At 61.5% G+C, this 115,343-nt stretch carries 86 protein-coding genes, 2 tRNA genes and 35 pseudogenes (1 of these 123 running past the window's edge); 58 read left to right on the top strand and 65 right to left on the bottom strand.

The genetic code is table 11. The annotated features are described in order from the left end of the window. Positions 1-221: 221 nt before the first annotated feature. The 3 genes and pseudogenes from QNJ43_RS19305 to QNJ43_RS19315 all read right to left on the bottom strand — a co-directional run bounded on the left by QNJ43_RS19305 (position 222) and on the right by QNJ43_RS19315 (position 2,209). Entirely contained in the window at positions 222-671 is a 450-nt protein-coding gene (locus QNJ43_RS19305; RefSeq protein WP_300472183.1) for a MerR family transcriptional regulator, read from the bottom strand. Positions 672-991: 320 nt separating this feature from the next. Next, on the bottom strand, positions 992-1,141 hold the full coding sequence (locus QNJ43_RS19310; RefSeq protein ID WP_346433059.1) for a helix-turn-helix domain-containing protein: 150 nt from the start codon (positions 1,139-1,141) through the stop codon (positions 992-994). Beyond that, positions 1,142-2,209: pseudogene (locus QNJ43_RS19315) on the bottom strand (AraC family transcriptional regulator ligand-binding domain-containing protein). A 925-nt stretch (positions 2,210-3,134) separates the two neighbouring features. Between QNJ43_RS19315 and QNJ43_RS19320 the strand changes: the two are divergent. The 3 genes from QNJ43_RS19320 (at position 3,135) to greA (ending at position 7,656) form a co-directional block, all read left to right on the top strand. Then, complete coding sequence (locus tag QNJ43_RS19320; protein WP_300472185.1) at positions 3,135-3,410, top strand: helix-turn-helix transcriptional regulator; 276 nt, start codon at positions 3,135-3,137, stop codon at positions 3,408-3,410. A 250-nt stretch (positions 3,411-3,660) separates the two neighbouring features. Beyond that, positions 3,661-6,933, top strand: coding sequence for a carbamoyl-phosphate synthase large subunit (gene carB / locus QNJ43_RS19325; protein ID WP_300472187.1), 3,273 nt, complete (start codon positions 3,661-3,663; stop codon positions 6,931-6,933). A gap of 249 nt (positions 6,934-7,182) precedes the next feature. Continuing rightward, positions 7,183-7,656, top strand: coding sequence for a transcription elongation factor GreA (gene greA / locus QNJ43_RS19330; RefSeq protein WP_300472189.1), 474 nt, complete (start codon positions 7,183-7,185; stop codon positions 7,654-7,656). Between the two features lie 13 nt (positions 7,657-7,669). Here greA and QNJ43_RS19335 read toward each other — a convergent pair whose 3' ends face one another. Both QNJ43_RS19335 and QNJ43_RS19340 read right to left on the bottom strand, forming a co-directional pair. Continuing rightward, positions 7,670-7,942 (bottom strand): hypothetical protein, encoded by a 273-nt coding sequence (locus tag QNJ43_RS19335; protein WP_300472191.1) that lies wholly within the window; start codon positions 7,940-7,942, stop codon positions 7,670-7,672. Positions 7,943-7,949: 7 nt separating this feature from the next. Then, on the bottom strand, positions 7,950-8,330 hold the full coding sequence (locus tag QNJ43_RS19340) for a hypothetical protein (RefSeq protein WP_300472193.1): 381 nt from the start codon (positions 8,328-8,330) through the stop codon (positions 7,950-7,952). Positions 8,331-8,538: 208 nt separating this feature from the next. On the opposite strand from QNJ43_RS19340, the gene QNJ43_RS19345 reads away from it, so the two are divergent. The 3 genes and pseudogenes from QNJ43_RS19345 to uvrB all read left to right on the top strand — a co-directional run. Continuing rightward, entirely contained in the window at positions 8,539-8,832 is a 294-nt protein-coding gene (locus tag QNJ43_RS19345; protein WP_300472195.1) for an ATP-dependent Clp protease adaptor ClpS, read from the top strand. 64 nt (positions 8,833-8,896) lie between these two features. After that, positions 8,897-9,222 (top strand): annotated as a pseudogene (locus QNJ43_RS19350) (SelT/SelW/SelH family protein). Positions 9,223-9,289: 67 nt separating this feature from the next. Then, positions 9,290-11,983, top strand: a pseudogene (gene uvrB / locus QNJ43_RS19355) (excinuclease ABC subunit UvrB); the annotation flags it as partial. A gap of 93 nt (positions 11,984-12,076) precedes the next feature. On the opposite strand, the gene QNJ43_RS19360 reads toward uvrB, so the two are convergent. Both QNJ43_RS19360 and QNJ43_RS19365 read right to left on the bottom strand, forming a co-directional pair. After that, positions 12,077-12,559 carry an MAE_28990/MAE_18760 family HEPN-like nuclease gene (locus QNJ43_RS19360; RefSeq protein ID WP_300472199.1) on the bottom strand — a complete coding sequence of 161 codons (483 nt, stop codon included), beginning with the start codon at positions 12,557-12,559 and terminating at the stop codon, positions 12,077-12,079. 167 nt (positions 12,560-12,726) lie between these two features. Next, entirely contained in the window at positions 12,727-12,951 is a 225-nt protein-coding gene (locus QNJ43_RS19365; protein ID WP_300472201.1) for a hypothetical protein, read from the bottom strand. Positions 12,952-15,032: 2,081 nt separating this feature from the next. Here QNJ43_RS19365 and QNJ43_RS19370 point away from each other — a divergent pair. Continuing rightward, the gene (locus QNJ43_RS19370; protein ID WP_300472203.1) at positions 15,033-15,971 is read left to right on the top strand and encodes a hypothetical protein; all 939 of its coding nucleotides are present in this window, start codon (positions 15,033-15,035) and stop codon (positions 15,969-15,971) included. Between the two features lie 115 nt (positions 15,972-16,086). On the opposite strand, the gene QNJ43_RS19375 is transcribed toward QNJ43_RS19370, so the two are convergent. Next, a complete protein-coding gene (locus QNJ43_RS19375; RefSeq protein WP_300472205.1) occupies positions 16,087-16,641 on the bottom strand; it encodes a GNAT family N-acetyltransferase in 555 nt (184 codons plus the stop codon). Between the two features lie 324 nt (positions 16,642-16,965). Between QNJ43_RS19375 and QNJ43_RS19380 the strand changes: the two are divergent. Then, positions 16,966-18,216 (top strand): annotated as a pseudogene (locus tag QNJ43_RS19380) (FAD/NAD(P)-binding oxidoreductase). Between the two features lie 127 nt (positions 18,217-18,343). On the opposite strand, the gene QNJ43_RS19385 reads toward QNJ43_RS19380, so the two are convergent. The 4 genes and pseudogenes from QNJ43_RS19385 to QNJ43_RS19400 form a co-directional block, all read right to left on the bottom strand. Continuing rightward, entirely contained in the window at positions 18,344-19,123 is a 780-nt protein-coding gene (locus QNJ43_RS19385; protein ID WP_300472206.1) for a Bax inhibitor-1/YccA family protein, read from the bottom strand. Between the two features lie 151 nt (positions 19,124-19,274). Further along, positions 19,275-19,964, bottom strand: coding sequence for a GNAT family N-acetyltransferase (locus QNJ43_RS19390; protein WP_300472208.1), 690 nt, complete (start codon positions 19,962-19,964; stop codon positions 19,275-19,277). Positions 19,965-20,148: 184 nt separating this feature from the next. Next, positions 20,149-22,758: pseudogene (locus QNJ43_RS19395) on the bottom strand (ABC transporter permease). A 1-nt stretch (position 22,759) separates the two neighbouring features. Further along, positions 22,760-23,482 carry an ABC transporter ATP-binding protein gene (locus QNJ43_RS19400; RefSeq protein WP_300472210.1) on the bottom strand — a complete coding sequence of 241 codons (723 nt, stop codon included), beginning with the start codon at positions 23,480-23,482 and terminating at the stop codon, positions 22,760-22,762. A 317-nt stretch (positions 23,483-23,799) separates the two neighbouring features. On the opposite strand from QNJ43_RS19400, the gene QNJ43_RS19405 reads away from it, so the two are divergent. From QNJ43_RS19405 to thpR, 3 genes and pseudogenes are all read left to right on the top strand, one after another. After that, the gene (locus QNJ43_RS19405; RefSeq protein WP_300472212.1) at positions 23,800-24,354 is read left to right on the top strand and encodes an arylesterase; all 555 of its coding nucleotides are present in this window, start codon (positions 23,800-23,802) and stop codon (positions 24,352-24,354) included. Between the two features lie 83 nt (positions 24,355-24,437). Beyond that, positions 24,438-25,415, top strand: a pseudogene (locus QNJ43_RS19410) (aldo/keto reductase). A 165-nt stretch (positions 25,416-25,580) separates the two neighbouring features. Next, a complete protein-coding gene (gene thpR, locus QNJ43_RS19415) occupies positions 25,581-26,120 on the top strand; it encodes an RNA 2',3'-cyclic phosphodiesterase (protein ID WP_300472214.1) in 540 nt (179 codons plus the stop codon). Between the two features lie 439 nt (positions 26,121-26,559). Here the strand turns inward: thpR and QNJ43_RS19420 are convergent, their stop codons facing one another. Next, positions 26,560-26,895, bottom strand: a complete 336-nt coding sequence (locus QNJ43_RS19420; protein WP_300472216.1) for a DUF6665 family protein — start codon at positions 26,893-26,895, stop codon at positions 26,560-26,562. A gap of 60 nt (positions 26,896-26,955) precedes the next feature. Beyond that, the gene (locus QNJ43_RS19425; protein ID WP_300472218.1) at positions 26,956-27,339 is read right to left on the bottom strand and encodes a DUF2794 domain-containing protein; all 384 of its coding nucleotides are present in this window, start codon (positions 27,337-27,339) and stop codon (positions 26,956-26,958) included. 608 nt (positions 27,340-27,947) lie between these two features. On the opposite strand from QNJ43_RS19425, the gene htpG reads away from it, so the two are divergent. Continuing rightward, the gene (htpG, locus tag QNJ43_RS19430) at positions 27,948-29,948 is read left to right on the top strand and encodes a molecular chaperone HtpG (protein WP_300472220.1); all 2,001 of its coding nucleotides are present in this window, start codon (positions 27,948-27,950) and stop codon (positions 29,946-29,948) included. 51 nt (positions 29,949-29,999) lie between these two features. Here htpG and QNJ43_RS19435 read toward each other — a convergent pair. Further along, positions 30,000-30,822: pseudogene (locus QNJ43_RS19435) on the bottom strand (aldo/keto reductase). Here QNJ43_RS19435 and QNJ43_RS19440 point away from each other — a divergent pair. After that, positions 30,727-30,951, top strand: a complete 225-nt coding sequence (locus QNJ43_RS19440; protein WP_300472393.1) for a hypothetical protein — start codon at positions 30,727-30,729, stop codon at positions 30,949-30,951. The pseudogene QNJ43_RS19435 and the gene QNJ43_RS19440 sit on opposite strands and share 96 nt — an antisense overlap. A 54-nt stretch (positions 30,952-31,005) precedes the next feature. Here the strand turns inward: QNJ43_RS19440 and QNJ43_RS19445 are convergent. Next, positions 31,006-31,092: transfer RNA gene (locus tag QNJ43_RS19445), tRNA-Leu, on the bottom strand. Positions 31,093-31,241: 149 nt separating this feature from the next. Here QNJ43_RS19445 and QNJ43_RS19450 point away from each other — a divergent pair. The 4 genes from QNJ43_RS19450 to QNJ43_RS19465 are packed head-to-tail and all read left to right on the top strand — an operon-like array spanning position 31,242 to position 33,046. Beyond that, on the top strand, positions 31,242-31,820 hold the full coding sequence (locus QNJ43_RS19450; RefSeq protein ID WP_300472222.1) for a YqaA family protein: 579 nt from the start codon (positions 31,242-31,244) through the stop codon (positions 31,818-31,820). Between the two features lie 47 nt (positions 31,821-31,867). Then, positions 31,868-32,341 carry a disulfide bond formation protein B gene (locus QNJ43_RS19455; protein WP_300472372.1) on the top strand — a complete coding sequence of 158 codons (474 nt, stop codon included), beginning with the start codon at positions 31,868-31,870 and terminating at the stop codon, positions 32,339-32,341. A gap of 25 nt (positions 32,342-32,366) precedes the next feature. Next, on the top strand, positions 32,367-32,624 hold the full coding sequence (locus QNJ43_RS19460; RefSeq protein ID WP_300472224.1) for a hypothetical protein: 258 nt from the start codon (positions 32,367-32,369) through the stop codon (positions 32,622-32,624). An 11-nt stretch (positions 32,625-32,635) separates the two neighbouring features. Next, a complete protein-coding gene (locus tag QNJ43_RS19465; RefSeq protein WP_300472226.1) occupies positions 32,636-33,046 on the top strand; it encodes a metallopeptidase family protein in 411 nt (136 codons plus the stop codon). A 50-nt stretch (positions 33,047-33,096) separates the two neighbouring features. Here QNJ43_RS19465 and QNJ43_RS19470 read toward each other — a convergent pair. The 9 genes and pseudogenes from QNJ43_RS19470 to urtA all read right to left on the bottom strand — a co-directional run bounded on the left by QNJ43_RS19470 (position 33,097) and on the right by urtA (position 41,385). Further along, positions 33,097-34,401 (bottom strand): annotated as a pseudogene (locus QNJ43_RS19470) (AsmA-like C-terminal region-containing protein). A gap of 106 nt (positions 34,402-34,507) precedes the next feature. Then, positions 34,508-34,783 carry a hypothetical protein gene (locus tag QNJ43_RS19475; protein ID WP_300472228.1) on the bottom strand — a complete coding sequence of 92 codons (276 nt, stop codon included), beginning with the start codon at positions 34,781-34,783 and terminating at the stop codon, positions 34,508-34,510. A 3-nt stretch (positions 34,784-34,786) separates the two neighbouring features. Further along, positions 34,787-35,263, bottom strand: a complete 477-nt coding sequence (locus tag QNJ43_RS19480) for a hypothetical protein (RefSeq protein WP_300472230.1) — start codon at positions 35,261-35,263, stop codon at positions 34,787-34,789. A gap of 93 nt (positions 35,264-35,356) precedes the next feature. Continuing rightward, positions 35,357-35,677 (bottom strand): hypothetical protein, encoded by a 321-nt coding sequence (locus QNJ43_RS19485; RefSeq protein WP_300472231.1) that lies wholly within the window; start codon positions 35,675-35,677, stop codon positions 35,357-35,359. Between the two features lie 147 nt (positions 35,678-35,824). Then, a complete protein-coding gene (gene urtE / locus QNJ43_RS19490) occupies positions 35,825-36,514 on the bottom strand; it encodes an urea ABC transporter ATP-binding subunit UrtE (RefSeq protein ID WP_300472233.1) in 690 nt (229 codons plus the stop codon). Between the two features lie 9 nt (positions 36,515-36,523). Beyond that, positions 36,524-37,197, bottom strand: a pseudogene (locus QNJ43_RS19495) (ATP-binding cassette domain-containing protein). Between the two features lie 4 nt (positions 37,198-37,201). Next, complete coding sequence (gene urtC / locus QNJ43_RS19500; protein WP_300472235.1) at positions 37,202-38,383, bottom strand: urea ABC transporter permease subunit UrtC; 1,182 nt, start codon at positions 38,381-38,383, stop codon at positions 37,202-37,204. Continuing rightward, positions 38,380-40,008 carry an urea ABC transporter permease subunit UrtB gene (gene urtB, locus QNJ43_RS19505; protein WP_300472237.1) on the bottom strand — a complete coding sequence of 543 codons (1,629 nt, stop codon included), beginning with the start codon at positions 40,006-40,008 and terminating at the stop codon, positions 38,380-38,382. Before urtB ends, urtC begins: the two co-directional genes overlap by 4 nt. Before the next feature lie 110 nt (positions 40,009-40,118). Continuing rightward, a pseudogene (urtA, locus tag QNJ43_RS19510) lies at positions 40,119-41,385 on the bottom strand (urea ABC transporter substrate-binding protein). 390 nt (positions 41,386-41,775) lie between these two features. On the opposite strand from urtA, the pseudogene QNJ43_RS19515 reads away from it, so the two are divergent. Beyond that, positions 41,776-45,205 (top strand): annotated as a pseudogene (locus QNJ43_RS19515) (ATP-binding protein). Next, positions 45,195-46,119: pseudogene (locus QNJ43_RS19525) on the top strand (DNA-binding response regulator). The pseudogenes QNJ43_RS19515 and QNJ43_RS19525 overlap by 11 nt, the downstream one beginning before the upstream one ends. A gap of 130 nt (positions 46,120-46,249) precedes the next feature. On the opposite strand, the gene QNJ43_RS19530 reads toward QNJ43_RS19525, so the two are convergent. The 7 genes and pseudogenes from QNJ43_RS19530 to QNJ43_RS19560 form a co-directional block, all read right to left on the bottom strand. Beyond that, positions 46,250-46,525, bottom strand: a complete 276-nt coding sequence (locus QNJ43_RS19530; RefSeq protein WP_300472240.1) for a hypothetical protein — start codon at positions 46,523-46,525, stop codon at positions 46,250-46,252. A gap of 1 nt (position 46,526) precedes the next feature. Further along, a complete protein-coding gene (locus tag QNJ43_RS19535; protein WP_300472242.1) occupies positions 46,527-47,552 on the bottom strand; it encodes a DUF1513 domain-containing protein in 1,026 nt (341 codons plus the stop codon). A gap of 222 nt (positions 47,553-47,774) precedes the next feature. Next, positions 47,775-48,260 (bottom strand): hypothetical protein, encoded by a 486-nt coding sequence (locus tag QNJ43_RS19540; RefSeq protein WP_300472243.1) that lies wholly within the window; start codon positions 48,258-48,260, stop codon positions 47,775-47,777. Then, positions 48,185-48,820, bottom strand: a complete 636-nt coding sequence (locus tag QNJ43_RS19545; RefSeq protein WP_300472245.1) for an imelysin family protein — start codon at positions 48,818-48,820, stop codon at positions 48,185-48,187. The genes QNJ43_RS19540 and QNJ43_RS19545 overlap by 76 nt, the downstream gene beginning before the upstream one ends. Before the next feature lie 14 nt (positions 48,821-48,834). After that, positions 48,835-50,403 (bottom strand): annotated as a pseudogene (locus QNJ43_RS19550) (di-heme oxidoredictase family protein). Positions 50,404-50,574: 171 nt separating this feature from the next. Further along, positions 50,575-51,839 (bottom strand): annotated as a pseudogene (locus tag QNJ43_RS19555) (imelysin family protein). Between the two features lie 467 nt (positions 51,840-52,306). Beyond that, a complete protein-coding gene (locus QNJ43_RS19560; protein ID WP_300472246.1) occupies positions 52,307-52,441 on the bottom strand; it encodes a hypothetical protein in 135 nt (44 codons plus the stop codon). 526 nt (positions 52,442-52,967) lie between these two features. On the opposite strand from QNJ43_RS19560, the gene QNJ43_RS19565 reads away from it, so the two are divergent. From QNJ43_RS19565 to QNJ43_RS19595, 8 genes and pseudogenes are all read left to right on the top strand, one after another. After that, complete coding sequence (locus QNJ43_RS19565) at positions 52,968-53,336, top strand: TerB family tellurite resistance protein (RefSeq protein WP_346433048.1); 369 nt, start codon at positions 52,968-52,970, stop codon at positions 53,334-53,336. After that, positions 53,296-53,445 (top strand): TerB family tellurite resistance protein, encoded by a 150-nt coding sequence (locus QNJ43_RS27430; RefSeq protein ID WP_346433049.1) that lies wholly within the window; start codon positions 53,296-53,298, stop codon positions 53,443-53,445. Before QNJ43_RS19565 ends, QNJ43_RS27430 begins: the two co-directional genes overlap by 41 nt. A 315-nt stretch (positions 53,446-53,760) precedes the next feature. Continuing rightward, the gene (locus QNJ43_RS19570) at positions 53,761-54,438 is read left to right on the top strand and encodes a glutamine amidotransferase (protein ID WP_300472248.1); all 678 of its coding nucleotides are present in this window, start codon (positions 53,761-53,763) and stop codon (positions 54,436-54,438) included. 992 nt (positions 54,439-55,430) lie between these two features. Then, positions 55,431-58,511 (top strand): helicase-related protein, encoded by a 3,081-nt coding sequence (locus QNJ43_RS19575; RefSeq protein WP_300472250.1) that lies wholly within the window; start codon positions 55,431-55,433, stop codon positions 58,509-58,511. Between the two features lie 32 nt (positions 58,512-58,543). Next, positions 58,544-58,945, top strand: a complete 402-nt coding sequence (locus QNJ43_RS19580; protein WP_300472252.1) for an RNA-binding S4 domain-containing protein — start codon at positions 58,544-58,546, stop codon at positions 58,943-58,945. Positions 58,946-59,172: 227 nt separating this feature from the next. Then, positions 59,173-59,511, top strand: coding sequence for a ferredoxin FdxA (gene fdxA, locus QNJ43_RS19585; RefSeq protein WP_300472254.1), 339 nt, complete (start codon positions 59,173-59,175; stop codon positions 59,509-59,511). A 513-nt stretch (positions 59,512-60,024) separates the two neighbouring features. Then, positions 60,025-60,630 carry a CarD family transcriptional regulator gene (locus tag QNJ43_RS19590; protein ID WP_300472256.1) on the top strand — a complete coding sequence of 202 codons (606 nt, stop codon included), beginning with the start codon at positions 60,025-60,027 and terminating at the stop codon, positions 60,628-60,630. 685 nt (positions 60,631-61,315) lie between these two features. Continuing rightward, a pseudogene (locus QNJ43_RS19595) lies at positions 61,316-62,190 on the top strand (RNA polymerase factor sigma-32). 103 nt (positions 62,191-62,293) lie between these two features. Here the strand turns inward: QNJ43_RS19595 and QNJ43_RS19600 are convergent. After that, a complete protein-coding gene (locus QNJ43_RS19600) occupies positions 62,294-63,706 on the bottom strand; it encodes a M48 family metalloprotease (RefSeq protein ID WP_300472258.1) in 1,413 nt (470 codons plus the stop codon). Positions 63,707-63,860: 154 nt separating this feature from the next. Continuing rightward, positions 63,861-64,619, bottom strand: a complete 759-nt coding sequence (locus QNJ43_RS19605; protein ID WP_300472260.1) for a hypothetical protein — start codon at positions 64,617-64,619, stop codon at positions 63,861-63,863. A gap of 205 nt (positions 64,620-64,824) precedes the next feature. Here QNJ43_RS19605 and QNJ43_RS19610 point away from each other — a divergent pair. After that, positions 64,825-64,901, top strand: a tRNA-Arg gene (locus QNJ43_RS19610). 123 nt (positions 64,902-65,024) lie between these two features. On the opposite strand, the gene QNJ43_RS19615 is transcribed toward QNJ43_RS19610, so the two are convergent. The 17 genes and pseudogenes from QNJ43_RS19615 to QNJ43_RS19700 form a co-directional block, all read right to left on the bottom strand. After that, the gene (locus QNJ43_RS19615; RefSeq protein WP_300472261.1) at positions 65,025-66,191 is read right to left on the bottom strand and encodes an ATP-binding protein; all 1,167 of its coding nucleotides are present in this window, start codon (positions 66,189-66,191) and stop codon (positions 65,025-65,027) included. Next, complete coding sequence (locus tag QNJ43_RS19620) at positions 66,076-66,915, bottom strand: hypothetical protein (RefSeq protein ID WP_300472263.1); 840 nt, start codon at positions 66,913-66,915, stop codon at positions 66,076-66,078. Before QNJ43_RS19620 ends, QNJ43_RS19615 begins: the two co-directional genes overlap by 116 nt. 372 nt (positions 66,916-67,287) lie before the next feature. Beyond that, positions 67,288-68,043: an ATP-binding cassette domain-containing protein gene (locus QNJ43_RS19625; protein WP_300472265.1), complete on the bottom strand. Its 756-nt coding sequence runs from the start codon at positions 68,041-68,043 to the stop codon at positions 67,288-67,290. Between the two features lie 8 nt (positions 68,044-68,051). After that, a pseudogene (locus QNJ43_RS19630) lies at positions 68,052-68,811 on the bottom strand (ABC transporter ATP-binding protein). Between the two features lie 10 nt (positions 68,812-68,821). Then, positions 68,822-69,958, bottom strand: a complete 1,137-nt coding sequence (locus tag QNJ43_RS19635; protein ID WP_300472267.1) for a branched-chain amino acid ABC transporter permease — start codon at positions 69,956-69,958, stop codon at positions 68,822-68,824. 3 nt (positions 69,959-69,961) lie between these two features. Then, a pseudogene (locus QNJ43_RS27435) lies at positions 69,962-70,978 on the bottom strand (branched-chain amino acid ABC transporter permease). 172 nt (positions 70,979-71,150) lie between these two features. Further along, positions 71,151-72,481 (bottom strand): annotated as a pseudogene (locus QNJ43_RS19655) (substrate-binding protein). A 244-nt stretch (positions 72,482-72,725) separates the two neighbouring features. Continuing rightward, positions 72,726-73,796 (bottom strand): D-2-hydroxyacid dehydrogenase family protein, encoded by a 1,071-nt coding sequence (locus QNJ43_RS19660; protein WP_300472276.1) that lies wholly within the window; start codon positions 73,794-73,796, stop codon positions 72,726-72,728. An 83-nt stretch (positions 73,797-73,879) separates the two neighbouring features. Next, positions 73,880-74,518, bottom strand: a complete 639-nt coding sequence (locus QNJ43_RS19665) for a GntR family transcriptional regulator (RefSeq protein WP_300472278.1) — start codon at positions 74,516-74,518, stop codon at positions 73,880-73,882. A gap of 157 nt (positions 74,519-74,675) precedes the next feature. Further along, positions 74,676-75,988, bottom strand: a pseudogene (locus QNJ43_RS19670) (aspartate aminotransferase family protein). A gap of 29 nt (positions 75,989-76,017) precedes the next feature. Next, entirely contained in the window at positions 76,018-76,260 is a 243-nt protein-coding gene (locus QNJ43_RS19675) for a universal stress protein (RefSeq protein ID WP_300472280.1), read from the bottom strand. A gap of 16 nt (positions 76,261-76,276) precedes the next feature. Then, positions 76,277-76,465 (bottom strand): universal stress protein, encoded by a 189-nt coding sequence (locus QNJ43_RS19680; protein WP_300472282.1) that lies wholly within the window; start codon positions 76,463-76,465, stop codon positions 76,277-76,279. Then, positions 76,462-77,280: a DUF3394 domain-containing protein gene (locus tag QNJ43_RS19685; protein ID WP_300472284.1), complete on the bottom strand. Its 819-nt coding sequence runs from the start codon at positions 77,278-77,280 to the stop codon at positions 76,462-76,464. The genes QNJ43_RS19680 and QNJ43_RS19685 overlap by 4 nt, the downstream gene beginning before the upstream one ends. Continuing rightward, on the bottom strand, positions 77,264-77,524 hold the full coding sequence (locus QNJ43_RS27440) for a TRAP transporter large permease subunit (protein WP_346433050.1): 261 nt from the start codon (positions 77,522-77,524) through the stop codon (positions 77,264-77,266). The genes QNJ43_RS19685 and QNJ43_RS27440 overlap by 17 nt, the downstream gene beginning before the upstream one ends. Positions 77,525-77,575: 51 nt before the next feature. Next, the gene (locus QNJ43_RS19690; protein WP_346433051.1) at positions 77,576-78,211 is read right to left on the bottom strand and encodes a TRAP transporter large permease subunit; all 636 of its coding nucleotides are present in this window, start codon (positions 78,209-78,211) and stop codon (positions 77,576-77,578) included. Beyond that, positions 78,186-78,758: a TRAP transporter large permease subunit gene (locus QNJ43_RS19695; protein ID WP_300472286.1), complete on the bottom strand. Its 573-nt coding sequence runs from the start codon at positions 78,756-78,758 to the stop codon at positions 78,186-78,188. The genes QNJ43_RS19690 and QNJ43_RS19695 overlap by 26 nt, the downstream gene beginning before the upstream one ends. A gap of 176 nt (positions 78,759-78,934) precedes the next feature. Beyond that, positions 78,935-79,900, bottom strand: coding sequence for a TAXI family TRAP transporter solute-binding subunit (locus tag QNJ43_RS19700; RefSeq protein ID WP_300472288.1), 966 nt, complete (start codon positions 79,898-79,900; stop codon positions 78,935-78,937). Between the two features lie 447 nt (positions 79,901-80,347). Between QNJ43_RS19700 and QNJ43_RS19705 the strand changes: the two genes are divergently transcribed. After that, a complete protein-coding gene (locus tag QNJ43_RS19705; RefSeq protein WP_300472290.1) occupies positions 80,348-80,935 on the top strand; it encodes a MurR/RpiR family transcriptional regulator in 588 nt (195 codons plus the stop codon). Here QNJ43_RS19705 and QNJ43_RS19710 read toward each other — a convergent pair. From QNJ43_RS19710 to QNJ43_RS27470, 8 genes and pseudogenes are all read right to left on the bottom strand, one after another. Next, positions 80,892-82,683 (bottom strand): annotated as a pseudogene (locus tag QNJ43_RS19710) (hydantoinase B/oxoprolinase family protein). The gene QNJ43_RS19705 and the pseudogene QNJ43_RS19710 overlap by 44 nt on opposite strands. Further along, positions 82,680-84,757, bottom strand: a pseudogene (locus QNJ43_RS19715) (hydantoinase/oxoprolinase family protein). The pseudogenes QNJ43_RS19710 and QNJ43_RS19715 overlap by 4 nt, the downstream one beginning before the upstream one ends. 29 nt (positions 84,758-84,786) lie before the next feature. Continuing rightward, positions 84,787-85,525 (bottom strand): annotated as a pseudogene (locus QNJ43_RS27445) (molybdopterin cofactor-binding domain-containing protein). A gap of 87 nt (positions 85,526-85,612) precedes the next feature. After that, complete coding sequence (locus QNJ43_RS27450; protein WP_346433052.1) at positions 85,613-85,903, bottom strand: hypothetical protein; 291 nt, start codon at positions 85,901-85,903, stop codon at positions 85,613-85,615. Further along, positions 85,900-87,012 carry a xanthine dehydrogenase family protein gene (locus QNJ43_RS27455; RefSeq protein WP_346433053.1) on the bottom strand — a complete coding sequence of 371 codons (1,113 nt, stop codon included), beginning with the start codon at positions 87,010-87,012 and terminating at the stop codon, positions 85,900-85,902. The genes QNJ43_RS27450 and QNJ43_RS27455 overlap by 4 nt, the downstream gene beginning before the upstream one ends. 21 nt (positions 87,013-87,033) lie before the next feature. Further along, positions 87,034-87,585 carry a 2Fe-2S iron-sulfur cluster-binding protein gene (locus QNJ43_RS27460; protein WP_346433054.1) on the bottom strand — a complete coding sequence of 184 codons (552 nt, stop codon included), beginning with the start codon at positions 87,583-87,585 and terminating at the stop codon, positions 87,034-87,036. 1 nt (position 87,586) lies between these two features. Next, positions 87,587-88,018: a hypothetical protein gene (locus QNJ43_RS27465; RefSeq protein ID WP_346433055.1), complete on the bottom strand. Its 432-nt coding sequence runs from the start codon at positions 88,016-88,018 to the stop codon at positions 87,587-87,589. A gap of 13 nt (positions 88,019-88,031) precedes the next feature. Then, a pseudogene (locus QNJ43_RS27470) lies at positions 88,032-88,439 on the bottom strand (FAD binding domain-containing protein); the annotation flags it as partial. A gap of 221 nt (positions 88,440-88,660) precedes the next feature. On the opposite strand from QNJ43_RS27470, the gene QNJ43_RS19730 reads away from it, so the two are divergent. The 12 genes and pseudogenes from QNJ43_RS19730 (at position 88,661) to QNJ43_RS19785 (ending at position 97,960) form a co-directional block, all read left to right on the top strand. Beyond that, positions 88,661-89,458, top strand: coding sequence for a ferredoxin--NADP reductase (locus tag QNJ43_RS19730; protein ID WP_300472375.1), 798 nt, complete (start codon positions 88,661-88,663; stop codon positions 89,456-89,458). Positions 89,459-89,587: 129 nt separating this feature from the next. Next, positions 89,588-90,925 (top strand): annotated as a pseudogene (locus tag QNJ43_RS19735) (6-hydroxynicotinate reductase); the annotation flags it as partial. Positions 90,926-91,229: 304 nt separating this feature from the next. Further along, the gene (locus QNJ43_RS19740) at positions 91,230-91,877 is read left to right on the top strand and encodes a hypothetical protein (RefSeq protein WP_300472396.1); all 648 of its coding nucleotides are present in this window, start codon (positions 91,230-91,232) and stop codon (positions 91,875-91,877) included. Further along, a pseudogene (locus QNJ43_RS19745) lies at positions 91,819-92,447 on the top strand (amino acid synthesis family protein). Before QNJ43_RS19740 ends, QNJ43_RS19745 begins: the two are co-directional and overlap by 59 nt. A gap of 316 nt (positions 92,448-92,763) precedes the next feature. Then, positions 92,764-93,923 (top strand): annotated as a pseudogene (locus tag QNJ43_RS19750) (ABC transporter substrate-binding protein). A 97-nt stretch (positions 93,924-94,020) separates the two neighbouring features. After that, positions 94,021-94,188 (top strand): annotated as a pseudogene (locus QNJ43_RS19755) (hypothetical protein); the annotation flags it as partial. A gap of 14 nt (positions 94,189-94,202) precedes the next feature. Then, positions 94,203-94,901: a branched-chain amino acid ABC transporter permease gene (locus tag QNJ43_RS19760; RefSeq protein ID WP_300472292.1), complete on the top strand. Its 699-nt coding sequence runs from the start codon at positions 94,203-94,205 to the stop codon at positions 94,899-94,901. Further along, positions 94,886-95,287 carry a hypothetical protein gene (locus tag QNJ43_RS19765; protein ID WP_300472294.1) on the top strand — a complete coding sequence of 134 codons (402 nt, stop codon included), beginning with the start codon at positions 94,886-94,888 and terminating at the stop codon, positions 95,285-95,287. Before QNJ43_RS19760 ends, QNJ43_RS19765 begins: the two co-directional genes overlap by 16 nt. A 33-nt stretch (positions 95,288-95,320) precedes the next feature. Further along, complete coding sequence (locus tag QNJ43_RS19770; RefSeq protein WP_300472296.1) at positions 95,321-95,926, top strand: branched-chain amino acid ABC transporter permease; 606 nt, start codon at positions 95,321-95,323, stop codon at positions 95,924-95,926. Beyond that, positions 95,923-96,699 (top strand): annotated as a pseudogene (locus tag QNJ43_RS19775) (ABC transporter ATP-binding protein). Before QNJ43_RS19770 ends, QNJ43_RS19775 begins: the two are co-directional and overlap by 4 nt. 16 nt (positions 96,700-96,715) lie before the next feature. Beyond that, positions 96,716-97,414, top strand: a pseudogene (locus tag QNJ43_RS19780) (ABC transporter ATP-binding protein); the annotation flags it as partial. Positions 97,415-97,666: 252 nt separating this feature from the next. Continuing rightward, on the top strand, positions 97,667-97,960 hold the full coding sequence (locus tag QNJ43_RS19785; RefSeq protein WP_300472378.1) for a MarR family winged helix-turn-helix transcriptional regulator: 294 nt from the start codon (positions 97,667-97,669) through the stop codon (positions 97,958-97,960). Positions 97,961-98,171: 211 nt separating this feature from the next. Here QNJ43_RS19785 and QNJ43_RS19790 read toward each other — a convergent pair. The 6 genes and pseudogenes from QNJ43_RS19790 to QNJ43_RS27480 all read right to left on the bottom strand — a co-directional run. Next, positions 98,172-101,609: pseudogene (locus QNJ43_RS19790) on the bottom strand (pyruvate carboxylase); the annotation flags it as partial. Between the two features lie 204 nt (positions 101,610-101,813). Then, positions 101,814-102,645: pseudogene (locus QNJ43_RS19795) on the bottom strand (CoA ester lyase). Between the two features lie 23 nt (positions 102,646-102,668). After that, the gene (locus QNJ43_RS19800) at positions 102,669-103,769 is read right to left on the bottom strand and encodes a CaiB/BaiF CoA-transferase family protein (protein WP_300472298.1); all 1,101 of its coding nucleotides are present in this window, start codon (positions 103,767-103,769) and stop codon (positions 102,669-102,671) included. Further along, positions 103,769-104,920 (bottom strand): annotated as a pseudogene (locus QNJ43_RS19805) (acyl-CoA dehydrogenase family protein). Before QNJ43_RS19805 ends, QNJ43_RS19800 begins: the two are co-directional and overlap by 1 nt. 382 nt (positions 104,921-105,302) lie before the next feature. After that, the gene (locus tag QNJ43_RS27475) at positions 105,303-105,815 is read right to left on the bottom strand and encodes a substrate-binding domain-containing protein (RefSeq protein ID WP_346433056.1); all 513 of its coding nucleotides are present in this window, start codon (positions 105,813-105,815) and stop codon (positions 105,303-105,305) included. 19 nt (positions 105,816-105,834) lie between these two features. After that, a complete protein-coding gene (locus tag QNJ43_RS27480) occupies positions 105,835-106,272 on the bottom strand; it encodes a LysR family transcriptional regulator (RefSeq protein WP_346433057.1) in 438 nt (145 codons plus the stop codon). Between the two features lie 96 nt (positions 106,273-106,368). Here QNJ43_RS27480 and QNJ43_RS19815 point away from each other — a divergent pair, with 96 nt between their 5' ends. From QNJ43_RS19815 to QNJ43_RS19890, 17 genes and pseudogenes are all read left to right on the top strand, one after another. Beyond that, positions 106,369-106,737, top strand: coding sequence for a hypothetical protein (locus tag QNJ43_RS19815; RefSeq protein ID WP_300472300.1), 369 nt, complete (start codon positions 106,369-106,371; stop codon positions 106,735-106,737). A gap of 27 nt (positions 106,738-106,764) precedes the next feature. Further along, the gene (locus tag QNJ43_RS19820; RefSeq protein ID WP_300472302.1) at positions 106,765-107,235 is read left to right on the top strand and encodes an ABC transporter permease; all 471 of its coding nucleotides are present in this window, start codon (positions 106,765-106,767) and stop codon (positions 107,233-107,235) included. Between the two features lie 47 nt (positions 107,236-107,282). Then, complete coding sequence (locus QNJ43_RS19825) at positions 107,283-107,534, top strand: hypothetical protein (RefSeq protein ID WP_300472304.1); 252 nt, start codon at positions 107,283-107,285, stop codon at positions 107,532-107,534. Further along, on the top strand, positions 107,489-108,019 hold the full coding sequence (locus QNJ43_RS19830) for an ABC transporter permease subunit (RefSeq protein ID WP_300472306.1): 531 nt from the start codon (positions 107,489-107,491) through the stop codon (positions 108,017-108,019). The genes QNJ43_RS19825 and QNJ43_RS19830 overlap by 46 nt, the downstream gene beginning before the upstream one ends. Positions 108,020-108,081: 62 nt before the next feature. After that, positions 108,082-108,285, top strand: coding sequence for a hypothetical protein (locus tag QNJ43_RS19835; protein ID WP_300472308.1), 204 nt, complete (start codon positions 108,082-108,084; stop codon positions 108,283-108,285). Between the two features lie 40 nt (positions 108,286-108,325). Next, positions 108,326-108,589 carry a hypothetical protein gene (locus tag QNJ43_RS19840; RefSeq protein WP_300472309.1) on the top strand — a complete coding sequence of 88 codons (264 nt, stop codon included), beginning with the start codon at positions 108,326-108,328 and terminating at the stop codon, positions 108,587-108,589. 25 nt (positions 108,590-108,614) lie between these two features. Beyond that, a complete protein-coding gene (locus tag QNJ43_RS19845) occupies positions 108,615-108,803 on the top strand; it encodes a hypothetical protein (RefSeq protein WP_300472311.1) in 189 nt (62 codons plus the stop codon). Positions 108,804-108,821: 18 nt separating this feature from the next. Beyond that, positions 108,822-109,223 (top strand): extracellular solute-binding protein, encoded by a 402-nt coding sequence (locus QNJ43_RS19850; RefSeq protein WP_300472314.1) that lies wholly within the window; start codon positions 108,822-108,824, stop codon positions 109,221-109,223. 306 nt (positions 109,224-109,529) lie between these two features. Continuing rightward, a complete protein-coding gene (locus QNJ43_RS19855; RefSeq protein WP_300472315.1) occupies positions 109,530-110,354 on the top strand; it encodes an ABC transporter ATP-binding protein in 825 nt (274 codons plus the stop codon). 15 nt (positions 110,355-110,369) lie between these two features. Then, positions 110,370-110,531: a TOBE domain-containing protein gene (locus QNJ43_RS19860; RefSeq protein WP_300472317.1), complete on the top strand. Its 162-nt coding sequence runs from the start codon at positions 110,370-110,372 to the stop codon at positions 110,529-110,531. A gap of 162 nt (positions 110,532-110,693) precedes the next feature. Further along, positions 110,694-110,921, top strand: a pseudogene (locus QNJ43_RS27485) (aminotransferase class III-fold pyridoxal phosphate-dependent enzyme); the annotation flags it as partial. Between the two features lie 76 nt (positions 110,922-110,997). Beyond that, positions 110,998-111,765 (top strand): aminotransferase class III-fold pyridoxal phosphate-dependent enzyme, encoded by a 768-nt coding sequence (locus tag QNJ43_RS27490; protein ID WP_346433058.1) that lies wholly within the window; start codon positions 110,998-111,000, stop codon positions 111,763-111,765. 286 nt (positions 111,766-112,051) lie between these two features. Continuing rightward, positions 112,052-112,913: pseudogene (locus tag QNJ43_RS19870) on the top strand (3-keto-5-aminohexanoate cleavage protein). A 2-nt stretch (positions 112,914-112,915) separates the two neighbouring features. After that, a complete protein-coding gene (locus QNJ43_RS19875) occupies positions 112,916-113,101 on the top strand; it encodes a hypothetical protein (protein ID WP_300472319.1) in 186 nt (61 codons plus the stop codon). Beyond that, on the top strand, positions 113,013-113,405 hold the full coding sequence (locus QNJ43_RS19880; protein WP_346433060.1) for an N-acetyltransferase: 393 nt from the start codon (positions 113,013-113,015) through the stop codon (positions 113,403-113,405). The genes QNJ43_RS19875 and QNJ43_RS19880 overlap by 89 nt, the downstream gene beginning before the upstream one ends. Next, positions 113,402-114,383 (top strand): annotated as a pseudogene (locus tag QNJ43_RS19885) (histone deacetylase family protein). The gene QNJ43_RS19880 and the pseudogene QNJ43_RS19885 overlap by 4 nt, the downstream one beginning before the upstream one ends. 35 nt (positions 114,384-114,418) lie before the next feature. Beyond that, positions 114,419-115,343 carry the 5' portion of an FAD-dependent oxidoreductase gene (locus QNJ43_RS19890; protein ID WP_300472324.1) on the top strand. Its footprint extends 176 nt past the window's final position, so the window shows 925 of its 1,101 coding nt (coding positions 1-925); the start codon lies at positions 114,419-114,421; its stop codon lies beyond the right edge, outside the window.

Here is a 115,343-nt window from a genome sequence, read left to right on the forward strand (position 1 = left end):
AGCGCCCAACCCGGCCGGGTTGGGCGCTTTAGATTCAACTGATACGCAGTCGCTCGACCTGCCGTACGGCCGGGGCCCGGAGGTCCCAACCGTACGTTATCAGCAATAAAGATATCCGCTGCCGAGCCGTGCTGGCGCCGATATCTCTGGGGAAAGGAAAAGATGTCCTTGCCCGTCGAGCCTTCCCAGCCGGGCGCCGAGCGTCCGACCGATGATCGCTCTTAGAGGGCCTCGGAAGCCACGAGAGCGTCCGGATCGGCGACAATCTGCTTAGTCTCGGCGAGCTGCTGACGGACCGTTTCGGTCTGCTCTTCCAGGAGATCGAGCTGAGACGCGCAGATGGAACGCAGGTTCTTGAGCTGTTCCGCGCGCACACCCTTGCCTTCGACCAGCTTGAGCACCTGGCGGATTTCCACCAGGGTCAGACCGATGCGCTTCGCCTGAAGGATAACCTGCATACGGCCGATTTCGTGTTCGCGATAGAAGCGACGCGAACCGCGGCGAACCGGGTTGAGCAGACCCTTCTCTTCATAGAAGCGAAGCGTGCGTAGAGTGACGTCGAACATCTCGGCCATTTCCGAGATGAAATAAAGTTTGCCGTCGTCGGTAGAATGCGGGATGGGACCTGCGATATCAGGAACGGCGGTGATTGTTGTTGGTATTGTATTCATCTTGCCTACTTGCCAGTGGATTATGGTTGTTCGACCGTCCACCCATCGGCCTCGTCGCCACGCGAACGCAACGACACTCTCAAGGGATCCGGATTTATTCCAACCACCGACATATTTCCGGCAACGGCGGAAGAAACGGTAATTGTCCGGACCTTTCTTTTAGTTCTCGTTGCCTCCCGATTCCGTTCCCGCAGGGCAGTTGCTACATATCCCGTGGGAACTGAGTGGAATATGCCATTGCCTTGCCCTACGTAATTCGCCCCGCGCGCCAAAATTTTAGCTCAAGGGCACGTGCGACAACACGACCCACAGGGAGCATGCTACTTACGCTCACGGTAAGATTGCAGGTGCGCCCGGTAATCGCGCGGAGACCGCCCGAACCACCGCTTCGCCGTACGGGTGACATTGCCGATGCTGAAGAAGCCGAGCCGATAGGCGATTTCGGACACCATCAGATCGGTTTCCTCCAGCTATCGCTTGGCCGCGTCGCGCCTCAGCCCGTCGGCCAGATCGTTGAAACTGATCCCGCCCGCCAACAGTCGCCGCTGCAGGCCGCGGGCACTCAGGCCCAGCCTGCGCGCCACCATTTCCAGCGTGACCGGCCTCTCCTCCTGCTGGCCGATGACCATAATTTCCTCGCGCACTTTCAGCACAATATCGTCCTGCCGGCGGCGCTCATGCATGAGCCTTACGTTGAGATCGCACAGCGCGCGGAAGAGATGCGCATCGGCCATCGGGTTAAGCAAGTCGAGACTGCGTCTCGGAAAGACGATTTCATTGCGCTCTGCAGAAAACTGCAAACTTGCGGAAAGAAGAGAGCGATGCAGCGCGACGGATTTCGGCCGGTCGCGCATCAGTTTCACTTCCACCGGATATTCGGACCGCGGCAGCGCGGTCGTCAGCCAGGTGACAAACAGGCACGCATTGCGATCAGTGATCTGATTCTACCGAGAGATGAGCGGCGAATAGCGCCAGGACAGCGTGGCGTTCCCGTTGAACTCCACCGCCACGTCCGAGACGTCGATATAAATGCTCATGAACCGGGCCAGCTTCTCCAGCGCAACGCGCAGGCTGGGCACGTAACGCAGGCACAGAGTCACCGTCCCGTGATTGCCCTCCGCATCCTGAGCCGTCCAGCGCAGGGCCAGGCATTCGTCGTCCGCCGCTTCCGCAGCCAGTTCCAGAAGGTGCGAGAAGGCCTCCAGCGCCACGTAGCTGTCGGTCGCAGTGGTATCCGCATAACCGAGCCCTGCCTGATTGGCCAGAGGCGCATAGTTGATGCCGCGCATGGCCAGGTAGTCCGGCAGATCATTGAGGCTGCGACAATGCACGAGAAAGGCATCGCCGCCGTCGCCGTCGGCAGCAGTATTCACGTCTCGACATGCAGTTACGGTCACCGCGCCTCCATTGAGCCGCTTGCGACCTGTTCCCGTATGAATCATGACCCGACGGATCACTTCAAGCGGCAGCGGCTGCCGCCCCTGACCTTCTGCAAAGGACCGCCTCAACCGAACGATCGAAGACGGCAACACGCTCATCGACACTCAAACCAACGAACACCGCACCCACATCAGGCGGTATCGAACATGTTCGAGCGCGCGCACTTCTACGGCCCTCCCTTCCGCATTACCCCCGCCTTGCGGCAAGGGCAGCAGAATCGAAAGACAGACCGATTGACGCCACACAGCGCGTTGACGCTTGGTCAAGATCGCCGAGGAGTCCTCTGATACGTTACGTTGAGAGGCGTGCCAACCGTTGAGCTTCGGTATAAATCCGAATAACTCAGCATTTATAAAATGATACAGTTAATCGTTTGATGTGGCAATTCAGTGACCGGTCAACTTATCATGAAATTGGCTCTAAAAATCACATATATAAATTATTTTCAAGGATTTACATGAACTAAAAGATAGAAAGACAGGGACGCTTATCGGGCCTCCCGGTTTCCGTTTGTTTCTGTGTATAAAAAATATAACAAATATTGCGGAAACAAGCGATTACACCGGTTCGCTTCGCAACCACCAGCGCAAATCGATTATCACTTTTCCCCGCGGCCTGCCGCTAGCGGGACCTGCCACCAAACAACGACGTCGCCGAGCGGATCAACCGCGTCAGCGCACAGCGAAGCGTTGCGTGCCGATGGAGATCCAAACGATCGCGACCGATTGCCGAGCGGGTCAGAACGAGATCCGAATACATCTTCTAAAACTTTTTCATGATTGAACGTCCCGGCAGCGGCCGGGAGGTCGAACACCTTTCTTGCGAGAGACCGGCAGGCCGTTTGCAGCGCATCTCGACGGTTCGACAAGTGCACAAAGTGCGCATTTGTCAAGAAATGCGCACTTTGTGCATCAAACACAAGTCCGGTAGACTGCGTTGCCACACCTTTCCCGAGCGGAGGAATCCCCATATGTTGCAGGCCCTTCGGGCCTTTGTGACATTGAGTTGAAGAGACGATCAGAGATGCACACCGCTTCCGCAATGACGCCGGATCAGTTCCATGCGTGGCGAAAATCGCTGGGATTGAAGCAGAAGGAAGCCGCTGACAGGCTCGGCCTGAAGAAGCGAATGATCCAGTATTACGAGAAGGGCGATCGCGACGGCCGCAAGGTCGACATTCCGAAATCCGTCCGGCTGGCCTGCTGTGCCCTGTCCCTCGGCATCGCCGATTTCGACGGCACCACCGTCTGCCGCGAGGAAACGGAAGCCGACGTCAAGACGGAAGATCGCACGACTTGAGAGACGGTCGCCGCCCGAACCGCTGCCGATCCGAAAAGACCGAAGTCCCCTCGTCACGACACCGTCGATCGATCTTTTTCCCCCGTCTGCGGGACAGAGCTGCTCGACAGGGGTTTTCGGCCTCTCACTTTTTCCCTATAAGGCCCGCTCAGCTGAACATCATCAGTTGTCGCGAAGCGTCCCCCCTGCTCGACACGTATTGCGCGTCGCGGGTGACGCATGCCCGATGCGCGATCCTCCGGGAGCCGAAATGCCCAAGCGTACAGACATTAATTCCATCCTGATCATCGGCGCAGGCCCGATTGTCATCGGCCAGGCCTGCGAATTCGACTATTCCGGCACACAGGCCTGCAAGGCCCTGAAGGCCGAGGGCTACAGGATCGTCCTGGTCAACTCCAACCCGGCAACGATCATGACCGATCCGGAGCTGGCCGATGCGACCTACATCGAGCCGATCACGCCGGAAATCGTCGAAAAGATCATCGCCAAGGAGCGCACCGAGCGACCTGACGAAAAGCTCGTCCTGCTGCCCACCATGGGCGGCCAGACCGCTCTCAACTGCGCACTCAGCTTGCGCAAGATGGGCGCCCTCGACAAATGGGACGTGGAGATGATCGGCGCGACCGCCGACGCCATCGACAAGGCGGAGGACCGCGAGCGCTTCAAGGAGGCGATGACCAAGATCGGCCTCGACACGTCGCGCTCGCATCTCGCCCACTCGATGGCCGACGGCCATGTCGCGCTGGAAAAGATCGGCCTGCCCGCAATCATGCGCCCCTCCTTCACGATGGGCGGCACCGGCGGCGGCATCGCCTACAACAAGGAAGAGTTCCTCGACATTCTGGAACGCGGCCTCGATGCCTCGCCCACCAACGAAGTGCTGATCGAAGAATCGGTTCTCGGCTGGAAGGAATACGAGATGGAGGTGATCCGCGACCGCGTGGACAACTGCATCATCGTATGCTCGATCGAGAACGTCGATCCGATGGGCGTGCACACGGGTGATTCGATCACCGTCGCCCCGACCCTAACGCTGACCGACAAGGAATACCAGATCATGCGCGACGCCTCCCTGGCGGTTCTGCGCGAGATCGGTGTGGAGACCGGCGGCTCCAACGTGCAGTTTGCTGTCAATCCAGAAAACGGCCGCCTGATCGTCATCGAGATGAACCCGCGCGTGTCACGTTCCTCCGCGCTAGCCTCCAAGGCGACGGGCTTCCCGATCGCCAAGGTCGCCGCGCGCCTGGCCGTCGGCTACACGCTCGACGAGCTGGAAAACGACATTACCGGCGGCACGACCCCGGCCTCCTTCGAGCCGAGCATCGACTATATCGTCACCAAGGTGCCGCGTTTCGCCTTCGAGAAGTTCCCCGGCGCGCAGGCGACCCTGACCACGGCGATGAAGTCCGTGGGCGAAGTGATGGCCATCGGCCGGACCTTCCCGGAAAGCCTGCAGAAGGCGCTGCGGGGCCTGGAGACGGGGCTCAATGGTCTGGACGAGATGACCATCCCGGGCCTCGGCCTGGACGACGACAAGAACGCCATCCGCGCCGCGCTCGCTTCGCCGACGCCCGACCGGCTCCTCAAGATCGCGCAGGCCATGCGTCTGGGACAGAGCGACGAGCAGATCCACGACGCCTGCAAGGTCGATCCGTGGTTCCTGGAACAGATCCGCGACATCGTCGAACTTGAGAACAAGGTGGCGAGCTACGGCCTGCCGCCGCATGCGCAGGGCTTCCGTCAGTTGAAGTCGATGGGCTTTTCCGACACGCGCCTGGCCAAGCTCGCCGATCTCAGCGAAGTGGAAGTGACCGCCAAGCGCACAGAGCTCGGCGTCCATCCGGTCTACAAGCGCATCGATACCTGCGCGGCCGAGTTCGCCTCGCCCACCGCCTACATGTATTCGACCTACGAAGCCCCCTTCGCCGGCCATCCCGCCAGCGAAGCCAAGCCTTCGGAGCGGAACAAGGTCATCATCCTCGGCGGCGGTCCGAACCGAATCGGCCAGGGCATCGAGTTCGACTATTGCTGCTGCCACGCCGCCTTCGCGCTCGCCGACGAGGGCTTCGAGACGATCATGGTCAACTGCAACCCGGAAACGGTGTCGACCGACTATGATACTTCCGACCGGCTCTATTTCGAACCGCTGACGACCGAGGACGTGCTGGAGATCATCCGCGTCGAGCAGTCCAAGGGCACGCTCAAGGGCGTGATCGTGCAGTTCGGCGGCCAGACCCCGCTGAAACTTGCCCAGACCCTGAAAGAGGCGGGCATCCCGATCCTCGGCACCTCGCCCGACATGATCGATCTGGCCGAAGACCGCTACCGCTTCCAGCAGCTCCTGCACAAGCTCGACCTGAAGCAGCCGGAGAACGGCATCGCCCATTCGGTCGCAGAGGCGCACGAGATCATCGCCAAGATCGGCTATCCGGCGGTCATCCGGCCCTCCTACGTGCTTGGCGGACGCGGCATGGAAATCGTGCGCGATCAGGAACAGTTCGAGCGCTACATCAACGAGGCCGTGATCGTCTCCGGCAAGAGCCCGGTGCTGCTCGACCACTACCTGTCCGATGCGGTGGAGATCGACGTCGACGCCCTGTGCGACGGCAAGTATGTCTTCGTGTGCGGCATCATGGAGCACATCGAGGAAGCCGGCATCCATTCCGGTGATTCGGCCTGCGCCCTGCCTCCGCACTCGCTGTCTGCCGACATCATCCGCCAGCTTGAGGAGCAGACCCGCGCCATGGCGCTGGCGCTCGACGTCGGCGGACTGATGAACGTGCAGTACGCCATCAAGGACGGCACGATCTACGTTCTGGAGGTCAACCCGCGCGCCTCGCGGACGGTGCCCTTCGTTGCCAAGACCATCGGCATCCCGGTTGCCAAGGTCGCCGCGCGCATCATGGCAGGCGAGGAACTCGCGTCCTTCGCCCTGAAGAAGGGCCCGCTCGGCCACGTCGCGGTGAAGGAGACGGTGTTCCCCTTCGCCCGGTTTCCCGGCGTCGACACCGTGCTCGGCCCGGAGATGCGCTCCACCGGCGAGGTGATGGGCCTCGACCGCGCCTATCCGGTGGCCTTCGCCAAGTCCCAGCTCGGCGCGGGCGTGAAGCTGCCGGTCGAAGACACCGTCTTCATCTCGCTGCGCGACGCCGACAAGCCGCGCATCGTAGAAACGGCGCGCATTCTGGAGCGGTGCGGATTCACCATCATCGCGACCGGCGGAACACAGCGATATCTCGAGGAAAAAGGGATTAGCTGTCGCAAGATCAACAAGGTGCTTGAAGGGCGGCCGCACATCGTCGATGCTATCAAGAACGGTGAAGTCCAACTCGTCTTCAACACCACCGAAGGCGCCCAGGCTCTCACCGACAGCCGATCATTGCGCCAGGCGGCGCTGCTGCACAAGGTGCCCTACTACACCACCCTGGCAGGTGCCATCGCGGCGGTTCTAGCAATCGAGGCTTACAAGACAGGGAATCTTGAAGTCAGGCCGTTGCAGGACTATTTCCCCCGGGTTGCCTGACGAGGTGACTGCCTGATCGACAGGCGCCACGCGGGCGATGCACCGCATGGACCGAGCCGCCGCGTTCCACGAAGCGCGCAGGGGCGTGTTGTCCGGCTGAGAAAGAATTGAAACCGGGTCTCACGCATCCGGTTCCTGTAGCAAGTTCGAACTGGGCGTCGCGGCAATACGCGGCACCCAGCTGTATCGTGTTGATATTCGCTGCCCGTCCCTGAAGAGGCGGCGCGGCCTACAGAGAGGTCGAGACGCATGGAAAAGATCCCGATGACGATTAGCGGTCACGCCAAGCTCGAAGCAGAGCTGAAGCATCGGACCTCCGTCGAACGCCCGAGGATCATTCAGGCGATTTCCGAAGCGCGTGCGCATGGCGACCTTTCCGAGAACGCCGAGTATCACGCCGCCAAGGAACAGCAGAGCCACAACGAGGGCCGTATCAACGACCTCGAGGACAAGCTCAGCCGCGCGGAGGTGATCGACGTCACGAAACTGTCCGGCGACAAGGTGAAGTTCGGCGCGACGGTGACCCTCATCGACGAGGATACCGAAGAAGAAAAAACCTACCAGATCGTCGGCGACGCTGAAGCCGACGTGAAGGAGGGGCGCATCTCCATTTCGTCTCCCATCGCCCGCGCCTTGATCAGCAAGGAAGTTGGCGACAGCGTCGAGGTCACAGCCCCCGGCGGCGCGCGGTCCTACGAAATCGCGGAAGTTCAGTTCATCTGAGAGACGGCTCGCATTACCTCGTCACTGCCGGACAACCATCCAGTCGCTCGCGGTAACGCGAAAACGGTTGTTTTCCGTCAGATGTCGGAGCACGGCACGTATGTGCCGCGCTCCGTAAACGATCGCGATGCGCTTGCGGCTTATCTGCAGGCGCACCAGCCAGAACTTCTTCCAGACAATCGATCAGCCGACGGTCGCGCACGTGAATGATCGCTTCGTCCAGCGCCTCGGTTTCGGGCTCCCGCTCCAGCCATTCCCTGCCGCTCGTGCGATCAGAAAGGCTCATGTTCGCCTCAAGCGTTTCGCGCATGGCGAAGATAGAGCCTCTTCAAACCGATCATCGGTACGACGAAGAAGCTCGCGAACCGCATCCAAAAGGGAACATCGCGCCACAGATGCTCGAACTCGGCCGTACTCAGATCGCCCCGAACAATCGTCGCGGAGGACGGCTCCTTGGGACGAAACTCGCTCTGCAGTCTCAGGCTCAGCCGTGTCGAGGCCCGCACCCAGCGGTAGGTGCGCTTGATGCGGCGAGCCACCGGCGATTTCACCCCTTCGGTAAGTATGGTGTCGTGCGCAAACGCCTCCGCCACCACCTTTTCATAAAATGCTGCTTCGCCGATATGGATCATCGGGAACAATGTCACCCGATGATCCTGGTTCGCAGACGTCAAGACTATGCGTGCCAAACGCACACCGAAATGACTGCTTTCAATGATCTGCATGCAATATCCAGATGCGATGAATTGAAGAAATTGCGCCGGAATTGACGCAAAGGTTAGCGCAGACAATGAAAGATCGCGCCCCCTTCAATGGGAGTGTCCCGACCTCAGCTTCGAACACGACCGCTCCGACCGCCCCATTCAAACCGAGGAAACCCGCATGGCGGATCCCGATCTCGAACCGAAAAAGAAAGCCCGGCCGAAGATGTACAAGGTCATCCTGATCAACGATGACTACTACACGCCGCGCGAATTCGTGGTGATGGTGCTGGAGGCCAAGTTCGGCAGGAACGAGGCCGCCGCAGAAGCGGTGATGATGACAGCGCACCAGAAAGGCACCTGCGTCGTCGCCGTCTATCAGAAGGATGTCGCGGAAACGAAAGCGACCCGCGCTGTCGACATGGCGAAGGGATTCGGCTTTCCCCTGATGTTCACGACCGAGCCGGAAGAGTAGGCACGACAGCCTGGGCGCAGAAGCCGGAGCGCCTGTTTCCGTGTGATCAGAGCGAAACGTCCAGGTGCGTGCGTCCCCTCGGAGAAAAACTACCCATGACAGACAAGCTCACAGTACCGTCACCTATTGCCGCCAGTGCAATTGGCTCTTGCGCGCGGGCTGGGTGGCGCAGGAACTGCTGCAGACCTTTTCGGAAGAGCTCGGTGCAGTGAAACTGGTGCCCCGAGCACCGGCGGCATCTACCGCATCACCGTGCACCACAAAGGCACCGAAACGCCCATCTGGGATCGCAAGGCCGAGGGAGGCGTCCCGCAGCCCAAGGTCCTCAAGCAGCGCGTGCGCGACGTGATCGATCCAGATCTCGCTCTGGGACACGCCGACCGCGACTGACGAATACGGAACAAAGGCGCAACGCGCCCCCTTCCCTTGCACGCTGCTTCGTCCCATATTCGCGCTCATGGCAGCCAAGAAATCCTCCTCCACTTCCGGCCCTGATACGTCCGCCGACGACGCATCGGGTCATGACAATCCCGGTTTCGGCGAGAGCCCCCAGGCTCCCTTCGAGGGCGCGCCGCTGTCGGGCTCAGTTTCCGACTGGACGCGTGAGATTTCCGAGGAGGCGATGAAGGCGCCACCGAAAAAGGTGCCCTCCAAGGCTGACCCGAAAGCCGACAAGAAACCCGCCAAGCCCCCCACCAAGCGCAAGAAATCCGCCGACGCTCCGCTCAAGGCCAAGGCCGGGGGCGGCATGAACCCGATCGCCGGGCCCGACATCTCGCTGGAAGAGGCGGAGGAACTGCTCGCCAAGCAGGTCGCGGAGACCAAGAAGAAGAACCGGCGCAAGGGCAAGAATTCCCTGCCCGAGCTCTCCGGCGACGGCGGTGCAACGGCCACCGTTGCCGCGCTGTCAGCCCTGATCGAGGGCGGTAACCCGCTGCACAAGGACGACAAAATCTGGACGCCCCACCGCCCCGAGCGGCCGGAGAAATCCGAAGGCGGCGTGCCGATCAAGATGGTGTCGGAATTCTCACCCTCCGGCGACCAGCCGACGGCCATCGCCGATCTGGTCAGCGGCGCCAACGACAACGAGAACACGCAGGTTCTGCTCGGCGTCACCGGCTCGGGCAAGACCTTCACCATGGCCAGCGTCATCGCCGAGACGCAGCGCCCCGCCCTGATCCTCGCCCCCAACAAGACGCTGGCCGCCCAGCTCTACGGCGAGTTCAGGAGCTTCTTCCCCGACAACGCGGTGGAGTATTTCGTCTCCTACTACGACTACTACCAGCCGGAGGCCTACGTCCCGCGCACGGACACCTATATCGAGAAGGAATCCTCGATCAACGAGGAGATCGACCGCATGCGCCACGCCGCCACGCGGGCGCTGCTGGAGCGTGACGACGTCATCATCGTCGCCTCCGTGTCGTGCATCTACGGTATCGGCTCGGTCGAGACCTACACGGCGATGACCTTCTCGCTGGAGGTGGACGAGCGCATCGAGCAGCGCCAGCTTCTCGCCGACCTCGTTGCCCTGCAATACAAGCGCAACGACGCCGCCTTCCAGCGCGGCTCCTTCCGCGTGCGCGGCGACACCGTCGAAATCTTTCCCGCCCACTACGAGGACCGCGCCTGGCGGATTTCTCTCTTCGGCGATGAAATCGACGCCATCACCGAGTTCGATCCGCTTACCGGCCAGAAGTCGGGCGAGATGAAATCGGTCAAGGTTTACGCCAATTCGCACTACGTGACGCCCAAGCCGACGCTCAATCAGGCGGTGAAATCGATCAAGGCGGAACTGAAGCAACGCCCGGCGGAGCTGAACGATCACGGCCGCCTGCTGGAGGCCCAACGTCTGGAGCAGCGGACCCTTTTCGATATCGAGATGATCGAGGCGACGGGCTCGTGCGCTGGCATCGAGAACTATTCGCGCTATCTGACCGGCCGCGCGCCGGGCGAGCCGCCGCCGACGCTGTTCGAATACCTGCCGGACAACGCGCTGCTCTTCATCGATGAGAGCCACGTCACCGTTCCGCAGATCGGCGGCATGTACCGGGGCGACTTCCGCCGCAAGGCGACGCTGGCGGAATACGGCTTCCGCCTACCCTCGTGCATGGACAACCGCCCCTTGCGCTTCGAGGAATGGGACGCCATGCGGCCGCAGACGATCTGCGTCTCGGCCACGCCCGGAAGCTGGGAAATGGAGCAGTCCGGCGGCGTCTTCGCCGAGCAGGTCATCCGCCCCACCGGCCTAACCGATCCCCCCGTCGATATCCGCCCGGCCAAGAGCCAGGTCGACGACCTCCTGGGCGAGGTGCGCGAGACGGCGGCCCAGGGCTATCGCAGCCTCGTCACCGTGCTGACCAAGCGCATGGCGGAGGATCTGACCGAATACCTGCACGAGGCGGGCGTGCGCGTGCGCTACATGCACTCTGACATCGACACGCTGGAACGCATCGAGATCCTGCGCGATCTGCGTCTCGGCGCGTTTGACGTCCTTGTGGGCATCAACCTGCTGCGCGAGGGCCTCGACATTCCCGAATGCGGACTGGTGGCGATCCTCGATGCGGACAAGGAAGGTTTCCTGCGTTCCGAGACCTCGCTGATCCAGATCATCGGCCGCGCCGCGCGTAACGTGGATGGCCGGATCATCCTTTACGCCGACAACATCACCGGCTCGATGCAGCGCGCCATAGACGAGACCAACCGCCGCCGCGCCAAGCAGATCGCCTACAACGAGAAGCACAGCATCACGCCGGAGTCGGTGAAGAAGGACATCGGCGACATTCTCAGTTCCGTCTACGAGCACGACCGGGTGACGGTGGATTCCGGCTTTGCCGAAAACGCGGGCGAGATGATCGGCAGCAATCTGGCGACGCATATCGAGGCGCTGGAAAAACGCATGCGCGACGCCGCCGCCGATCTCGATTTTGAGGAAGCCGCCCGCCTGCGCGACGAGGTCAAGCGCCTGCGCGAGACGGAACTCGCAGTCTCCGACGACCCGCTGGCCCGCCAGTCGGCAATCGAGGACAAGAGCGGCGGCTACCACGGCAAGCGCACTTACGGCGCCAGCGCCAACATGCCCGCGTCAGGCTCCAGAGTGCGCAAGAACACGCTGGACGAGATGACAGTGGGGAGGACGGAAGTGCCTCTCGGCCACGGCCGCCCGGGTACCGGCAGCGAGGAGAAGAAGGGACGGAGAGGTAGGCCGCGAAAGACGGAACGACCAGGGAGGTAGAACTAAAACCGGCTAGATATGGAGAAGATCCTGCATTTTTTGTTGGAAAATATCACTTATTTCCAAAAGTAGATTCGACGTAAAATGGACGTGACTTCGCGCATCAAGCAAACTGAGATCGGGGGCATCGCCATGCGCAATTTTATGTCGCCACAAAACAAGATCTTTATTTATTCTATTTCGGTATATTTTTAGACGGACAATTTCTAAACCAATAATAGAAAAATTTATTTCTAGCTTGGAGAAATTTAAGTTGAATTTTGATTTGACAAAATTTTTTTCAAATCTCTCAAAATCAGCATCTAATATTTCCAGCACTGATTCAATCAATTCGACTCTAGAGAGAAGGCTATTCTCTTTCAGGAATTCTATAAAATATTCTACACACTCATTATAAAATCCTTCCCATTCCGCGTAACATAAAACGACTACCGATCGAGAAGCGACTTCCAAAAGAACTGGGCTCTCACTCAATGCGTATAAGGAATAAAACATCCGATAATCTCTTCACTCTTTCTAGTCGAGAACGATCTATCAAATCAAAATACATGCTGATCTCAAGCATTCGGAGAGAACCAACGGCCACCAAAAGGAATTATCCGACCCAACCGCAATGTACCAGTTAAGCCAGGCGCACTCATTTCTAGAACTTGTGGTTGAGATCAAAAATTTTCAATTCTGCTGCGGATAAATTCATCACGATTCTTGAGAACCCAAATATCATCAAAGTTCCGCAAGGGTCCTACGAATATCGCTTCAAGCGCTCGAAGCAAAAACCTATTTGCAATATTCGCGGGAGCGCCTGCTTTAGGGAGCAACGCCTCCTCTCCAAACAATATCCCCATAAACTCTAAAATAGTAGAGACCCTCTGCAACACATCCACCAATTCCCAATCACCTGATTTGTTTTCATATACAAAGGCGGGAGGAACCGATATATTAACAAATATATATTATATAAAATCTGACTTCTTTTGTGCCGTCCATCTAAAAAATATTTGGAAAGCAGGACGTATATTTAATTATCCCGCCTAATACATATAACATATTTCACAAAGATTAATTTAAACTGTATAAATTCGAAAATTTTGCTTTGCCGTTTCAATCTGATCTTTAAGCACTTCAAATTTACCCCTAATGAATCACAATGGCGTGATACCGCATTCGATAATTGCAAACAATACGCAGCCTTCCTCTTACGCCTACCAACAGGTAGCGTACCAATCGTGGAAATGCCGAATAGCCTCATTAATGAGAAAATCAATTCTCCGGCGGGGATTGGAGTGAGCCGCAAGCCCAAGATACTCGCGCATGCGCGAGCGCTCAGCCATGACCCAACAGACGCCCGGCTCAGGCATCGACTGCCCAGTCGGCATCTCTCCGACTGGAAATTCCGCCGTCAGGTGCCCGAGCCCCCGTTTAACACGGATTTCGTCTGTGAGGCGATGCTGGCACGGCAATGAAACTGGCGCAATCACCTCTCCCATTGGGACAATCACCTCTCCCATTGGGAGAGGTCGGAGCGAAGCTCCGGGTGAGGGGTGTCAGGCTCTCCGTATCCACGCAAGCATCCCCAGCCCTCTCCCCATGGGAGGGGAGGCCTGGCCCTATTCACCGCCCCCACTTTCCTATCGCACTCCCCATATCCTTTCCCCATCACCCGCCCGCAACGGGAAGCCGCAGCAGACCGTCTGCTACGTGGGTCGGGGGTCGTGACGGCGACGGCTGAAAGGGCGTAACGGACCCGATTAGGCTGACGTGATCGAGACAGTCGTGGGGGCCCGGGATTCGATAGGGCACGCGGCTTCGGAGCGGAGCGAACGGTCAAACCTTGCTGCAAGACCGTCGACCCGCTCAGGGGGTACCGCCAAAAAGGCATGCTCCCGAAGTCGTGGCGTGAGAGTGGTCAGGCGACCGAGCGAGACACTCAAGACAACGTCATGGGCAAGGTTCCGGCGGGCAGTCGCCGAAGACTCGAAACAACATCGAACAGGCCTGGTGAAGCCGCCAGAACCCTGCCGATTCCCTTCAAACGTCGACCCTGCGGGATCGGGCGACGACGCTGCGTGCGCGGCTCGTTGCGGGGTTTCGCACGCATCCGCGCCGCATATCGCCTCACCGCAGGTGAGAATGCGACCAATGCACGCGAAACGTGTACCTTCTCTGCATAGTCGGATATCGTAATTTTCGCCAATTATTTCAACCGATTGACGCAGTTCTTTCATAGATTTTCGCTTAATGGCTGAAATCAAACCTACATTTTGTCATTGGCATGCTAGTCATCATTCAATTACTTTGAGGGTACATAGATATGAGCGAGACCACTCACTTTCGTTAATTTCCGGTTAACGCTACACTGGAGAAACATCCGGAGCGGGCTGGAAACAGACGGAAAACGAGGGCCGCATGGCGTCATCCAGGAGTTCAGATATGGGTATTTTCTCCAATCGGCAGAACTCGCCGTCCGGTGACAACTGTACGGCGCGTCCCACGCCTTACAGCGCCGAGGACGAAGAATTGTTCGACGAGGGAGAAACCGAGGAGAGCAATGTCCAGCAACTTTCCCCGCTTGCGCTTCGCATGCAGGAGAAGCTGCGGAACCTCGACAATCTGAAGACCCGTGTCGGCGGCCTGGGACGCACCTTCGAGCAGGTGAACTCGCTCGCCGCCGAAAGCGCCAACTCGATCTCCCTGCTGTCGGAATTAGTCGACAACGCCCGCACCCATATCGAAACCGAGATCCGGCTGAAGTCGGAAAACGCCAAGCTCGCCACCGAGCTGATCAACCGCAATCACGAGGTCAAATCGCTCTCCACCCAGCTGGAGGAAGCGCTGGCGGAGGTGCATTCGCTGCGCAAGCGCGGCACCGGAACGCGCACGACCCTGGAATCGACCCGCAACGACCTCGTCTCGATCCGCGACAACAACAAGAAGGTCAACGAGGAATACCGCGCAGAGCTCCCAACTCGTGGAAGCCAACGCGCAGATCGCGGAGCTGACCGGCGAATACAAGGATACCAAGGCCAAGCTCGCGGCCCAGGAGGAGCACTCCGAAAGCATCAAGAACGCGCTCGACGGCCATACCCTGCGCGAGAAGGAACTGCAGCAGAATCTCAGCGAAAGCGCGACGCTCACCGAGCAGGAGGTGAAGAAGTCGCAGCAGCTCGCCTCCGAGCTTGAGGCCGCCAAGCGCGAGGTCGCCCAGTTCCGCAACGAGGCCATCAGTCTCAAGTCAAGCTTCGACATCGCCGAGCAGGAAATCGACTACGCCCGATCGCGCCTGGAAGAGGAAAAGCGCAAGCACGACAACGAGATCTACACGCTCAATTCGGAAATCGAAAACCTGTCCTCGCAGCGCCGCATTGGCGCCCATTCGCTGCAGGAAATGGCGACCGAGAACAATTCGCTGAAAGAGCGCAACCTCAACAAGCGCATGCAGGAGATCGAGCATCTTCTCGACAGCGCCCAGAAGAGCCACGAGCACGACCGCAACGAGCTTTTGGCCGCCAACGCCAAGCTGCGCGAGTTGAACCTGCGCTACAACTCGGTGCTGACCGACCTCAACCATGAGCGCGGTCAGAACCAGAAATACTCCGACAGCAACGAGGCGCTGGTGGAGGAGAACAAGAAGCTGCAGCGCTACCGGATCAAGTACGACACCGCCGTCGACCAGATCGCGCAGCTCAAGTCCGTCATCGCCAACTATCAGATGGCGATGGAAAAGGACGGGGTCTCCTCCGAACACGCCACGGACGGCGGCGCGGTGGAACGGGTGGAGAAGGTGCTGGCGGCCGACAACAAGCCCGATCCGGACATCTTCGAGACGTCGGATACCGAAACGGACGAGAACGCCGGCGATGCGCCGAATGACGGTAACATCGTGAAGCTTCGCAACGATCACGACTGAGGAGACAGGCGCACCGTCGCTTCAACCCGTGATTGTCTGAATATCGCGGCCCGGACGCCCTCAACGGCGCTCCGGGCCGTTTTGCGTCTCGACCCGAAAACCTGAGCTTGGGAGATTATCTGTGGGGCGGCGTATCCGCCCCCTCGCCCAGCGCGTGCTGCATGAGCACGGAATCGAGCCAGCGATCGAATTTCCGGCCGACATTCTTCAGCGTGCCGACCATTTGGAAGCCCATGGAGCGGTGCAGTTCGATAGAGGCGACATTGTCGCTGTCGCCGATCACCGCCACCATCTGGCGGAAGTCGCGCGCCGTCGTCTCCTCGATCAATCGCGTCAGCAGGGCCCGGCCGACGCCGAGCCGACGCGCATCGCGCGCCACATAGACGGAATTCTCCACCGTGCCGCGATAGGCCGGACGCGGCCTGTAGGGTCCGGCATAGGAGTAGCCGAGCACGCGCCCCTCGCCGCCGCCCGCCTTCTCCGGCGCTTCCAGGCAGACGAGATAGGGAAATCCCCCCTGGCTCAAGGCCTCGAAACGCCTCAGCATTTCGCGCTCGTCGGGGGGAACAAGTTCGAAGGACGCGGTGCCAGTCTCGACCGCCTCCGCATAGATTGTCGCAATTGCGGGAATATCGTCCCCGCATGCGCTACGTATGGTAAGATTGGACATTAGTTGGACAGTCTTGCAGGAGGAAGGAAGGTCCGCGAGGAACCGCGCAAACTGTGCCCCCGGAGACCGCAGTCGTCCAGTCTCAAATCTGCGGCCGGTCATCGTCATACACCGGGAACCGGCACACGCCAAATTGTCTCCTGAACCCCTTCCCAAGCATGGAAAGTATCGAGGCAAGCGTCCCTATGGGACCGCTACGTCAAAAGGCCGGAGCGGATCTGACAGCGATCCTCGCCCGAATTGGGCAGGCGATATCCAGATCCGTTCGAGAGAGGGACCGGACCTACAACAAGAATGCGCCGCGGGAGGAAACAGGAGAAGACGATGGCTCAGATTCTCATTCTCGGCGGCGGCGTCGCCGGCATATCGGCCGCTTATGAAATACGCGAAGCGCTCGGCAAGTCGCATGAGGTGACGGTGGCCTCCAAGGCCCCCTTAACTCCAGTTCAACCCGTCAACCCCCTGGGTGGCCGTCAAATGGCGCACACGGGAGGATATCACCGTCGACCTCGCCTCCACCCTGCCTCGCCACGGCGTGAAGTTCATCCACGCGGCGACCGAAAAGGTGAATCCCGAGGACAACTCCGTCACCATGTCCGACGGCCAGAACCTGAAATACGACTATCTCGTCATCGCGACGGGACCGAAGCTCGCCTTCGACGAGATCGAGGGCCTCGGCCCGGAGGGCTTCACTCAGTCGGTGTGCGACGTTGGAGCACACCACGGACAGCGCGGATAAATAGGAGGCCTTCTGTGCCAATCCGGGGCCCATCGTGGTCGGTACGGCTCAGGGCGCCTCGTGCTACAGCCCGGCCTACGAATTCTCCATGATCATGGACACCGACCTCAGGAAGCGGAAGATCCGCGACAAGGTGCCGATGATCTTCGTCACCGCCGAACCTTATGTCGGCCATCTCGGCCTCGGCGGTGTGGGCGATACCAAGGGCCTGCTGGAATCGGAAATGCGCCAGCGCCACATCCGCTGGATCACCAACGCCAAGGTGGAGAAGGTGGAAGAGGGCAAGATGAGCGTCACCGACGCATGACGACGACGGCGCGGTCAAGAAGAAGACCCACGAGCTGCCCTTCGGCTATTCGATGATGCTGCCCGCGCCTTCCGCGGCATCCCCGCCCTGATGGGGATCGAGGGCCTCATCAATCCGCGCGGCTTCGTCATCGTCGACAAGCACCAGCGCAACCCAAAATACCAGAACGTCTTCGGTGCTGGCGTCTGCATCGCCATCGCGCCCCTGGAGGCGACCCCGGTGCCCGTGGGCGTTCCCAAGACCGGCTACATGATCGAGAGCATGGCGACCGCGATCGCACAGAACCTGAAGGAGATCCTGGCAGACAAGGAGCCCACCCACCAGGGCTCATGGAACGCGATCTGCCTGGCCGATTTCGGCGACGGCGGCGTGGTCTTCGTCGCCCAGCCGCAGAACCCGCCGCGCAACGTCAACTGGTCGTCGAGCGGCAAGTTGGTGCACCAGGCCAAGGTCGCCTTCGAGAAATACTTCCTGCGCAAGGTCCGCAAGGGCTCGACCGAGCCCTACTACGGAGAAGGCGGTGATGTAGATGCTGAACATCTCCAAGCTGAAGAACAAGAAACCGGCCTGAGATCCGGACCTTCGGAATGCAAAACGGGCGCGGAGTGATCCGCGCCCATTCTGATTTGCGAGACAATCTGCGGAAGGCGAAAAGCCTACTCGCGATTGCCGAAGAGCTGCAGCAGCATGATGAACAGGTTGATGAAGTCCAGATACAGCCTGAGCGCGCCCATGACGGCCTTGCGGCCGGCGACGACGTCGCTGTCGCCCGAGGAGTACATCTCCTTGATCTGCTGCGTGTCGTAGGCGGCGAGGCCCGCGAACACCAGCACGCCAATCACCGAAACGGCGAACTGCAAGGCGCTGAAGCCGATGAAGATATTCACCAGCGACGCGATCACGATGCCGATCAGGCCCATGAACAGGAACGAGCCCCACCCGAACAGATCCTTCTGGGTCGTGTAGCCGAAAAGGCTCAAGCTCTCGAAGGAAGCCGCAGTGATGAAGAACACCCGTGCAACGGATTCATGCGTGTAGACCAACAGGATGGAGGAGAACGAAATGCCCACCAGCGCCGCATAGATCCAGAACGTGCTCTGCGCGGCTCCGACACTCATCTTCTGAATGCGGAAGGACAGAAAGAACACCATTGCCAACGGCGCCAGGATCACCAGCCACTTCAGCGGGCTGGCAAACAGCGCAACGCCGAAATTGGTCAGCATCATGCCGTTGTTGAGCTGCGCCACGGCATTCGCCGGGTTGTCGGTCACCGACATCATGAAGATGCCGAGCGCCGCAAGCCCGGTAATGCCCATGCCGAGCGCCATATAGTTGTAAACGCGCAGCATGTAAGCCCGAAGGCCAGCGTCGTACAGGTCGGTCTCGGCGAGCGATCCCGCGTACCGGGTCGCCTGATTACGATCGAAGGTCGCCATCGAATTCCTCGCTTTTCATTACGCTCCGAAAAGACTGCTAATGCGCTTTGCCGGGCGCTGGGTTGAATATGGGGGTATGCAACGACGCGAACAAGGCCATCTCACGGCAATTTTGCGTGAATTCTCCCCGATCCTGCACCTTTGGTTAAACTTACGCTAGGCGGCGTGACCCTTGGTCGCTGGCCCTCGGCGCGCGCCTCACGTCTCCGTCAGCACCTTTTCGAACCAATGTGCGCATAGAGCTCGTCATTGAAGGCTGCACCCCCCGGAAACCGGAGGAACGATAGAGCGAAATGACCTCGCTGAGGTTCTTGTTCGTCTCCAGCCGCAGAAGCGCAAAGCCGAGCGCCATCGCCTGTGCTTCCAGCGCCTCGACGATCCGCCGCCCGACGCCCAGCCCGCGCGCATCCGCGGCAACCCACATCCGCTTGATCTCACCGACCCCCGATCCCGTGCTCTTCAGCGCTCCGCAGCCAATCGCCCGCCCGTCGAGCCGCGCTATGACGAAGGCACCGTTCGGCGGGCGCAACATCTCCAGATCTGCGGGATTGCTGGCGGCGGAATCGAACCCGGCATCGAAACGACGGCCAAGCTCCCGGAAGTATTCGTTCACGCACCATTGCCCGTCCGCACTGTCGGCCAGCTCGGGCTCGACCCGTATGGCGGAGGCCCGCAACAGAAGCGAGACCTCGGACATGGCCGCACTCAACCGCTCACTCTGGCGAGGACTGAGTGAGGAGATGCCTGCCTGAGCCGCCTCCCCGTTCTCCCTCGCGCCGCAAAGCCGGAGATCGACCTCGCGACAGAAATCGCGCACCTGTTCCAGAAAATCCGCATCCATCGGGCAAACTCTCCACGCAAAGTCTCAAATTGAAATTCACTCGTCCGGTACGCCTGCAAAAACGGCATCCGGTATCGAAACGGCGATCACGACAAATCGAAAACGCACCCTCCACGGGCGCCGACACCGGAGCAACACCGGCTCCGGCGGATATTTTTACCAAGGCCCTCAGCCTATCACAGTCTCACAGGTTGCGCAGAACCGGCGCGGGACGCTCTCCCAGAACGCGCCGGTGCCGATGAGGCAGAAACCGACCGAGAGAGCGCGAGAGCGACGAGCGCAACCGCCAGAGCCGTCGTGGGCTGGAATGTGAAGCTCACATGCATGATCTGCGTGACCACGTACCAGGCCGCCATCGAGCCCGCAAAAACGGCGAAGACGACGGTTGAGAACCCGAGCATGGCGTATTCCATCACATAGGCCGCAATCAGCCGGGCCCGGGTGGCGCCGAGCGCCTTGAGGATCACCGCGTCATGAATGCGATTGCGATGCCCGGCAGCCAGCGCGCCCGCCAGCACCAGCACGCTGGCAACCAGCGTGATTGCCGAGACGCCCCGGATCGCCCAGGCAAGCTGACCGACCAGATCGTTGACCTGATCGATCGCATCCTTGCCCCACACGCCCGTCACCGTCGGCATGGCATTGGACACCGCCTTCAGCAGCCGGATCTCGCGTTGCGGATCGGAAGGCCCTGACCAAGCGACCGTCGCCAGATGGGAATGCGGGGCGCCTGCGAAAGTGTTGGGCGAAAACACCATCACGAAATTCATCGCGAGGCTCTCCCATTCCACATCGCGGGTATTGGCGAGCCGTGCCGTGATCTCCCGGCCGAGCACGTTGACCGTCACCGTGTCGCCGATCTTGAGGCCCAGCGCCTTGGCAATCCGGCCTTCGAAGGAAACGAGAGGTTCGCCCGTGTAATCTGCAGGCCACCATTTGCCCGCCGACAGTTTGGAATTCTCCGGCAAATCGGAGGAATAGGTGATGCCCCGGTCGCCCCTCAACACCCAGGCGGCCTCGGGCTCCGGCGTGATCTCGGAAGCCGGAACGCCGTGCAGACGCATCAGCCGTCCGCGCAGCATGGGCGCGGTGACGAGTTCCCCCTTCGACGCCTCGCGCCTGATCAGTGCCTTGAAGTCCGACAGCTGATCATTCTGGATATCGAGAAAAAAGAAGCTCGGGGCATCGCCTGCAATGCGCGTGGTGAGTTCGCTCCTGAGATTACCTTCGGTCAGCGTCAGCGCAACCAGCAACGTCAGGCCCAGCCCAGACCAAGCGAGAGGATCACCGACGGCGTCAGCGCATCCGGACGATAGATATTGCCAAGCACCAGCCGCCATTCGGTTACAAACAGAACGGCCCGACCGGACGCGCATGCCGCGCCAGCGCCATCAGCCCGCGCCCGACCGCAAACAGAAGCACAAAGGACGCGGCCGCCGCCGCCACATAAATGAGGGCGATGAGCTTTTCATAAGACAACCCCACCGCGAGCCCGGCCAGCAGCAGCACGGTGACGGCAACCGCCACCATGTAGCGCCGACGCGGCAACCTCATCCGCGTGCCGATTTCGTCACGAAAAAGCGCGGTCGGCGGTACGTCATGTACCCGCCCGAGCGGCCACAGAGCGAAGGCGAGCGCCGTCAACACGCCGTAGACGGGCCCCAACGCCAGTTCGGATGGATAGCCCCCGGCGATCACGTCGACCGGCAGTACCTGCGACAGCGCTGCACCGGCCGCAAACGGCACCAGCGCGCCGAGCACCAGACCGATGAAGATCCCGCAGCCCGCTAACATCATGATCTGAACGAGATAAAGCCGAAAGACGAAAACGCCCGAGGCGCCCACGCATTTGAAGGTGGCGATCACCAGTCGCTTGGCATCGAGAAACGCGCGCACCGCATTGGCAACGCCCACGCCGCCGCCGACGAGCGCGTTCAGGCCGACCAACGTCAGAAACTGAGTGAAGCGGTCGATATTGCGCCTGAGCCCCGGCGCGGCATTGTCCCGGGATCGGATGCACCAGCCTGCATCGGGAAAGCGCTTGTCCGCCTCCGTCCGGATGGCCCGGATCGCGGCCAAACCGGACGGCCCCGCATCACCCCCGTTAAGTGCGACACGATAATGCCAGCGCACCAGCGTGCCCGGCTGCAGAAGCTTTGAAGCCTCCAACCAGGCCCGCGAGATCATCAGCCGGGGTCCGAAATCGATCCCGCCGCTGAGCTTGTCGGGTTCCGAGGCGATCGTGTCGACGATCTTCAGCCGCGTATAGCCAAGCGTGACCTCGTCGCCGACCTTGATATCGAGCCGCGCCAGCAATTCCGGGTCGACGACCGCGCCCCAGACCTCACCGCTCTTTCGCATTGCCGGATGCAATTCGCTGCCATGCGTCAGATCGAGATGGCCGAAAAGCGGATAGGCGCCGTCGATCGCCTTGACCTCCACCAGCGCCTGCACATCGCCCGACGGTACCCGAGCCATGGCGCGCATGAGTGCCAACCGTGGAGACACGACCGAGACTGTCGAGAAAGTCGCGCTCCTGCGGCGTGACTTCCCGGTGCACCAACGAGAAATCGACATCGCCGCCGAGGATCACGCGTCCCTCGCCCATGATGCCTTCGGTCAGCCCGCGCGAGAGGGACGCCACCCCCGCAATGGCCGCCACGCCGAGCGCGATGCAGGCGATGAAGACGTAAAATCCGCGCAAGCCTCCGCGCATTTCGCGCAAGGCAAAACGAACGGCTGCCGAAAAGCCCGCTTGCCCCGCAGTTCGACGACCTGCGGCCGAGCCCTCCATCTCAGCGCTCTCCCGAGGCTGCGACCGGCCGCCCGGCATGATCGGTATCGATCAGCCCGGAATGGATCCGCACGCTGGTCGTACAGCGATCCGCAAGACCGCGATCATGGGTGACCAGAACCAGCGTCACATCGCGCCGCGCCTGGGCCGCGAACATCAGATCGATGATGGTCGAGCCCGTCGTCTCGTCGAGATTGCCGGTTGGCTCGTCCGCGATCAGGATTTCCGGCTCGCCGACCAGCACCCGCGCCATGGCAACCCGCTGCTGTTCGCCACCGGAAAGCTGTCCCGGATAGTGATTGGCGCGATCCTGAAAGCCGACGACGGCAAGCTCATCGCGAGCACGGGCGAAGGCGCACGGTTCGCCGGCCAGTTCCAGCGGCACGGCGACGTTTTCAAGCGCCGTCATGTTGGGAATGAGATGAAAGGACTGGAAGACGATGCCCACATGCTGCCGGAGAAACCGGGCCAGTTCGTCTTCCGACAGGCCCATCAGATCGGTTCCGGCGACGCGGACCTTGCCGCTGTCGGCACTTTCCAACCCGGCCATCACCATCAGCAGCGTCGACTTGCCCGAGCCCGACGGCCCGATAATGCCGACCGACTGGCCGCGCGCGATATTGAGATCGATGCCCTTGAGGATATGCACCTGAGCAGCACCCGCCCCCAGGGACAGATGAACGTCTCGAAGCGAAATTGCGGGCTGATCAACGGATTGGTCCACGGGCCTTGTCCTTGGCTTGCTCGAACCCAAATGATAGGGCCTGGACAAAGACGCCCAAACCTGGATGGTTGAAACGCAAACTGTCCCCGCGCGCCGATAGGCCTTGCGCAGCGAATTGTCTGCAACCGAACCTGACTGCTCCGGTCGAAACATGCTTGAGAGCACACATCGTTCAGATTGGTTCAATCCGGACGGATTATGCTCGCGTGACACGGTCACCGCGTCCTGCCCAATATGGGAAGCGATACCAATCAATCCAGAGGGTTGATGCGCTTCCTCGCCTTTATGATTTCCAGCCTGTTCACGCTTGTGCCCGTATGGCAGGTAGTGCGGCCGCTGAACCGGTTACTCGCGTCGCCGTGGGCGACAGCCTGACCGCCGGTTACATGCTTGATCCGGGTCAGAGCTTTCCGGACCGGCTGCAAGATGCCTTGAGGGCGAAGGGCTATAACGCAAACATGATCGATGCGGGCGTCTCCGACGATACGACTTCAGGCGGTCTTTCGCGATTGGACTGGTCGGTGGGAGAGAACACGGATGCCGTCATTCTGGAGCTTGGCGCCAACGATGCGCTGCGCGGGATCGCGCCGGAAAAGACCCGCGAAAACCTCGCCGCCATACTGAAGCGGCTGAAGGCGCGCGGTCTGCCCGTGCTGCTTGCGGGCATGCTCGCTCCGCCCAACATGGGCCCGGAATACGGCGTGCGCCTTTATCCATTTTTCCTCGATGGCGTCGCCGCCAATCCGGCTCTCAACCTGGGCGACGGCATGCACCCCAACAAGGCAGGCGTCGACGTGATCGTGAAACGCATCATGTCGGACGTCTTGGCCCTTCTGAAACAGGCAGGCGTTCCGGACCCCGCCTCGCAATAGGCTTCGACCAGACACACAACCAATTCCTTTCGACGGAACGTCCGTTCCGTCTCCCCCTGACCAACTCGGGAACTTCCTACATAATCGAAATGCGCAAACTCGGGCGAACCGATATCGAGGTCAGCAGCGTCTGCCTCGACACAATAACCTGGGGTCAGCAGAATACCGAGGCCGAAGGCCATGCCCAGATGGACATGGCGCTCGATCGCGGCATCAATTTCTTCGATACAGCAGAGCTTTACCCCATTCCCCCCAAGGCGGAGACGCCGGGCCGCACGGAAGAATATATCGGCACGTGGTTCAAGTCCCGCGGCACGCGCGACAAGGTGATTCTCGCCTCCAAGGTGGTCGGGCGCACCGTCAACACCTGGTTCCGCGATGACGGTTCCGAAGGCCGCCTGACACGCGTCCAGATCGAAGAAGCCATCAACAAGAACCTGAAGCGGCTGCAGACCGACTATATCGATCTCTACTAGATCCACTGGCCGGACCGCATCGTCTCCCAGTTCGGCTCCAACCCGATCGTCTGGGAACCGAAGGAACCGGCCGCCGACGAGACGCCGATCGAAGAAACGCTCACCGTGCTCGCAGATCTGGTGAAGGCTGGCAAGATCCGACATATCGGCCTGTCCAACGAAAGCGCCTGGGGAACGATGCGCTTCCTGCAGGCCGCCGAAAAGTTGAGCCTACCGCGCGTCGTCTCCATCCAGAACGCCTATTCGCCGCTGGGGCAGGGCATGCTCACCGGCAAGTATCGCGGCGGCGCACGGCCGGCGGGCTCGCGCTGGGCACTGTTCGACCGGCAGCAGCGCTATCAGACGCCGGGTGCCGAGGCCGCGGCGGAAACCTATTTCAAGCTGGTGGAAGAACTGAGCCTAACACCGACCGAACTGGCGCTCGCCTTCGTGCATTCGCGTCCCTTCGTGACCTCGATGATCATCGGCGCGACCAATCTCGATCAGCTCGCCCAGAACATCGATGCCGCCGAGATCGAGCTCGGCAAGGAGGCGATGGATCGGCTCAACACCGTCTACAACGTGCACAGCAGCCCCTGCCGGTAATCGGCGGGACTGACAATCTTACGCCGGGTCGCTTTCCACACAGCCCGGCGTTCGGATTGCGGAAAAAACGCGCAACCAGCGCTCACAAGCCTGTTATTCGCCCTTGCCGAATCTATTTCTCCGCATCCACACTGAGGCAAACTCAAGCAACGGGGGAGATTTGCCATGCCGCGTCTCTTTACCGGCCTGGAAATTCCGGCCGACATCGGCATGAGGCTGTCGTTGCTCAAAGGCGGCCTGCGCAATGCGCGCTGGATCGAGCCGGACGATTATCACATCACCCTGCGCTTCATCGGCGACATTGACGACCGGCTGGCCGACGAGGTGGCCGACGCGCTCGGACGCATTCACCGCAATCCGGTCGAAATCCGCCTCGACGGGCTCGATGCCTTCGGCAAGGACAAGCCGCATTCCATCCACGCACGGGTGGCGCCGAGCCCGGCTTTGGCAGAATTGCAGGCCGAGCAGGAACGCATCATCCAACGCCTCGGACTGCCTGCGGAACGCCGCAAGTTCATGCCGCACCTGATCATCTGCCGCCTGCGCGGCGGCTCCACGCCCGGCGAGGTCGCCCGCTGGCTTTCCATGCGCGGCGATTTCCAGGCCCCGCCATTCACCGCCGGGCGCTTCGTACTGTTTTCATCAAAAGCATCGACCGGCGGCGGGCCCTACGTGATAGAGGAAACCTATCCGCTGGCAGCATGATCGGTGGAGGATAAAGGGTACGTTTGTGCTGGTGGCCCATCCTTCGAGACGGGCCTGTCGGCCCTTCTCGAAGGATGACGTTATCAGGTGGTGGGCTATTGAGTACCGGGTAACATACACAACGTCATCTTGAGTGTTTGGCTCGTAAACGACATTGGATTTTTTCAGCTACAATTCCCCCGTCATTGCCGGTTCCGACCGACAATCCATGCCGTGATGCTTCAGCGCGGTAAAGGGCTGATATGGATGAAATAATTGAGCTCATTCCATACCGATAGATCACGGAATGGATCCCGGCTCGGAGGCCGGGATGACGAACTGAGAGTGTTGCAAGTAATTCGGTATCATTTACGAACCAAACACTGAGGAGGTCGTGTCAGCGGCCGTCTCGAAGGATGGGCACCACAAACAAACCCACCCCACGCGAAGACTTCAGCCCTCACCCACGCCGCGCGGGGCCCATGCGGTTGATCACCGTCTTCGGTACGTCGAACGACCGATAAAACGCGGCATCGGAACGCAAGCCGCACAGATCGCGCTGAATGACGACGTACCACAGCGCCTCGCCGGCACTCTCCACGAGTCCTTCACAGCACTCAGCATCGTCGGAACCTGATTGTTCGAATTCGGCAAGACACGCCAGCTCTCGTTCCAGTCGGCGTTGCAACCGACCCAGCGTGGAAGCCTTTTCCTGCAGCACCTCGTGGTCGAGGGCCTTTTGCAACGGATCGAGATCCGACGGTTTGGCAAAGCGGCTTGGCGGGCGCAGCGACATGGGGCAGTTCCGTTCTTTGGAAGAGTCCGCGATACCCCTCAACTTAAGCCCTGTCGCCGATCACACCAGTCTGAGATGCCGCTTTTTGTCAAAGACGCGCAGCACCTTGTCCAGTTCATGCCCGCGCTTGAGGATCATGCCGCCGGCCGCGACCACCGAATAAGCTCCCTGACGCCGGGCGTTTTTCGGTTCCTTCTCGATGCGGTAGAGCAGCATTTCGGACGTTCGTCGGAAGACGGAAAAGATCGCCTTTTCTTTCTGGAAGTCCATGGCGTAATCGCGCCATTCGCCGTCCGAGACCATTCGTCCGTAGACCCGGAGGATCTGGTCGAGTTCGCGCCGGTTGAACGATGTGACGACCGGAGCGGGCTTGCTTGGCGCGACGGAAACGGACGAATAAGGGGTTCCGCCGCGCAACGATAGACTTTCCTCGCCCTCGCTCATGACACCTCCTCTTCCTGAGTGCCTTCCTTTATCGGCTGAGCGAATAGACCGCGGCGCGGTGTACACACCTTCCTCAAGGCCACATACAAGCTGAGCCGTCGTAGTGACATGATTGCGCCCATGAGAGCATGTGGCAAGCGAGAAGCTCCGGATAGCGTCAACGCACCGGTTAACAGGTTCGCGTATCGATCAATTTATCCGGATACCGCACACCCTACGTAAGATCGGATTCTTTAACGCGCGATAACCGTAAAAGTTCCGTCAGTTTAGAATTCTTATTTTCGCCTTAATGTCGCCCTTGCGGGGGCACTTTGGACTTCCATACTCAGATCGTTGCCTCAGACGGCCCGGTTCTGCCGAGACTTCGGATTTTTTAGCCTCCTGGGGACTTGGTTCGGAACCGGGCCACTGGCAACACTCTCAAGATCGACCAAGCCGGCATTTTTATTGCCCGCATCCCCTCTCAACCCGTTTCACTGTTATCTCCGGTCCGCCAAGCGCCCCGCAGTGCTTGAACCTGCACGCAAAACCACCGATATCTGCCTCGCCCCGGCGCGCTTATTTCGTGCGACGGGCTTTTCGAGTTTAATCCAGGACGGGTTGCGATCATGACGAGCAAGACAAACGAAGCCGCCAGCGAAACCGCGACAGACACGGCCGCCGAAGCGTCTCCCCAGACCCACGAGTTTCAAGCGGAAGTCGCCCGACTTCTGCACCTGATGGTGCATTCGGTCTATTCCAACAAGGACATTTTCCTGCGAGAGCTGATCTCCAACGCAGCAGATGCCTGCGAACGGTTGCGCCAGCGTGCACTGACCGCGCCGGATCTGATTGCCGGCGACGAGACATTCCGCATTCGACTGGAAACGGACAAGGCGGCGAAGACGCTGACCGTTTCCGACAACGGCACCGGCATGAGTCGGGACGAGCTAATCGACAATCTCGGCACCATCGCCCGCTCCGGCACCCGCGCCTTTCTGAAAGGGCTCGGCGAGGCCAAGGACGGCCAGGCGCTGATCGGACAGTTCGGCGTCGGTTTCTATTCCGCCTTCATGGTGGCGGACCGGGTTGAGGTGGTGAGCCGAGCCACGGGCTCCGACGAGGCGTGGATCTGGCGTTCCGACGGACAGGGCAGCTTCACGGTCGAGCCCGTGGATCCCGAAAACGCCCCGGCACGCGGCACCCGCGTGATCCTGCATCTGGCCGACGATGCTCTGACCTATGCGCAGGATTCGACCATCGAACGGATCGTGCGCGAATATTCCGCCCACGTCCCCGTCCCCATCGTGCTCGCCAGCGAGGTTGAGCCGGAGGAAGAAGCTGCGGATGACGCCGAGGGCGAGGAGAAGGCTTACAAGGACGCGACCCCGAAGATCGAGGAACGCGAGATTGCCGACGGCTCCGCGCTTTGGACGCGCAACAAGTCGGAAATCAAACCGGAAGAATACAAGGAGTTCTACGGCCAAATCTCGCGCCAGTTCGACGATCCGGCCCTGACGCTCCACTACCGCGCCGAAGGGCGGCACGAATATTCCGTGCTGCTGTTCGTGCCGTCCATGACGCCGTTCGACCTGTTCGATCCCGACCGCAAGGGCCGGGTGAAGCTCTATGTCCGTCGCGTGTTCATCGCCGACGACGTGGACCTGCTGCCCGCGTACCTGCGCTTCGTGCGCGGCGTGATCGATTCGCAGGACCTGCCGCTCAACCTGTCGCGCGAGATGCTGCAGTCGAACCCGGTTCTGGAGGCAATCCGTAAGGGCGTGACCAACCGCGTTCTGTCGGAACTGCAAAAGCTCGCCGACAACGACGCGGACGCTTACCTGAAGATCTGGCAGACCTTCGGATCGGTTCTGAAGGAAGGTCTCTACGAGGATTTCGAGCGCCGCGACAAGCTGCTGTCTCTCGCCCGCTTCAAGACCACCAAGTCAGGAGAAGGTTGGCGCACGCTTGCCGAATACGTGGCGGATCTGAAGGAAAACCAGACCCAGCTCTTCTATGCCATCGGCGACAACGAGGCCGCGGTAAAGGCAAGCCCGCAGCTTGAAGGTTACCACGCCCGCGACGCGGAAGTGCTGCTGTTGTCCGATCCCGTCGACGCCTTCTGGGTGCAGGTTGCGCTCGGATATGGCAAGCCCTTCCGCTCGGTGACGCAAGGTGCCGCCAATCTCGACGCCATCGAGTTGCCCGAGGAAGAAAAGAACGAAGCGGACGAGGAAGCGAAGACGGATGTCGCCGCGCTAGTCACCCGCGTGAAGGAAACGCTGGGCGATGCGGCGAGTGACGTGCGGATTTCCTCGCGCCTTGCCGAAAGTCCCGTCTGCCTCGTGGCGCCGGAACACGGTCCCGACCTTCAGTTCGAGAAGCTGATGAGCCGCCGCGACGGCGCGCCCGGCGGTGCAGGATCGAAGCCGGTGTTGGAGATCAACCCGCGCCATGCGCTGGTGAAATCGCTGGCCAGACATCTGGGCGACGAGAGCGCCAAGGCCTTTATCGAGGATGCCTCCTGGCTGCTTTTCGATCAGGCCCGCATCCTGGACGGCAAACACCCGAGCGATCCGGCAGCCTTCGCCGGACGCCTGTCCCGGATGATGGAAAAGGGACTGGCCTGACCTTCAGGATGTGATGCGCGCTCGGACCGATGGGCCCGGGCGCGCGTCCCCTCAATCCCAGTCGGGATCCCAGTCGGACGCAAACTCCGGATCGATGTAGCGCAGATCCTTCGGCAGGGTGGCAATGCAAGCCAAATCTTCAGCGCATCGAGGTTGGTCTGCTGGCTCTCGTGGCGCGCGGCTTTGGGGATTGCCACCCCCCCCCCCCGGCTGATCCATCAACCAGGCAAGCGCGATCTGAGCCGGGTTTGCGCCGTGCTTTTCAGCGACCGCGACAAGCCCTTCCTCGTCCGCCAGCCGATCTTGTCCGAGCGGCACGTAGGCAACGAGCGGAATGTCGCTTGTGCGCTGATAACCGAGCAGCTTCGACTGGTCGAGCTTCACATGGTACTCGACCTGATTGCATGCGATCGGTGCTCCGATCTCCTCCACCGCACGCTTCATCAGTTCGACCGTGAAGTTGGCCACGCCCATCGCCTTGATGAGCCCCTCGTCCTTCAGCGCCGCCAGAGTCTCGAAGATTTCGCCCATATCCATATCGGGGGTCGGCCAATGGACGAGATAGAGATCGACGTAATCCGTCTTCAGTTTCTCCAGGCTGCCCTCCAGCGCACGCCGAATGCCGTTGCGCATCAGGTGGTCATGCCAGATTTTCGTTGTGAGAAAAATGTCCGCGCGCGGGACGGAAGAGGTCGCAAGCCCTGCGCCCATGCCGTCCTCGTTGCCATACCGTTCCGCGGTATCGACATGGCGGTATCCGGTATCCGAGCGACAACGCATGCTCGACAGCCTTGGCACACTCCTCGCCCTCCATGCGGCACGTGCCGAGGCCAAGGCGCGGCATGGCGAGACCCTGGGTGGAAAGGGTTTCCATGAAATATCTCCCAATGAGAAAGCCAATGACCCGGATGGGCCGTGGCGCACCGCGCCCGGTCTGCTGTCCGATCAGATCAAAGCACATCGATCGACGGATAGCCGCACCGGGAAGCAGTGGAAAACATGATCGGAGAGAAGATAGCGCAGTGCCGCGAGCGGTAAACTGTAGGGCGGTGCGTCGTGGTGCCCCCGGCCCGACTCGAACGGGCACGTCCGTTAAGACAACGGATTTTGAATCCGTCGCGTCTACCAATTCCGCCACGGGGGCATTGCCGCAGCTTGTCAAAAGCGAGCGCGACTATAGCGACGAGACGGCCCGCGTCAATCGGTCAGACGCGATGCGACGAAAGAGACCGCATTGTGCGCTCACGATGATGGCAATGGACTTGGCCCCGCGCCGCCTTTAAAGAGCGAGACATGCTGCGCCACCTCTACGATTGGACAATGTCCCTTGCTACCGGCCCCCGTGCTTCCATGGCACTGGGAGCGGTGTCGTTTGCCGAAAGCTCGATCTTCCCGATCCCGCCGGACCTTCTGCTCATTCCGATGGTTCTGGCGCGACGCGCGCGTGCCTGGGCTCTCGCCTTTTTGTGCACGGTTGCCTCCGTCATCGGCGGATTGGCGGGCTATGCCATCGGCGCGCTACTGTTCGCCCAGATCGCGGAGCCAATCCTCTCGTTCTACGGCTATCTCAACGCCTTCCAGGTCTTCCAGGTCAAATACAATGCCTGGAGCGCCTGGGCCGTGCTGATCGCGGGGGTCACCCCCTTCCCTTTCAAGGTCATCACCATCGCCAGCGGCGCGACGAGGCTGGACCTTGTCGTCTTCATCATCGCCAGCATCGCTGCGCGCGGCGTACGCTTCTTCGCGGTGGCCGGGCTTCTTTACCTGTTCGGACCGCCCATCCGAACCTTCATCGAAAAACGTCTCGGCCTCGTTTTTACCGTCTTCGTAGTCATGCTGGTTGCTGGCTTCGCGGCAATCAAGCTGATCTAAACACAACGGATCTACCCATAACGTCGAATTCCGCCCTCCCGGATTTCCTGAACAAGCGCCGCACGGCGCTTTCCGCAGGCCTCGTATTTCTCGGATATGCGGCCGTCGTCTGCGGTGCCTGGGGCTTCCAGTTGATCGGCGGGTACGTGCCCTGCAAGCTGTGTCTGGAGCAGCGGGTTCCCTACTATGTCGGGTTGCCGCTCGCGCTGATCGCGCTTCTGGTTTCCGTGCGGGCGCCGAAGCGGACATTGCTCGCCCGTCTCGTGCTCGTCGCCGTCGCCCTTCTCATGATCTATGGCGGCGCGATCGGCGTTTATCAGGCGGGAGCTGAATGGAGCTTCTGGCCCAGCCCCGACGATTGCGGCGGCGGCAGTTCTCTGGCCGGGAACACCGGCGGGCTTCTCAATTCGCTGCAGAACCTGACCGTGGTAAGCTGCTCCGAAGTGAGCTGGCGCATGTTCGGCCTGAGCTTTGCGGGCTGGAACGTGGTCGCATCCGCAGCGCTGGCGAAGCGTTCTTGAAAGATCGGACGAAACGGGGAGCGGAATGAACCGGCGCAAGGAACGCGAAGAAGAGCGGCAACGCGAGGCGCGCGAGGCCCTCGACCGGATTCACGGTGACAGCGAAACCGTCGGCTCCTCCTCCTTCGTGCGCGTGGCCAAGCATGCCCAGGACCACTTCACCGCCGATGACAAGCAAGGCGAGAAGGACCCGGTCGAGATCTGGGGAAGCCGGATCGGGCGCGCTGGCGGCCTGCTCTTCGCGCTTGCCCTTGTCCTCTATCTGGTGGTGACCTACTTCTGAGGTGAGTTGCCATGAATGCGTCGAACTGGTCATCCGCAACAGCTCCCGACCTCAGGATCTTCCGCGATATCGCGCACGAAGCCTTTGCGAACCTGCCGGAGGAATTCCGCAGCCGCTGCGACGGCATCGTGATCGCGATCGAGTATTTCCCCAGCGAAGCCATGCCGGAAAGCGTCGGCGCCGAAGATCCGTTCGACCTGCTCGGCCTGTTCGAAGGGCTGGGCCTGGCGCAGACAGGCGACAATGCGGTGACCGGACAGCAGCCGAACCGCGTCTGGCTTTTCCGCCGACCGATCCTCGACTACTGGGCCGCCTACGAGGAGAGCCTCGGCGTCGTCATCACCCATGTTCTGGTCCACGAGATCGGCCACCATTTCGGGCTGTCCGACGAGGACATGGAAGCGATCGAGGCGGACGGCTGAGGAGCGGAAATCCGCCCCTCGCCTTGTGAGGACCCGTCGTTGCGACGGTCCTACTTCTTTTTCTTCTTGCCCAGTCCGAAGAGGTTCGGCGCAACCTTGAACCCCTGCGCGATGGACTCGAGCACTGCCTCGTCGTTGACCTCCCCGTCCATCGCCTTGCGGATATCGATGCCGGTATTGCCGAGTTGTTTGACCGTCTCTTCTACCGCCTTGTTCGGGCTTTCCTTGAAAATATCGAGAACGCCGCTACTGACCGCCTGCAGCTTCTTGTAGGCCTCCTTCGGCTTCTCGAGGATACCGTAGATATCGGGATAGATCTGCGGATTGTCCCAAGGCCCGCGAATGACCACCGGAACGCCGAGCCCGACCATATCGCCGCCCGAGCCCTGGCCCTTCAGGGAGGCGACGATCTTCGACGTCACGCGCCAGTTGATCGTCCGCTCGCCGATATTTGTCTTGCCGCCGCCCGAGACCCGCACCAACGGCCCGACGAGATTGAGATCGGACGTGGTCGCGATGCCCTTGTCGATCACGAAACTTGCCGAAAGCTCGTTGTTGAAGTCCGTCGACTGACTCTCGTCGCTCTTGCCAACTCAGCCGGTCAGCGTGGAGACGGAAAGCGTGCGCACCGTTTGCGGGATATTGATGCCGCGAATGGAACCATTGGTGAATTTGATTTTCGCCGTCCCGGCCACCGAAGAGGCGAACGCGGCCTGATTGTCACCGGACGCCGTGACGTCGAGCGACATCGCGGCCGTGCCGTGCAGATCCCGGAAATCGGCCAGATCGGTCAGGAAGGCATGGGCATCAAGCCCGCTCAGATCGAGCGATACGGCAATGGCGGGTTGAGCCGCCGTACCGTCGACCGAAACGACGCCCTTTGCCGTTCCCTCGTAAAGCGTGAGCGGATCGAGATCGGCGCGCAGCTTGCCCCCGGAAATGGCGACACGCAGCTTGCTCTGCCCGATCTTCAGCTTGTCCCAACGGGTCGATTTTGCGGAAACCGTCAGGTCCGCATCGGCCGCCTTGAGGGCGGAGACGTTGATCGGCTCATTGCTCCAGCCTTTCGCGGCACTGCTTGAGCGCCTGGGACCGCCGCCGTCGCCGCCGACCCCGAAGCCGCCCGACGTTCCCTTGCCGAGATAGGAATCGAGCACCAGTTGATCGAGCGCCAGGGAGGCGGTGATCTTCGGCACCGCCTGAGTGAACGCGATCTCGCCCTCGCCGGTCCCTTGCGTCCCGTCGAGCGTCAGCGTGGTATCCGTGAAACCGATATGGCCGGAAGATGCGGCCTTGAACCGTCCGGCCACCGCAAACCGTTGCAGGCCGTCGCCGTCGGGCAGAGAATGCCCCACCCAGGAGAGAAGGTTCCGCAGGCTGGCCGTCTCAAGCGACAACCGCCCGTCAAACGCCCCGCCGCTGGTGACCGTGCCCTTCGCCCCGAGTGTCAGTGCTTGCCGGTCACGGAGGCCTCGACGGGGGCAGCTTTTTGCCCGCCATCGACGGTTCCGGTGCGGCCTTGGCCGCGATATCGAACCGTTCGCCGTTCCATGTCAGACCGCCGGTCGCGGTCGCCGGGCGGGAGAACCCGTCGAGCGAGAAGTCGATATTGACGGCTTCCACGGCCCCAAGCGCCGGATCGTCGCCCAGACCGAGGCGGGCGGGATCGATCGTGTCGATGCCGATTTTCGCCTCCAGTGCCGGATCCAGCCTGGCTGAGATCGGCGACGATCCCACCCGTCAGCTTGCTTCCGGCAGCCGAGGCGGACAGGTCCTGAAGAGAAAACTGCTCCGGCGCAAGATCGGTCGTGGCCGCGATCTCATAGGCGCCGATCCCTTCTGCAGCGCCCCAAGTCCGAACGCCTTGAGCGCCGCCCCCAGAGAATCGCCCGAAGCCCCAACGCGCAGCTTGCCGGACAAGGGGTCGGCCGCGATCGTGCCGGAAACGGTGGCGGTTCCGAAATCGCCGGAAATCTCCGCCGTCACCTCACTCGACTTCTTTTCGGCAAGCGCCAGGGGCGCCCCGACCTCGGCCTCGAGATTGAAGGTGCTGCCGTTCCACACGAGCGATCCCTTGAGCGTCGCGGGATCCTCGGGCGAGGGCAGATAAAGGCTCGTGTTGATGTCCGAAAGCTTGATCGCCTGGCCCGAGCGCTTGTCGGTGCAGGCGAGCCGTCCGTCGACGATCGACAGTTCATCGACCTTGACCCTGCGCATCAGGCGTCTCCGGCTCCTGACCGGGAACGGGCGGCAATGCCTCGGCGGGCTCAGCCCCGCCCTCCGTCGCCAGCGAATCCTCGATCAGATAGCTCAGCGTACGGCGCGGCGCCCAGCTCGTGCGGCCGAATTTGTCGATCTCAAGCAGGATTTAGGGTTCGCGCAAGGTGTGCCGGTCACCCGCGCCTTTCCCCCCATGAGCGCGCTCAGCGACAGGCCGAAGTCGATCTCCGCGGCCTTGACGAATTCAACCCCGACTGCCCCGTCGAGCCGCAGGCGCCAGCCGGTCGCGGATTCCACCTGGCTCACGATCTGGTGCTTGATCGCGTCCTTCGGCAAGAAGAACGGGATCACGAGCGCTGCCACGACAAGCAACACAACGAAACTGGCAGCACCTAAGAGGGTGCGTTTCACGCCAAATTCTCTCAAGGACGAATCTGAGGCAAGTTTACGTTAATGCTGTGCGCAAATGGTGACGAAATGGCCTCACGACGACATCCTCGTGTCGCGGTAAGGGAATACACGCAAAGTATCTTGTCTGTCGGACACCTCGCAGGTGGCTCAGACGGTCAGATGAGCCCACATTTCGCTTTCCACCATGCTCTCGCGCGAGCTTTCCAGCACGATTTCACCGCGCTCCATCATCGCAAATCTGTCGACCAGATCGCGAGCGAACTCGAAATACTGCCCCACCAGCACGATCGCCATCGTGCCCTGATCCCGGAGCCATGAGATCGCCCGGCCGATATCCTTGATGATGGAGGGCTGGATGCCTTCCGTCGGCTCGTCCAGCACCAGAAGCTTGGGCCGGGTGACAAGCGCACGACCGATAGCGAGCTGTTGCTGCTGACCGCCGGAAAGATCGCTGCCGCGCCGCCTGAGCATGTCCTTGAGCGCAGGAAACAGCTCGAAGACATCATCGGGAATGGTCTTCTCGCTGGTCGCGGCAAACCCGGTCTCCAGATTTTCCTTCACACTCAGAAGCGGAAAGATCTCGCGCCCCTGCGGCACGATCGCGACGCCTTTTCGCGCGCGTTGATGCGGTGACATGGACGTGATCGGCTCCCCGTCGAGCAGGATCTTGCCGCCGGAGACCGGATGCTGGCCGACAATGGCGCGCAAGGTCGAGGTCTTGCCAACGCCATTGCGCCCCATCAGACAGGTGACCTCCCCCGCCTGCGCTTCCAGAGAGACACGCCGCAGAGCCTGGGCGGCACCATAGTGAAGATCGATGTTTTCGACGCTCAGCATTATTTTCCCTCACCGCCCCAGATAGACTTCGGCAACCCGCGGATTGGCCGAGACGTGATCGAGCGCCCTTCCGCCAGCACCGAGCCCTCGTGCAGCACGGTGACCTTGACGTCGAGATCTCACACGAAGGTCATGTCATGTTCCACGACCACGACCGAACGGGTCTTGTTGATCTCCTTGAGCATGGTTGCCGTCTGCGCCGTCTCCGCATCCGTCATGCCGGCTGCGAGCTCGTCAACCAGCATCAGTTTCGGATCCTGGGCAAGCAGCATGCCGATCTCCCGCCACTGCTTTTGCCCGTGACTGAGATTGGCGGCCAGCTCGTCGCGTCGATCGGTCAGCCGGATCAATTCCAGTAACTCGTTGATGCGCGCTTTCTCGGGTTCGCTTCGACGGTGAAACAGCGTGGAGAACGGTCCGCGTGGGATCTTCAGCGCCAGTTCCAGATTGTCGAACACGGTCTGGCTTTCGAAGACCGTCGGCTTCTGAAATTTCCGACCGATACCGAGTTCGGCGATATCGACCTCGTCGAGCGTGGTCAGATCGACCGCCCCGTTCGGGCCGATGATCGCCCGCATTTCACCGGGCTGCAGCACGAGAGGGGAGTTGAGCGCCTTGAACCCGTCAAAGGAGACGGAGACGTCGTCGAGATAGAGTACGGAACCGGAAGCCTGCGCGATCATCTTCTCACTCCGCCGCCTGATGTTTCATGGAAGCCTCGCCCGAATAGGGAGCCTCATCGATTCCCGCTTCTGCACGAACCGACCGGCGGCGCTGACGAAGCGCGCTCCAGCCCTGCGCGATCGTGCCCACAATTCCCTTGGGCAGGAACAGCGTCACCGCCACGAACAGACCGACCAGCGCAAAGAGCCAGAGCTCGGGAAAGACGCCAGTGAACCAGGTCTTCGCGAAGTTGACGAGAACCGCACCGAGCACCGCACCGACCAGCGTTACGCGCCCGCCCACGGCGACCCAGATGACCAGTTCGATGGAGTTGGCGGGCGCGAATTCGCCCGGATTGATGATGCCGACCTGCGGCACGTAGAGCGCTCCGGCGACACCCGCCATCATCGCCGACAGCACCCAGACGAAGAGCTTGTAATGCTCCACCCGGTAGCCGAGAAACCGGGTCCGGCTTTCCGCATCGCGCACCGCAATAAGCACCTTGCCAAATTTCGAGCGCGTCACCGCCCGCGCGATGACAAAGCCGACGGCGACGGCGGCCACGGAGGCGAAGAACAATGCAGAACGTGTGCCGTCGGCCTGCACGGAAAAGCTCAGAATGTCCTTGAAGTCGGTCAGCCCGTTATTGACACAAAAGCGCATGTCGTTTCTGCGGAATGCGAGCAGCAGGGCATAGGTCATCGCCTGCGTGATGATGGAGAGATAGACGCCGGTCACCCGCGAGCGGAAGGCGAACCAGCCGAAGATGAAGGCCAGCACCGCGGACACCACCAGCACCATCAGGAAGGCGAAGGGAAAGGCGTCGAAGCCGTACCAGTACCAGGGCAGTTCCTTCCAGTTGAGGAAGACCATGAAGTCCGGCAATTCCGCATTGCCGTAGACACCGCACACACCGATCTGGCGCATCAGATACATGCCCATGGCATAACCGCCGAGCGCGAAAAACGCCCCGTGGCCGAGCGAGAGAATGCCGCAATAGCCCCACACCAGATCGACGGAGAGCGCTAGCAGCGCATAGCACATGTACTTGCCGAGCAGGCTGACCACGTAGATCGGCACATGCAGCGCATGATCGGGGGGAAACAGCAGGTTTCCGGCCGGAATGGCAATCGCGAAAGCCGCCAGGATCGCCAGAAAGAGAAGCGCCTTGCCGTCGAAGGCGCGCAGGAAGAACGACGTGATCATGCCTCGACCGCCCGGCCCTTGAGGGCGAACAGGCCCCGTAGACGCTTCTGAATGAACAGGATGATGAAGACGAGCACCAGGATCTTGCCGAGAACCGCGCCCGCATAGGGTTCAAGGAACTTGTTGACGACGCCGAGCGTCATCACGCCCACCAGCATGCCCCACAGATTGCCGACCCCGCCGAAGGCCACGACCATGAAACTGTCGATGATGTAGCTCTGGCCGAGATTGGGCGAGACGTTGTCGATCTGGGAAAACGCCACGCCCGCAATGCCCGCGATGCCGGAACCGAGGCCGAAGGTCAGCGCATCGACCCAGGGCGTGCGGATACCCATCGAGCTTGCCATGCGCCGGTTCTGCGTGACCGCACGCATGTAGAGCCCGAAGCGCGTGGCCTTGAGAACCGAGACCAGCACGGCGAAGACCACAAGCGAGAAGATGATGATCCAAAGCCGGTTGTAGGTGATCGTCAGGCCGCCGACCTCGTTCAACCCCGACATCCAGGACGGCGTGCCGACTTTCCGGTTATTGGCGCCGAAGATGGTACGAACTGCCTGCTGGAGGATGAGCGAGATGCCCCAGGTCGCCAGCAGGGTTTCAAGCGGACGGCCATAGAGAAACCGGATGACGAACCGCTCCAGCGCCACACCGACCGCGCCGGCGATCAGGAAGGCGAGCGGCAGCACGATGAAGAGAGAGAAGTCGAACAGCCACGGCGCGGAGGTGCGGATGATCTCCTGCACGACTAAGGTCGTGTAGGCGCCGATCATCACCATCTCGCCATGCGCCATGTTGATAACGCCCATCACGCCGAAGGTAATGGCAAACCCGATCACCGCCAGCAGCAGCACCGAACCGAGCGACAGGCCGTACCAGACATTCTGCGCCGCATTCCACGCGGCAAGGATCTGCTCCACGTGGGACTGCACCATTACCGCCGCATCATGCAGTTCGCCCTCGCTGGCATCGGCGGTGGAGGCGAGAAGTGCGCGGGCCTCCTGGTCGCCGCGCTCCTTGATGCCCTCAACCGCGGCCAGCTTGTCGGCCTCCGACGCATCCGAATTGAGAACGGCGGCTGCACGTGCCTGGCGCAGAAGCGTCGCGATTTCCGGATCGCTTTCCGCCTGAAGCGCCTGATCGATGGTCTCGATCGCTTCCGGATCGCGCGCCTTGAAGACCTGCTCAGCCGCCTTCATGCGGCGCTCGGGATTCTTGGACATCAACGTCAACTCACCGAGCGCGGAGCGAATGGCACGCCTCAGGCGGTTGTTGATGCGGATGCGTTCCATGTCACGTCGAGCGGCCTCGCCCGCCGCCTCGCCAGTGATCGCATCGAAAAGCTCATAGTTGCGGCCCGCCTTCTTGACGATGAAGACGATACCGTCGGACTTGCGCGCCATCAGATCGTTGGTCCCCAGCGCCTGCAGCGCGGGCATGGCGGCCTCGTCGCCCAGTGTCGCGATGGCGCCGATCTGGCGTTCGGTATCGTCGTAACTGCCCTTGGCCAATTCGTTGATGAGACTGCGCAGATCGCTGCCCCCGTCCGCCGCAAACGAGACCGATGGCCCGGCCAGGGCGCTGAGCGCAAGGAAAAGCGCGAAAAGAATGATTTTCAATGGAAGCATGGCGACTCTGCTTTCAAGGAAATGGCCACCGGACGGGCCCGTCCGGCGTTACCCGGCAGCGCACTCGTTCAAGCACGCCGCCGGGCACTGGATCTCAAGTCAGGCAGGGCTTATTCGCCCTTGCCGCCGCACTTGCCGGTCGCGACGTTGAAGTTGCCGCAGGACATCGGCGCGCGCCAGTCGGAGATCAGGTCCTTGGAGTCCGGCAGGTAATCGGACCATGCATTGCGGGCAACCAGGCCCGGCGTCTCGTAGACGATCTGGAACTGGCCGTCGTCCTGGATTTCGCCGATCAGCACCGGCTTGGTGATGTGGTGGTTCGGCATCATCGTGGAGTAGTCGCCCGTCAGGTTCGGGACGGACACGCCGACCATCGCGTCGATGACCGCATCCGGATCGATGGTGCCGACCTTCTCGACCGCCTTCACCCACATGTTGAAGTCGATGTAGTGGGTTTCCTTCGGGTCGTTGGTCACGCGCTCGTCGTCCTTGGTGAAGGCGAGCCAGGCGTCAATGAAGTTGTAGTTAACATCCGTGTCGACGGACTGGAAATAGTTCCACGCCGCCAGGTGACCGACGAGCGGAGCGGTGTCGAGACCGGCCTACTCTTCCTCACCCACGAAGAAGGCCACGACCGGAATGTCCTAGGCCTTGATGCCCTGGTTGGTTGGCGAGTTCCTCGTAGAAGGGAACGTTGGCGTCGCCGTTGACGGTGGAGACGACGGCAGTCTTCTTGCTGGCGGAGCCGAAGGCCTTGATGTCGGACACGATCGTCTGCCAGTCGGAATGACCGAACGGCGTGTAGTTGATCATGATGTCCTCATCCGCGACGCCCTTCGCCTTCAGATAGGCCTCGAGGATCTTGTTGGTCGTGCGCGGGTAGACGTAGTCGGTGCCGGCCAGAACCCAGCGCTCCACGCCTTCCTCGTTCATCAGGTAGTCGACGGCCGGGATGGCCTGCTGGTTGGGAGCGGCACCCGTGTAGAAGACGTTGCGCTGGCTCTCTTCACCTTCGTACTGCACGGGATAGAAGAGGATGAAATCGAGTTCCTCGAAGACCGGCAGCACGGACTTGCGCGACACGGACGTCCAGCAGCCGAACACGGCGGAAACCTTGTCGACCGATATCAGCTCGCGTGCCTTTTTCGCAAAAAGCGGCCAGTCGGAAGCCGGGTCGACGACGACCGGCTCCAGCTTCTTACCCAGAAGACCGCCCTTCTTGTTCTGCTCTTCGATGAGCATCAGCATGGCGTCCTTGAGCGTCGTCTCCGAAATCGCCATCGTGCCGGAAAGAGAATGCAGGATGCCGACCTTGATGGTGTCGTCCTCTGCGGCAGCGCCCGAAACGAGCCCGGCCGTCATCGACGTCGCCATCATTCCCGCGATCGCGACCCAGCCGATGGTCCGGCAGATCCTGTTCATGCTTGTTGCCATTTAGTAGTCCCCCATGGTCGATATGCGGCAGCTACGAACACGGATCCCTTAGGGGACGCCGAGAATGCTCGTCTGCCATCGACCATGATCGTCAGTCGTAATTGTGCACTGCTCTATACGTCGATTGACGTAGTCGCCTGCGCGTTTTGTACATTCTCTGCAGGTCTTGAAAGACGTCCGATGAATTTCGCGGCACGAACATTGCAACACAATCAGACAAACCGAACGGAGTGACCGAAAAAACCTCCGAAAATCACCCGATCGATAATTTAAATATCGAAATATCTGCCTTAATATTCGGAAATTGCTCATTCATTAGTCGAAAGAGAGTGGATGACCGCGCGCCAACGTATCATGCCGGTTCGCCGCGAATACAAGCAGTGGGTCGCCAACCAGACGCTTGAAGACTACGCGCTGCGGTTCACCGCCAAGAAGGCCCGGCGCTTCTCCAGCCAGCGCATTTCCCAGACGGTCATCAGCGCGATTTCCTTCCTGGCGCTCGAAACCATCGGCGGGGCGATCACCCTGTCCTACGGCACCGCCAACGCCTTTGCGGCGATCGTCGTGGTCAGCCTGGTGATCCTGTTCGTCGGCATGTCGATAGCGCGCTACGCCATGCACTACGGGGTCGATATCGACCTGCTCACGCGCGGTGCCGGGTTCGGCGATATCGGCTGCACCATTACCTCGCTGATCTATGCAAGCTTCACCTTCATCCTCTTCGCCATCGAGGTCTCGATCATGTCGAGCGCGCTGGAATATGCGCTCGGCGTCCCCTTGTGGATCGGCTACATCGTCTCCGCCGTCACCGTCATTCCTCTGGTTACCCACGGCGTGACGCTGATCAGCCGGTTCCAGCTCATCACCCAACCGTTCTGGATCGTTCTCAACATCGCCCCCTTCCTGTTCATCGCATGGACGGATCGGGACTCCTTCAGCCAATGGCTCGATTTTGCCGGCGCCCGTGCTCCGGCAGCCTCGGAAGCCCCGGCAACAAGCGGCTTTGCCGGACTGGATCTTCTGAAATTCGGGACAGCTTCCGCGGTCATTCTCGCGCTGATGGCGCAGATCGGCGAACAGGTCGACTTCCTGCCCGCGGGCGATCTCACCAAGACCCGGCACCGGCTGGCGCGTTTTCTGGCTGGACCGGGCTGTGGATCGTTCTCGGCGCCCCGAAGATGCTGGCAGGATCGTTTCTCGCCGTCCTCGCGCTGTCCTCCGGCGTGCCAGCCGATCACGCCGCCGAACCCTCGCGCATGTATGCGGTCGCCTTCGGCTACATGCTGCCCTGGCCGGAAGCCGTGATGCTGCTGATAGCGTGTTTCGTGGTCGTCTCGCAGCTCAAGATCAACGTCATGAACGCCTATGCGGGTTCACTCACCTGGTCGAACTTCTTCTCCCGCCTCACCCACAGCCATCCGGGTCGGGTGGTGTGGCTGCTCTTCAATGTCTCCATCGCGCTTCTTCTGATGGAGCTTGGCATCTACCGCGTTCTTGAAGAAACACTCGGCGTCTTTTCCATCTTCGCGATGGCATGGTTGTCGGCGATCTCCGCCGACCTCTTCATCAACAAGCCGCTTGGCCTTTCCCCGCCGAGCATCGAATTCAAGCGCGCGCACCTCTACGACATCAATCCGGTGGGTACCGGCGCCATGGTGCTGGCGACTACGCTGGCACTCATCGCCCATGCGGGCCATTTCGGCCCGGCCGCCGCCGCCCTTTCCACCTTTCTCGCCATGGCCGTGGCTCATGTCGTTGTCCCCCTCATCGCGATCGCCACGCGCGGACGCTTCTATCTCGCCCGCAAGCCCCGTCTGCACTGGCGCAACCACGACACGCTCACCTGCTCGATCTGCCAGAACGATTTCGAGCCGGAGTACATGGCCTATTGCCCTACCTACCAGAAGCCGATCTGCTCGCTGTGCTGTTCGCTGGATGCCCGCTGTCACGACCTGTGCAAACCGGACACCCGCCTTGCCCGCCAGATCGGCGCGGCCTCCGACAAGCTGCTGCCCGCCTGGCTGGTCGAAAAGCTCGGCACCCGGCTCGGCCGCTATGCCCTTACCTCAACGCTCGCCATCGCGGCCATAGGCCTGCTGCTTGCCGCAATCTACCAACAGACAGCCGCGCACAGACCCGACGAAGCCGTTTTCGTCGGGGAGACGGTGGCGCTGATCTTCTTCGTCTTCGCCATCATCACCAATATCGCCACCTGGTTTCTGGTGCTGGCCCACGACACGCGCCATGTGGCGGAAGAGGAATCGCTGCGCCAGAACGCGCTTTTGATGAAGGAAATCGAGGCGCACCAGAAAACAGACGCCGAATTGCAGCGCGCCAAGGAGGCCGCCGAAGCCGCCAACAACACCAAGAGCCGCTACGTGGTCGGACTCAGCCACGAGTTGCGCACGCCGCTCAACGCGGTTCTGGGCTATGCGCAGGTGCTGGAGCGCTCCGACGACAATCCCACCCCGACACAGACGGGGCTGAAGGTCATCCGCCGTTCCGCCGAACATCTCTCCGGTCTGATCGACGGCCTTTTGGACATCTCCCGCATCGAGGCCGGGCGACTGCAGGTCTATTCCAACGAAATCAACATCCGCGACTTTCTCGACCAGATCGTCGACATGTTCCGCCCCCAGGCCACCGCCAAGCAGCTCACCTTCGACTACGTCCGCTCCCCCAATCTGCCGACATTCGTGCGCACCGACGAAAAGCGGCTGCGGCAGATCCTGGTCAATCTGCTGTCCAACGCCATCAAGTTCACCGAAACGGGCGGCATCAAGCTCAGCGTCGACTATCGCTCGCAGGTCGCAAGTTTCACCGTTTCCGATACCGGGCGCGGCATTGCCGAAGCCGATCAAGTCAAAGTGTTCGAACCCTTCGGTCGCGGTCAGGAAAAGGGCGCCACCCGCACGCCGGGGCTGGATCTCGGACTCACCATCACCAAGCTGCTGAGTGAAACACTCGGCGGCGAAATCTCCCTGACGAGCGAACCCGGCAAGGGCAGCACTTTCCGCGTCCGGCTGATGCTTTCCGCCGTCACCACACCGTCCAGCACGGCGGATCGACACATCGTCGGCTATGAAAGGACCGCGCCGGACCATCGTCGTGGTCGGCGACAACGCCGATCACCGCGACCTGATGCAGGAGATCCTGCAACCGCTCGGCTTTACCGTGCTGATCGAAGAAGACGGGCCCAAGGCACTTGAACTGGTGGCGGGCATCAAGCCGGATTGCTTCCTGCTCGATATCTTCATGCCGGGCATGAGCGGCTAGGAGCTTCTCTCCCGCCTGCGTGCGCTCGGCCATTCGGCGCCCATCATCATGCTGTAGGCCAATATCGGCGACGGAACATCCGAAATCGACGAGGATGCCCATCACGACGACACCCTCGCCAAGCCTTTCGATGTGCGATGACTTGTCAAAAAACTCGGCAAACACCTGGGACTGGAATGGCGCGATGGAGATCATCCGGACACGCATGGCGAAGATGTGCAGCAGACGGAACCGCAAGCTCCGCTCCAGATCCCTACGCCCCCCTTCCTATTCGCAGAACGTCACACATGCGCTTGAGCCTCGGACCATTCGCAAATTTATCAATCTGGGTGAAATCGGCTATGTCCGGAGCATCGAGGTCAAGCTCGATGAGCTGGCCGAAACGCCGGGAAACGCAGACGTCGTGACCGCCTTGCGCGATCGCATCCAGGCGTTCGACTTCGCCGGATACTCAAAAATGCTGGAGGGCCTGAATCATGCCGAATAGTGCGTCCCGCCAGCGAGATATCGTGCTCGTCGTCGATGATTCATCCGAGGCCCTCGGCTTTCTGACCAGCGCGCTGGAGTAGGCGGGCATCACCGTTCTGGTGGCAACGAGCGGCGAACTGGCACTCTCCATCGCGAGCCGGGTCACACCGGACATCGTGTTGATGGATGCGCTCATGCCCGGCATAGACGGCTTCGAGATTTGCCGCCGGATCAAGACCGACGGCGCACTCGCGCATGTGCCGGTGATCTTCATGACCGGACTGACGGAAACCGAGCATGTGGTTCATGCGTGAATCGGGGGGCATCGATTATCTGACCAAGCCGATCAACACCGACGAGTTGCAGGCCCGCATCCGGGTGCATCTGGCCAATGCGCGCTCGGTGCAGAATGCCCGCATCGCGCTCGATGCGGCGGGTCGCCACCTGCTCACGGTCTCGCCGACGAGCGAGGTGCACTGGTCGACGCCACAGGCCCAGCAAGTGCTGAAAGTCATGACCGGTCGCGACGATGCTCTGGTTGATCTCAGTCGCAAGCTCGCCGACTGGATCGCCGCCGGCGGCAAGGTCCCCGTGGGCCAGACGGCGACGATGACGATCGAGCTGGCAAACGGCACCGCGGTGCAATTCCATCATCTCGGCTCGACCGGAGCGGAGGAATATCTCTTCCGTCTCACCACGGCCGATCACCCAAATCAGGATGAGATCCTGCGCGAACACTTTGCCCTGACGGGTCGCGAAGCGAAGATGCTGCTCTGGATCGCCAAGGGCAAGACCAACCGCGATATCGGAAAGATCCTGGGCCTCAGCCCGCGCACGGGGAACAAGCACCTGGAGCAGATCTACGCCAAACTTGGCGTCGAAAACCGCACCTCGGCCGTCGTTCGCGCCGTCCATGTCCTGCATGAATTGTGATGTGAGGAAAGCCTGAACAGAAAGCCGGGAAGACATAAAGCCTGTGGCCGATCCTTCGAGGAGGCGCGTCAGTACCGTCTCGAAGGATCGGCCACAGGCATTATCACAAAACACCGAAACGCGGCGTTGTTCAGTCCCGCGGCTTGACGTGTGCCGTATCGAGATCTTCCGCCCAACTGCGAAATTCGGAAATGAGCGCAGAAGAATCCAGCTCCAGTTCGTGCTTCAGCGCATCCCAGACATTGTTGTCGCGCACGGCGGTTTCCAGCTTGGCATGCAACTCTTCCTGCCGCTTCTTCAGATCGCCCACATATGTCTCGTGGCGGCTCGACAGTTCCCCCTTTTCCCTGAGCTGCTTGACGGTGTCATCAATAGCTGCCAAAAGGCGCGTAAGACGTTCGCGCACATCACTTTTTTCGGTATCTGACATACTTTCCTGCCTGATCGTTTGAGTACATCACAAGGGATGAACCCCCGACGAAATCTAAACCATCCGGACGCAGCTTTGTTCCTTGTGACCCTAAGGTCAAGTATCGGCGCCCCGTGGCCGGCCCTAGACCCGATACCCCCACAATGTGGTTGTCCCAGGAAACACGGGAGTTGCGCTTGATGACACTCGGCGCGCCACCATCGCCGGGACCGCCCGTCAGCAACTGGCCCGCACCGTCGGAAATCAGGAAGTCGTTGTCGGGCCTCGGAGTGACGCCGCATCCGTCGACCACCCGGTCGCGCCCCAGGATCTCGTCGCTCGCCGCATCCCAGTAGACCACCTGCCCGCCGCGCGGGCTGGAAGTCGCGATGACATCACCGTTGCAGCTTGCCATCACCGAACCGACGTAATTGTTGAAGCCGTGCAGGATATCCATCGGGGCGGACATCAGTTCCGGCTCACCGTCGCGCTTGAGCCGACCGACGAGCTGCGGCCGTTTCGACTTGCTTCCCTGGAACTGACAGCCGAACCAAACGGCCCCGATCCCGTCGATGGTCATGTGGCGGATGGAGGACAGCCGCTCGCTCTCGCCCAGATCGTGACAGGCGACGAGATCGCCGGTCAGCCGTTCGATAAGCGCCAGCGTCGGCTTCATGGTCGGCAGGTTCAGGATCGTTCGCCCATAATCGGGATGGGTTTCCATGCCGCCATTGGCAACGATCAGCGTGCGCCCATCGGGAGCCAGCAGGACCTCATGCGAACCGACGCCGCCGGATGCGAATTCCGCAATGCGGCGATAACCGTCCGTAGTATCATAGACACCGATGAAACCGCGCCCGTTGTCGAAATCGTTTTCCGTCGCATAGAGCAGTTTGCCGTCCGGCGAATAAGCGCCATGACCGTAGAAGTGCCGGTCCTCGGGCGAGGAAAAGAACTCCGGCGCGCGACGGCCTTCCACATCGAAGGTGACGGCGAAGGTCCCGGGGCGACGCGCAAAGGCCACCGCCCGCCCGACTCATGCAGCGCCACGTCGTGACCGCGCCCGGGCAACGGCACGCGCATCACGTCTTCGACGTCAGGCGTGAACACGACGAACGCATAGTTGCCGTCGGCTTCCTTGCGTGCGGACAGGAACAGCGTGTCCCGTCCCTCCATCGCCTCCAGCCGACGCGGTGCGAGATCTGCCAGAAGGGCAGCGCCGACGCCCACCAGCAGCAATATGCGGTCAATCTACATCAAGCGCATTGAAACCCACCTGTATCTTGAGCGCCACGGCCAGCTCCTCGCTCGCACTTTCGCGAACGTTGTGCAGAACGAGGTCGACGAAGGCCAGATTGTCATAGGCCTCGCGCTTGCGCAGCGTTGTCGTCAGCGGTTCTTTCAGCTCCCCGAAGCTGTTGAGGACGCTGGAAAGTTCGAACTGAAGGGAATCGCCTATCCAGACGAATTCCTTCTCCAGCAACGGCGCCACATCGAGCACCGCCAGATAGTCGCTCAGGCACTGAACGGCAGCGCGCATCATCACCAGCGAATTGCCCGAACGCCGAAACAGCGCCATGCACAGGTGGGCTTTTTCCGCGCTGGAACCGAGCACCGGACCGATCCACTGATCGCGCACGATCTGCAGCCCCGTGGTCAGCCCGCCGAGTATCTCGCCCGCCGCCTCCGTCTCGCAGCGAAAGGCGATATTGTCGGACCCAGGCGCCAGCAACAGATGCGCATAGCCGCAGCGGAATTTCGCTTCCTCACCACCGGAGAGAAGCGTCTCGCGTGCCTTGTAGAAAAGTGTACTGGCTCAAGCGCGAGCAGCCCCTGAACGACGACGCTTTTCTCCTGAAGGCTTTCGAGCGCCAGAACGCTCTCGTCGCGATCGCAGATCACCTGCTGCTCCTGACGGCGGCCGATCGACTTACGATCAGGCCAGAACACGAGACGTTCAAGCCGGTGATCTTCGATAAGCGGGCCGAAGCGCAGGAAGTTGATGCGGGCAAATCCCGCCAGCGCCTGCGAATAGGCCGCTTGCGCCTTTGAGTAGGTCGCGGCGTCCGGGGCTTCGCAAAGCCCATCGATCGCCGTCTCCAGACCGTGCAGCGTTTGCGAGAAATGTTCGAATTCCGGCCGGATATAGCCATCGACCGCATTGGCGACGAAGCGTTGATGGTTTTCGGCCACATCCGCGCGAGCCTGCCCGACAAAACCTGGACCGGCGATAACGACGAGTGCGGCGGAGAAAGCGAGGAGGGAAAGGGGATAACCCAGGCGTCGGAACATCACAGCGGCTCCCATCACAGCGACTCCAGAAAACGCAGGAGGGCAGCGCGCTCCTCGGGTTCCATGGAGACCACCGTATCGCGTGCGGTTTGAGCCTCGCCGCCGTGCCACAGAATCGCCTCCTGCGCGTTACGGACGGCCGTCATGCAGCATCATCGTATGCCCGTTGACAGTCTCCGTCAGCCCCGTGCCCCAAAGCGGCGCGGTCCGCCATTCGCGTCCCGAGCCATCGCCCACCGGACGACCGTCTGCGAAACTTTCGCCCATGTCATGCAGCAGCATGTCCGTATAGGGCCAAATCAACTGGAACCGGAACTGCTTCTGCGCCGCCTTACGGGAGGTGACGAATTTCGGCCGATGGCAGGCAACGCAGCCCGTTTCGACGAACAGGCGCTTGCCGTCCAGAACCTGCGGGTCGTCCACATCGCGGCGCCGCGGCACGGCGAGATTGCGCGAATAGAAGGCGACCAGCTCCATCATCGGATCGGGCGCTTCCGTCTCACCGAGATCCGCCTGGATGCCCGAGGGCATTTCGCGGCACGCGGTCTGTGCCTCGGTGCAATCGCCCCAGGGCTCTGGATGTTCGGGATTGGCGATGCCGATATCGCCGAAGAAGGCATCCGCGGCCTGCGCGTGAACCGTGGGCATGGTCGCCTTCCAGCCAAAACGCGCGATCATCGGCTCGCCCGTCTTCGGATTGCGTGTCCAGGAAACCTTGCCAGAAATGCCGTCGCCGTCAGCGTCTTCCGGATCTGCCCCGGCGATGATGTCTCCCGGATGGATGTCTTCCAGCAGCCCCAGACCGATCATCTGCGGGGTGACGCGCGGCGAGATCATCGCCTGCGGATCAAGCGTCCCGTAGCCGAAATCAGAGATCGTGTAGCTCGGCTTTCTGAGCGTGACCGTCTCGCCGCCGTTCAGCTTCACTTCGACAGGCTCGTAGGCGATGCGCAGATGGCCCTCGGGGGGCACGTTGCCGATGGAGAATTCCTGAAGCTGGCCGCCATAGGTCGGCTCCGGAATGCGCATCATCGCCTTCGTCGCCAGTGCCTCGCGCTCCGCCTCGGTGCGCGGCGGCACGGACAGGCGCAGGAACATGGACGAGGCGATCTCGTCGCCCTCGGGCGGTCGGCCGCGGCCGTCCTTCAGATGACAGTTCTGGCAGGCGCGCGAATTGTAAAGCGGCCCGAGCCCGTCGGACGCCTTGGTGGAAGACGGCGCAGACACCCACAGTTTGCGAAAAAACTCATTGCCGAGCTTGAAGTCGCGTTCCTGCTTGAAGGTCAGATTGGCCGAGAACTGGGAGAAGGCGTCGCGGTTGACGAGCTTTCGCGAGGTTGCGGCTCCCCCATCATGCTCTCGAAGCGTTCCGGCTTGGAGAAGTCATCGGGAAGCTTCGTGACGCGGGCGACCCGGGCGCGATCCTTCGGGATCAGATAGGTGCGCCAGGCCAGAACGCCGTCCGCATGCACCGATTGCCAGGCAAGGGCAAGAGCGGCTGTGGCGGCGACGGTCAGCGTGGCGATGAGAACGGGCGCGGCCCGAACGAGACGGTTGGCTGGGCATGATCGGTTGGGGAGCATGTCGCTCGATATCCTTGTTCTTCGTTCTGTGTCGGTCTTCGTCCTGGAAAAGTTGCGCAACCGCCGGGATCCCCTCCCCCGAACGGCTTGCGTGATCGGCGCACCGGAAAGTCCGGCAAACGCAAAGGGACGGGCGAAGCCGCAATCTCCGCCCGTCCCTGTCATGCCGGCTTATCCGAAGATTGCGTCCGGGTTGTCGAGGCTGTCGGAGCCTTCGACTTCCAGAGCCTCCAGATCGAGAGCGGCCACGGCGCGCTCGATCGAGCGGGTCTGATCGACCAGCGCATCGATCGCCGCCTGGACGACAGCGTTGCCTTCGTCGTTCCCCTCGCCGATCATCTGATCATAGGCTTCGGTCGTCTCACCGCGAGTCTTGAGCGTGGTGAAAGCGGCGTGCGTGACCTCAAGCTTGCCGGACAGCTCCGGCGACCAAGGCATCCGCCTCCCGCACCAGATCCGCAACGCTCGGCCTCTCGACGACGGAACCGTCAACGCGCTCGTAACGGCCGTGATAGACATTCCGGATGCCGAGAGCGTCGTAGTAGTGCGAATTGAAGGTGTTGTCGGAGAAGCAGTCGTGCTCTTCCTCCGGATCGTGCAGCAGCAAGCCAAACTTCATGCGCTCACCGGCCAGTTCGCCGTAGGAGAGCGAACCCATGCCCGTCAGGATGGTGCGCAGGGCGCCCGCATCGCCGTTCTCGTTCAGAGCAACGCGCGCCTCGCCGCCTTCCTTCCAGTTGTTGACCATTTCCTCCAGATCGGCGACCAGCAGATCGGAGGCAGCCCCCAGATACTCCACACGGCACTCGCAATTGCCGCCCATGCAGTTTTCGGAATCGAAATCGGTGGCCGGACGGGCGCCCACATCCGTGCCGTGCAGATCCTGGCCCCATAGCAGGAATTCGATGGCGTGATACCCGGTGGCGACGTTCGCCTCCACGTCGCCCGCTTCCTGCAGCGTTCCCGCCAGAAGCTCCGGCGTGATCTTGGAGGCGTCGACCTCTTCACCGTTGATGGTGATCGTCTTGTTGGCGATCACGTTGGCGGTGTAGAGCATGTTTTCATCAGACTCCTCGCCGTAGGAGTCCGCATCGACATAGTCGATCAGGCCCTCGTCGAGCGGCCAGGCATTCACCCGTCCCTCCCAGTCGTCGACGATGGCGTTACCGAAGCGATAGGCCTCCGTCTGCTGATAGGGCACGCGCGCGGTGAGCCAGGCTTCGCGCGCCGCCGTCAGATTGGCCTCGGTCGGCTCCGCGATGAACGCCTCGATCGCATCGTCGAGGGCCTTCGCCGTGGAAAGCTGAGTCCTCGTAACCGGCCAGCGCGATATCGGCATAGGTCGCGACGACCTCCGCCAGTTTCGTCTGCGCAAACGCGGCCGTCGCGCTCACTGCCAGGACCGCAGCCACGGTCGTCACCCTCACGAATTTCATACAGATCTCTCCCCTTGTACCATCCTCGATGGACAACTCTGTTCCCACGATGCGCCGGCCATGGGCCTGATACGTCGAGATCGCGAATTTCTGGAATTCAGTGGAAATGCCGCCGCTCGGACCGCAAGACGATGTCCTCGATCACCGGTTTGGAAACCGGGATCAGATACTGGCCAATGCTCTCCAGCATTTCGCCGAAGCTGCGGGCCGCCTCCACCGTGTCGTCGATATGTCACAACCGATAAGCTGCGCCGCGGCAGCCCTTAGCGCGCTGTCGTCCCGGTGCTGCACACAGGCCACCATGGACACCGCCATGCACTCGTCCCGGCACAGTTTGCCGCAACCATAGGGAAACAGGCACATGGAGCGCGCCGAACTGGTGCGGATCGCCCGGACCCAGCACGACAGTTCCGCCATGGCACTGCGCGCCTGTTTCGGCCCCAGCGCTCTGGCATAGAGGTCCCACGTCATCTCCCAGCACTGGATGTCGCCTGTATCGTACCGGCCATCCAGCGGCAAAAGCCTTCGACGACGAGCTTCTCGGGCAAACGGCCGAGAGAGCCGGCATTGGCTCCAGCGGGCGGATGGATATCGCCTGCCATGCCTACCCCCTCCCCGACACGCACGCCGCATCACGCCCGCGACAGCCAGCAGACATGAAACCGACCCATTGCCGATCCCAGAACACGACGTCAACAAACGTCGAATGACAATATTAGGCTAGACAAACGCTCGCAACGCTTGACGCCACGCGAATGAAACGCATCGATCACGATCACCCCCGATCGACAGGGTTCAAGGCCCCGCCATCAAAGGACGAACGCCGCCTGCCCCATGGGCCGACTGCTGCGCTTACAATGCCTACGCGGGGTTAGGTGTCAATAAAAATTTGACTGCAAATCTCAATTTAGAATCACTAAAAAAATATAATTACATATTTATCATATTTCCTTCATTTATACTGCGTTTTCGCAGCCAATCAACCAACAAACAAATATTCAAAAGACAATATAAGAATTCTCGGAACTTTCGGAGCCAACACGCGTTGACAGGAAGGCTGAAAGGCAGTTTGCCTCATGCCACCATCCACTAGAATTGAGAACCGGCTCACGCAAAATGGCAGCGGACATGCTAAAGAAAATACAGAAATTCCTGCGCGACGTGACCGTCGGCGAAGATGACAAGAAAGAATCCGACACCGACGATCAGCGTCTCTGCACCGCCGCCTTGATGGTGCATCTCATATCGGTCGACGGCGTCGTTGACGATTCCGAGCGCTCGAAACTGCGCGAGATACTGAAGACGAATTACGAGCTGGACGACAAGGCCACGTCCGAACTCATCGAAGAGACGCGCAAACGCAACATGGAGGCGGTGGATCTGTACGGTTTCACCAGCGTCCTGAAGAGCCGCCGATCTGGACGGCCGCCGCAAGGTGATGGAGATGATGTGGGAGATGGTCTTCGCCGACGGAGAAATCCACGAATTCGAGGATAACATCGTCTGGCGCGTGTCCGAACTTCTGGGCATCTCCACCTCCGACCGGCTCGCCCTGCGCCGCCGCGTGGCAAGACGCGCCAACATCACGCTCGACAGCGACGAGTGAGGGTTTTCCTCGCCCGCCTGGACGAGGACAGCCGGAGGCGCCCGGGACCTCGTAAACTTCCGAGCATTGACCTGGCGCGGGATGAACTTATCTAAGTTCGAAGCATTCTAATCGAATTCAGAGCGATTTGGCCGTCGCGGTCGACAACGTGACGACAAGACATACGGCCATGAACCGCGACTGAAATGATACTGGAACGAAAGCCTTTGCGATGACCGCAAGGGCCGACAGGCCGGAGCCGCGATGAAGCGAAGACTTGACCTTTGCGCGTCGTGAGTCCTAGTTGTCGGGATCCTCAAGTCTGATATCTAGGTTATGCCCTTTCTGAATCCGCTCCGCGCCCGATCGTCGAAAGTCTTGATCGTCCTTCACCAGGAGAACTCCACGCCGGGGCGCGTGGGGCAATCGTTGCGACGTCGCGGCTTCAATCTCGATATCCGTCGCCCGCGTTTCGGTGACCCGCTTACCACGACGATGGCCGATCATGCAGGCGCCGTCGCCTTCGGCGGTCCGATGAGCGCCAACGACTCTGACGCCTTCGTGCGCCGCGAGATCAACTGGTTCGATGTTCCCCTTCGCGAAGCTGCCCCCTGTCTCGGCATTTGCCTGGGCGCGCAGATGCTTGCCCGCAATCTCGGCGCCGACGTGAGGGCGCATTCCGACGGATATGCGGAGATCGGCTACTATCCGCTGACAGCAACGGATGAAGGCAAGGCCTTCATGAAGTGGCCGGAAAAGGTCTACCAATGGCACCGGGAAGGCTTTGATCTTCCGACAGGGGCTCAACTGCTGACCTCCGGCAATCCCTATCATAACCAGGCCTTCCGGGTCGGGCCCTCCGCCTTCGGCATTCAGTTCCACCCGGAACCGACGTTGGCGATGATGTATCGCTGGACCACCCACGCCGCCCCGCGCATGCAGCTTCCCGGCGCGCAGGGCCGCCGCGATCATTTTGCCGGACGTGCGATCTTCGATCAGGCCATTCAGACCTAGCTGGCCGATTTCCTCGATCTCTGGATCGGAACTACCGAAAACCCCGCCCAGCTGGCCACCGCCACCGAGTAATCCCCCACCTTGGAGAAGGGCCCTCCGCCTCTCCTGCGCCCTCGTCTCGGCCGGACAAAGTGACGCCTCCCGGCCCCGGAGGACGTGCCTGTGTGCGACGTCGCGTCCCCCGCCATTTGCAGCCCGGTCATAGCGCCCCGAAACGGGACGGAATGATTAACATGAATCTTCCGTTACGTTTCCCGACTTAATTTGCAATCCCAGATATAGTGGGCTTTGGGTGCATTCGCGCATATCTGGTGAGAACAGATCAAAAACATTTGCCGGTCAGTGATTCGTACATTCCCTGTTCTCGGTTCCTTCAATTCCTTTCCTGCCCCCTAGGTGAATTCCGTATCCGCCTTAGCGGAATCTTTCAGCTTGACGAGAATTGGCGCCCCGAACGACACCCCGAGACGTGGCCGGCTAAGATTCTGATCGGATTCAGCATTTTGTGACCCCTATGGCGCTCTACGCATCATCTCGTATGGAACAAGCCCTGAATGTCCCGACGTCATCGATTCGATTTTTCTTTATTCAAGAGTCGTTCTTTTTCACGTTCCCGGCGGTTCCGAAGAACCGTTCCGACGGGCCTTTTCGAAGACACCGGAGAGGATTCCGCACCTGCTTCATCAGGACGCCTGGATATCTGCGTAAAAGAAAGCGACAAATGGCGGTCGGCTGTGCTAGATCAACGCGCCTGCAGCCGTTGTGCCGTCCCGCTCCTTCGCGCGCGCCAGCGCCTCTGCCAGAACGCACAGGGGCAAGACAAGCGGAGCGGCAAACCGAGACCCGCCTGACGGCAATACTTTGCCGGTCAGAAGTAGTGAGCCGAAAGGGCCATTGGATCCGCACCAGACGAAGCGCGCCGGACCGCGAAAGGCCGCAGCGTCGAACCAGCGACCATTAGATTTTCAAGTTCCATGCTCCGTAACCTGCAAATGCCGCTCCCGCCGGCCGTACGCGCCCGGACCGTAACCGCGGTCCTGGGGCCTACCAATACCGGCAAGACCCACCTTGCCATCGAACGCATGCTGGCGCACCCGACGGGCATGATCGGCCTGCCGCTGCGATTGCTTGCGCGCGAGGTTTACGGACGGGTCGTGGCACGTGCGAGCGAGGACTCGGTGGCGCTGATTACGGGCGAGGAAAAGATCGTCCCGAAGAACCCGCGCTTCTGGGTCTCGACCGTGGAGGCCATGCCACTCGATATCGAGACCGACTTCCTGGCCATCGATGAAGTCCAGCTCGCAGGCGATTTCAATCGCGGCCATGTCTTTACCGACCCCATTCTGAACCTGCGCGGCAGGCACGAAACCCTGCTGCTGGGCGCTGCCACTATGCAGCCGATCCTGCAGAAGCTGCTGCCCGGGCTCGACGTGGTGACCCGGCCGCGCATGTCGGTGCTGAGCTATGCGGGCTCGCGCAAGATCACCCGCGTGCCGCCGCGCTCCGCCGTCGTCGCCTTCTCCGCCGACGAAGTTTACGCGATCGCCGAGCTGATCCGCCGCCAGCGCGGCGGTGCGGCCGTGGTGCTGGGCTCGCTCAGCCCGCGCACCCGCAACGCGCAGGTCGAGCTGTTCCAGTCCGGCGACGTTGATGTGCTGGTCGCCACCGATGCAATCGGCATGGGCCTCAATCTCGATGTCGACCATGTTGCCTTTGCCGCGGACCGAAAGTTCGACGGCTATCAGCATCGCAACCTCACTCCGGCGGAGATCGGACAGATCGCGGGCCGCGCCGGTCGCCACATGCGAGACGGCACCTTCGGCGTTACCAGCCGCGTCGCCACCTTCGACGACGAACTCGTCGAGCATCTGGAAACCCACCGTTTCCAACCAATCAAGATGGTGCAATGGCGCAACGCGGCGCTCGATTTCGAATCGCTGGAGGCGTTGCGCCACAGTCTGGATCAGGTGCCTGGCGAACCGGGATTGACCCGCGCGCAGCCCGCCGTTGATCAGATTGCACTTGAGTTTCTGAGGCGGGACGGCGATATCCGCGCCCGGGCGGATCGCCACGACAGGGTTTCTCTGCTTTGGGATTGCTGTCAGGTACCCGACTATCGCAAGATCGCGCCGGCCAATCATGCCGACCTGATTTCGACGATCTTCACTTTTGTGGTCGACGAAGGGCATATCCCAGACGATTGGTTTGTCCGCCAGGTTGCTTATGCCGACCACATGGACGGAGACATCGACACGCTCGCCAACCGGATTGCGCATATCCGGACATGGACCTTCGTCGCCAACCGGCCAGACTGGCTCGGCGACCCGACCCATTGGCAGGGTATTACACGAGACGTGGAAAATAGGCTATCAGACGCCTTGCATGAACGCTTGACCCAGCGTTTCGTGGATCGGCGTACTAGCGTACTGATGCGACGGTTGAGAGAGAACGCAATGCTCGAAGCGGAAATCACCGCAACAGGAGATGTGCTCGTCGAGGGCCAGCACGTCGGCCACCTCCAGGGATTCCGTTTTGCACCGGACGCAGGCGTAGACGGGAACGGCAGCCAGGATGCCAAGGCCCTGCGTGCGGCCGCCGGCAAGGCCCTGACCAGCGAGATCGAGGCACGCGCCGAGCGCCTGTCCCAGGCCCCCAATACGGATTTCGCCCTCGCCTCCGACGGCGTGATGCGCTGGAAGGGTGAGGTCGTCGCCAAGATCAATACCGGCGAAGATATCCTCAAGCCCGGCGTGTTGCTGCTTGCCGACGATGTGCTGACCGGACCGGCGCGCGGAAAGGTCCAGATCCGGCTCGACCTGTGGCTGAAGACCCATGTCGAAACGCTGCTGAAGCCGCTCTTCGACCTGCGCGAATCGAGTGAAGTCGAGGGCATCGCCCGCGGCGTCGCCTTCCGCCTCGTGGAAGCGCTCGGCATCGTGGAGCGTCCCGAGATCGCCGAGGACGTGCGCCAGCTCGACCAGCCGATGCGCGCGGTTCTGCGCCAGCTCGGCGTCCGCTTCGGCGCCTATCACATCTATGTCCCGGCCCTGCTCAAGCCCGCCCCGAGCCAGCTCATCGCGAAGCTCTGGGCGCTGAAGAACGGCGACCTCGACATGCCGGGCCTCGCTGAGCTGCCGCAGCTTTCCGCCTCCGGCCGCACCTCCACTCCTGTGGACCCGACCTTCGCCAAGCCACTCTACCGGGCGGTCGGCTATCGCGTGTGCGGCGAGCGTGCGGTGCGTATCGACATTTTGGAACGGCTTGCCGATCTGATCCGCCCGCTGATTTCGTGGCGCAAGAATGCTGCGGCCGAAACCCAGCCTCCTCGGCCCGAAGGGGCGATAGACGAGGGTGGCGGGTTCACCGTTACCGTCGCCATGACCTCCCTGCTCGGCTGCTCGGGCGAGGATTTCAACTCGATCCTGAAGTCGCTCGGCTATCGCGTGGAACAGCGCGAGATCCCGAACCCGGCCTTCCAGCCCGCGGCCCCGGCCGAAGGCGACGCGGCCGCGACGAGCGAGACGCCCGAGAGTGTTCCGGCTCCGGTGGAGACGCCGGAGACAGCGGAATCTGTCGCAGACACGTCCACGGAAGAGGCGGCCACAGAAGCCCCCGCAACCGAGGAAACCGAGACTCCGGCCGAAAGTGCTGCCGATGCCGAACCCGCGCAGGAAGCGGAAGCTGCGCAGAAGCCGGAAGAGGAAACCCCGGCCACGATCACGATCGAGATCTGGCGTCCGGGACGCGGCGATCGCCGTCGTCACGGCGGACGTCCGCATCGCGGTCGCGGCAATGAAGAAACCCAGCAGTCTCAGGATCGCGGCAACCGGCGTGGCGGCGAAAACAAGCGCCACGTCAAGGGCGGCGGCCAGAGCCAGGGCACCGGTGGTCACGGCAAGAGCGGCGGACAGGGCAAGCCTGGCGGACAGGGACGCGGCAACAATGGCGGCAAGGACGGCAACCGTTCGCCTGGCCGAGAGGATCGCAAGCCGCGGCGGATTGATCCCGATTCGCCCTTTGCCGCGCTGGCAGCCCTGAAGGCCAGCATGGAAAAGCCCAAGGACGGCAAATAAGCCGCGCAAAAACAGGACAAGCGGGAAACGCGATGCCGGGCGCCGTGGAACAGGATCGGCTGCGCATCGACAAGTGGCTGTGGTACGCGCGCGTGACAAAGTCGCGCTCGCTTGCCCAGAAGCTTGCCACCTCCGGTCATGTCCGCGTCAACAAGGAACGCGTGACGGGCGCCTCCCAGCAGGTGCGCGTCGACGACGTCCTGACGGTTGCACTGGAACGGCGTGTTCTCGTCCTGCGCATCCAGGCGCTTGGCAACCGCCGCGGGCCGGCGAGCGAGGCCCGGCTTCTCTACGAGGACCTGAGCCCTCCTCCCCCGCCGCCTGCCGAGCGCCCCTCCCCAGTGGCCGTGCGCGATGCGGGCAGCGGCCGACCGACCAAACGCGAACGTCGCCAGATGCAAAGTTTCTTTGCGGAAGACGAGGGCCAAGACTGACCCGCACGTCCCTTCCGCCGGAAGCTTGCAGGTTGATCTTGGTCGCCAAAACGGCTACGAGCGGCTTCGAGACCGGACCGGCCTCGGTATCCCGCCGCCATTCCCGCGCAGTGCTGGAGAAGGAAACTCTCCGGAAACGGCGGAGGTGAGCAAATTCTTTCTGGAGGAAATCGGTATTTTTGCCGAAACATGCGGGCGAGACACCGCCCGCCGAGGAGAGAGACGCGATGACCTACATCGTCACCGACAATTGCATCAAGTGCAAGTACACCGATTGCGTCGAAGTTTGCCCTGTCGACTGCTTCTACGAAGGCGAGAACATGCTCGTCATCCATCCTGACGAGTGCATCGATTGCGGTGTTTGCGAGCCGGAATGCCCGGCCGAGGCCATCAAGCCGGATACCGAACCGGGAATGGAGAAGTGGCTGACGGTCAACGCGGAGTACGCGGAGAAATGGCCAAATCTGACGGTGAAGCGGGACGCGCTCGAAGAGGCTGAAAAGTTCGACGGAGACGCCGGAAAGTACGAAAAATACTTTTCCGCAGAGCCCGGCGCAGGCGATTGATTTCGCGACTGCAAGACGGGAAAAGGCGCGAAAACCACTGAATTCTCGCGCGAAAGACAATATTCTACGGCAATCGGCGTCGCTGACACAGTGGCACTGTGCCGCAGTTATCGGGCGTCGTTAACGATTTTGGGCCCAATCCTTTGTAATTTTCCAGATTTGTGCTATATATAGGGCCTAGTCGCCTCGCCCTCGGATCATGTTCCTCCTAGCGGAGGTTTTTTTGTGGTCTTAATCCGATCCAGGTCGGACTGTTTTCTTGGTCCCTCGTATCATGTTCGGCGGGCCCTTGCCAAGCGGCCGCGCCAAAAGAGCACATAGTCATAAGAACTCATCTGGGAACGAGACGAATTTGATCACCCCACGGCAGAGAGTGCGCGACCATCCGGGCACCCTACCTGGCTTCAACGCCATGTGTCTATCCGTAGAAATTGATACCCTCGAAGAGGCGCGTCGGGATGCGCCTCTTCGAGGCCGTCTCTGCGCAGGAGTATAGCAGGAGTATAAAAGCGTATGGCAACCCCCGCGAAAAAAACCGCGCAGCGTCAGGGATTCAAGACCAGCGAATTTATTGTGTATCCGTCGCACGGCGTCGGACAGATTACTGCCATCGAAGAACAGGAAGTCGCCGGCATCAAGCTGGAATTGCTCGTCATCAACTTCGAGAAGGACAAGATGACCCTGCGCGTACCGGTTGCCAAGATCGCATCGGTCGGCATGCGCAAGCTGGCAGACGCCACCACCGTCAAGAAGGCGCTGGAGACGGTTCGCGGCCGTGCACGCGTGAAGCGCACCATGTGGAGCCGTCGCGCGCAGGAATACGAAGCCAAGATCAATTCCGGCGACCTGATTTCGATCGCGGAAGTCGTGCGCGATCTCTATCGCTCCGACACCCAGCCGGAACAGTCCTACTCCGAGCGTCAGCTCTACGAAGCCGCCCTGGACCGCATGGCGCGTGAAATCCAGTCCGTCAACCGGTCCTCGGAGACCGAGGCGATCCGTCAGATCGAGCAGAACCTCGCCAAGGCGCCCAAGCGCGGCGGCAAGGCCGACGAAGCCACCAAAAACGAAGCTTCGGCGGAAGACGGCGACGACGTGGAACAGGAAGAAGCGGCCTGAGAACGACGCGCAACCATCGCGCGTAACGTCTCAAGCGGCTGACTGCCGGATTTCCGGCAAAACGCAAAGACACAGAACGGCGGAGACACCCGACTCCGCCGTTTCGCGATGTCGAGCCGCCCGATAAGTTTTTTCCTTAACCCCAGGCGTTATCGGTAACGACGTCCCCTTGTATCGCGTATCGCGCGATTTTTGTCGTAACCTTGACGGTGATGAAGCTCGATAATGCTGGAGACACCGGGAAGCCGGCGGCAACCTGCGGTATGACGGCCCGGGTTTTGTTTGCGATGTCGTCTGTATCGCTTTGCAACTGCCGCTGACCCGCACGGGAGGATATCGTGTGATTGAACAAGTCCGATCGAACCGGGTATGCGAGATACGGCGCTGAATTGAAGCGCCAACCCCGGTTGTATCGATCACAACGCATTTCGATCGTGTCGAAAATTATCGACCGCGATCGAAACCTTTCCCCCTCTCGGGAGTTTATGTACCGAGTCATTCCGGAACGACACGCATGGGTGCGCGTCGCCTCCGGCTCCGCGATCGCGGTTTCGGACCATCCGGCCCGGCCGTCCTGTAAGAATCATGACGCACTGCCCCCAGTGACGGGGTTCGTCGCGACAAGGGCTTTCGGGCCCGATGCACGGCGAGTTTTGGAGCAAGTCAGGACCAATGGAGAACTGGGATGCAACATCCAGTTAGTCCTCGGCGACGATTCGTACGCGCAGCAATGGCCGCGCCCTACCTTACGCGCGAGGAAGAACACGAACTCGCCCTGCGCTGGCGTGACAGCCAGGATACGGACGCTCTAGACCGCCTGACGACCGCCCATATGCGCCTCGTCATCGCGCTTGCGGCAAAATTCCGACATTTCGGCCTTTCCATGAGCGATCTCATCCAGGAAGGCCATCGGTCTTCTGGAAGCGGCCGCACGCTTCGATCCGGAGCGGGAGGTTCGCTTCTCCACCTATGCAAGCTGGTGGATCCGCGCCTCGGTGCAGGATTTCATCCTGCGCAACTGGTCGATCGTTCGCGGCGGCACGTCTTCCACGCAGAAGGCACTGTTTTTCAATCTGCGCCGTCTGCGCGCAAAACTTGCCGTCGGATCGCAAGCCAAGACCGGGCAGGCGCTCTACGATGAGATTGCACAGGCCATGGGTGTCGATTCCAAGGACGTCGGACGTCGCCTTGATGGATTCCCGCCTGTCCGCCCCCGAGACTTCCCTCAACGTTCCGGTTCTGGAGGACAACGGATCCGGCAGCGATCGACAGGATTTCCTCGTCAGCGACGAGCCGCTGCAGGATGAAGTGGTCGGCGGCAACATCGACGAGGAACGCCGCCGCGCCTGGCTGACCGAAGCTCTCGACGTTCTCAGCGAACGCGAAGTGAAGATCGTGCGCGAACGCCGCCTTTCCGAAGACGGCGCCACGCTGGAATCGCTGGGCGAAAAGCTCGGCATTTCAAAGGAACGCGTACGCCAGATCGAAGTCCGTGCCCTGGAAAAGCTGCGGAATGCACTTGTTTCCGATCACCCGGGAATTGTCGGCACCGCCGCCTGAGTAAGACCTGACAGCACGAATAACTAAGCCCGCGTTCGGGTTTGACAGATCGAACGCAGGCTTTTTTTGTTCAAAAAACGACGTTTTGCGGCCCACCCGCTGCCTAGTCGACGACCAGCTTGACCGACTGGCCCACGGTCAGCGACACCTCATCGTCCAGCCCGTTGAGCAGCGTGAACAGCTTGACCCGGCGCGCCGGCGCAATGCCGCTCATGCGGCGGGCAAGATCATGGATCGTCTGACCGGGCAGCACCTTGACAACGCGAATCGTCAGCGGCCTCAACCGCGCCTGTTCGGTCGGGCTCAGTTGCCGGAAACTCTTCAGGGTTTCGTCAAACGCAGCAAGGAATGCCTCGGACGGATCACGCGTGGCGAGGATGAAACGGTAAACGGTCTCGCCCTTGCGCACCAGACCGATGCGGAACGACCAGCCTTCCGCCAGCGCCGTCGCGGTGACAGCAGGCAGCCCGTTCACCGTAGTGTGGCGAATGGAATTGTCCACCAGCCCGTTGATCCAGCCGGACTGGATGTAATCGGGAAGGCTTTCGGAGGCGACGAGATCCGCCCCGTCGAACCTCAACGCCGTGCCCTTGCCGTCGCTCGCCAGCACCGCTTGCGGCGTGTTTTCAAGCTGGAACCCGGCCGGAACGGTAAAACCGCTGCCCAACGCCTTGTGCAGGAAGGAGCGCCCGCGCACGAACCCTTGCAGCGGGTCGTCGCCGTAGAGCATGCCGTCGAGCTTGGCGAGATAGGCGGAGCGATCCTGTTCGCCGATCCCCGGCGCCCCGATCTGTCGTGCTTCGCGAATAGCGCGGGCAATGCGATCCGGGGTCGAAGGATGGGTGGAGATGAAATCGGGCGCCGCCTTCTCATCGCCGCGCGCCGTTATGAATTTCGAGTAGCGCCCCATGCTCTCCAGGAACCGGGCCGCCGCATAGGGATCGAAGCCCGCACGCGCCAGCGTCCGGACACCGATACTGTCGGCCTGAAGTTCCTGAGCCTGCGTGAACCGGGCAAACGAGCGCTGGGAAGACGCCACCGCGGCCTCCACCTGCTCCGGATCGTCGACGATATTGGTGACCACCTTGCTCGCCAGTGCGGCGGCCGCCTCCTGTTGCTGGCGGGCGGCGCCGTGGTGAGCGGTCACATGCGCCATTTCATGTGCCAGAACGGCGGCCATTTCGGAGGTATCGTTGGCCAGCGCCAGAAGTCCGCGCGAGACATAGAGATAGCCGCCGGGAAGCGCGAAGGCGTTGACGGCCGGGGAATTGAGGATGGTGATCTTGTAGGTCTGCGAGGGGTCCTCGGAGGCGGCGACAAGACGACCGACGGCCCGCGCCACGGCCTCTTCCGCGCCCGCATTCTTGTAGACCCCGCCATAGCTCGCCACCACGCGCGGATGCTCGCGCGCACCGATGGAAGCTTCAGAATCTCCGTTGAAAAAGATGCACGAATTGTTGTTGAGCGGGATCTTGCTGGAACTGATGAGCTGACACCCGGCCAGCACGGAAGCCATCACGACGGCTCCGAGCACACGCGCATACGAACGCCGGCGACGATAGAGCTTCATCGCCAACGCTGACACCTCCCCCGATTTCCTGGGCCACCGGTCTTGCAGATGAGCCGAAATCCTAGCCACCTCTTTCAATCACTTCGATCGCATCCGGATATCAAACATCGATCACCGCACCATTCCATCGTCTGAGCCAACCGCGTACACGAATGTAACGCCCGACCATCGCATCGAGATCCCGTCCGGCCGCACGAAATGCGCTCGCGCGCGCGGCGGGAATAGTTACCGTAAAATCCCGCGACCAGTCGCGTCCGAAGTTCAGATAGAGCTTACGCAATGTAACACCAACCGAAACCACAATTCCGGCGACAATACGATAAGCCCCAGCATGGGCGCCGAGCTCGCCATCGCGCGCGGACAGAATGCGCAAGCCACCGTTGCGCCAAAGTCCTCGTTTTGCCGCACGCGCGCGCCGTTCTCCGCGGTAAAGAGCCCGTGCGCATCCGGGCTCGGTTCCCTCCGGCCGGACCTCGACAAGCCCCGCCTGCACCAGCACCTTTTGCAACCAGACGGGCTCCCACTGCCCCTCATCGGCAACCGATTCGACATGTGCAACACGCCTTTGCCAGCGATCCCGCCTCTTGTCGATCGGATAGACGACGACTGGGCGCCCGATCCACGGCCGCAACGCATCGCGCAAGGCCGACACCTCGATCAACGGCGATGCACCGATATCCGCCAGCCGCAAGCTGTCAGTGCCTTGCGGCCCCGTCTCATAGAAAATCGCAAGGCTTCCTTCATCATTGATCCCGCTGAAGAGCGCGCGTTCCGACATAGCCCCCCGGCAGGCGTCAGCAAGAGGATCGGCACCGGCCGAACCGACCGGCCCCGGCACCGCGAAAAGAAGCAGCGACAAGAGGCTTCCTCACAGCATCGCAAACCGGCGATCGGTGCCTGTGATGTTGAACAAATGCGCCCCAATTCATCCGTCTGGCGGCCACGTCTTGCGCTCCGCCGGAAAGCTTTGCAAAGTCGGTCTCACCGGGTGCAACACTCGCCTAAACATGCTACACGACATCTCTGCCGCCCGTGGCGGTTACAAACGCGCACCGGCGCTTTCCGGCCCCGTAGCTCAGCTGGATAGAGCATCAGATTCCTAATCTGAGGGTCACAGGTTCGAATCCTGTCGGGGTCACCAGTCTTTCCAAATACATACTGAAAATTCCATCGGCCGCCCGGACCGTATGCAGATCCGGCTTCAAATCCTTGCGCGGATCGATCTGGAAGCAGCTTAGCGCAATTCGTCTCTTCGAAACTACCGTCATCGCCGAAGCGACCTAGGCCGTAGCCATCTCGCCCCGACCATATTCCGGGATGGAAACGGTGAAGGTCCCCCCTCGCCGACGCGGCCTTCGGCCGAAAGCGTCCAGCCATGACGGCAGGCGACGATGTTGCAGATCGCCAGGCCGATCCCGCTGCCGGGAATTTCCTGGCGCCTTTGCAAGCGTCGAAAGGGCTGGAGGATCGTCTCCGCATATTGCGGCTCGAACCCGATGCCGTTGTCGGCAATGGAAATCAGCAAGGGTTCGCCGACCTCATCTGCAACTTTGGCCCGGATCACCACATTGGAGCGGTTCGGCGATCGGTACTTCAGGGCGTTGCCGATCAGGTTCCGGAATAGCTGCATCACCGCTGTGGGGTACCCGGTGATGACAACCGGTTCGATATCGATGCGAATATCCGCATCATGCGCGGCTTCCTCATGGCGGATTTCGTCAATCAGTCCCTGTAGCAGACCGTCGAGATCGATCGGCTCGCGCACCAGATTCTCGCTGCTGGAGCGCGAAAAGGTCAGCAGATCGGAGACAAGCCGCGAGGCCCGGCGCGAGGCGCTTGCCAGCACCTCCAGGGCGTAGTCGATATCCTCCCGGTTCCCCTCCTCCAGCGCACGCTGCAGCATGTCCGTGAAGTAGCGGATCTTGTGCAACGGCTCCTGTATGTCGTGAGAAGCAATCGAGGCGAAATTCTGCAGATTTTCGTTGAGACGCTCCAGCTCAGTGTTGCGCTGTTCAAGCCGGCTGCGCGCCTGATCCCGCTCGACGACATCCGTGACAGAGGCAAGCAGGTGGGCATTCTCCTGTCGTGATATCGCGACCTCAACATCCACCGACACGCCCTTACGGGTCATGATCGCCAGCGAAATACCGCCGCTGCGATTGACGTCACCGCCGACCGGATCCATCGCGGCATCGGTCGCCACGCGCATTTCGGCAGGAACGATTTCATGGAACGGACGACCGAGCAGTTCTCCCCGACCATATCCGAAATGATGCAGGAAAGCGTCGGTCGCGTCGATGATCTCGCCGCGCCAGTCAAGGAGAGCAGGCGCGCAGGAGAAAGACGAAAGGCCGCGCGATAAGGGGCATTCCCGCCGTTGTCTTTCGTCTTTGCGTGCCGTGCCCGACGGTCCGACGAATGCCTGCCGCATCCGAATCCGAACCGCGGTCTGCCGCAAGCCCTCCATCGGGAATGCGGCCAGATATGATCTGCGAGACCACCGACAACGCCAGTTGTCCAGGTCGGTTGACGGGGCGAACATTGATCGACCGATTTCCGAACAGCACCACACCGTCAGACTCGCCGTTGACGGGAATGACGGCCGATAGAAACCGGGAGACGCCCGCTTCGCTACCCAAACGCGAGGAGGCGGAAGTTTCGGCGCAGGCCTCCTGCTTCGCTTGACCGGCAAGGGTCACGACTTCACGCGCCAGATCCTCCATGCCCGCCCGCCCCATTCCGCGCGCTTCGGCAGCTTGACGCGCATCCAGACGGACCTCGTACCGTCCCGCCCCGTCCGGCAGACACAGCGCACCGAACTCGGTTCTGAAATAGGCGCGCGCCTGATCGAGCACGACGGCGACACAGGTTTCCACGGGGCCTTGGAAACCCCGATCGCACCGTTCGATCGCGCTCAACAGATCCGAAAGCCGCTCGCATCCCGGCTGCCTCGGGATGAAGCAGATCCGTCCGAGGATCTGATCCTGCTGATCGCGAATGGAGAAGGACGATAGGGTGCCATCGAGCGCCAGCCGCCCCTCGCGCCGCATCTGCACGCGCCTGGGCCGGGACCAATCCTCCTGTTCGGGCAGTTCAGGTTGCCTTGCCGCAGAACCGTTGAGGGTCAGGAACCGGAAAATCTCCGTACCGATCAACTCTCCGGCAGGACTGCTGGCCAGCCTCTCAAATTCAGAATTTGCGAATATGATACACCTCACATTGTCGACGCCAACAATAACGCCTGGAAATTTTTGAAATAATTCAGAGTACCACTGGATGTTCTTCGACACGTGGATTCCCCGGCATAGGGTGGCTGGTCGCACTTGTCTATATTAACATCTTACTAGCGATGAACCTCTACGCACGAATACGCAACTCGGCTATTGGAAATAAAAATGCGACCGCCACTTGTGACGACCGCACATACTCACGTTGCAAGATGACGGGACCGGGCCACATCTTCGGCCCCCGGCCTTCCAATCGGCGATCAGCTTCCCGCCGGTTGGAGCCCCGTCAAACGTCTCCGCTCAGATGGCCAGGTATTCGTGGCACAGCTCTTCATTGTCGAGCACTTCGCGCGCCGAGCCCTGGAACACCACCTGCCTCATGTCGAGAATGATCGCCTTGTCCGCCAGCTTGAGCGCGGCAAACGCATTCTGTTCGACGATGATCGTGGTGATGCCGAGATCCTTCACCCCGGCAACAATCCGCTCGATTTCCTGCACGATAACCGGAGCCAACCCCTCGTAGGGCTCGTCCAGCAGCAAGAGCTTCAGGTCACGCGCTAGGGCTCGCGCCACCACCAGCATCTGCTGCTCGCTACCGTACATGGTGACGGCTTCCTGCTTGCGGCATTCGGCAAGGCGCGGGAAATACTCGTAGATACGCGCAAACTCCCAACCCTTCGGCTCCGCCACCTGCGACAGGATGAGGTTTTCCTCCACCGTCAACCCCGGAATGATCCGCCGCTCTTCCGGCACGAGCTGCACCCCGGCGCGCGCCGCGTCATGCGACCTCATGGAATGCAGTTCCTGGCCTGCAAGCCAGATCTCGCCCCGCTTGAGCTCCGGGGAATCCGTGCGCGCAATCGTGCGCAGGGTCGACGTCTTGCCCGCGCCGTTACGCCCGAGAAGCGCGACGATCTCTCCTTCGAAGATATCGAAGGAAACACCTTGCACGATGTAGCTTTCACCGTAGTAGGAATGGATATCGCGCACGGAGAAAAACGGAATCCCCGTCGCGGGCTGCCCCTCCGGTTCCCCCGCGACGACGTGTGTAGCCATGGAATTTATCACTGCGCCTCCCCGAGATAGGCTTCCTTGACCTTCGGATCATTGCGCACCTCTTCTGGCGTGCCTTCCGCGATGATCCGGCCTTGCGCCAGCACGGAGATGCGATCGGCAGACTAAAGACCACATGCATGTCGTGCTCGGTGATCACCTTGGTCATGCCCCGCTCCTTGATCTTCTTGAGAAGATCGATCGTGCGGTTGGTATCGTGACACGACATGCCGGCCGTCGACTCGTCGAGCAGAAGAAGCCGCGGATGCTGGACGAGCCCCATGGCCAGTTCCAGCCGACGCTTGTCGCCGCGCGACAGGCTCGCCGCCTCCTGATCCTTCTTGTCGATGAGCGCCCTATATCCTTCAGCACGCTTTCCGCTTCCGCCCGAAGCCCGTCCTCGCGCGCAAGTCCCGACCAGGCATTGAGCGTGAAGGCACCGTCGCGCTTGGCAAACGCCGGGATCATCACGTTGTGAAGCAGACTGAGATCGGAAAAGATCTCCGGCGTCTGAAAGACGCGGGCAACGCCGAGCTGGTTAATCTCGTGCGGCTGACGCCCGGTGAGCGTCGCCCCGTCGAAGATCACGGCACCGGCGTCCGGTACGATGCGCCCCACGCAGACATTGAGCAGCGTCGACTTGCCCGCCCCGTTCGGGCCGATGATCGCGTGGGTATTACCCTGTTCGATCTGCAGGTCGATATTGGAGAGCGCGCGCAGACCACCGAAGCTCTTGTGGACGTCCGCCACATGCAAAACGATGTCGTTCATGTCCCGCCCCTCATTCAGCCGGTTGCGCCGCACCGGCCGGATTGGACGATCTTTCGCGACGGATCAGTTTCATCAGGCGACGGAAACCTTCCATCACGCCGCCGGGCAGGAAGATGACGACCAGCATGAACAGCAGGCCGAGCGTCAGATGCCAGCCTTCGCCCACGAACAGACTGGTCACGGACACGACCGCGTGCTCAAGCCCATCGGGCAGCACGTCGAAGATCCCGTGCAGCACCCGCTCGTTGTAGGCGGAGAAGATGTTCTCGAAGTACTTGATGATACCAGCCCCCAGAAGCGGCCCGAGCAACGTCCCGGCCCCGCCAAGGATGGTCATCAGCACGACCTCGCCCGACGCCGTCCACTGCATGCGCTCCGCACCCGCAAGCGGATCGGTGATGGCCAGCAGCGACCCGGCAAGTCCCGCATACATACCCGACACCACGAAGGCGGCGAGCGTATGGGGCCGGGTGTTGAAGCCCGTGTAGTTCATCTGGTTCTGGTTCAACTTGATGGCCCGAAGCGCAATGCCGAAGGGCGAGCGGAAGATCCGGAGCCCGAAGAAGAAGGCGAAGATCAGGACGACGGCGCAAACGTAGAATCCGCTCCAGTCGATCGTCTCGATGCCGAAGAAGCTCGGCGTCGGCAGCCCGGTTTCGGCAATGCCCAGCGCGTGATCGAGAACCCGCGCATCCGTCTGCAACAGTTGCAGTCCCGTCTCGCCGTTGGTGATCGACGTGAGCACCGAATAGGCGAGATTGTAGGACATCTGCGCGAAGGCGAGCATCAGAATAGAGAAATAGATGCCCGAGCGCCTCAGTGAGACGTAGCCGATGAGCAGGGCGAACACGCCCGCGATCGCCACGCCGAAGACGATGGCCGGGATGACGTTCATGCTGAACAGCTTGAACCTCCATACCGCAGCATAGGAGCCGACGCCCAGGAAGTCCGCGTGACCGAAGGACAGATATCCGGTCAGCCCGAACAGGATGTTGAAGCCGATGGCGAAGATGCCGTAGATGGCGATCTTCTGCAGAAGGTCCGGATACCCGGCGCCGATCGGGGCGAGCCAGATCGGCATGGTCACCACCACCACGGTGAAGACCGCCATCAGGACCATGTCGTTGCGCAGAAAGTTGGTGTTCATGGCTTAGCTTTCCATCACCCCGCAGCGCCCCATCAAGCCACGAGGCCTGACAAGCAGGATCACCACGGCGATGAGATAGATGGTGATCTGGTCGATACCGGGAAAAATGTCTTTCACTTCCGTCATGGAGGCGAAGGATTGCAGCACGCCGAGCAGGAAGCCTGCGGAAACCGCTCCCGGCAGGGATCTCATGCCACCGACGACCACGGCGACGAAGGACAGGACCAGGAAGTCCATGCCCATGTGGTAGTCGGGCGGAAGTATCGGCGTGTACATGACGCCGGCGAGCCCCGCCACGATGGCGGCGATGCCGAACACGACGGTAAAGCGACACTGGATGTTGATGCCGAGCAGGCCGACAGTCTCGCGGTCCTGTATGCCCGCCCGCACGACCATGCCGTAGGTGGTGAACTGCAGGAATGAGAAGACGGCTGCGATGACGATCAGCGAGAAGCCGAGATAGATCAGCCACCACCACGGATAGACAACGGCGACCCCAGACCGAGCCATTCGCCGATGCTGGCGCTTCCCGCCACCGCGTCCGGCGCGCCGGTCGGGATCGGATTCGCCCCGAAGGTCGTCTTGATGATTTCCTGAATGACGATCGCAAGGCCGAAGGTGACGAGAATCTATTCCGCATGGCTGCGCTTGTAGAAGAAGCGAATGAGACCACGCTCCATCACCAGGCCGATCAGCAACATAATGGGAATGGCCAGCAGGATCGACAATGGCACCGCATAGTCGATGATCGCCCGACCGGTATCACCCATCCAGACCTCCAGATAGGGGGATCTCCTCGTAGGCATCGAAGAAGGTGACGCTCTCGTCCTTCACCTTGACGGAAAGCGTCAGCAGCTTCTGCAAGGTCACGGCGCAAAAGGCGCCCAGCATGAAGAGCGCGTCGTGCGCGAAGTTGACGACACCGAGCGTGCCGAAAACCAGGGTCAAACCCAGGGCGATCAGCGCATAAGCGCCGCCTTTGTCGAGCCCGTTGAGAAGCTGGAGTACGAACGCATCCATGAGAATTACGCCGAATGTCTATGGATATCGGGGAGTGCCCGCCGTCACCCGGCCAATTCGCGGAAAGCACCCGCGAAGCCTGGGAGAATTGAGGGGCACGTGAGGGCCGGTCGCCCCGCCGATCGCCGTCTAACAGGTAGGTAAAGACAGCGACCGGCCGATTTTCGAACCGTCAGCCGCAGGTGCCGAGTTCGCCGCCGAAGATCTTCGGGTCGTAGGTGACGGCATCCGCCGGCACTTCCTTGACCACCTTCAGAAGGTCGAACTGGCTGGACAGGTTCTCGTTACCGCACAACACGAGTACGTTCTTGAAGCACTGGTGGTCGGCACCGCGGTAGAGGGTCGGGCCGTTGCCCGTGCCGTCGAATCCGAAGTCTTCCAGCGCGGAGATGACTTCGCACGGATAGAACGTCCCGGCCCGCTGGCAGGCATCGGCATACAGGATGGTCTGCACTTAGCAGGTGTGCGCGGCCTGGGACGGCGGGAAGCCGTATTCCTGACCGAAGGACTTCACGAAGGCCTGCGAGCCCTCATCCTGCAGTGACCAGTTCCAGTGGGTGGTGCCGAGAATGCCATTGATGTTCTCGCCGCCGCCCTGCGCCATCAGACGCGAGAACAGCGGCACGACGATCTCGAACTTATTGCCGTTGACCATCTTGTCGCGCAGCCCAAACTGGATAGCCTGGGTCAGCGAGTTGACCATGTTCTTGCCGTAGTGGTTCAGAATCAGCACATCGGCGCCGGAATTCAGAACCGGCGTGATGTACTGCGAGAAGTCACTGGCGCCCAGCGGCGTGCGGACCGTGTTGACGGTCTCCCAGCCGAGAGCCTCGGTGGTGTTCTTGATTGACTCTTCCTGGGTCCAGCCCCAGATGTAGTCGGCCGTCAGGTGATTAGGCGCGACGGTCGGTGCCCATCTCTTCCTTCAGCACTGGGTCGAGCGCGGCGTCCGACATGTAGGCGTTAAAGAAGTGACGGAAGCCGTACTTGCGCTTGTCCTTGCCGGTCGTGTCGTTGGAATGGGTCAGCCCCGCCATGAAGATGATGCCCATCTCCTGACACAGCGACTGCACCGCGACCGCCAACACCCGACGAGGAGCCGCCGGTGATCATGATCGCGCCGTCCTTCTCCACCATGTGCTTGGCGGAGGAGCGGGCCGCATCCGACTTGGTCTAGGTGTCGCCCGTGACGTAGTCGACCTTCTTGCCGAGGATGCCGTTCCCTTCGAGGGCAAACGGCTTCATCGTGTTCAGCATGCCGCCATCGCCTTCGCCGTTGATGTGCTTCACGGCGAGCTGGTAGGCGCGCAGCTCATTGGCGTAGGCGCCGGTCTGGGGAACGTTGAAGCCGAGCGTAACGGAGCTCTTGTTGGTCGGAGCGTTCGCGAAATTCTGCGCCCAGGTGCCCCGAGAGAAGATGGTCGGGGTAGCGAGCACAAGGCCGGACGCTGCAGTCGCCTTGAGAAGGCTACGACGATTTACGGACGTAGTAAGGTCTTTCATGAATTCCTCCCTAAAGGCACTGAAGCCAAATCCTGCACCGTAATGCCGTATCGATTCTTCCAAACGATACGATCAGCCCCTCCAGTCCCCGGCACAGAGATATAATACATAAAAAAGAAGCAGCCTTCCGCAATACGACCTTTGGCGCGACAAAGTCGAAAAAAGACGCTTGTCTTATGTCATACGACTAACATGCAGCAAAAATTATGCGTATGCGATTGGCACATACCGCAATGCATCAAGATTAGGAACTTAATGTAAGAATAAAGACGTTTAGACTTTTGTCTAAGGGTGGTTTCGACAGTAAGATTGGATAAAAGTAACCGTCGGTTGCGTATACCGCTACGATTGCTACCGACCTGTCAGGCAGACAGAAGCCGCACCGGCTTTCCCTCGAGAAAACCCTCCAGAGCCTCCACCGTCTCGCGATAGAAGATCTCTTAGGTCTCCCGGTCACGTATCCCACGTACGGCGTTATGATCAGGTTCGGCGCCCCGTGCAGCAGGTGCCCGGCCGGCAGGAGTTCCTCGTCAAAAACGTCGAGCCCCGCCCCGCCGATATGCCCCCCGGCAAGAGCCGCGATCAACGCCATGGTGTCGACGATGGCCGCGCGCCAGGTATTGATCAGGATCGCATCCGATTTCATGAACCCCAGTTCGCGGGCGCCGATGAGACCGCGGGTGCGCTCCGACAGCTTGGTATGGATGGACACGAAGTCGGACTCACGCAGCAGATCCTCCAGTTCCGGCATCCGCGTCACGCCCACTTCCGCGCATCGCTCGTCCGTCAGGTTCTGGCTCCACGCGATCACCTTCATGCCGAAGGCCATTCCGATCCGCGCCATCTTCGAGCCCAGTCGTCCAAGACCGACGATACCGAGCGTCGCCCCGTACAGATCGCGCCCGACATCAAGCTGCCATCCGCCGACGGAGAGCGATCGAACTTCCGTGATGAGCTTCTTAGCCGCACCGATCATCAGCCCGACGGCAAGCTCGGCCGTGGCGTGACCGGGCGAGTGAGTCCCGCAGACGGTGATGCCGCATCGCTCCGCCGCGGCCAGATCGATGGCCTCGTTTCGCATGCCCGTGGTAACGATCAGCTTCAGATTGGGCAGAGCCTCGATGACGGATGCGGGAAAGGGGGTGCGCTCACGCATCAGGCACACCGCATCATAGGGCTGCAGTTCGGCCCTGACGTCGTCCTCGTTACCCAAGGGTGCCTTGTAGACACTGACCTCGGCGCGTTCCTCCACACGACTCCAATCAGCAAAATTCCGGGCAACGCCGTGATAGTCGTCGAGAACGGCAATACGCATAGTCAGATAGAACTCCGCAACGCCCCCGCAGGGCGTCGCCTTTTAGCGGAAGAACGGCGATCCTTCCACCCCCGGCCGACCCCTCAGCGAAGCAGCATGGTCACGCGGTTTTGGTAGGCCGTCACGACATGCCGCCGGGAGGCCTTTTCCGCCGCATCGGGATCACGCGCCGCAATTGCTTCCACGATTTTCTCGTGCTCCACGATTGACTGGGCTCCGCGTTCAGGCAAAGACAAGGTTGTACCTTCGATCAGGGCCATATGCAGACGCATCGTATCCAGAAGCTGATTGAGGTAGCGGTTGTGAGAGGAACGATGGACGACCCTATGGAAACGCCGATTGATGACGGCAAGTTCCACGGGCTTGTCGACCATCACCCGCCCTTCCTCAACGAGTTCACGCAGAAGAGCTATTTCCTGGGGTGCCGCATGCAGGGCAGCCCCGCGCGCCGCAGAACCTTCCATGACCTCGCGCGCGGCATATAGCTCGCCGATCTGATCGTAATCGAGGGCCGCGACAACGCAGCCCTTGTGTGCATTGTGGGTGACGAGCCCTTGCGCTTCCAATCGACGCAATGCTTCGCGTACAGGCGTGCGCGACGTGCCGAACCGCTCCGCCAGCCGCGATTCGCGCAAGGCATCGCCGGGGCCGAATTCGCCCTGCTCGATCGCATCGAGAAGACGATCATGGAGGCTTTCAGGATTGGCAGCTGTGCTCTTCATATCCATCAATGTATACGATTGTGTTCAATATTACGAATAAAATGCGATACGAACAATCCCCTCCACCAAGCCCGCGGCAGGCAGGCAATCGCAGACACGGACTGCCGGGACGCGGGCCCGCATCCCGGCGCTTTTGCCTCCTAGGAAGAACCTGGCCTCACACCACATCGGCGAGCGCGGTACCGAGCTTGTCGACGAGTTTGCCGATCTGATCGTCGGAGATGATGAAGGGCGGTGCGAGAAGGATGTGATCGCCGCGCCGACCGTTGATCGTGCCGCCCATCGGATAGCAGATCAGCCCGGCCGCAAACGCCGCCTTCTTGACGCGCGCCGCCACTCCGAGTTCCGGATCAAACGGCTCCTTGCTCGCCCGATCCGACACAAGCTCGACCCCGCGGAAAAGACCACGCCCACGAATATCGCCCACATGCGGATGCTGGGCGAAGGCATCGCGCAAAGCCGCATCGAGCTTCTCGCCCTGCGCCTTGACGCGCGCGATGAGGCCGCGCTCATCGATCGTCTTGACGACGGCACGCGCAGCCGCCGCCATGGGATAGCCCATATAGGTGTGCTCGTGCTGAAAGAAGCCGGAACCGCCGGCAATCGCGTCAAAGATCCGGGCGGAACACAACATAGCTCCGATAGGCTGATAACCAGCGCCCAGCCCTTTCGCGATGGTCACGATATCGGGGGCAACGCCGTCCTGCTCGCAGGCGAAGAACGAACCGGTGCGCCCCATGCCGCACATCACCTCATCGAGGATCAGCAACACGCCATAGCGATCGCAGATCTCGCGGATGCGCTTGAAATATCCCTCGACCGCAGACACGGCGCCGAGCGTCACGCCGACCAAAGGCTCCGCGATGAAGGCCATGACCGTTTCCGGACCGAGCCGCTCGATTTCGGTGGCCAGCTCGTCCGCAACCCGTTGACCGTAGTCGAACGACGTCTCCCCTTCCGCCCGGCCGCGATACTCATAGCACAGCGAAACATGGGAGGTTTCCACCAGCAACGGCGCGAATTTCGCGCGCCGCCAGGCATTGCCGCCCACCGCCAGCGCCCCCAGCGTATTACCGTGATAGCTCTGTTGCCGGGCAATGACGCGATGACGATCCGGAGGCCCGATCTCCACGAAATATTGCCGCGCGAGCTTGATCGCCGCCTCGACCGCTTCAGGGCCGCCGGAAACCAGATAGACGCGCTCGATCCCCTCCGGGGCATGGTCGATCAGCAGATCCGCCAGTTCTTCGGCCGCCGGGTTTGAGAAGAAACCGGTATGCGCGAAGGCGATGTTGTCTAGCGGATCGCGGCGCTCACGTCAGCATCGGAATGCTCCAGGCAAGAGACCGCCGCGCCTCCGGATCCGTTCAGATAGCGCTTTCCCGCCGTATCGAAAATGTAGCAACCCTCACCCTTTGCGGCGAGGGGCGGCGACTGACGCGCGGAGCGCCCGAAAATGTGTCCGGTCATTTCTTGTTCTGTTCCGGTGTCGGATCGGCTCACGCGGTTGCGCGAACCACAAATACGGATTGATTGGCGTGGCGCACGATCCGGACAGCATTGGGCCCGAGCAGATAGTCCTTCAGCTCCGGACGGTGCGAGCCCATGAGGATCAGGTCGCAATCCAGCTTGTCGGCTGCCTTCATGATCTCGTCGTAGATCGTACCGTGGGCGACATGCCCTTTCGCCTCGCTCGCAGCCTCGTGCTCGGCCATGAACTCGGACATGGCGGCCCGCGCCACAGCCAGCGCCTTGGCCTCATAATCCTTCGGGAAAGAAGGACCCGACGATCGCCATCGAGTAGGTCGGCACCACGGAGAACAGGTGGAGTTCCGCACCGCTGGCCTTTGCGATATAGGCCGTCTCATCCAGAACCTGAGCAGCAAACGCCTTGTCCTGAAGATCGATGGGAACTAGTATCCGCTTGTATATTCGGCCTCTCCTCAAAATGCCGGTACGGTCTGACGCCTGCGCTGCATCAGGACCACAAAGGTCAGCAGCACCAGGGCCGGGATATAGAAAATTTCCTTCGGCATCCTTTCTGCTTCCGTCTCAACTTTCGTAATCTCCACCGGGGTATCGCCGTAGAAGTCGTATTCCGAAAGGATCTGGAAGAAGGTCGTGCCGGGGAAGGGTTCCTCCAGAACCGCCTTGCCATCGTCTTCCATGACCACGAGGCCGGAGCGTTTCAGACGCTCCTCTCCGTCACCCGGCGCCCCGAGCTGCGCGACGATGGTTCGTGTATTGATCTTGCCCGTATCGAAATCGGGCCCGGATATCACGAAGCGGACATCCCCGTTCGCCGGGGCGTCTCCCGCCATTTCGATCAGTTGCGTTCCCGGCAGATCGTTGAACGGCGGCTCCACGTAGTCGAGCCAGAAGCCGGGCCGGAACAGGGTGAAGGCGATAAGCAACAGGGCAGCGGATTCCCAGATCCGGCTGCGCGCCAGGAAATACCCTTGAGTTGCCGCGGCAAATAGCATCATCGCCACGGCGAAGACGAAGACCGCCTTCAGGGGCATGACGTCGATCAGCAGCAGTTCCGTATTGAACAGGAACAGGAACGGCAAAAGCGCGGTGCGGATATCGTAGGTGAAGCTCTGGATACCCGTTCGGATCGGATCGCCGCCCGATATGGCGGCTGCTGCAAAGGCCGCCAGTCCCACAGGGGGCGTGTCATCTGCCAGAATGCCGAAATAGAACACGAACAGATGAACCGCGACGAGCGGCACGATCAGTCCCAAACTAGCGCCCACGGACACGGATCACCGGCACCATCAACGAGGACACCACGATGTAGTTCGCCGTGGTCGGCAGCCCCATGCCGAGCAGCAGGCTCATGACCGCAACGAGCAGCAACATCGCCATCAGGCTGCCGCCGGACAAAAACTCCACGAACTCGCCCACCACCTGATGCAGACCGGTGAGCGACACGGTGCCAACGATGACGCCCGCAGCACCGGTTGCGACACCGATACCGATCATGTTGCGCGCACCGGCAATCATGCCTTCGACGAACTCGCCCCATCCGTGCTTGAAGCCTTCGGCGAACGCGCCCTAACCGCGCATGAAGCGCTTCAGCGGATGCTGGGTCAGCACGATGAAGATCATCGCCACCGTCGCCCAATAGGCCGACAGCGTCGGCGACAGCCGTTCGATCAGGATGCACCATATCAGGATGACGATGGGCAGGATGAAATGGAAGCCGGTGATCGCGACCCCCCAGGGCCGCGGCAACACATCGATCGGTGCATTGGGATCGTCCGGCTCGAGATCGGGATGACGTGCGGCCAAGGACAGAAGCACCAGATAAGCAACGAGGAACAACACCGAGGCGCTCAGCATTCCCATGCCGGGAAACGCCACCTTGATCCAGCCGAACCCGTAATAGACGACAATGGCGATGACGGCGACGAAGAGGAAGCCGAACAGAAGATTGGCGAGCCGGCTCGGCCGCGGCAGCCCTTCCAGCCCCAGCTTCAACGCTTCCAGATGAACGGTATAGACCAGCGCGATATAGGAGATGACCGCAGGCAGGAAAGCGTGCTTGATCAGTTCGGGATAGGAAATCCCGGTAAATTCGGAAATCATGAAGGCCGCGGCGCCCATGACGGGCGGGGTCAACTGACCGTTCCTGGAGGAGGTCATCTCCACCGCGCCCGCCTTTTCAGGCTTGAAGCCGGTACGCTCCATCAGCGGGATCGTGAACGTGCCGGTGGGTCACCACATTGGCAATGGAAGACCCGGAGTAGAACCCCGACAGTGCGGAGGCGACAACGGCCGCCTTGGCCGGGTCGCCGCGCAGGTGACCGAGCAACGCGAAGGCCAGCTTGATGAAATAGCTGCCCGCCCCCGCTTTCTCCAGCAAGGAACCGAACAGCACGAACAGAAAGATCATCGAGGTCGAGACGCCAAGCGCCACGCCGAAGACACCCTCCGTCTGCATCCAGAAATACCACATCGCCTTGGAGAAGGACGCCCCCTTCCACATGATCGCTTCGGGCATGAAGGAGAGATGGCCGAAGAAGACATAGAAGACGAAGATCGAGGCGACGATGACCAGCGCCAGGCTGAGCGCGCGGAAAACAGCAATGGCGAGCGACAGCATGCCGATCGAGGAAAAGACGAGGTCGAGGGTCGTCGGCAGCCCCGCGCGGCCTGCGATGTCTTCCTTGAAATACAGCAGATAGAGGCACGAGGCAGCGGCCACGAGAGCCAGCGCCCAATCGTACAAGGGCACCCGACCGCGCATCCGAAGCCCGTTGAGAAGAATGTACGACCCCGTCGCTCAGGCAGTCCTGCCCGCTCGACGTGAAATCCGGCCGTTCAACACGCACCAATACGCTGCAGATCAAGGAAAATGCCTCCCGCACCGGCATCGATACGGGAGGCGATAAAGTCAGGGAAAGCGCCGGATTATATCCAGCCGCGTTCCTTGTAGTACTTCTCGGCGCCGGGATAGAGCGGAGCGGACAGGCAGTCCTTGATCATTTCCGCTTCCTTCAGGTTGGCAAATGCCGGGTGCAGCTTCTTGAAATCCTCGAAGTTGTCGAAGACGGCCTTGACCACCGTGTAGACGACATCATCGGGGACATCGGCGGACGTGATGAAGGTGGCGCCCACGCCGAAGATGGTGACGTCCTCGTCGGTGCCCTTGTACATGCCACCGAGAATGGTCGCGATGCGGTAGTAGGGGTTGTCGGCGACGAGCTTGTCGATCGGCGCGCCCTTGACGGAAACGAGCTTCACATCACAGGTCGTGGCGGCTTCGGTGATGGCGGCGGCCGGATGCCCGATCATGTAGATCATGGTGTCGATCTTGCCGTCGCAAAGCGCCTGGGCCATTTCGGAGCCCTTGAGTTCGGCCGCCAGCGAGAAATCGTCCATCTTCATGCCGAAGGCATCCATGACGACTTCCATCGTGGCGCGCTGACCGGAGCCCGGATTGCCCACGTTCACCTTGTGGCCCTTGAGGCCCTCAAACTCGTCGATGCCGGAATCGGCGCGCACGATCAGCGTGAACGGCTCCGGATGAACGGAAAAGACGGCGCGCTCCTTCTCGAACGGTCCCTGTTCCTTGAATTTCAAGGTGCCGTGATAGGCATGATACTGCCAGTCGGACTGGGCGACGCCGAATTCCAGTTCGCCCGCACGCACCGTGTTGATGTTGTAGACGGAGCCGCCGGTCGATTCCGCCGAACAACGGATGCCGTGGGTCTTGCGTTCCTTGTTGACCAACCGGCAAATCGCACCGCCGATCGGGTAGTACACCCCGGTGACATCTCCTGTGCCGATCGAGATGAATTTCTGGTCAGCGGCCTGTGCCCCACCGGCAACGGCGAAAGCCAGAACTGTTGCGAAAATCGCCTGACGTCGGTTCATTGATACCTCCGTATTTGTTTATCAGTAAGAAATCAGTAAAGCTCCATAGAAACAGACGTATTATTTTTGTCAGTGCGGCAGTCCGTTTGTTTGCTCAACCGGGGGAGGCAACTTGAACGCACCGACACGAAGCGCAGAAGAACTGAGGAAAGATCTGTGTAAGATTGTGGAAACAGGCCCGCGCCAGCTCTCTACATTTACAGCATGGATTCTCGACAATTATCAGGAGGTCGCCTTCCGCTCGCTGCGATCCGCAGCGCGTGCGGCGACCGTCAACCAGAATTCAACCGTCCGGCTGGCCAAGACGCTCAGCTATTCCGGCTACGATGCATTTCGCGGCGATATCCAGTCAGCGTTGCGGGCGGGCATCGTGCCCTATTCCGCGCGCGCGCCCAGCATCCCGACAGCGACAACAGGCAGACCTTTCACAGAGCGAGCGAAACAAACATGGCGGCCGTGTTCTCGCCGGAGATGCACGAATTGCTGGCCATCTGTGCGGAGGAACTGACCGCGGCGCGGCGCGTCTACTGCATCGGCGTGCACAGTTGCTTCTCGCTGGCCCACTATTTCACCTATGTGGGCGCGATGGCATTTGCCAACATCATCCACTCACCCGACGAACCGGGCGGCATCATGGACCTACTTTCGCAGGCAGGCCCGGAAGACGTGGTTATAGCGATCACCTACGCGCACTATTCCTGGGAAGTGGTGCGCGGGGTGTCGATCGCGCGCGAGTGCGGGGCCCGCGTCATCGCCCTGACAGACAGCATGGTTTCGCCGATTACCCGGGGCACCTGGAAGGTGGTCCCGCTGCCGATGGAAGGTCCGCATTTCGTGCCCTCGCTCGCCCCCGCCTTTGCGATCATCGAGCTGCTTCTGGCCGAAATGGTGCTGCGCGCCCCCGAAGTCGAACAGCGCGTGCAGGACTTCGAGGAACGCATCAAGCGTTTCGGCGGATATGTCACCACGGAGCCGCCGAGCGAGGGGGAGCTCACCTCAACGGGGCTAAGCGTCGACGCATCCGCGCACGCATGACCCCCGCCTGCGCCCCGCGCAGACGAGCCGTCTCCGCCGCCTCAACCGTTCCGTCTTCACACAGGCCGACGCCAAAAAACCTTCCCGCCTCGTCCCACGTATAACGCCCGAGCCGCACATTCTCTGCGACCTGCTCCGGATCGCGTTCGAACGGATCGCCGTAATCACCGCCGCCCGGAGTTTCCGACCCGCACGCGATCGCCGGGCTTCATCGGGATATCCTGCACCTTGGAAAGATGATCCGGCACCACCGCCTTGCCGTCCTGATAGACGGTGACCGAATTCGGCATCCCGTCCTTTCCGCCCAGCGCGCCCTGCGGGCCAAACCGGCCGTGATCCATCACGAAGCTCGCGGTGGCGTGGCCGCACCTCAGTTCCACCTCGTAATCGAGCCCGAACTAGCCGCGATGCCGCCCGACCCCGCCGGAGCCCTCGCGCAAAGCGTAACAGTGATAAAGAACGGGGAACTGCTGCTCCATGATTTCAACCGGCGGCGCCTTGGAGATCACGATCGTGGAGCAGCCGTTCGACAGCCCATCATGATCGCTGTTATCGCCGTAGCCACCACCGGAAATCTGGTACATGATGAAGCTGCGATTGCGCTCAGGATCATGGCCGCCGAGCGCGAAATTGCCCCAGCTTCCGGCCGCCGCCGCCGTCACGCGATCCGGCAGCGCCTCCACCAGAGCCGCAAAGAAACCTCCGCGAGCCGCTGGCTGACTTCCGCCGCGCAGCCCGAAACAGGGCGCGGATAATGGGCATCCAGAAACGTCCCTTCCGGCGTGATCACCTTCAACGGCTCGAAAGCCCCGGCCGAAATCGGCACATCGGGGAAGATGTGGCGCATGGCGAGATAGACGGAGGAAAGCGTCGTCGCCAGAACAGAGTTCATCGGCCCCATGCAGGGCTTGGAGGAGCCTGCGAAGTCGAAACTCAATTCGCCATCCCGGGCGGTAATGGCGAGCCGGATTTCCAAAGGCTCATACACGACGCCGTCGCTGTCCACATAGGCGACGGACCGATAGACGCCGTCGGGAATGAGACGGACATTGGCGCGCATCTGATCGGCCGCACGCCGCCGCAATTCCTCGATGGCCCCCTTGACGACATCGTCTCCGTAGCGATCGAGAACGCGGCCCAGACGTTCCTGACCGACAAGAAGCGCGGCGGCCTGCGCTTTCACATCGCCAATGCGCTGTTCGGAGACGCGGATGTTGGAACAGATGATCGAATAGATCTCCGGATCGAGCACGCCCTTCTTGAAGAGCCGAACCGGCGGAAGCCGAAGCCCCTCCTGTTCGACGGAGGTAACCGACGCCGAAAAGCCGCCCGGCACGGCGCCGCCGGTATCCGGCCAGTGTCGTCCCGTATTGGATAGCCAGCAAAATATCTCGCCGTTTCGATAGAACGGCATGGCGAAGCGCGCGTCCATCAGATGCGTGCCGCCAAGATTAGGGGTCATTGACGATGTAGATGTCGCCGGGCTCCGGTGCGGCCACGGTTCCTGCCACAATCATCTCGATCAGCATCTTCGTGGAATATTGCATCGTGCCGACGAAGACCGGCAGACCGCCCGCCCCTTGCGCGATCAGGGAACCATCGACAGCCGAATAGATGCCGTCGGATCGATCGTTCGCCTCCGCGATGACCGGTGAGAAGACGGCGCGCGAAAAGCTCAGATCCATCTCGTCGCAGACCTGTTGAAGGCCAGACTGGATGACCGAAAGCGTAATCGGATCTATGCTCATGCGTCCTCTCCCCACGAGGTCTCGGCCAGCGTGATGATGATGTTGCCGTCTGCGTCCTGGCGCGCCGTGTCGCCGGGCTCGATGACGATGGTCGTATCCATCCGTTCCACGATGGCAGGCCCCTCGATTTCCGCATCGAACGGCAGGTAATCGCGCCAGTAGACGGGCGTCTCCTCAAAGCCGGCAAACCAACCTTGCGCGTGCCCGTTTTTGCCTCCGTCAAGGATGCCTTGCGCCCCGCAGGGTCGATCAGCAGAGACAGGTCGATCTCCTCGCGACGGCCGATGACGGAGGTGTTGACATTGACGAGGCTCGCCTTGATTTCCGGCAGTTCCACATGGAAGCGGTTGAAATAGGCTTCCTCGAAGAGCCGCTGCAGATCATCCACGCTCGGCCGCGCGCTCTCAAGCGGCACGCGCAGTAGGTGGGTCTGACCGATGAACTGCATATCGACGGAGACGAGTTCCTTCACGTCCTCGATGCGCACGTTCTCCTTTTCGATCAGTGCGCGGCCTTCCGCCGACTGCTGATCGAAAAGCGCATGCACGGCATTGATATCGAGCACTTCAAGCGGCTTGTTGACCGTGTTGACGAAGTCGTGCCGGAGATCGGCCACTACGCAGCCAAGCGCATTGGTGATGCCGGGACGCGCAGGCACGAGAACGCGCGGCACGCCGAGTTCGCGCGCAATCGCGGTTGCATGCAGCGGGCCAGCACCGCCAAAGGCAAAGAGCGCGAAGTCGCGAGGATCCTCACCGAGGCTGACGGACACCATCCGCACCGCATCCGCCATGCGCGTGTTGGCGATCCTGAGGACGGCAGCAGCCGTCTCGATCGCATCGACACCCAACGGACGCCCGAGCTGGTCCGCAAAAGCCGCCTCGATATCGGCAAGCGATACGGTGCCGAAAACGGAATTGAGCTTTTCTGGGTTCATCCGCCCGAGCAACAGATTGGCATCCGAAATCGTCGGCCGCTTACCGCCGCGCCCGTAGCAGATCGGCCCCGGCGTCGATCCCGCGCTTTCCGGCCCGACCTGCAGCAATCCGGCCTCCGTCACCCGCGCAATCGAGCCGCTGCCCGCCCCCACCGTACGCACGTCCACCATCGGCACGTGGATCGACATGGCGTATTCGATCTCATTGGAGATAGCAGGTTCCGCATTGCGGATGAGTGCGACGTCGGTCGAGATGCCGCCCATGTCATAGGTGAGCAGATTGGTGATGCCGGCCCGGCGCCCGGTTGTTGCCGCTGCCATGACACCGGAGGCTGGTTCCGACATCACGGTCTTTACCGCCTCGATCGCCACCCGGCGCGCCGACACCATGCCGCCGTTGCCGTTCATCACCAGCACGTCATGACGATAGCCTTCCTGCGCCAGTTGATCGGCGAGCCGCTCAACATAACGGCGCAGTAGCGGCTGGACGGAGGCATTGATCGCCGCTGTCACCCCGCGCTCGAATTCCCGGCTTTCCGACAACAACGCATGGCCGAGTGTGATGTTCTCGTTCGGCCAGATCTCCGCCGCGATCTCGCCTGCGCGGATCTCATGCGCGGAGTTGGCGTAGGAATGAAGGAAATGGATGACCAGCGCCTCGCAGCCCTTGTCGATCAGATCCTTCAAAGCGGAACGCAGGGCATCCTCGTCGAGCGGCACCAGTTCGTTGCCGTCGGCATCGAAACGCTCGGGCACTTCAAGCCGCAGATCGCGCGGGATGATGGGCACGAAATGACCCTTCATGCCGTAGGCGTTGGGACGGGTGCGGCGCCCCAACTCTAGCACGTCGCGGAACCCGGCCGTGGTGATGAGCCCGGTCTTGCAGAGATTGCGCTCCAGAACCGCGTTCGTCGTTGTGGTCGTGCCATGGACGATCAGATCGAGCGCGACGAGATCCGCATCGGTCGAATGCAGCGCGTTGAGAACGCCGAAGGCCTGATTGTCGAGCGTCGTCGGCGTCTTGGCGAGACGCCCCGCCCGCGCGCCAGCATCGAACAGGACGAGATCGGTGAAGGTGCCGCCGACATCAACGCCTACCACGAGAGAGGGCCCTGCGGAGGAGACGTTCTCGGACATTTGCGAAGGGGCGGCCAGGGAGGACACGCTCATGTATCGGGTCTTCTCGTTGATGGTTGGGAAATCGATGCCGGGCACGAGAGATCGCGCCCGGCGGCATGAACCGGTCGGCTCAGGCCACGGAGGCTTTGGCGCGGATGGCTTCGAAAACCTTGTCGGGCGTGGCTGGCAGATTGCAAACCCGCGCCCCCCAGGCATCCGTTATGACATTGAGGATCGAGAACACAGTCGGGATCAGGCAATGTTCGCCGAGCCCCTTTTGCCCCGTAAGGCCCGTGCTCGTCGCCCGTCTCCAGAATGAGCACGTCGATGGGCGGCACGTCGCCGATTGTCGGGATCAGATAGTCGTGCAGGTTCTCCGTTCGCCCGGGGAGGAACTCTTCCATCAGGGCCAGCCCAATCGCTTGCGCGACCCCGCCATGCACGACCTTCAACCAGCAGCGGATTGATCGCCTGGCCAACATCGTGCGCAGCGGTGATCTTCAGAAGCTTCACGGTGCCAAGCTCCATGTCGACCTCAAGCTCGGTGACATGCACCGTGGTGCCGAAGACCGCGTAAGGATCGCCCTGCCCGTTTTCATCGAGCGGAGAGGTCGGCGGATCGTAGCTCTCCACCGCTTCCAGCACATAAGTCGCATTATCCGGGTGACGCGAGGTGAGATCGATGATCCGCTCGCCCGCCGCATCACGTGCAACAATGGTCGCGCCTGCAATCGCCAGCTCCGCATCGTCGGAGACATTGCCGAACCGAAGGATCCGGGCCCGCAACGCCTCGCCGCACAGCCGGGCTGCATTGCCGGAAATGAAGATCTGACGGCTGCGGACTTCTTGCCCGCATCCGGCGTCACGTCCGTATCAGGCCCGACAATCGAAATCGCCTCGATCGGCAGCCCGAGAGCGGTCGCGCCCTGATTGCAATATGATCTTGCCCGCCCGCGTGACGCCTGCGCCGATCGTCGACGGATTGGATATGGAGGTATTGCCGCAACCGTACCAACCGCCCGCAATGCCGACGCCGCGCCGGATCGGCCCGTCCGTTTCCTTGTTGAAGACTTCGGCGTCCGCTAGAGCCCGCTTCCAGTGCGGCTCCAGCGCATCGAAACAATCGATGATACCCATGCCCTCGTTGAAGACCTGACCGGTCACGGTCGGATCGCGCCGTTACGAAACGCGTTCTTGCGGCAGAATTCCAGCCGGTCCATGCCGAATGCGCGGGCGAGATCGTCGTAAAGCGGCTCCTGCGCAAGGGTCGATTGCGGCACGCCGAAGCGGCGGAAGGCTCCCGCGGGAGGAGTATTGGTATGCATGCCCACGCTGCGAGCCACGTAATTGGGCGTGCAATAAGGACCAAAGGCATGGATCGGCACGCAGTTGGCAACCGTCGCCCCCCAGCTCGCATAGGCCGCCCCGGTGTTGAACGTTCCGTCGAAATCGACGGCGACGATGGAGCCGTCGGCCGCCGCCCCGATCTTCATGGTGATGTCGGAGGGACGGCGCTTGGTGGACGAGGATATGGATTCGGTGCGCGAATAGGTGATGCGTACCGGCCGGTTCATCAGCCAGGCGGCGAGCGCCGCATAGGACTGTGCGGTGAGATCGAGCTTGGAGCCGAACCCGCCGCCGACCGCCGTCGGCACCACCCGGATCGCGTCGGGCGACAGCCCCAGAAATTCGGAAAGCCCGACTCGGTTCATGAAGGGGGTTTGAGTGCAGCAATGAAATTCCAACCGATCCCCACGCCGCACGGCATAGCCAGCCTCCGGCTCAATATAGCCGTGCTCGACAAAGCCGGTCGAGAAATGCCCTTCGACGATGACGGCAGCCCCCGGCATGGCCGCATCCGGATCGCCGTGCTTGACGAAGCCGCGACACATCACGTTGTCAGCGCGGCTCTCATGCAGATCCTCGATTTCCGTTGCCTCATCCGGCACAAGCGCCGCCTTGAGTGGGGTGAAGGTCACCGGGAATGCGGAAAGATCGAGCGCCTTGACGATATCGACCGGGCCGACAATCGCAGCAACCGCCTCGCCCTTGAAGCGGGCCTCGCCGTCCGCGAACATCGGCTGATCCTCGAAGCCGGGGATGACGCCGAAACAATTCTCACCGGGCACATCGGCCGCGCTCAGCACCAGATCGAGGCCGTTCGCGCACTTATAGCTCTCAAGATCGCCGAATTCGAAGGCCGCGCGATGATGCGGGCTGCGAATGACCTTCACCGCCAACGCATCGGCCGGTGCGGCGTCGTCGCCAAACACTTCCGAGCCGGAAACCTTCGGTCATCCATCGATGCGCGCCTTGGCCGTACCGACGCCGCCGGGTGCCACATCGGGCCTCATGTCGGCACCGGTGTGGCCCGCATCCATCACCGCATCGATGATCTTGCGATAGCCCGTGCACCGGCACAGCACACCGCCGAGCGCATCGCGGACCTCGACTTCCTCGGGTGCCGGATTTTCGCGCAGCAAGGCCACGGCGGAAACCATCATGCCCGGCGTACAGATCCCGCATTGCGCCGCCTGATGACGCTGGAAGGCATAGGCAAGCTGGCGGGCCTGAGGGTCGTTCGCCACAAAATCGGCCTGCGTCTCGACTGTTGCGTCCTCGACCTGACCGAGCGCGGTCGTGCACGAACACACTGCAACCCCGTCAATCAGTACCGTGCAGGCATCGCAATCGCCCGCATCGCAGCCGACCTTGACGTCCTTCGTCCCGCCGTGTTCGCACAGCGCATGGGACAGCCGTTCCGCAGGCGAGGTGTCCAGATGAACAGGCCTTCCGTTCAGGAGAAATGAAACGCCGACAGGCGCCTCCACATCCACAAGAGCCATGTCATGCCCCTCCCTTAGCCGCGGCGACGATCGTTCGGCAGATCAGTTCGCGCGCCGCATGCCGCCTGTAGGCCGCCCGCGCACGCACATCATCGATAGGTGTCAGCGGAGCGAGAGCCCCTTCACTCAGCGTTGTTTTCAGCGCGGCCGTGTCCGGCCGCAGCCCGACGAACTCCGGCAACCGGGTCGCAACCGCCGAGCAGGCTCCGACCGCAATCGCCGGATCCGCGATCAGGCCGTCCGCATCGAGATCCAGCGACACGGCGACCATCGCAATCGAGATCACCAGATAGCGCCGCGCCCCGAGCTTCAGGAATGCCGAGCACCGTCCCTCCCGCTCCCGCACGAAGATCGCGGTGACGATTTCGCCCGGCTCCAGAGCCGTGGCGCGCACGCCCGTGATGTAAGGAGGAGAGAGGAATGACGCGAACATCCGAGTGTCCGGAGACCTCGACTTGCGCATCGAGGGAGAGCAGAGGCGGCACACCGTCAGCGGCCGGCGAGGCGTTGCACAGATTGCCCGCGATCGTGCCCGCATTCTGGATCTGGATGGAGCCGACCTCACGTGCCGCCTGACGCAGAGCGTCGAATTGCGACGGCAGTTCGGCCCGCGCAATCGTCGACCAGGTCGTCATCGCGCCGAAGCGCCATGTTTCGTCGTGAACGGAAATGCCTGAGAGTTCTCCGATCCGGCTAAGATACACGATCGTATCGCGGGAGGTCATGCCGCCCAGTGCCGGAAAGAAATCGGTTCCGCCAGCCAGAATTCGGGCAGGCTCAACCGCGATCAGGTTCAAGGCATTCTCTAGCGTCTCTGGCCAGTGGAACTGCATTGTCTCCCTCAACACAATCATTTGTATACTAACAAAGTAGATTCGCAAGGATCGGCGACTGTCAAGCTTAGCCCGGAGGCACCGCTGCGCAAATTTTCAGCATGCTTTTTTGTTTGCAAGGCTTGCTTTTTAATTTGTATACTAACGATAATCGACCCTAACGGAAAATTCCCGATCCGCCAATCCCGACCTCGAGGCCCGGAGCGACAGATGTCCGATACTCTTGCAAGCGACGCCCCCCCATTCTTGAAGGCAAGCCCTCCCCCTTCGCCGTTCTGGCGGGCTGCTACGCACTGACCGTGCGCGAGGTGCAGCACTATACCGACCGGCTGTTCCGCTTCCGGGTGGCCCGGCCGCAGGCGCTGCGCTTTCGCTTCGGCGAGTTCGTGATGAACGGCCTCCCCAACGCCGAACGCTCCGTCTTCCGTGCCTATTCCGTCGCAAGTCCGACCTGGGACGAGGAGCTTGAATTCTTCTCCATCAAGGTGCCCGACGGTCCCCTGACCGAGCATCTGCAGAAAATCCGCGTCGGTAACACGCTCCGAATGCGCAAGAAACCCACGGGAACGCTGGTGAACGACGCCCTGACACCGGGCAAACGTCTTTGGATGTTCTCCACCGGCATCGCGCCCTTTGCCAGCCTCATCCGCAATCCCGAGACCTACGAAAAGTTCGACACCGTTATCCTCACCCACGGCTGCCGTTTTGTCGACGAACTGAAATACGGGCAGGACCTGGTCGCGGCACTTCGGGAAGATCCTCTGATCGGCGAGCTCGTCGAAGGCCGCCGCCTCCACTATCCCACCGTGACCCGCGAACCGTTCAAGCGCCAGGGCTGCATCACCGACCTGATCACCTCCGGCAAACGGTTTGAGGATCTCGGCTTTCCGCGCATGGGACCGGAGGAGGATCGCGCCATGATCTGCGGCTCCATGGCCATGCTGAAAGACACCAAAGACCTGTGCCTAAGCCACGGTCTGGAGGAAGGGGCCAACAACAAGCCCGCACAGTTCGTGGTCGAACGCGCATTCGTCGACTGAAGAAGCGGCTATATCGTCTCGAATACCGTCAAGTGACGCGATTTTTGGCATCTCTGCTCAGCAAATCAGCGATTCCGCTACGCAAATCCCGTTGACGAATTTTTCCAAAACATGTTTGCATACTAACGAATGAAGGGGCGACTAGTGACTGTAGCCAACGCCAAGCCGGAAAAGATCCGCTGCGACGCCTGCCCGGCCATGTGCTACATCGCCGCCGGTCGCTCCGGCGCCTGCGACCGCTATACCAACGAGGACGGCAAGCTCGTCCGCCTCAACCCGCTGAAGATCCTGGAAAACGCGGCCGAGAACGGCGGAGAAATTGTCCCCTTCCTGGAACGCGAGTGGGAGGGCGAGATCCTGCCCGGACCGGAGACCTTCGTCAACGCCATCGGCGCGGGCACCACCTATCCTGACTACAAGCCCGCCCCCTTCATCGTCGCCTCCGAGACCGACGGCGTCGACATGGTCACCGTCGTGACCGAGGGCATTTTCAGCTATTGCGGCGTGAAGCTGAAGATCGACACCGACCGGCATCTGGACAACGAATGCGCGCCCGTGCGCGCCGACGGTGAAGTGATCGGCCATGTCACCACCTCCGAATACGGCAGCCAGATACTGGCGCTCGGCGGCGTTCACCACCTGACCGGCGGCACCAAGAAGGAAGGCCGCGTCACCCGCGCCACCATGCTCAGCTTGTGCAACGGCGAGGCGGCCAATCTCACCATCGACGGCGGCGCGGAACTCACCGTGCAGGCAGGAAAGCCGCTCGTCATCAACGGCGCGCTCGAGGAGCGCATGCGGGTCGGCTGCAGCTCAGCCACCGTCGGCATGTTCGCGGCCCAATGGAAAGGTCTGGTGGACGATGTCATCGTGGTCGACGATCACATCACCGGCGTCATGTCGGAACATTAGGTGGGCAAGGTGATCGGTTGGCAGCCGACCGGCATCAAGATCAACGGTCGCCGCTCCACGCCGGGCCGCTATTTCCAGGTCACAGAACCCGGCACGGGCTGAGGCGAAACGGACCTGACCGACCCGCTCAAAATCATCGGCGCCTTCGATCCCAAGACCGCGAAGCCCGGCCTGTCCCTGCTGATGGTCTCCACCAACGGCGAGCACGCGGCCTATTTCGAGCTCGATGAAAATCTCGTGCCCGTGGAACACGACATGCCGGAGCGGCTCCTGCCCTCCGTGCAACGCATCGAGGAGAACTGCGAGCCGGCCCTCACCTCCGTCCTCTTCATGGCGGGTGCGGGCGGATCGCTGCGCTCCGGCGTCACAGAACACTCGGTCGACCTCACCCGCTCGGTGCAAAACGCACTGACCTATGTCTCGTCGGGCGGAGCCCCCGTCTTCATCTGGCCGGGCGGCGGCATCACCTTCATGGTGGACGTCACCCGCCTGCCGAAAAACGCCTTCGGCTACGTGCCCACCCCGGCGCTCGGCGGACACATGGATTACGTTATGCCCATATCGGAGGCCCTGGAAGGCAAGACCAGACGCCAGGGCGACCATGTCCTGAAAGGACGGAGCGGGGGTGACGCGCTCCGGCGACAATCCCTCGCCGACGGACCCCGACAACTACACCTGCAACATGGCCCCATAGACCTTGTCCTGGAGGCCAAAGGCCCGCGCGAGGAGGTCACCCACGCCTATATCCAGGCGCGCGATGCGTTCGAAACGGTTCTCGATGATCTCGTCGATGAACTGCCCCGGCTAAGGAAACCCCCGGGCGCACGCTCCGACGGTGCAGTGGCGCGGCAGATGCACGATGCCGTCGCCCCCCTATCGCCCCGAATACATCACCCCCATGGCAGCCGTTGCCGGAAGCGTTGGGGATCACGTTCTGGCCTGCATGATACGCGGGCGGTACCTCGCCCGCACCTACGTGAACAATGGCGGCTATATCGCCCTTCACCTGCGCGAAGGCGTATTCCGGGTCGGGATCTGCGACAATCCCGTGACCGGCGAGGCAGGCGGGGTCGTTCTGGTGCGCCCGAAAGACGAGATCGGTGGCATCGCGACAAGCGGCTGGCGCGATCGCTCCCATTCTCTCGGCATCGCCGATGCCGTGACCATTCTGGCGCAAAGCGCGGCAGAGGCCGATGCGGCGGCGACCATGATCGCCAATGCGGTCGATCTGCCCAGCTCCCCGCTCGTTTCCCGCGAACCCGCCAATATGCTCAGCCCGGACAGCGATTTGGGTGAACGGCTCGTGACAATGGGCGTCGGAGATCTGACACGATCCGATATCGAGCAGGCTCTCGCCAACGGCAAACGGATGGCCCGCGCCTATCGGGAACGCGGTCTCTTCCGCGCGGCCTATCTTGACCTTGGCGGAGAGCGCCGCATCGTCACTCATGAAACCAGACGACTGCACACAAGAACCCACTTCCGGGAGGAACCCATCTGTCCCTGAACCCATTTTGCGCAAGCGCGTCACCATCGTTGAAGAAATTTTCCATGAAGGCGGCCCCATCGCCGACAAACCCGCGCGCCGCGATCCTTGCCATCATCAAGAACCCCTTTGCCGGCAAATATGTCGAAGACATCACCGGTTTCATGGATGGTCTGAAGCCGCTCGCACTTTCCATGACCAAGGATCTGGTCGATGCGCTCGGCGGTGATCCGTCCGTGGTCGAAGGCTATGGCAAGGGCGCCATCGTGGGCGCTACCGGAGAACTGGAACACGGCGCGCTGTGGCATGTGCCGGGCGGCTATTCCATGCGCGAGATCCTGCCCGCTTCCAACGCCATCGTGCCGTCCGCCAAGAAGGTCGGCGGCTTCGGTGCACGACTTGACGTCCATCACCCACACCAACGCCTCCTTCGTGTGCTCGCATTTCGACGCCATGGAGGTGGGCATTCCCGACAGCCCCCACGCCGACGAGATCATGCTGGCGCTGGTCATGACCACCGGCTCGCGCATCCACGCCCGCGTCGGCGGGCTCAAGGCGTCCGAGATCAAGGGGGAGGACGGCCTGAGATAGAGCGACCCCATCAGCGAAACACATCGGGGCAGCCCGTAACGCTGCGACAAAGACAGCTGCGGACATGTCCATCGCGAACAAAACACGGCAGAAATCGGTATAGCCCGACCACCTTCCTTACCAACAGAACGGTCACAAAGATCGCGCACGCGACAACCAGAAAGAGGGATCAATGAAGAAGCTCATCACCACGGTGACAATCGCCGCTACCGCCCTTGTTGCGACCAGCGCGGCCATGGCCGCCGACAGCATCAAGATCGGCGACATCAACCACTTCAAGCAGCTCGCTGCTTTTGCAGAGCCCTATCGTCTGGGCATGGAACTGGCCGCGTCCCAGATCAACAAGGCGGGCGGCGTGCTCGGCAAGCCGATCGAGTTCATTCACCGCGACGACGACGGCAAGCCGGGCGATGCCGTCAAGATCGCCGAGGAACTGATGACCCGCGACGGCGCCGTCATACTGACCGGCTCCATCCTGTTGAATGTCGGACTGGCGATTTCCTCCTATGCCGGTCAGAAGGGCTACATCTATCTGGCCGCCGAACCGCTGGCCGACGACATCGTCTGGGAAGCGGGGAACAAGTACACGTTCCGTCTGCGCACCTCCACCTACGTGCAGGCCGCCATGCTTGCGAAAGAGGCGGCCAGACCGACGCCGTCAATTACGCGACGATCGCCCCCAACTACGCCTACGGCAAGGCTGCCGTCGAGACCTTCAAGAAGAACCTGAAGGCTTTGAATCCCGACGTGGAATTCGTCACCGAACAGTGGCCCCCGCTCTTCAAGATCGACGCAAGCGCCGAGGTCCAGGCGCTGGAACGCACCAAGCCGGACACCATCTACAACGTCACCTTCGGCACCGACCTGCAGAAGTTCGTGCGTGAAAGCGCGACGCGCGGCCTCTTCGAGGGACGCAAGGTCTACGGCCTTCTGACCGGCGAACCGGAATATCTTGACCCGCTCGGCGCCGAATCCCCCGAAGGCTGGTTTGTCACCGGTTACCCCTGGTACGCGATCACCGACGGCCCGGCGAAGGAATTCGTCGACGCCTACATGGAAGCCTACCCGGACGAGACGCCGAAGGTCGACAGCCTGGTCGGCTACATGGCGGCCAAGTCCATCGCCGCGGTGATCACCAAGGCCGGCTCCACCGATACCGACGCTCTGCTGGAAGCCTTCAAGGACCTGAAGGTCGAGACGCCGATGGGCGAGATCACCTATCGCTCGCTCGACCATCAGTCGACCATAGGCGCCTATGTCGGCACCACGGCCCTGAAGGCCGGCAAGGGCGTGATGGTCGACCGGTCCTACAAGGACCCCGACCCCCTACATGCCGAGCGACTAAGAAATCAAGAAGATGCGCCCGGCGGACTAATCTCCGACCGCCTTGTCCGCCGTCTTTCCAGACGGCGGACCGTTCCCCTTCCAGCAAGAACAGAACGAACGCTATGGGTCTTTTTGTTGCGCAGCTCCTAACCGGGCTTGCAAACGCGGCGGCGCTATTCCTGGTGGCCTCCGGTCTCTCCCTGATATTCGGCGTCACACGCATCGTGAACTTCGCCCATGGCTCCCTAAGGCCAGCGCGCGGCATATCGCGATTTAGGCGGGCGTGCCAGTGATCCCGGCTTCCGAGGTGCTCGACGACGACATGGACGCGGCGCGCAAGGTTGCTGCGGAAATCGGTTATCCGTTGATACTCAAGTCGTCGTGGGGTGGCGACGGGCGCGGCATGCGGCCGATTGCGGGGCCGGCTACATGCTGGGCGCCTATATCGGCATTACGCTGATGAGCGTGCTGCCCGGCCATTTCGACTTCTGGGGCTCCATCGTCCTGGCGGGCCTCGCCGTCGGCCTGATCGGCGTGATCATCGAGATCTGCGCGCTCCGGCCGGTCTATCGCGCGCCCGAACTCTTCCAGCTCGTCGCGACCTTCGGCGTCATCCTCGTCATTCAGGATCTCACCTTGATGATCTGGGGCAGCGAGGATCGTCTCGGACCGCGCGCACCGGATCTGAAATCGATCGTGCACATCCTCGGCGAGCCGGTGCCGCAATATGATCTGGCACTGATCGCCATCACCCCCTTCCTGCTGGTCGGCCTGTGGTGTCTGATCACCAAGACGCGCGTCGGCATTCTGGTGCGCACCGCAACACAGGACCGCGAAATGGTTGGCCCGCTCGGCGTCAACCAGTTCTGGCTTTTCACCGGCGTCTTCTTCCTCGGCCCCGCGCTCGCCGGTCTCGGCGGCGCGATCCAGTTGCCCAAGGGCAGCGCGGATCTCTTGATGAACTTCAACATCATCGCCGAGGTCTTCGTCGTGGTCGTCATCGGCGGCATGGGCTCGATCCCCGGCGCCTTCATCGCCGCAGTGCTGATTTCCGTCCTCAACATCTTCGGCGTCGCCTACGTGCCGCAAAGCACGCTGGTGCTGATGTGGTCATGGCGATCGTGCTGATGGTGCGGCCCTGGGGATTGCTGGGACGTGAGGAAAAGTTCGGCGAACACGGACAGGTCGGCGACCCGCAACGCCCCATCCGACCGGCGGGCCCGCGCGGACGCATCCTCGCGCTGGCGCTGATCGCGGTTCTCGCCCTGGTGCCCGCCTTCACCTCAAGCTTCGCTCAGGTGCTGCTGACCGACATCCTGATCTTCTGTCTCTTCGCAAGCTCGCTGCAGTTCATCCTGTCGACAGGCGGGTTGATCAGCTTCGGCCATGCGGTCTTCTTCGGCGGCGGCGCCTACGCCTCGGCCCTGCTCGTCACCTATTTCGATACCCCGATGGAACTCGCCTTCATGCTCGCACCGCTGGGCGCAGGGATTCTGGCGATCGGCATCGGCTAGTTCTGCATCCTCCTCTCCGGCATCTATTTCGCCATGCTGACGCTGGTCTTCAGCCAGCTCGTCTCGTCGCTCGTCTTCCAATGGGGCGAGGTCACCGGCGACGACGACGGACTGGTCAGCATCTGGCCCGCCAAATGGCTGCCGGATACCACCGCCTACTACTATTGCACCCTGGCCGTCGGCGGGATCCTGATCCTGCGCCACACCACCCATTCCCCCTTCGGCTATGCGCTGAGGGCGACGCGCGATAGCGCACGCCAGGCGGAGGCCACCGGCATCAACATCAAGAACGTGCAATGGATGGCCTTCGTCATCGCAGGCGCCCTCGCCGAACTGGCGGGCGAGCTATTCGTCTTCTCCAAGGGCTCGATCTTTCACGACGAACTCAGCATCTCCAAGAGTTTCGATGCGCTGATCGTCGTGTTCCTGGGCGGCGTGAAGACCCTGTCCGGCGCGGTTGTCGGTGCAGCCTTCATGAAAAGCGTCAAGGACTGGCTCACCCGGATGGAATACTGGCGCCTGATCCTGAGCCTCCTGATCATCGCCGTGGTGATCATCGCCCTGGACGGCACCGTCGGCTCGCTGCGCAAGCTCGGTGAGAGGATCGGCCTCATTCGTGAAGAGGAGAGCATGCGATGACGACGCCCGTTCTCAAGATCTCGCACCTGCCCCGCTTTTTCGGCAGCATTCGCGCTGTCCACGATGTCAGCTTCGATGTTACGCCCGGCGAGTTGAAGGCACTGATCGGCCCCAACGGGGCGGGGAAATCCACCTGCTTCAATATGCTGATGGGTCAGATCTCGCCGTCCTCCGGCACGGTGGAGCTGAACGGCAAGCCGATTACTGGCCTGCCGCCGCGCGACATCTGGCGGCGCGGCGTCGGCCGAACCTTCCAGATCACCGGCACCTACCAGTCCATGACGGTGGCCGAAAACGTGCAGATGGCGCTGATCTCCCATCACCGCCGGCTGTTTTCCATGTTGCCCGACACCCATCGCCTTTATCGCGAGGAGGCGGTCGCACTGCTCGACGTGGTCGGCATGGCCGATCAGGCCGATCGGGCCTGCGCCATTCTCGCCTACGGAGATCTGAAGCGGCTGGAACTGGCCATCGCGCTCGCCCATGCGCCGACGCTCCTGCTGATGGATTAACCGACGGCGGGCATGGCGCCGCGCGAGCGCATCGAGCTCATGCAACTGACCGCCGACATCGTCAAGGAACGGGACATCTCCGTTCTCTTCACCGAACACGACATGGGCGTGGTCTTCGCCCGTGCCCATCACATCATGGTGCTGAACCGGGGCGAGCTGATCGCCGACGGCACGGCGACGGAGGTTCGTTCCAATCCGCACGTGCAGAAAGTCTATCTCGGCGGCGACACCCTCTGTGCGGCGGAGGAAGCTCATGTCTGAACCGATTTCTGAGCCCATGCTCCGGATCGAGGGGCTGAACAGCTTCTACGGCAAGGCGCACATTCTCAACGACCTTGGCTTCTCGGTGACGCGCGGCGAAGTCGTGGCCCTTCTCGGACGCAACGGCGCGGGCAAGACGACGACCATGAAGTCGATCATGCAGCTCGTGCGTTCGCGCAAAGGTCACATCCATTTCCACGGCACCGAAATCACCGGCATGGCGCCGCACAAGGTGGCGCGCATGGGCCTCGGCTACGTGCCGGAGGAGCGGCGGATCTTCACCGATCTGACGATCCTGGAAAATCTGGAAGTGGGCCGTCAGGGGCACCGCGTCGATACGCCCTTCTGGACGGAAGCGGACATGTTCGAACTGTTCCCGAACCTGTGGGAACAGCGCAATGCGCAAGGCAAGGCCATGTCCGGCGGCGAACAGCAGATGCTCACCATCGCCCGCACGTTGATGGGTAACCCGAGCCTTCTGCTTCTCGATGAACCGTCGGAAGGTATCGCGCCGATCATCGTGGAGCAGATGGCCCAGACGATCCTGAAGTTCAAGGAACAGGGACTGACGGTGATCATCTCCGAACAGAACCTGCACTTCGCCAAGATCGTCGCAGACCGCACGGTCATCATCGAGGGCGGCGAGAAGAAGTTCGACGGCTCTTTTGACGAGCTTGAGAATCATACCGAGATCCGCGATGCATACCTGTCGGTCCAAGCCGATGAAATCGAAACCAACGACGAGCTGAGATTTCGCGAAACGGCCTTCTGCCGCAAGCGCAATCCAGCCCGTGGAGAGCCCGTGTCCGATCCCGCAGAAAAAGCCCCCAAAACGCCGGATCCACGCACCCACGGCTATGTGCTCGACGAGCAGATCGGATACCTGTTGCGCAAGGCCTACCAGCGCAACGCAGTGCTCTTCGGCGAAAAGGTACAAAGCGGCCTGACGCCGACGCAATTCGCCGTAATGGCGCGGTTGACGGAACTAGGCTCGGTCTCGCAGAACCACCTCGGCCGGACCGTCGGTCTCGACGTGGCGACCACCAAGGGCGTCGTCGACCGGCTGCATGCGCGCGGCCTGATCGAAACCGGCCGCGATCCCAATGACCGCCGCCGCCAGATGATCTCGCTGAGCGATGCCGGCTGGCAGCTTTTCGAGGAATGCGCGCTGCTGGGTCTGGACGTCTCGCAGGAAACGTTGAGCCCCCTCACACAGGCCGAGCGCTGGTCCCTGTTGAAGATCCTAAAGAAGCTTCAGTAGGTAGCCCGATTGCGTGCGTGGCCCATCCTTCGAGACGGCGCTTCGCGCCTCCTCAGGATGACGTTATCGGGTGGTTGGCTTTGAAGGCGCGAGCTACACGCACAACGTCATCCTGAGGAGCGCTCGCAAGAGCGCGTCTCGAATGATGGGCCACGCGATGGACAAGGAACATCCACCCCACTTCCGCGTGGAGTACCCCCGCCCAGTCTTCCTCAGCCTCGTATTCCATCAACAGGTCCTTGGCGTCGATCTGATCGCCCGGAGCGACGTGAACGGCGTAGATGACGGCATTGCGCTGGGCGTGGATGCCGGTCTCCATCTTCATCTCCTCGATGGTCATCATCAGATCGCCGACGCTCACCTTGGTGCCAGCCTTCACGGCAAGCGAGGCGATGACACCGGGCCGGCGCACCGACATGGTTCGCGTTGCCTTCCTCCGCCTTCGGCTGGGCCTTCACGGCACCGCCGCCATGCAGCCGGTCGACCATGCGGATGAGCCACGGCTGACCGTTCAGCTTGAAGAACACCTTGACACTGCCGTTATCGTCCGTCTCGCCGATCGCCTGACACCGGATTTCCAGCGTCTTGCCGGGATCGATCTCGACGCTGATCTTCTCACCCGGCTCCATGACATAGAAGAAGGTCGAGGTCGGCAGGGCGCGGACGGGGCCGTATTCCTCGAAGCGCTTGCGATATTCGGCAAACACCTTCGGGTACACCAGGTAGGAGTTCAGGTCCTCGTCGTCGATTTCCACGCCTCCGGCAGTCTCCGAGGCTTCTTTGCGCTTTTCCTCGAAATCGACCGGCGGCAGATACTTGCCGGGGCGTCCCTCAAGTGGCTCCTCGCCCTTCAGGATCTTTTTCTGCAGGGCTTCCGGGAAACCGCCCGCCGGACGACCGAGATTGCCGCGCATCATGTCGACCACGCTATCGGGGAAGGAGATGTCCCGTGCCGGGTCCTCCAACGCTTCGCGCGTCAGCCCCTGCGAAACCATTATCAGCGCCATGTCGCCCACCACCTTGGAGGATGGCGTTACCTTGACGATATCGCCGAACATCTTGTTGACCTCGGCATAGGTCTTGGCGACTTCGTGCCAGCGCTCTTCCAGCCCCAGCGAGCGCGCCTGCGCCTTGAGGTTGGTGAACTGGTCGCCCGGCATCTCGTGCAGATAAACCTCGGAGGCCGGAGCCTGCATACCGCTCTCGAAGGCGACATAATGGCCGCGCACCGCTTCCCAGTAATTCGAGATCTCACGGATCGCATCGATGTCGAGCCCGGTGTCGCGCTCGCTGCGCGCCAGCACCTCGACGATCGTGCCCAGCGTTGCCTGCGAGGTGTTGCCCGAGACAGGGAGTCGATGGCGCAATCGACCGCATCGACGCCCGCCTCCGAAGCCGCCAGAACCGTGGCGCTGGCGATACCCGCGGTATCGTGCGTATGCAGATGGATCGGAAGATCGATCTACTCCTTCAGGACGGAGATCAGCTTGCGCGCGGCAGCCGGCTTCAAGAGCCCGGCCATGTCCTTCAGACCTAGCACATGAACCCCGGCATCGCGCAGCTCGCGCGCCATGGAGACATAGTAGTTCAGGTCGTACTTGGCCCGGTCCGGATTGCCGATATCGTCCGTGTAGCAGATCGTGCCTTCGCAGATCCGGCCCGTTTCCAGAACCGCATCGATAGCGATGCGCATGTTCTCAACCCAGTTCAGACTGTCGAAGATGCGGAAGAGATCGACGCCCGACGTTGCCGCCTGATGGACGAAGCTCTGCACCACGTTGTCGGGATAGTTGGTGTAGCCGACCCCGTTGGAGCCCCGCAGCAGCATCTGGGTGAGTAGGTTCGGCATGGCGGTGCGCAGGGCCCGCAGGCGCTGCCACGGGCATTCCTGCAGGAAGCGGTAGGCAACGTCGAAAGTCGCCCCGCCCCAGCATTCCACCGAGAACAGTTCCGGCAGGTTCGCGACATAGGCGGGCACCACGTTGACCATGTCGATGGAGCGCATGCGGGTGGCCAGTAACGACTGCGGGCCGTCGGTGATCAGCAGGCGCTTCTGCTCCAGCATCCAGTCGGCGACGCCCTTCGGGCCCCTCGCTTCAAGAATCTGACGGGTGCCCACAGGCGGCACGTCGCGGCGTCATTCCGGCGCCACTGGCACGCGCGCATCGACGGCAGGCTTGGGACGCCCTGCCGTTTCCGGATGCCCGTTCACCGTGACATCGGCGGTGTAGGTCATGATCTTCGTCGCCCGGTCGCGCCGGACCTAGAACTCGAACAGCTCCGGCGTCTCGTCGATGAACTTGGTGTGATATTCGCTGTTCAGGAAGGTCGGATGGCGCAGCAGATTTATGGCGAAGTCGATATTCGTCGAGACCCCGCGAATGCGGAATTCGCGCAAGGCCCGGTCCATGCGTGCGATCGCCCCTTCCGGGGTCGGCGCCCAGGCGGTGATCTTTTCCAGCAGGGAATCGTAATAGCGGGTGATCACTGCGCCCGAATAGGCCGTGCCGCCATCAAGCCGGATGCCCATGCCCGTCGCCCCGCGATAGGCGGAGATCCGGCGATAGTCGGGAATGAAATTGTTGGTCGGGTCTTCCGTCGTAATCCGGCACTGGATGGCGTTGCCGGAAAGCTCCACGCGCGACTGATCGGCGATGCCCGCCACCTCGACCAGCGTCTTGCCTTCCGCGATCAGGATCTGGGCGCGCACGATATCGATGCCGGTGACCTCTTCCGTCACCGTGTGCTCGACCTGAATGCGCGGGTTCACCTCGATGAAGTAGAACTTGTCGATCTCCATATCCATCAGGAATTCGACCATACCGGCGCACTCGTAACCCACGAATTCGGCGATCTTCTTGCCGAGCGCGCAGACCTCGGCGCGCTGCGCCTTGCTCAGGTAGGGCGCGGGCGCGCGCTCCACGACCTTCTGGTTGCGCCGCTGCACTGAACAGTCGCGCTCCCACAAATGATAGATATGGCCGTGGGTATCCCCGAGGATCTGCACCTCCACGTGGCGCGCCCGGGTGATCATCTTTTCCAGATAACCCTCGCCGTTGCCGAAGGCGGCTTCCGCCTCGCGGCGGCCCTCGAGGATCTTCTCCTCAAGCTCGTCCGGCCCCGCAATCGGCCGCATGCCGCGCCCGTCGCCGCCCCACGACGCCTTGAGTATCAACGGATAACCGATTTCCGCAGCAACCTTGCGCGCCGCGTCCATGTCGTCGTCGAGCACCTCGGAAGCCGGGATTACTGGCACGCCCGCCTGAATCGCGATATGCTGCGCGCTGGCCTTGTCGCCGAGCTTGCGCATCGTCTCTGCCGACGGGCCGATAAAGGCGATCCCCGCCTCGCGGCACGCCTCGACCAGATCGGGATTTTCCGACAGGAGGCCATATCCGGGGGGGATGGCATCCGCCCCCGAATGACGCGCGACGCGGATGATTTCCTTAATCGACAGATAGGCCGCGACCGGCCCCATCCCTTCACCGATGCGATAGGCTTCGTCGGCCTTGAAGCGATACAGTGAAAGTTTGTCCTCCTCCGCATAGACCGCAACCGTGCGTTTGCCCAATTCGTTGACCGCACGCATTACACGGATTGCGATCTCGCCACGGTTGGCGATCAGGATCTTGCTGAATTCGGACATCATGCCTTCACTATCGATTAAATCGGACCGAAACGGACCAGACGAAAATGTGAGGTCCGGACTTCAAAAAGCCCGAGCCATGAAATGCCATCTTCTGTGTCAGTCGGGCAGCATGGTCACTTATTGCTCATATAGAAAAGCGGTCATTTAGACTAGTCGGCCACGCGGTCAAATGGCATAATGACAATAGTGGCAAAGGGCAGATGTCTAATCGAGCGAGGCCAGAATGGCGCGGGCACGCAACCGCACCGGCTTGTCGATCATCACGCCATCCAGCGAAACCGCTCCGTCCTCCTCGCCCTCGGCCGCCTCTTCGGAGGCCTCGAGAACGCGCCGCGCCCAGTCGACTCCCTCGTCGCTCGGGCGAAAGGCTTGTTTCACCGCTGAAATTTGTTTTGGATGAATGCAGAGCTTTCCGCTCATCCCGAGGTTGCGCGCATGGCGGGCATCCGCTTCACACAAGGTGGGATCGTCCAATGCCGTCGTCACGCCGTCGATCGGCGGTGCGATTCGCGCAAGTTTTGAGGCGAGCACGATCTCGAACCACGCGGGCAGAAGCACCTCGCGCAGGTGGTCGCAGCCAAGATCCGCGCAGAAATCCACAGAGCCGAAGGTAAGCCGTTCCACCCCGTCGATATCCGCGATGGCACGCGCGGAGGCGAGCCCTGCCGCCGTCTCGATCAACGCCACGACGGACACCTTGCCCCCAAGGGCCTGCACCACGGCCACAACATCGCCCACATCCTCCGCCTTGGGCAGGACGACGGCGGAAAGGGCGAGCTTGCCTACCGAGGCAAGATCATCAGCATGCCACGGCGTTCCGCACCCGTTGATGCGCACGAGAACAGGCAGATCCGTGAAGTCGCAGGCAAGTGCCTGTCCGGCCTTCCGCCTTGTCCGCCTCTCCGACGGCATCTTCCAGATCGAGGATCACCGCATCAGTTCCAGATCCGGCCGCCTTGGCAAACCGGTCGGGCCGCGACGCCGGCACGAACAATGGCGTCCGGATCCCGGCGATTTCCTCTCTCAACGTATCCATGTTCATCCCCGTGACCGGTCCCGCTACTGCGCATCTTCCGACCGGAGGGCCGGGACGGAACCGTAATCGCGCTCTTCGCCGGCAAAGATCGGAGCGGGAGCCGGGAAGCGCACTGGTCCGTTGGGGCTATCCACCTCGATACGGCGCAGATGCGGATGCGTGGAAAGCCCGGCCATGTTGTTAACCCGCGCCAACGCCACATCCGACTTCAACAGGGCCTCGATCGCCTCATCGCAATCATACCGGGCGACGGCCTCAGCGACGACAGCATCCGTCTTCGCCCGGTTTTCGACCCGCACCACGTTGGTGGCGAACCGCTCGTCGGTACCAAGGGCCGCATCCCCGATGAAGACCTCGCACAGCTTGCGCCATTCCCGGTCGCTCTGAATGGAAATCAGGATCGGCGTCTTGTCGCGCGTCTCGAACACGTCATAGGGCGAAATGGAGGGGTGAGCGAGCCCGATGCGCTTGGGCGGATTGCCGCCCTCGTAATTGAGCAGCGGCACCGTCAGCCATTCGGCGATCACGTCGAACATGGAGACGGAGATATTCGCGCCCTTGCCTATCACCGAACGCCGGATGAGGGCCTCCAGGATCGCCGCGTGCGCGGTTGCCCCCGTCGCGATATCGACGATGGAAAGCCCTACCCGCGACGGCCCTTCCGGCGTGCCGGTGATCGAGCAGAGCCCGGATTCCGCCTGGATCAGCAGGTCATAGGCCTTGCGGTCGGCGTAAAGCCCGCCCTCTCCGAAACCGGCAATCGAACACACGATCAGGCGCGGATTGGCCTTCACCAGGTCTTCGGGATCGAAGCCGAGCCGGGTCAACGCCCCGCACTTCAGGTTCTGCACCACGACATCGGCACTACCGATCAGCTCCGCCAGCCGGGCCTTCGCCTCCGGCTTGGCGAGATTGAGCATCAGCGTTTCCTTACCCCGGTTGAGCCAGACGAAATAGCTCGACTGACCGGCGGCAGCGGTATCGTAGCCGCGCGCGAAATCGCCTTCCGGCCGTTCGATCTTGACCACCCGCGCGCCCGCATCCGCAAGGCGCGCCGTGCAAAACGGCGCCGCCACCGCCTGTTCGATGGCGACGACCGTCAATCCTTCCAGAGGCAGAGTCATCAGAACGACCGCGGCAGGCCGAGAATGTGCTCGGCGACGTAAGAAAGAATGAGATTGGTGGAGATCGGCGCCACCTGATAGAGCCGCGTCTCGCGAAACTTGCGTTCCACGTCGTATTCGGCGGCAAAGCCGAAGCCGCTATGGAACTGCAGGCAGGCATTGGCAGCTTCCTACGAGGCCTTGGCGGCGAGATATTTCGCCATGTTGGCCTCAGCCCCGCACGGCTCGCCCGCGTCATAGAGCCGGCACGCCTGATAGCGCATCAGGCTTGCGGCCTCGATCTCGATATAGCTTTCCTCGATGGGGAACTGAACGCCCTGGTTCTGGCCGATCGGCCGCCCGAACACGTTGCGTTCCTTCACATAGGAGGTGACGCGGTCGGTGAACCAGTAGCCGTCGCCGATGCATTCCGCCGCGATCAGCGCGCGCTCCGCGTTGAGCCCGGTCAGGATGTACTTGAAGCCCTTGCCTTCCTCGCCGATCAGGTTCTCGACCGGGATTTTCAGATCGTCGAAGAACAGCTCGTTGGTCTCGTGGTTCACCATGTTGCGGATCGGCGTGACCGTCATGCCGCTTTTCATGGCTTGCTTGATATCGACCAGGAAGATCGACAGCCCCTCCGACTTCTTCTTCACCTCCGCCAGCGGCGTGGTGCGCGCCAGCAGGATCATCAGGTCGGAATGCTGGACGCGACTGATCCACACCTTCTGGCCGTTGATCACGTAGCGATCGCCCTTGCGCACGGCCGTGATCTTGATCTTGGTGGTGCCGGTGGTCGGCTCGGTCACGCCCATGGACTGAAGCCGCAACTCGCCCGAGGCGATCTTCGGCAGATAGATCTCGCGCTGCTCGTCGGAACCGTGCCGGACGAGCGTGTTCATGTTGTACATCTGGCCGTGGCAGGCACCGGAATTGCCGCCCACCCGGTTGATCTCCTCCATGATCACCGAGGCTTCAGTGAGCCCGAGGCCGGATCCGCCGTATTCCTCAGGGATCAGCGCGGCCATCCAGCCCGCTTTCGTCAGCGCATCCACAAACTCCTCCGGATAGACGCATTCGTCATCCACCTTGCGGTGGTATTCGTCCGGGAATTCGGCACACAGCGCGCGCACGGCATCGCGGATATCCTGATATTCATCTGAAGAATGAATCACTTGTCTCTTCCATCGGGCCTGATCGTCGCTGATACGGCCACCTTTGGCCAATCAACTAAGGGGGGCTCTGCAGGGATTTCAAATATGGAAAAGCGATCCGGCCCATAGCGAATTGATATGGCCCGAAGTGCCCGTACGGGAATGCGCAATTGTCGATTTGGGCTAGGTTCGTTCGTGTTGCCCATCCTTCGAGACGCGCTCTTACGAGCGCTCCTCAGGATGACGTTGAGAGTGTAGCAGGTCGTTTCGATCTATCTTTCTGCCAAAAAAAATCAACACGATAACGTCATCCTGAGGAGGCGCGACAGCGCCGTCTCGAAAGATGGATAACAAGAATGAATCTCCACTCCCCAAAGCCACGGGTCACGGCGCCCGCCCCTTACCTGTAGGTCCGCTCCTCGATCGGCGTCCCGGCGATCCGTTCCAGCAGCATTTCCAGCATGGCCGTCTCCGCCCGGTTCATCTTCGCGCTCGGGTTCCACACCACGTGCACATCGATGCCCGGCAGGTTCTCGTAAGGCGGCAGGCGCCAGAGCAGACCGTCATCGAGGTCCCGCCGCACCACGTGAACCAGCAGAGGCCCGATGCCCAGCCCCGCGATGATCATACGCCGGACCTCTTTCAGGTTCGCCGAAGTCCCGACCACCCGGTCGATCAGGTCGGCATCGGCCCGCATGAGCGTCACCGACCTCAACGCATCCTCCAGCCGGTCGGTGACGAAGCTGACAGCCGCCTGCCCGGCGAGATCCGCCTTGGTCAGATCGCTCACCCCGAAAAGCGGATGGGTGGGCCCGCAGAAGAGGCCGAAAAATTCGCGGTAAAGCCTCGAATATTCCAGCTTGGAATTGCGTTTGCGCACCAGACACACGGCAAGCGAGGCGCGCCGCGACATCAAGGCGTCCAGCGTATCCTTACTGGCGGATAATGTTGACCGACAGGGTCGCCAGCGGGTGCTTTTCGTGAAAGCGGCGCAGCGTCTCGTCAAAAAGAGGGCAGACCACGTGGCTCGCCATGGCGATTTCGACATGCCCGCGCACCTCGTCCGCCACGTCGCGCATCAAGGTGCCGAGCCGCAGGATCGGCCCCTGGATCTCGACCGCCTCACGCAGAAGGAGTTTGCCCGCCTCCGTCAGTTCGAAATGTCCGGACTTTCGATTGATGAGCCGCTTTCCGAGCCGGTCCTCAAGCCTTTTCAGGGCGCTGGAGACGGTCGGCTGCTTCAGGCTGAGCCGTTCGGCTGCCTCCGTTACGCTGTGGGAGCGCGCCAGAACGACAAATGTCCCGAACAGATTCCAGTCCAGATCGCGAACCAAACGTTCGGCGCCCAGGGGATGTGAATCCTCATCCATAGATCTGCTCTATAGTTACAATTCCGATTTTCTATTTTATCAATTAAGTAGCTCTTGCCACTCTCCGTCAAGGTAATTTTACTTAAAGGCATTGGCATGAGCGTCGAGGCGCGCGAGAGGCGACAACCCTGGATCCTGCTATCGCCGGCACTGACAGCGATCACGCTGCTGCTGTTCGTCCCGCTCGCCTTCATCGTCGTCTATTCGTTCTGGCTCAGAACCGCGACTGGCGCCGACCAGGTTGGCTTCTTCCTCGACAACTGGAACGAGGCGCTGACCGATCACTTCTACCGCGACATCCTCCTGTCGACCCTGCGCATCGCGGCCATCACCACCGTCGTGTGCGCCGTGATGGGCTATCCGACCGTCTATTTCATCGCGCGCTCCAAGGGCAACAAGGCGCTCATGCTGCTGCTTTTGATGCTGCCCTTCTGGATCAGCTACATCATCCGCACGATGTCGTAGATCAACATTCTCGGCGTTTCCGACGCGGTGAACTGGGCGCTCATCGAGATCGGGCTCATCAGCGAGCCCTTCCAGATGCTCTACAACGAGACGACCGTCATCCTCGGCCTCGTCCACTTCCTGCTGCCCTTCATGATCCTGAATGTCTACGTGGCGCTGGAAGGCATCGACACCTCGCTTGAAGACGCGGCCTGCTCACTCGGCTCCACCCGCTGGCAGAGCTTCCTCGAAGTGACCTTGCCGCTGTCCCTGCCCGGACTGGCCATGGGCGGGCTTCTCTGTTTCGTGCTGAGTGCGGGCACCTACATCACACCGCTGGTCCTCGGCGGGCCGACGGACGCCATGTTCGCCAATCTCGCCTTCGAGGCGATCATCACCCAGCTCAACTGGCCGCTCGGCTCCGCCCTGTCGCTGATGTTGCTGGCGATCCTCGGCGCGCTGGTGTTGATCTACAACCACTTCCTGGTACTGGGCCAACTGATGAAGGGCTTGAGCTGATAGGCTGGCAGGTCATTCGCGGCTGGGCGGTCGCCGTCTACATCTTCATGTTCCTGCCGGTGGCGGTCGTGGTGCTCTTGAGCTTCAACGCCAGCCAGTTCGGCTCCTTTCCGATGACCGGACTGTCGTTGCGCTGGTTCGTCGAACGGGCCAACAACGAGGCGATTCTCAGGGCCTTTCGCACCTCCATTGTGCTGGGCCTGCTCACCGCGGTGATCCGACGACGTTCGGCGTCCTCGCAAGCCTTGCACTGGTGCGCTACTGGATCCCGGCGCGCAATTTCATCTCCACGATCCTGATCGCGCCGATCCTGGTGCCGGAAGTGGTACTGGCCGTCGCCCTGCTGCTGTTTCTGAACGCCCTGTCGATCAACAAGAGCTTCCTGCTCCTGCTGATGGGCCACGTGATCTTCACCCTGCCCTTCGTGATCCTCGTGGTGCAGGCCCGTCTCGTCAGCATCCGCCGCGATTACGAGGAAGCGGCGCTGAGCCTCGGGGCAAGCCCGATCGAGACCTTCTTCCGGGTGACCCTGCCGCTGCTGGCGCCCGCCGTCTTCGCAGGCATGCTCTTCCCCTTTACTATCTCGTTCGACGACATCACCGGCACGCTCTTCTGGAAACCGGGCGGGGTGGAAACCGTGCCCACCCATATCTTCGCCATGCTGCACAACTCCATCTCACCGGAGATCAACGCGCTCGGCACCGTCATGATCTTCTTTACCGTCGGGCTTCCCCTTCTGGGGCTCGATCTTGCCCGACGGCTCGCCATGCAACGCGGCAAATAGAACCGCGTGCATCTGAAAAAAACACCACCATCCAGACACAAGCCAGACTTCAGGGGAACGAAATGGACAACACAAAACGCTACGAGCGCTTGAGGGAGCGCTATCTGAACGGCGATCTCGACCGGCCCAAATTCCTTGGCCTCATCGGCGCGGCCGGACTTGCCTACGGCGTACACACGCCCTTCGCCCGTCACGCAATGGCAGCGATCGAAAAGGTGCGTTTCGACGGCTGGGGCGGCGGCGTCTCCGAGGCCTTCCGCAAATAACGCCTTCGGTCCCTACACGGAAAAGACCGGCATCGAAGTCGTGGACGGCACCTTCGGCGGCTCCGACGAGTACATCTCGCGCGTCAAGGCCAGCCAGTCCGGCGAATACAACATCGCGCACCTCTCCGGCGTCTTCGATTACGCCCGCTACAACGGCCTCGGCCTGACCTCGACGCTGAACGAGGACAACATCCCGAACCTGAAGAACGTCATCCCGAAGCTGGTCGACGTCTTCCGCAATGTGACCGACGGCAAGGTTCTCCTGCGTACCCTACGATTACGGCACCACCGGGCTTGCCTATAACCGCAAGCACGTCTCCGACGAGGAGATGAAGGAAAAGGGCGCGAAGATCCTCATCGACGAGGCGCTCAAGGGCAAGATCGGCGGCTGGAGCGACTGGCGCACCCACATCTGGTACGCATCGCTGCAGACCGGTCAGGACCCGAACGGTGCAGAAGACATGGACGCGATCTGGGACGCCATCCGCGCCCACCGCGACCTTGCGCTGAAATACTGAACCTCGGGCGCGGAGCTGATGAACCTCCTCGCCGAGGAGGAGATCTACGTCACCGAAGGCTGGTCCGGCCACATCTACGCGCTGCAGGAGCAGGGCCACGACATCGGCTACATGGATCCACCCAACGGCTTGGGCTGGCAGGAATGCCTCTTCGTGATCAAGGGATCGCCCATGGAGGTCTGCGAGAAGCTTCTGAACTTCATGCTGGCGCCGGAGACCTCCATTGCGGTAGCCGAGGGGCAGAAATATCCCCCCGCCCTCGAGCCCACCAAGATCGATCTCGGCAAGAAGATCCCGACCCTGTCCGCCTTCGATCCGACCGGTACGCTGGACGGACTCACCTTCGCCAATCCGACCTACTGGAACGGTCACGAGCAGGAATGGTCGAAGAAATTCCACCGTATCCAGAAGGGCTACTAGGGCCAACCCGCGCGGGAGGGGCCACCGCCCTCTTGCGCACGGTGTTGCGGGAGGATGGGTTCGGATGTGTAGCCCACCCTTCGAGACACACTCTGGCTAGCGCTCCTCAGGATGACGTTGTGCGTATGGCTTGCGTCCACGAAGCCAACAACACAATGACGTCATCCTGAGGAGGCGCGACAGCGCCGTCTCGAAGGATCGGCCCCGGGTCCCCCGTCCTCTCCCCCCGACATCCCTCTCCGACAAACGTCTCCCCATCGCACGGGGCCGACTGTCCGTTTCTGTTTCCCATGGCGGAGAACGCATGTGAGCGCCGTATCCCTGACCAACATCGTCAAGCGCTTCGGTTCGGTGACGGCCGTTCACCGGATGTCCATGGAGATCGCCGAAGGCAGCTTCACGACCCTGCTCGGCCCTTCGGGTTGCGGCAAGACCACCACCTTGCGCATGATCGCCGGTCTGATCGACCCTTCCGAAGACGACATCACCATCAAGGGACGACGGGTCAACGACATTCCGATCCACAAGCGCAATCTCGGCCTCGTCTTCCAGAACTACGCCTTCTTCCCGCACAAGACGGTGGCGGAAAACGTCGCTTTCGGCCTGAAATACCGGGGCGTTTCCAAGGCGGAAGCCCGCGAGAAGGTGCAGCGCGCGCTCGATCTCGTGCAGTTGCCCCAGGTCGGCGACCGCTATCCCAAGGCGCTTTCCGGCGGCCAGCAACAGCGCATTGCTCTGGCGCGCGCCGTCGTCATCGAGCCTGACATGCTTCTGCTGGATGAACCGCTGTCCACGCTCGATGCGAACCTGCGCGAGGACATGCGCGTGGAGCTGAAGCGTATCCAGAACCGCATCGGCGTCACCACCGTCTTCGTCACCCACAACCAGTCCGAGGCGCTCGCCATGTCCGACAAGCTCGTCGTCATACCGAACGGGCTGGTGGAGCAGATCGGCACGCCGGAGGAAGTCTACAACATGCCCGCCAGCGAGTTCGTCACCAGTTTCCTCGGCACCTCGAACATTCTGGCCGGCCGCTGCATCGGGCTCGACGGCTCGTCCGTCGCTCTCGATATCCCCGCACTTGGCAGGATCGAGGTCCCGCGCGAGCGTGCCCCTCACATTTCAGGCTAAGGTGCCGCGCGCCTCGTGCTATGTGCGGAAAAGCTCACCGTCGCCTCAACTAATGCGCCCACCAACGGCGCCCTCTCCCTGCCCGGCACCGTCGAGACGGTCGACTATCAGGGGCAGGCGGCCCGCTATTTCCTGCGCCTGGGACACGCCGCTCCAGGCAATCAACATGATCGATGAGCATCCCTTCGAGGAGAGACAGTCGGTCAGTCTCCACTTCCGGCCGCGCGATTGCGCAGTTCTTCCGAGTACCGAGTGACATGTCCACGCCCCCCAAATCCCACCTCTTCTATCAAAGCCGTTTTCGCCGCCCCATGCTCGATCAGGCCGGGTGGGGTCTACATGTGGGACCTCGAAGGCAAGCGCTATCTCGACGGTTCCTCCGGCGCCATGGTCTGCAATATCGGCCATTCCAACGAGCGCGTGCTGGAGGCGATGCGCCGCCAGATGGAGAAATCCACCTTCGGCTATCGCCTGCATTTCGAAACCGAACCGGCCGAGCGGCTGGCGGAAAAGACCGCAAGTCTCACGCCCGACGGCATGGACAAGGTGTTCTTCGTCTCCGGCGGATCGGAGGCGGTTGAAAGCGCCATCAAGCTTGCCCGCCAGAACGCTCTGGCGATCGGCGAGGCTCAGCGCTGGAAGGGTGATCTCGCACCATTCGAGCTATCACGGGGCCACGCTCGGCGCGTTGGCTTTGACCGGATACACGCCGCTTGCCTCTGCCTTCGATCCGATGATGCGCCCCATGCCGAAGATCCCGGATCCGCGCGCCTATCTCGACCATCTCGACGCAAACGACGAGGCGACGGGCCACTACTACGCCGACATGCTGGAGGATCGCATTCTGGCCGAAGGGCCGGAAACCGTGCTCGCCTTCATCGTGGAACTGGTCGGCGATGCCTCCACCGGGGCGCTCGTGCCGCCCGCGAGCTACATGAAGCGCATCCGCGAGATCTGCACGAAATACGGCGTGCTGCTCATCCATGACGAGGTCATGTCGGGCGGAGGGCGGACCGGCAAGTTCTTCGCCGCCGAACATTGGAACTTGGCGCCCGATATCCTGACGATCTCCAAGGACTTTACCGCCGGCTACGTACCATTGGGCGCCATGGTCGCGCGCAACGACATCGTCGAGAACGTGCTCGACATGGGCGACTTCCTGCACGGCTACACCTACGCGGGCAATCCTCTGGCCTGTGCCGTCGGTCTCGCAGTTCTCGACAAGATCGAGCGAAAAGGCATGATGGACAATGCCACGAAGGTCGGGGCGGAACTGAAGGCTGGCCTGCAAGGTCTGATGGAGCTTCACAAGATCATCGGTGATGTTCGCGGCATCGACCTCTTCCTCGCCTTTGAACTCGTCTCTAACCGCAAGACGCTGAAGCCTCTGCCAAGGAACCTCAACGCCTAAACCGCGCTTGTCGACATCGCCTATGACAAGGGGCTGATCATCTATTCCCGTCGCACCCGCGGCGGCTACGACGGCGACCACTTCCTCGTCTGCCCGCCGATGATCACCGACAGCGGACACGTGGCGGAAATCCTGGAAACGCTCGAAGACGCGCTGACCGAATTCCGCGAAACCACCGTCGACCGCCACCTGCAAGCCGGATGACGCGAGAGCTCCCATGACAGACCGGATAATCATCACCTGTGCGGTGACGGGGTTCATCCATCCCCCCACCATGTAACCCTACCTGCCCGTCACGGGCTCGGAGATCGCAAGCGACACGTTGAAGGCGGCGGAAGCGGGCGCAGCGATCCTGCACCTGCATGCCCGCGACCCGGGAAACGGCCGCCCATCGGCGCTTCCCAAGCACTTCATGAGCTTCCTGCCAGTGATCAAGCAGGGATCGGATGCGGTGGTGAACATCTCCACCGGCGGCAGCGCCGTCATAACGCTGGACGACCGGCTGGCCGCCCCCACCATGGCAGAGCCGGAAATGTGCTCGCTCAACATGGGCACGATGAACTTCGCGCTCTATCCGCTGGCCAAGCGCTATTCCGACTGGAAGCACGACTGGGAAAAGCCGTTCCTGGAAGGCTCCGACGACCTCGTCTTCAAGAACACGCCGCGCGATATCGCAGCCGTGCTGACTCGGCTCGGACAGGAGCGCGGCGCGCGCTTCGAATTCGAGTGCTACGACGTCGGCCACCTCTACATGCTGCGCCATTTCGCCGATCGCAGCATGATCAAGCCGCCCTTCTTCATCCAGTTCGTCTTCGGCGTGCTGGGCGGTATCGGAGCCGACCCGGAAAATCTCGATCACATGAAACGCATCGCCGACAAGCTTTTCGGCGACGACTACATGTTCTCCGTGCTCGCCGCCGGTCGCCATAAGATCCCGTTCGCCACCATGGCCGCAGCCATGGGCGGGCATATCCGCGTCGGTCTTGAGGACAGCCTTTTCATCGACAGGGGGCGAACTGGCGAAATCCAATGCCGAACAGGTGGAAAAGATCCGCGAAATCGTCGAACGTCTGGGCCGTACCGTAGCGACACCATCTGAGGCGCACAAGATGCTCGCCCTGAAGGGCGCAGACAGGACGACCTTTTGACCATGGACGACATCATCATCCGCAGGGCGAAGCGCGAGGACGTCGAAAAACTGCACTGGGCTTTGACCCGGCTCTCCGAAGACATCGACGACGATCACGCTGCCTCGAGCGCCGACCTGTTGCGGAACGGCTTTTGCCGAGTACCCGGCCTTCTTCGCCCTTCCGGCCGAGGATCGGAATGGCGGTGATGTCCTCGGCGCTCTCATGGCCTCGCCGCTCTTCTCCACCACAAATGCCGGGGTGGGGCTCTACGTCACCGACCTCTGGGTTGCCGCCGCCACACGCGGCTACGAGCTCGGCAGACGCCTGTTGGCCGCAGCGCTCGAAGAAGCCGACAAGGAGTGGACGGTCCGCTTTCTGGAACTTGCCGTCTACCAGGACAACGCCAAGGCCCGCACCTTCTACGACCGGCTGGGCTTCTCGCAATTCGCAGACGAGATCTTTCTGACCCTGAAGGGGCCGGCTCTCGAGAACTTGAGGAAAACGCAATGAAGGCCATCTTCGATGATCGCCAGTGGAAGCACGATCCAAAGCATTTCATGGCGAACGGAACCGTCTATCCCAACCCGGAACAACTGCAGCGCATCGAGGTGCTGCACTCGGGCGCGGAGGCGGCCGGATGCTCGTTCCAGGCGCCCGCCGATCACGGCATGGGCCCATCGCGGCCCTGCATACGGCGAAATATCTCGTCTTTCTGGAAACCATCCATACCCACTGGAGCCGGATTGCGGATGCGTTGACGAGGTGATCCCGAACGTCCACTCCGACCGGCGCACGGCCTCCTATCCGCGTTCCGCCATCGATCAGGCGGGCTTCCATCAGGCCGACACGGCTTGCCCGATCGCAGCCCACATCTTCGAATCCGCCTACTGGTCCGCCCATAGTGCGGTTAAAGGCGCAGACCTTCTCCATGCGGGCGAACAGGCGCTCTACGTGTTGAGTCGCTCGCCCGGGCACCATGCCTTCGCGGATCTGGCAGGCGGGTTCTGCTTCTTCAACAATACCGGCATCGCGGCTGAGCGACTGCTGGCCGCGGGCCATCGCCCGGCCATCCTCGACGTGGATCTCCACCACGGCAACGGCACGCAGGGCATCTTCTATGAACGCTCCGACGTGCTGACCGTCTCGATCCACGTCGACCCGATCCGCTTCTATCCCTTCTACTGGGGCCATGCCCAGGAACGCGGCGAAGGGGCTGGCCTCGGCTACAACCTCAACCTGCCCCTGCCGCGCGGCACCGGCGACGACGATTACCTGAAGACGATAAAGACCGCCTTTGCCCATATCCGCGCCTTAGGGACGGACGTGCTTGTCATTGCCCTCGGCCTCGATCCCTTCGAGAAGGACCCGCTGAAGGGGCTTGCGGTGACAACACCGGGCTTTGCGCGTATTGGCGAAGCCATCGCCAAATTCGGCCTTCCGACCCTGTTAGTGCAGGAGGGCGGATATCTCTCCGAGGAGCTTGGCTAGAACCTGACCAGCGTGCTGAACGGATACCAGAGCGCATGAACGAGACAGCAGACATCATCGTCATCGGCGGCGGCATCGCGGGGATCAGCGCGGCGGCTCGATTGTCGGCGGACGCCCGCGTCATCATCCTAGAAATGGAAGACGCGCCAGGCCGTCACGCAACCGGCCGTTCGGCGGCGATCTTCGTGCGCAACTACGGCAACGCCACCTTGCGCGCGCTGAACGCCGCCTCCGACCCGGAACTCCAGAACCCCGGAGAGATCGCGGAGGAGACCATTCTCAGCCCGCGCGGCGAAATGATGATCGCCATCGAAGCCGAGCTCGACGCCTTCAACGCCTATCTCGACGGTTCCTCCGGCATGGAGCGGACCGATCCGGATGACGCAGTCGTCCGCTTCCCGCTCCTCAGGCGCGAACGGATCGCGGCCGCCGCCATCGAGCATGACGCGCAGGATATCGACGTCGATCGCCTGCTTCAGGGTTTTGCCCGTCTCACCCGCCATAACGGCGCAACCATCGTCACCGATGCCCCAGCCGAACGGCTGACCCGCGAGGGAAGTATCTGGCGGGTGGAAACGCCCAAGGGCGTGTTCGAGTCCCCCTTAGTGGTCAATGCCGCGGGCGCGTGGGCCGATGTCGTCGCCGAACGCACCGGGGTGAAGAAGATCGGGCTCGTTCCCATGCGCCGCTCCGCCACCATTCTGCCTGTTCCCGACGGGCTCGACGTACGGACCTGGCCTTTCGTCGTCAGCGCTTCTGAGACCTGGTACGCCAAGCCCGACGTGGGCAAGCTGATGGTCTCGCCCGCCGACGAGGACCCGACCGAACCGCACGATACCTGGCCGGACGACATGGTGCTGGCGGAAGAGCTCGACAGGTTCGAACAGGCCGTGACCATGCAGGTGACACGGGTGGAGCGGAGTTGGGCGGGCCTGCGCAGCTTCGTTTCTGATCGCATCC

The sequence above is a fragment of the Breoghania sp. genome, from assembly GCF_030066895.1.
Taxonomy (GTDB): domain Bacteria; phylum Pseudomonadota; class Alphaproteobacteria; order Rhizobiales; family Stappiaceae; genus Breoghania.

Excerpts from the sequence above, each read along its gene's own strand:
- QNJ43_RS19845 (WP_300472311.1), top strand. The coding sequence starts at position 108,615 with ATGAAGGAAAAGGGCGCGAAGATCCTCATCGACGAGGCGCTCAAGGGC.
- QNJ43_RS19760 (WP_300472292.1), top strand. The coding sequence starts at position 94,203 with ATGCTGGGCGCCTATATCGGCATTACGCTGATGAGCGTGCTGCCCGGC.
- QNJ43_RS19460 (WP_300472224.1), top strand. The coding sequence starts at position 32,367 with ATGAACCGGCGCAAGGAACGCGAAGAAGAGCGGCAACGCGAGGCGCGC.
- QNJ43_RS19690 (WP_346433051.1), bottom strand. The coding sequence starts at position 78,211 with ATGGAGCGTACCGGCTTCAAGCCTGAAAAGGCGGGCGCGGTGGAGATG.
- QNJ43_RS19405 (WP_300472212.1), top strand. The coding sequence starts at position 23,800 with ATGGCAGGTAGTGCGGCCGCTGAACCGGTTACTCGCGTCGCCGTGGGC.
- QNJ43_RS19335 (WP_300472191.1), bottom strand. The coding sequence starts at position 7,942 with ATGAGCCTTTCTGATCGCACGAGCGGCAGGGAATGGCTGGAGCGGGAG.
- carB (WP_300472187.1), top strand. The coding sequence starts at position 3,661 with ATGCCCAAGCGTACAGACATTAATTCCATCCTGATCATCGGCGCAGGC.
- QNJ43_RS19360 (WP_300472199.1), bottom strand. The coding sequence starts at position 12,559 with ATGTTTTATTCCTTATACGCATTGAGTGAGAGCCCAGTTCTTTTGGAA.
- QNJ43_RS27440 (WP_346433050.1), bottom strand. The coding sequence starts at position 77,524 with ATGATTGCCGGTGCGCGCAACATGATCGGTATCGGTGTCGCAACCGGT.
- urtB (WP_300472237.1), bottom strand. The coding sequence starts at position 40,008 with ATGCTTCCATTGAAAATCATTCTTTTCGCGCTTTTCCTTGCGCTCAGC.
- QNJ43_RS19480 (WP_300472230.1), bottom strand. The coding sequence starts at position 35,263 with ATGCGCAGGGTCAAGGTCGATGAACTGTCGATCGTCGACGGACGGCTC.
- QNJ43_RS19450 (WP_300472222.1), top strand. The coding sequence starts at position 31,242 with ATGCTGCGCCACCTCTACGATTGGACAATGTCCCTTGCTACCGGCCCC.
- QNJ43_RS19825 (WP_300472304.1), top strand. The coding sequence starts at position 107,283 with ATGTTCCTGCCGGTGGCGGTCGTGGTGCTCTTGAGCTTCAACGCCAGC.
- QNJ43_RS19345 (WP_300472195.1), top strand. The coding sequence starts at position 8,539 with ATGGCGGATCCCGATCTCGAACCGAAAAAGAAAGCCCGGCCGAAGATG.
- QNJ43_RS19700 (WP_300472288.1), bottom strand. The coding sequence starts at position 79,900 with ATGAACCGACGTCAGGCGATTTTCGCAACAGTTCTGGCTTTCGCCGTT.
- QNJ43_RS19615 (WP_300472261.1), bottom strand. The coding sequence starts at position 66,191 with ATGCGGCAGGCATTCGTCGGACCGTCGGGCACGGCACGCAAAGACGAA.
- urtC (WP_300472235.1), bottom strand. The coding sequence starts at position 38,383 with ATGATCACGTCGTTCTTCCTGCGCGCCTTCGACGGCAAGGCGCTTCTC.
- QNJ43_RS19800 (WP_300472298.1), bottom strand. The coding sequence starts at position 103,769 with ATGACTCTGCCTCTGGAAGGATTGACGGTCGTCGCCATCGAACAGGCG.
- QNJ43_RS19570 (WP_300472248.1), top strand. The coding sequence starts at position 53,761 with ATGCCCTTTCTGAATCCGCTCCGCGCCCGATCGTCGAAAGTCTTGATC.
- QNJ43_RS19425 (WP_300472218.1), bottom strand. The coding sequence starts at position 27,339 with ATGAGCGAGGGCGAGGAAAGTCTATCGTTGCGCGGCGGAACCCCTTAT.
- QNJ43_RS19665 (WP_300472278.1), bottom strand. The coding sequence starts at position 74,518 with ATGAAGAGCACAGCTGCCAATCCTGAAAGCCTCCATGATCGTCTTCTC.
- QNJ43_RS19600 (WP_300472258.1), bottom strand. The coding sequence starts at position 63,706 with ATGGCTTCCGTGCTGGCCGGGTGTCAGCTCATCAGTTCCAGCAAGATC.
- QNJ43_RS19545 (WP_300472245.1), bottom strand. The coding sequence starts at position 48,820 with ATGTTCCGACGCCTGGGTTATCCCCTTTCCCTCCTCGCTTTCTCCGCC.
- QNJ43_RS19465 (WP_300472226.1), top strand. The coding sequence starts at position 32,636 with ATGAATGCGTCGAACTGGTCATCCGCAACAGCTCCCGACCTCAGGATC.
- QNJ43_RS19440 (WP_300472393.1), top strand. The coding sequence starts at position 30,727 with ATGCTCGACAGCCTTGGCACACTCCTCGCCCTCCATGCGGCACGTGCC.
- QNJ43_RS27460 (WP_346433054.1), bottom strand. The coding sequence starts at position 87,585 with ATGGCTCTTGTGGATGTGGAGGCGCCTGTCGGCGTTTCATTTCTCCTG.
- htpG (WP_300472220.1), top strand. The coding sequence starts at position 27,948 with ATGACGAGCAAGACAAACGAAGCCGCCAGCGAAACCGCGACAGACACG.
- QNJ43_RS19850 (WP_300472314.1), top strand. The coding sequence starts at position 108,822 with ATGAACCTCCTCGCCGAGGAGGAGATCTACGTCACCGAAGGCTGGTCC.
- QNJ43_RS27475 (WP_346433056.1), bottom strand. The coding sequence starts at position 105,815 with ATGTCGCGGCGCGCCTCGCTTGCCGTGTGTCTGGTGCGCAAACGCAAT.
- QNJ43_RS27465 (WP_346433055.1), bottom strand. The coding sequence starts at position 88,018 with ATGTTCGCGTCATTCCTCTCTCCTCCTTACATCACGGGCGTGCGCGCC.
- QNJ43_RS19660 (WP_300472276.1), bottom strand. The coding sequence starts at position 73,796 with ATGCGTATTGCCGTTCTCGACGACTATCACGGCGTTGCCCGGAATTTT.
- QNJ43_RS19580 (WP_300472252.1), top strand. The coding sequence starts at position 58,544 with ATGCCGGGCGCCGTGGAACAGGATCGGCTGCGCATCGACAAGTGGCTG.
- QNJ43_RS19385 (WP_300472206.1), bottom strand. The coding sequence starts at position 19,123 with ATGGCGACCTTCGATCGTAATCAGGCGACCCGGTACGCGGGATCGCTC.
- QNJ43_RS19560 (WP_300472246.1), bottom strand. The coding sequence starts at position 52,441 with ATGGCAGGCGATATCCATCCGCCCGCTGGAGCCAATGCCGGCTCTCTC.
- QNJ43_RS19420 (WP_300472216.1), bottom strand. The coding sequence starts at position 26,895 with ATGTCGCTGCGCCCGCCAAGCCGCTTTGCCAAACCGTCGGATCTCGAT.
- QNJ43_RS19835 (WP_300472308.1), top strand. The coding sequence starts at position 108,082 with ATGGACAACACAAAACGCTACGAGCGCTTGAGGGAGCGCTATCTGAAC.
- QNJ43_RS19705 (WP_300472290.1), top strand. The coding sequence starts at position 80,348 with ATGGCGGCCGTGTTCTCGCCGGAGATGCACGAATTGCTGGCCATCTGT.
- QNJ43_RS19625 (WP_300472265.1), bottom strand. The coding sequence starts at position 68,043 with ATGGCTACACACGTCGTCGCGGGGGAACCGGAGGGGCAGCCCGCGACG.
- QNJ43_RS19590 (WP_300472256.1), top strand. The coding sequence starts at position 60,025 with ATGGCAACCCCCGCGAAAAAAACCGCGCAGCGTCAGGGATTCAAGACC.
- QNJ43_RS19320 (WP_300472185.1), top strand. The coding sequence starts at position 3,135 with ATGCACACCGCTTCCGCAATGACGCCGGATCAGTTCCATGCGTGGCGA.
- QNJ43_RS19575 (WP_300472250.1), top strand. The coding sequence starts at position 55,431 with ATGCCGCTCCCGCCGGCCGTACGCGCCCGGACCGTAACCGCGGTCCTG.
- QNJ43_RS19765 (WP_300472294.1), top strand. The coding sequence starts at position 94,886 with ATGGCGATCGTGCTGATGGTGCGGCCCTGGGGATTGCTGGGACGTGAG.
- QNJ43_RS19305 (WP_300472183.1), bottom strand. The coding sequence starts at position 671 with ATGAATACAATACCAACAACAATCACCGCCGTTCCTGATATCGCAGGT.
- QNJ43_RS19875 (WP_300472319.1), top strand. The coding sequence starts at position 112,916 with ATGGACGACATCATCATCCGCAGGGCGAAGCGCGAGGACGTCGAAAAA.
- fdxA (WP_300472254.1), top strand. The coding sequence starts at position 59,173 with ATGACCTACATCGTCACCGACAATTGCATCAAGTGCAAGTACACCGAT.
- QNJ43_RS19785 (WP_300472378.1), top strand. The coding sequence starts at position 97,667 with ATGGCGCGGTTGACGGAACTAGGCTCGGTCTCGCAGAACCACCTCGGC.
- QNJ43_RS27430 (WP_346433049.1), top strand. The coding sequence starts at position 53,296 with ATGGTCTTCGCCGACGGAGAAATCCACGAATTCGAGGATAACATCGTC.
- QNJ43_RS19770 (WP_300472296.1), top strand. The coding sequence starts at position 95,321 with ATGCTGACGCTGGTCTTCAGCCAGCTCGTCTCGTCGCTCGTCTTCCAA.
- QNJ43_RS27480 (WP_346433057.1), bottom strand. The coding sequence starts at position 106,272 with ATGGATGAGGATTCACATCCCCTGGGCGCCGAACGTTTGGTTCGCGAT.
- QNJ43_RS19815 (WP_300472300.1), top strand. The coding sequence starts at position 106,369 with ATGAGCGTCGAGGCGCGCGAGAGGCGACAACCCTGGATCCTGCTATCG.
- urtE (WP_300472233.1), bottom strand. The coding sequence starts at position 36,514 with ATGCTGAGCGTCGAAAACATCGATCTTCACTATGGTGCCGCCCAGGCT.
- QNJ43_RS19375 (WP_300472205.1), bottom strand. The coding sequence starts at position 16,641 with ATGTCCAATCTTACCATACGTAGCGCATGCGGGGACGATATTCCCGCA.
- QNJ43_RS19390 (WP_300472208.1), bottom strand. The coding sequence starts at position 19,964 with ATGGATGCGGATTTTCTGGAACAGGTGCGCGATTTCTGTCGCGAGGTC.
- QNJ43_RS19635 (WP_300472267.1), bottom strand. The coding sequence starts at position 69,958 with ATGAACACCAACTTTCTGCGCAACGACATGGTCCTGATGGCGGTCTTC.
- thpR (WP_300472214.1), top strand. The coding sequence starts at position 25,581 with ATGCCGCGTCTCTTTACCGGCCTGGAAATTCCGGCCGACATCGGCATG.
- QNJ43_RS19565 (WP_346433048.1), top strand. The coding sequence starts at position 52,968 with ATGCTAAAGAAAATACAGAAATTCCTGCGCGACGTGACCGTCGGCGAA.
- QNJ43_RS19740 (WP_300472396.1), top strand. The coding sequence starts at position 91,230 with ATGCCGTCGCCCCCCTATCGCCCCGAATACATCACCCCCATGGCAGCC.
- greA (WP_300472189.1), top strand. The coding sequence starts at position 7,183 with ATGGAAAAGATCCCGATGACGATTAGCGGTCACGCCAAGCTCGAAGCA.